Below are 115,343 nucleotides of genomic sequence, written 5' to 3' on the forward strand. Positions count from 1 at the left end.
TCTGTCGAGCGAAAGAACCTGACATTACGAACTCACGTAAAGCGATTAAACAGAAGAATAATTTGTTACTCAAAATCACTTCTTACATTAAGTGCAATTATGAGGATTTATTTCTGGGGATAAATCCTTTTCTTCCAAGAAAAAAGGATGAAAAATAACCCGTATTTTCTTCGTGAAAAAACAGGTTGACAACTCTGTTTTTCAATGGATTTTGCTTATTTTTATTCTGCAAAACGGGGAAAGTTCTTAAAGATTTACACACAATCCTAGGTTCAGTTAGAGGGAGTGGAATGGGGTCCGGGTTATCAGTTGTTGGCAAGGTTAAAGAGGGACTTAAAGTTCAAAAATCGATTACAAAAGTGATGGGGAAGGGTTATGAATCCTTAGAAGAAGTAACCGTACCAATTAAAAACACAGAGCTGCTGAATAAGCTAAATACTACTCCAAAAGGGGATTGGGTAAAAGTTTATGAGGCTGGTATTCAGGATGGAATTATAAAAAGTAAAGTGATAGGAAGCGGATTAGAAGCTGTATTTAAGGAAGTGTATGAATTACTGGAGGAAATGGAAGATAAAAGTGGTTCAACCAGGTCGGTTGGAGAGGGGACAGGTCAGATAGATTATTCTTGGGATACAAAGTCTATTGATGAAGATGGAAACGAATGGCATATAAATTCTAAAACTAAAGATACGATTTATGGTTATCCTAAAAAAGTTGAGGGAGTGGGGAAATCTCCAATTCTTAAATGCAAGCCATGTGAGGAAGGTTAATTTGGTTAAAGTACCACTCTTGGTTTTTCTTTTTTTTCTTTTATCAAATTGTAAAAATGAGAAAGATGAGGGGGAGGTAGCTGATTATAAAGAGAGTACTGAATTATCTGATTCTTCTTTAGGAGAAATTAATTCAATTTTTTCAGACATAGAGATAGGAGGTAGAATATATAAATTCGATAAGGGAAGTCTCATAACTCCAAAATTTAATACTAATTTTATTGTTGATTCTGATACAATGAATTTTATTTATTTGAAGCTATACGAAGAATCAGATAGTATAGTTCTTGGAGTAAACAAGCTTCTTTGCTACGCAACCATATTACCAGAATTTGAGGGTTATTATTACCCCAACCAAAGTGTTATATACCCTCATAATTTTCGCTTCCTCAACGAGGAAGGTTTTCATTTAAATATTAATTGTTCTAATGAAAAGGATGAGAAATTCCGAGAAGTTGGTTACGATAAGAATTTACTTGGCATTTGGACAGTTGACTCTATTAATCCGTACCATAAAGAATATAAGAGTGATTTAGATTTGAAAACGTTAACGTTTTCAAGAGAAAATGTATTATTAAACGATACAATATCAAGTGGCTATCGTCATTCTGGTTTTGCCTTGCTAGTAGAAGGATTTCCTTACGATTTTCATAAAGTTTTGGTGAATAATGAAAAAATGATCCTAATTAACACTTTTAAAGATTCTTATGAAGTGTTTTATTTTTCAAAATCAGCTTCGCGGTAGTTGGTAGTGTACTATATTTATTGATGAAAGGACAGGTACTAAAGTTGCGTTTCAGGTAGAAAATGCAATTTCCACTCAAGTTATTACTAACAGTGTAACCGTAATTGGTTCAACCAGGTCGGTTGGAGAAGGGACTGGACTAGGGACAGATAGTGCCAATAATAGAGGAGGCGAAAATATTTTAAATAGTGATACTACTATACAAATAAACCAATTCGAACGAAATGGAGCATATACTTTGAATCATATTAAGGATACTACTGTTAAGAAGTCAGATGTTGAAAAAATAAATCAAAACAGAGAATATAAAAATGATAGATAGATTAGGGTTTTTTAAACGTTTTTTATGTTTTACAATCATGGTTTTTCTTTTGAACTCTTGTTCAGATGAGAGTAGTGACACTTTGAAAATGAAACATCTTGAAAATGAGAATTTATATCTAAAATCACAGCTAAAAGAAATTAAATTAAAATTTAATAATGAAGTTATAAATCCAATTATTATTGAGAATAATTATGGAGAAGTAATAACGGATAAGGTAAGTTTTGCCGCTTTTTTAGCTTATGATAGACCGGAATTGATTGATTCGATTGAATTTAACTTGTACAAGCTAGATACTACTAGTATGGAATTATCTAGGGAAAGAACAATTAAAAAGAAACATATCTTTAAGCAAGATTATATTGATGTTATAGATGTTGAGTTTGAAAATCTCAATGCTGGACAATATTATGTGAAAGGTTGCTTCTATGTTCGTGATAAAATAGGAGATGTCCGTATTTTAGAATTTAGGAGGAAATTTACGGTTAATGGGTAGTGTGCCAGATTTGGTAGTGTCTTAAACTTGCACCTGATGGTACATATAGAATGCAGGTCGATTCTTCAGATGCAGGAAGGTATCCGAATAACAATAATTCTAGAAAAATAGCTAATGACAATTAATTCAATATCTACAGTAGCATTTTTATTTTTTTCTACTTGCTTGGTATTATTCAATACAGCGTGTACGAATAATTCTGATCAAAAATCGAAAGAAACTATTGAGAATTTAGCATCAGATTCAGTTGAACTACCGAAGCTTGATTCGAACCAAATAAGGCGAGTGGAAAAGACTTTTTATAGATCTGGAAAACTTAAGCAGATTGCATTTTTTGAGAGAAATCAATTAGTAGGTTATGTGAAAAGTTTTGATTCATTGGGAAGATTGGTAAGAGAATCCAGATATGGTTGGACTAATGAAATGAAAAATTCATTGGTTGAAAATATCGTATACGATAGTCTAAAAAATATTAACTATACTAAATCTTTTTTCTTATCGACCATCCCAGAATCAGTAAATGATACTATTTATTTTTTAGCTAAAGAGACAAAGAAGATAGATTTAAAAGTTAAGTTCTATGATCCTAACTTACTATCTTCAAGGATTATTGTTAAATATGACAATCATAGTGATACGCTAAACTTACGTAAAGGTGAATGGAAAACATATACTTTTTTTGAGTTAAAGAAAGCTGTTACAGATATTCATTTTAGTGTTGAAGTGAAAAAAAGTGACAGTTTAATTAGTATTCATGAATCAAAAAGGGTCTTAAAAATGGGCTATTAGTGTCATACTGTAAACTCTAATGATTAGTTATGAAAGTAGCAGGAAAACCTTTGTTTTTCATATTAGCGACTATGTTATACATTTTAGGTTGCTCTAGTGTTGATTCTGAAGACTTAACATTAAAACTAGAGTTATTAAAGGACCAAAATGAAGTATTGAAACGAGAAAATGATAGTTTGAAATTTGTTTTGAATTCTGAAATTTTCTCTCCAGTTGTTTTCGCTAACAGGTATAATGGATTTGGGACAACCAGTAATGAACTTGAATTTATCGTATCGTTATCGTATTTCCGAAAAAACTTAATTAACGCTATCGCATTTGATGTTTTCTCAAGTGAAGACTCTTTAGAATATGCTTTGTTTGAGAATAAAGAATTACTTAGCAAAAAAATCTCTCCAGATAGCTTTGATGGTGTTTTTATTTTTGAGTCAAAAGATTATTTGGAAGGTGATAATTATTTTGGTGGAGTGTTCTCGGTTAACTCGGATACTACAAAAGAAATACCATTTAGGTTTAAGTTCAATTATAAAAAGTAGGTAGTTAAAAAAATATGAAAATCTTACAGTATTATTTCAAAAAACTTCTTTCTGGAGTTTTATTTGTTCATTTGGGTTATTCTTTAACCCCATTAGTTAATTCTAAACTTAGACTTTTCATTGAACATGGATATGAAAGTGATTTATTCACTTCCAATGACTTAAATACCATGTTGAGCATCACTTTTTATATGCCTTTAGTGTTTTTATTTGTGTTTTTTTTAATAGATGTAATACGAAAACGTATAAAGAGGGAGAAACTAATTCACTCAATTATGATATTCTTATTGTTATTAATTACATTAAGATTTTATTTTAATACGAAGTTTACCAATATTGTTTTTAGGTGGTTTGACCAATTATTTGACAATATAGTAATTAGCCGAATTATTTTATCCGTTTTTATAATTGCTTTCTTTCTTTTTTTGTACTGCAAATCCAACATGGCAGCATCCAATACTTCTAAAGAAAACAGGCAAAAAAACCCTTAGGTAATGTACCATGGCAACATCCCAGACTTTCTCAGACTTGTCCGACAGTATAGGCGGGAAAGCACTTCGAATTTTCGTAACTATTTGAAAAATTAAACAACTTGAAAAATCAAATCAATTATATTCGATCGTAAAAATCAATGTACCCATTAATGAGAGGACAGGTCAAGCAAGAGCAGATTTAAGTACAGGTGCAATTGTTGCTGAGTATTTAGACGAAGGTAATTTGGCTCATGAATTAAAACATTTATATCAATTTGAAATTGGTACATTAAGTTTTGATAAAGAAACTGGAGGAGCAGGTTATTTATATGATGCAACTGATGAAATTGAAGCTTATAATCGACAATCTTATTATATTGGAATGGTGAGAATTAGAAATATGACAGCGGCAGATATTAGAAATTTAAACCCTGCTTATTCAAACTTGAAAGATGGTCCATTGAATAAATACTCAAGACTTCAAAAAATATTTGAAGGAACTCCAGAGGGGGACGCTTGGTTAAAAACTTTAAGTGAAGAAAAGAGGAAATTACAATTCTTAGGTTCGGGTGTCGATAAATTAGACTTAGTAAGATGAAAAATTTAATACGATTATTTTTATTTAGTTCTCTAATGTATGGTTGCGCAAGTATAATATATAAAGAGAAAAAAACTAAACAATCTAATGAAATTCATTGTAAAAATGGAAAAATTGTTTTTGATTTTAATGGAAATGGAACTTACATACCTAATGATTTGGTTTTGAGAGATATAGTTAGTTTAACGACTTTTATTATTGGAGATAGTTTGGTTGTACAAAGTGAATATAGCAATTCTAAATTACCGATAATTTTTAATTTAAAAGGGAATATTTTGTCGAGTGATTCGATACAAATAATTGTTAAATCTAAGAATTTCTCGAAAGGATTTTTAAATATCAAAGCGGTATATAAAAATGATGAAGAATATGATTTTTCATTCATAGGGCATTCAGGTAAAATTTCAACAAACGAATTAAGTTATTTACAAATAAGAATATTTAATGCAACTAGTGACTTAATATATTTGAATTCAAGTGATTTGAAAGATACATTAGAGATGCATATCGATTATTTAGATTTAAAGGATATAGAAAGATATACTTTTTTTGAGAATGAATATTTCTATAGGGGTAGGTAGTGTATCAAATGTGTTGATAACAAGAAAATAAAACTTCAATCGACTGATTATCAATAAATATTGAAAGGTGGTTCGTTAAAAATGAGTGGATACTCCTGTAGGAACAATAGATTTGAGGTCAAAAAAGGATCTTAGATGCAGTCAAATGGTTCTACGTGTATCAAATGTGTTGATGGAAAATTAACCTGTTCATTTTGTAATGATTACGTGGTTAAAAACGGGAGGAATTCAGTTGGAAACCAACGCTATAAATGCAAAAGGTGTAATTACACACGTGTATTGGAGTATTGATACAAAAGCTATCAATCAGCGATTAATTCGCAAATCGTACTCCATACAATTGAAGGATGTGGTATACGAAGTATTGCTAGAATCTTAAAAATTTCTCCAACTACGGTTATCAGTAGAATCCTAAAAATTTCAGTGGGTTTAAAGCGGCCTTATCCCATTGTAAAAGGCAACTGTTACGAAGTAGACGAATTATTCACCTATGTAGGTCATAAAAAGAATCGAATTTGCATTTGCTATTCGTTGGAACCTAAAAGCGGAGCAATCATCGATGTTGTTGTAGGGAGAAGAAATAAAACGACACTTCGAAAAGTAACTGAAACACTTGTTTTATCAGATGCACAACGTATTACAACCGATAAACTGAATAGTTATAAAGACTTGATTCCTAACGAAATTCACTCTACGAAATTACGAGGGATTAATCACATTGAACGCAAGAACCTGACATTACGAACCCATCTGAATCGTCTGAATCGCAGAACGATTGCTTATAGTAAATCAATGGCAATGCTTTTGGCTGTGGTGAGAATTTATTTTTGGTGCTAACTAATGAAAAATATCCGTATTTTCTTCATGAAAAAACAGGTTGACAACTCTGTTTTTCAATGGATTTTGCTTATTTTTATTCTGCAAAACAGGGAAAAAATGCTGCACACAAAAATATGAAAGCAAAGGAAGCAGCAAAATCAAAATATGAAGAATCCAAGAGTTTATATGAAAAAGTAAAGAGCACTCCAAATAAAACAAAAGATCTCAAAACGGAGATGGAAAAAGTAAAAAAACAAATGGATAGAAATAAACAAAAAATGGATGAAGTTGGGGAAACACACAGCAGAAACGCAAAAGGTAATATGTAATCAAAATTTGTTTACAATAATTATTGATTATGATGGTAATACTTTTGTAGAGCAATTACTATGTGATAATCAAGAACACGCCTTGAATAAATGGTTGAGTATATTTTCTGAAAGTAAGTTGGTTGATTTAATCGAATTAAATGAATTAGAAAGTCAACTAAAAGAAGATAATGATTTAATTTTACTGAATGGAATGAAAAATATTTGGTGTACTTCTGTTTTACTAAAAAAAGGTTTGGGGCTAATCCACGTAATACAAACAGAGAGGTAACACGGCAACCTTCAAGACTTTCTCAGACTTGTCCGAAAGTATAGGGGGAAATCACTTCTGATTTTCGGTACTATTTGAAAAATTAGAGAACTTGAAACAACACAACAACCTTAATGACTCTATTACAACATGATACTATTGGTAATCCTTTTCCCGCAATATCATTCCTTCTCAGAGGAAAGATTTTCTCTTTTATTGTTTATCTCATTCTCCAATGCACGTTGATTGGATGGCTACTAGTAGCTATATGGGCTGTGGCTTCGTTGAATAATGCCAAAAATGAGAAACGATATAGAGAGTTGGAGCGGAGGGTTGCGGGTTCAAATAAGTAATATAAACTACTAAATATAAAGATTAGCATCTGTAATTAACTTAATCAAAAATGGATATAACTACTAAGAAAGTCAAGATATTATATGAAACGCTTATCAAATATCAATGGAGTAAAGGAAGTACAATAAAAGATAGAAGTACCCCTTTTTGGGAAGTTTATAATGTTATTAAATTAATAAACAAGAAGCCTAAAAAAGATAGAATTCAGGACATCAAAGGTGACAAACTGCTGTTGTTATAGATTTTGATAATTAGAAACTATGAGGAAAATTATATGTATTACTTTGATTATTCTCTTTAATACAAACTTAATGTTTGGACAATGTAATAATCTTCCAAGTGAATTATTAAATCTCTCTGAAAAATCTTTAAGATTGATTGATAATGCGTATCATCAGGATACAATATATTTCTTAATTCCTAAAGAAATGCGAGCCGATATTGAAAAGGAATTTTGCTTTTTTTATTATAACAAAAAGGTAATAGCTTTTGCATATATGAAGTCTTATTTTGGATCAAGTGTAGTTGAATATTGGTATGAGTTTTCAGAAATAAATAAATCTAAAGGAAGAGTGACTGCTAGATTAAATCGACAATACCATTCAAGAGTTAAGATTCAAAGAGATAATGACATAGGTGTCATTAGGTAGGGTAGTGGATAGCGTACTCGATGTGTGGATAGCTTCTGTTGAAAAAAATAACAATAAGAAAATGAGTGGAAAAGATAATGTGCATTATGAAGATCGTTCATCTAAAGAACAAAGTAATTATGACAGAAGAAAATTATAGTAATTTTTGGTTGGTATTCGTTAATTTAAAAGCTAAGGAGGGGATTAATTTTATTGACTTGATAGATATTGAGGATATTCCAGAGAATATGAAGTATAAAGGAGCTTGGGCAAATATTATTGTAAAATCAAAAAACATAAGAGAGGCTCTTGATATAGTGCCTTTAGGTTTAGACGAGTTGGATTTTGAAGTTATATTTATTGATAAAATTGAAAACATCGGTTCTTTAGTAGAATACGAAGAGATTACGGAGGAAGTAAGAGCTGAAGTTGATTGGCTTTCGGAGAGTGAATTTATTTTTAAAATTAGTGATAAACTATTCCCTTATAAATAAATTAGTAGTGGGTAGTGTACCATATTTATTGATGAAAGGACAGGTACTAAAGTTGCGTTTCAGGTAGAAAATGCAATTTCCACTCAAGTTATGACTGACGGTGTAACCGTAATTGGTTCTCCAGATTTAACGTATACCTATAGTAAGTATTATGACTTTGAGACGACAATGATCTTTCGAATTGACAAAGAAGGAAAAACGGTATTGGAAATTAAATCGAAAGTTTTGCATCAAAGAGGGATTAAAGATAGAGATATCTGACCATGGGAGGATTGAAAAAGTCCTGGTTCCAAAAAGTGTTTAGCAGAAAAAGGCGAAAATGTCATTCAAAAACCAAATTAATGAGAAGTTTACTTATAATATTATTTCTGTTTTTTCTTTCGGACGGTATGTATGCGCAACATATTTGTTTTCAAGTTGATAGTGTTAGAATAATTTCTTTACCAAGACAGCTTAAAACAAAATTATCCTTGATTGACTACGATGTACTGAATTTTGAACCAGCTTCTTTAAAAAAAGATACTATTATTCGCAATGTTATAGAGTTAAATGAACTAATAAACGTATTAGGGAAAATAGATGATTATGAGACCCTTGGTTCGAGTATAGATACTCGTATGGTAATTTGTATCTTTATTGATAAAGATTTTGTATTAAAAGTATCTGTTGATTATTTAGGAAATTTTAAGTATCTAGGAGATATTTATTTTAGAGAAAAAGAAATGTTGGATTGGATTAGGAGAAATGTATCCACATGGAAAGATATAAGATAGCGGGTAGTGTCTCAAACTATCACCTGACGACAAAAAGTGATAGTATACTCAATTAGTTGGTTACACACTGTTAAGTATTTGATTAATGGAGTTATTTTACTATTGATAAAAGTAATTTCTTTGATAGCAGTTTGCAGCGGATAAATACGAATATTTCAGATAATAGACCAAAGATAAAGGTGCTTACAAGTGAAAATTTAATATCATAAAGAAGAATGATTTATGTAATTAACGTACTATTTGTAGTTATGTTCTTTGTTTTTATCGCAAAGTTAATTAGCATAGCTGACTTGAAGAGACAAGAATATAAACGAACTAATAACCCTGAAAGTTTACATAAATTTTATCGTAAAGTAGGACTTTTTTTTCTGACTTTATTTTTAATGGCTGTAGGAGTATCTGTATATTGGATCATTTCATCAAAATGAGACTATTGGTAAGCTGGTAGTTAATATGTTGGCATAGAAAACTAATGATGTTCTTCTATAAGCCGCGAAAAATTTTGGAGTTGTACAGATGATGTTTATACAGAATGTCAATAGTAAATATTGAATTTGCATTAAACGAAGACCGGAAGAGGAGATCGAGAAATAAAGATTGGAATACCTTTGGTGTTTTATTACGAACTGGAGCTATATGTTATTATGCTGGTGATTTTACGAGTAATGTTTCAGGAATTTGGGGAGAAAAGAGAGACCGTCTTCAAATCAGGACTTTTTATATGGCAGATTTATTAGATTATGCTATTCAGAATTATAAACAAAGGAGGTGGAATCCCTAAAGCCGAAGAACAAAGTAAGAGAGTAATTAAAGAATAGTATTATGAGATATTGTGTTCTCCTTTTATTTTTTTTGAATTATGTGAACCTGTATTCACAGCTAAACGAAGCAGAAGGAAACTTTCGTTTTTCCAATTTATCAGTTGATAAAGAATATATTGATTCAGTGATTTTGTTGCTAGATGAAATGACTGATTCAATAAAAGAGAGGTATCAATTAGATTTAAATGTTGAATACTTAATAGTATATTTCTGTCCAAAAAATGAAAAAGAAAATACAAGGTGGATTTGTCTTGCAAAAAGAATTTCAAAAAGATTTAGGAAACTAGTAAATGTTAATTCAACTATTTCAATTTCAAATGAGAGTAATTATAATAAGCAAGATTCAATTCATTTTATTTCTGTATTTCCTATTTGGGATAGATAATGTGCCTAACTTACACCTGACGAAATGTTACCACTGTTCTTCACTTTGAATAAAAAGTCAAATACTAACTATGAAAGCTATACGATTTTTGATAATTATAATCTTTGTGTTAGGAGTAAATATAAGATCTTCTTATTCACAAAATTCAATTGAAGAGCAGAAGGAGCGTTCAATGCAGATGTACTTTTGATTTTAGCTTAAGCATCTTTGGAAAGTGGCTACGGCTCGTCTACTATTGCACATGGGGAGTATAATTTATTTGGTGTAATGACAAATGGAAATGATTAAATACAAAATTTACTTAACTAGAATAAAAAGCGAGAAACCGTTAAGGCAGATATTTCTAGTGTGGAGTTATAATTTAATTTAGAGTAAATGAATATTTATATAAATTTTAATGGTAAAATAAATAAACTAGGGTTGTTTTATAAAATAATCTTGGAGAACATTAAGAATATTTTGGCTCTATTATTCTTGATAATAATTAATGATGGATACACACAAGAGAATTATGACATTAAAGTTTTTGCATTTCAAGATGCAGAAATAGAATTTTCCCATAAATTCGGAAGTGATACTATTAAACTTTCATATACAAACGAGGTAAGTAATGTTTATCATGAAGAAACCCTTTGTTTTTTTTATGGCTTTTCAGAAGTTATTTTTCCTGAGAAAAGTTTTTTAATTGTAAGTAATGAGAATCAAATTGACTCTACATTTGCATATTTAACTAGAGATAATATTGTATTATTTTCCCTAATGGGCTTATCCAATCAATTGTTTCTTTTTTCCTTTGACATTGATAATAAAAAGATATCTGAATTAGATTTTACTAGTAATAGCGCTCTGTTTTTAATTGATGAATCAGTAAACAAACTTTATTCAATTCAAAGTTTTAGAGAAACTGGAGATTTATTTATTTCTGATATGGTTTGTTTTGATTTGAAAACAAACAAAAAGCACATACTACAAAATTTTGTAGTTAATGGTACAAAAACTTCAAATATTGATATTTTACAATATTTAGGGGCGCTTAGATATTTTGCCAATGAAAATGATTAGGGAGTGTATCAAACTTACACTTGACGAAATGTTACCACTGTTCTTCCCCTTGAAGAAAAAAGTTAAATACTAACGATGAAAGCTATACGATTTTTGATAATTATAATCTTTGTGTTAGGAGTAAATATAAATTCTTCTTATTCACAAAATACAATTGAAGAGCAGGAGGTCAATGACTCAATTTCGTGGTCAGGTTGCCTTTTATTTTACGGAGGTCAATTCTATTTTTATCCAAATATTTCGAGTTCTCAAATGCCCATGATTCTATCAAATAGTTCTTCATTATTGAGTTTTAAATTGACGTTTATTTGTAACCAATTTTTATTTAAAAGAGATTTAGATTTTTATTTTTCTACAATCGAAACTGAGAAGAACCATCCTAAGTCAAATTTGGTCTGGCATAGGATTCACTTTACTGATGTTGAAATAAAATTCAAAACGGATTACTTACTATTGAAAGATAAAGTTATGAAACAGACTGCCATTATAAATAATGAATTGGTGTATATAGAATTCGTTGGAAGTATTTATGGTGCAATAATTGATATTGTTGGTAAAAAAAACAAATCCGGTAATTCCCTATTTATAGAGGATACAAAGTCTTTTGCTCCTGGTGTATTACGTTTTGATTGTGGTGAGGATTCTCAGGATAAAAGTGATTAATTGATAATGACATAATATGAAGGATTTAGAAGGTTAGATTCAAGTGTCTGATTCTAACTAATTAATAATTTACAGATGGTTAAAGAGATTAAATGGAGTTATGCAGGACAAAGCATAGGAGCAATTATAACAACTCTAATTCTTGCATTAATAGGCGTTTTGTCATCAATTGTTAGTGAGAGTGTAGTGTTTGGTTTCATTTCGATTGTGTTCTTTATTTGGTGGTTTATGTTATTATTTAAAGCGACCAAGCTTATTGAAGTTGATGATAAAGTCATTTTACAAACATTTTTTACGAAAAAAGAGATTTGGAGTATACAGTTATCTGAATTAAGAGAATTAAAAGTGAGATATTTCTCTGATACATTATTGAACAATAAACATCTTATATTTATAACACATTCAGGTCAGATCCGAAAATGCAAAATTGTAGGTGCGTTAATGGAAGATTTTAGTAGAACATTTCTTGAAAGAGATATCAAAGTGAAGTATGAACTTAATGGTAGCTATGTTCGTTATACTTTGCCTAGGTACAAGTAATGCAACTAACGCATAGATGTCTGGTTTTGAAAACAACAACAAATGACGTTTAGTGATGAGACTATTTTTAAGTTTACTGATTATTCTTTCCGGGAGTATATTATATGCACAATCATCCTTTCAGGAAGATCATAAGATAGACATAGTATGGAACGGAACGAAATATTACTTTAATACAGGTAAGCCTTATCCTCCTATTTGGCACATCGAAATATTGGTTTCTAATGAAACAGACGAAAATAGCGTGATTGATTTCAATAATTACTCCTTAATATTTGATACTGATTCTTTCTTAAGAAAGCTAAATATGACGGGAGTGGGGGAAATTGAGTTAAAAAAGGGGACAGCTGTAACTTTGACTTTTGAAATCAGTTTTGATGAGAACTATCCGCTTAAAGGAAGTCTTGCCGAAAAATTGAATTATATTAACCATTTCTCATTTGAAAGTATTTGTAGCCTGATGGATAGGAAAAATGGGTGTATTACCCTTGTTGCTAAAAGGAGTCATGAAACTAAATATTATGACTATTATGAAATGATAACTTTGGATGATTGACAACGGATTTGGAAGAATAACTTCTGTTTTTTCTAATTAGAATAGTAAGAGCTGATACGCGAATAATATGATAAAACAAGATGGCTATATGTTAAGAATATTAGTATATACAATTGTTTTACTGTTCGTTCAATCCTGTTCGAAAAAACAGGCTACGGTTCGAGAGTATTTAGAAAAGGGAGACTATCCACATTATAAGAAAATAATTAATGATACAATACTATTTCATAGAGATCATTCTTTTGTTCTTCGAGACAGGTTGAGGAATAGAGAAGTAACATGCTATTCAAAATTGTGGATTGAGCAAAATCCAACTTTTGAATTTGAAGCGCATGATAATACGCAACGACTTGCCCAAGGAAAGTATATTTTTAGTACTTACTGTATTCAATGTCATTCAGATTTTGAAATTAAAAATCGAATTGAAAACATCAAGATAAGTATTGATGCAATCGGCAGTTTGTTTGAATCGTCTCGTCCAAAAATTGAACAAATTAATGGAGTATTTTATTATGAAATACAACCAGATAAAAAACATAGCAAATATTATATTATAAATCCATACGATAAACAAGTGCTTATTGAATATTTGAATTGTTTGAAAGAATCTACAGATGGCGGTTGTCTGATTGTTTTAAGTGAGAATGTGTGACAAGCAGAAAAGTTAAATACTTAGTGTTGAAATCAGGTGTAAATATATTTCTATTAGCTTTTGCATTACTGAATGCTTTTGCCTTTATTGAGTTTATCTGTAAAGTATATGAAGAGAATCGAGAAATAAAGGTTGGAATACCTTTGGTATTTTATCAGGAGATACTATTAAGTGATGGTAGAAATCATTCGTTTAGGATGGGGTATTTTATGGTTGATCTGATTTTTTGGATTATCTTTATTCTATTCACTTATCGAATGATAAAGGTTGATCATAAACCCGTTGGAAAACATAAGAAGTGATCAGCGCTTTTATGTAAATATAGAATTGTCATTCTGACCACATGAAAATACTACTATCAATATTGTTAACTATTCATCTTTTGTTTTGTTTTTCGCAAAATGATAGCAGTTTCTGTAAAGAAGGTGATACCTTACAAGGAATTGTTATTTTCCATGGAGAGTCCTTTTCTTTTTATCCATGTGATTCTTGCGATTTTTACTTTTTGCTAGAAAGAGATTATTTCTCGAATAGGAAAGGGGTAATTATTTATGGTTTGCCATTTTATAAGACGAGGGAGCAGTTGGTTAATAGGTTTCAATGGGTTCGCTTAGATCCTGATAAAAATGGAGGGAATAATGTTGATTTCAGTAATTTGTTTTTTAGTCCTTGCAAATTAATCTTTACTAATCGTTTACTTGAGTTGAAGGTTAAACAAGGATTTGTTTTGCATGATCATTACTATGAATTGGAGACCGAATATAGATCAGCTTATCCGATTATACTTTTTGATAACGAAAGAGAAATTAGAGATGTGAATTACATATCAGAATTAAAGAAAGTACTAGATGCAATATTTGCCACATTTACATCACATATACTTTATGATGACAATAAGGAATAGCATTCAGAAAAAAAGTAAATTAATTGAAAGGGGGACACGGTTAGCCTTGCTGTTAACATTGGCAGTCGTAGTGATGTCTTGTTCATCCGACAAAAGTCGGTTCAATGAGGAGGCTAATACAAAGAAGAATGATAGTGTCGGTAACTCCGCTATACAGGATTCAATAAGTAAGAATTTGAGTTTGGTTTGGGAAATGACCTTGTCGATAAAAGACTCTTTAAACGGCTATGTTCAATACGATTCTAAGAAAAAAAAGGATGAACTTGAACGTGTAAAAATGTTGGAGGGTATAGACAGAGTTGATCCTGAAATAGTTCTTTTTCAAAAAGATAGTATTGTTATAAAAAATAACCTTCACGGTTCAAATTTTGGTGGAATACCAAATCATAATCTTGAAACGTATTTTATTAATCAAAAAGATCAGATTCAACAACCATCAAAATGGGGAATAGAGAGGTGTAATTATTGGGGAAGTAGCCGTATGGTGCTATCGCTCGATTTTGATGGAATTCAATTCTTGTTAAAACATGATCATGAAACGAAGAAAGTTACGTACGGGAAAGTAATAGATAAAAAAGATAGTAGTTTATGTACGGTATCAGTTGATGGGATTGATTTGGATGTTAGTGTTTATAAATCATACTTTATTAGACTTTATGATAAGGGGATTGTTTTGATGAATACCGAAATGAATGATGTTTTTATCTTTGATTGTGACCACCCCTCTGTTATGCAATTGAAGCTACCCCATTCACAGGTATATATCGGGCACTTTGGTGACGATAAATTTGTAGTATATGATGGGCAGACGTATAATTTTCTAATAAAAAATTCCCTAGGAGATGTTGTTGGTAAAATAAACAGATCATTGGAGGAAAAGTATACTCACTCTCCTCAATTTTATTATTCTGCTTCAGATAGTATTTTGGTTGAAGGGCATTTTGATCAGGAGAAATTAATGTTTCATTTGAATGGGTATAAAGTTATTCCTACTCTGCCACTTTTCAGGAAAGGATAGGTTTGATGTAAATTTGTTGGAGGTCTGAATATGGAAGATTGGTCGAAAAAAATAAAGATACTCACTATACTGTTACTGTTTATTTTTGGGAGAAGTTACGCTCAGAAAGAAGATGATCTGGTATTTATACCAGATACGACTATAGGTAACGTTCTAAAGTTACGTAACTCAGCTTCCGTAGTGGGCTTTTTTGATGGGAACATTAAGTATCAGGAGTCTTTTGACATTGAAGAGCCTTTTGTTTGTTTTCTGAATAGCGACACATCAGAATATATGATAGTATATCACTTTTATGGTGACTTGCAGAATCAGTTTAGTTTGTTTGAAGTAGCTGAAATAGAGAGGGAACATAAGACCTATACATGTAATTATACAAAGTATGACAGATTTAGTACGGAATCTGGAATTGCGTTAGGGATGGGAACAGAGCAGCTTATTTTGATTAAGGGAAAACCACATTCGAAACTAGAAACTGATAAGGTGTCGGTCTACAAGTATAGCATTAGTAAGAAGGATACGACTTTTCTCAAAAGGTATAAGATGCCTCTTTATTTTGCAGAATACTATTTTTATGAGAATAGTTTGATAAGGTATCAATTCGGATTTGAATATCCATGAAAAAGAAGAAACTGATGCATCAAAAAAATATAAAATTGACCCTGATAATTTTGCTACATGCTTTTTGGGGAATAGCGCAATCTGAATACCAGTCAATTAAATTTGGCAAAGACTATTCATATGGTGAAAAGCCCGTTATTGATAGCATCTTAATAAACGGAGATTTAATAAGGTTTATCCAGGAGAATGCTCCGGCTTTAGTAGGGGAACAAATTGTAATTCGGACTGTAGCAGTAACATGTGGAAACAAAGAATATTTTAGGGTTTATGATTGTATCATTTTAAGAAATAATAGTTTTAAATCTGAATTAGTACAGCTTAGCGATTGGTTGTCAGAAAAGGAATTTTTAGTTTTTTTCAACCCACATATAACTAAGACTATTTTAGAAAGGAAAACAACTAAATGCAGTTTTACTATAGAATGGTAAGGTCGTGGGCAATACGCCGAATTGGGATTTACGGAGTAGTGTATCAGATGTATTGATCATATGGTTTGATACTGCTATTTCTTAGCTTTTAAAAGCCCGGGAAAAAAGTCTTTGATAGAAAGTTTAATAAGAGATTAATCACCTTAATGCGAATAAGTAAAAGCATGGCATTCTGTTCATATGTTAATAACCTTCTTACATGAGGATTATTTAGCAAACAGAATGGGAGGCATTGCGTCAAATCAATTACTTTTGAAAGTGAAGTCGGGTTGCGATAAACTAACGGTCCGGTAAGAACAAGCTGCTCTAATTAAACAAGAAGAATATGGGAATAGATAGTATGTCCTATTGTCTTTTTACAGATGACTTTAAAAAGAAGAAAGTGAAATATCAGGATGTGTCACCTGCATTGTTCGAATTGTACAAGAAAAAGATCTCGGTCGAGTTTGCAGATATGATGCTAGAGGAGGGACTCTGTACGTATGCGGAAGGACTTTTTACGCTGGTTGATCCCCGGGTATACGATGAAGTATTGAAACAATACAACGTATACTCAGACAAATGCATAACGCTGGTAAAAAACGCCTTTGGAGACCTTTTTTATTATGATGGATTTGAGTGTAGGGTATTGTACACCTCTTATAACGAACAATATAGCTTTGCCGGAGGAGATGCAGTGAAGTATTTTTTTACATTTCAGCTAACGGATGCTGCTTTTTTAAGAAAGAACTTTAAAAAGAAACTATTCGGAGAGGCTGTAAAACAGTACGGTAAACTGGACCCGGATGAAACGTACGGCTTTATTCCTGCCTTACCATTGGGAGGTGAAGAGACTTGCCGTTCGATTCGGAAGGTAAAAACAATAGAATATCTTAACAGTTTATCACAAGCATTTCTATGAATTCTATTTTTATATTGTTAACCTTGGTTTGCGCGGTTCAGGTTGTCCAGATTATTTTCCCTTTAAAAGAGAATGAGAGGCGGTATAACCGGATGAGAAGTCGTTTTTTAACAAAAAGAAAAAGAGGGGGATAAAAATGATGGGTACACAAATAAAAGGGAGAGGTAGAAATATAGTCGTGTTGTCTTTTTGTTGTGCTTTGGTTGGTTGTTCTGATAAGAAGGTGAATGACCTGAGTACTAATCCTGATCCTGATTCAGATTCGTTGGAGGGAGCCTATATAAAGTCTTTTGAGCAAGCCATGGAAGTATCTCAGGCGATTAAGAGGCTGGACAGTTGCCAGCAAAGCATAGAGGGATCTTTTGACTCCATCAACCGCTATATGCAGGAAATGGAGTTGGGTACAATAGAACGGTTTGAAATTGACTCTTTTTCGGGAAAGAAGTTCAAAGTATTCGAAGCTTCTTATAAAGAATAACGGCTTCTTTAAAAGAAGAAAAGGGGACAGACCCTTAATTACGCAAGTCTCATTTGCAACATTTTTAAAGCCAGCATCATTGCTGGCTTTCTTGGTTTTAGAATTAAACGGGAGATTTTTACGTAAAAAACGGAAAACGCTTTAGAATTGTAGGCTCATTGTTTAAGTTGATTTAGAAATAAATTTAATTCTGAATCATGTGGCTTAGATTTGTAATGACTTTTTATAGAATATTAGGTTTCTTTATTCCAAAGTTTATGAAAATGAATAAAGAAACAATATTGAATGCTATTAACATTTCAATGACAGAACGAGGAAGACTTGGAAGTTATAATGTTAGACCAGCGCTGGAAATAACTACTAACATGGGGTTTCATAAAATGAAATATGAAGTTAAACTTGCCAGTGGGTTGTTGATTATTCATTTGACCTATAAAAATGGAAAGCTGTCATATTACTATGAAGACCATTATGATTCACCTAAAAATGCCGCTGATTATGCCGACCTTGCTGCATCGACAGCACATTTCGATAAAAATATAGATGTCGCCACACTTAGTAGCATGTTTGGTCAATTACCAACTCCATCTTAACTTTTTTGAGACTATTTATAGAAAAAACAGGAGCTATCCCTGGCGTAAGGTTTCTACATTAAGCAGATTGTTGCAGTCCGTTAAACGCTTGACCACAACCCTTAGGCATACTGAAACTAATTTTGTACCTTTGTACCTTTGTACTAAAGGACTTGATGCCTTTTAAAACCAACATCAAGTGGAACTTTGTATTGAGATTAGTATAAACGGAAAAGAACTTCCGCTGGGATTCCAACCCAGATTCCCCTCTTCGCAACAGAGGTCTTTTATGCAATTAAAATACGGAAGCAAGAATCTTAAAAGAATGTTCGTCGCTTGACTTGCATTCTTTTTTCTTTTTCATTTTAAACAATTCAACCAGAATCTACTGGTCGCTCGATTATATGAATCAACGATTCTTGCGATAAATGTAATTATTAAATGGGAAACTTTAGCGCAGGGGCTGCAAGCATGTTGCAGGCGCAACGAAAGTTTTGGGCAGGGGATATTGCTCCAGTCTAAAGAGAAAGGAGTAACCTAAGGATTCATGTCTATTTAATTTTTTCAAAGTCAACTTTTGTGCTTAAGAACACCCAATTTTGGCCATCTTGGCATATTGCCACGGTATCAATAAATGCCTTTTGGAATCTCCTAACTCGTGCATTAAGTTCAATATCATCAATGTGTTCATTTAGCTTTTCTGCAATGGCTCTGAATATGTTATTAGCAATAGCAGTTATAATAAAGAACACAGTATTCTCATTCATTTTCATAAAAGGTGGGTATTTCCACCCAAAGTCTTGCTTCATGAAGCTAAACTGTCTTTCAGACTCTCCTCGCTGGTTATAGAAATATATAAGTTCTTCCGCAGGTGTTTCATAGTCATTGGTTGCTATCATCTTATATTTATAACCTCTGACTTCATTCCAATCAGCCTCATGAAACCTCTTATTGTTCTTTTTTAACAACCCTCGTTGTGCAAGAGAGTTCAATCTTTCTTGCACCATCTTCCTTCTTCTAAGTTCGTCATCACATAGAGTCTCTTGTAGCGTGTCTTCAGTGGGTATTCTTAGCGCAATAATTCTGAGCGGAGTATCAGTGCCTGTCATTTTATAATTAACTTCTCCAATTAAGCAATCCCTGTCTCTATGAGCTGTTTTAATTCTCACTTTATTCCAAGCGCTTTTATCGAAAGCATTGAACATTTTCTTAAATGCAGCGTTGACTGGAGAAGCCGTAACGAATTTTACGCCTCTATCACCCAACGTTGTCAAAAGCTCTTTTCTATATCCCGCACCATCTGTTCTCACGGTTTTAATTTTAATGTTCTCCTTATCTAATAAATCCAAGCATTGCTCAATGCATTCTTTAATCCTGAAGTCAGCAATAGAGTTACCATTTCTCATATTTACAAATACAGGTAGGTTCCCAATTAAGCATATCATAGGGTTGAATCCTGGTGAGTTTTTATCCTTCATACTATTTGCACCTTGACAAGTAGTATTTATGAAGGTGCAATCAACATCAAGTGTGTATTCAACACTTTCTTTTAGGCCTCCCATTTGCTTTGTGAGTCTAATTAATAAATGGTTTAAATCTACATTGTCATCCCATTGGTTTTCGTTAGCGCCTTCCTGGGTTACCCTATCAGCTCTTTTTGTTGGCTTGACCAAACTTTTCATCATTCGACCCATTGTATCATGACTTGGAACATTTAGCCCTGGAATTACTTCTAAATCTTTCCTTAGCCCCGTAACATGGTCAATTCTCGTGGCTCCACAAAATGCAGCTGCAATCCAGGTTAAGAATACATCTGAATACTTGTATTTACTTTGCTTTGCTCTTGGGAAATAATCATTAGCTGACTTGTTAATTATCTCATCAACCTTTAGTGAGTATAATTTTCTAATAATTGGAATTACTCCTCCATAGCGTGTGGTCAGTATGTCTTCATAGGCTTTCATATTTCGTTGTTACATAGATGGATTTTATATTTTTTAATGTATTTAGATAAAAGAGGAAGAGCTGTCAACTCAATTACGAGATGATAACTGGCGATTATCACTTCGACCTCTTTTGATTTTTGTTTAAAAGAGAGGTGGTGACCAAATCACTTACGAGCAAGACCGTCTGGCCTAAAAAACGACTTGGTGCCGTCTTGCTCGCCTCTCTTGAAAAATTGAAGAGGGAAGGCAATGAGCTGTAGCCTTTGATAAAGTGAGAGTGAATTATAGTTTTGCTCTCACTTCAACCTCTTATCTAATCTTGAGATATTACAAGTCTCAAGTCAAAAGTTCCTATTAGTTTAAGTTTTGCCAGAAATCTATCTTGCCATTTTCAAACGTTATATCGAATAACTGAATAGGGTTCTTTGTGTTTTTGAAGATGGGTGGCTGAAGCAATTTTTTCTTCTCTGAGTTATCTACCAATGGCATTGATTCGTGAAGTCCATGATACCTCAGAATGGCGAGGATGTAGTTGATTCTGTCTTCCTCTGTGAGACTAAAATCATTTAAGGTTCTTGTTATCTCAATGATTGGTCCGAATTCTTCATCCTTGCACTCCTCAAGAAAAACCAATAGGTCAGTAAATTTATAGTAAATCATAGCTTGTCTTTATTAGAGTCAGAGCAGATAAGAAAGCGCAATAAGTCCCCACTCATTGCACTCGAATTATTGAGTGTTCACCAGAGTGTTTTGATTTTTAAGTCAAAAGATTCTTCACTTCGAGTGACACATAATAACCCAGGCAATTTGCCTCCTTATCCTTAACACTGAGTTAGTGAATGACTGGTTATCCAGCTTGATTGAATTCGAGCATTTTAATGTCTGGTATTGAGCTCCCAGAGATGCCCTTGATATTTCCGTAGAAGTCAATGGTACTTGCAAGAACTTGCTCCAGATGCTTCGACCTGCGCTTCCAAAGAAGCTGCATCTTACGCTGCTCGTCATGATGACTGTCCTGGAGACTCTTAAAGCCCTCCAATATAGATTCAAAAGTATTCTTGAACTCGGACGAGGTTAAGTAATCGTAGAGTAGGCTCATTTTATCACCCTTTCCAGATTGAGTTGCGATTACAGAATGCGTCTTCAGCAATCCGTATCGAAGCATAAGAGACATATCCCTAACATTCAAGAGTGATGTAATCCACACTCCATCAATAAGTGCATATTTCCCTTTAGTATTCTTCGGCATTGTCTTGGTGACGATTACCATTATATCTGCCTTGCTCTTTAGGTTATCTTGCTTGAGTTTCTTGATGAAGCTATCACTCCAATTCTTCGTGTTCTTGCTCTCGTAGAGAATCTTTCCTGCAATGAGTCCTGTTTGTGTCCTTACCGTTTGCAAGCAGTCGGCTCCATTGGCTCCTTTCTTGATTTCTTCAATCAAGTCTGTAGGGTGAATTTCCTTAAGCATTTCTTCTAAGGCGAGCTCTTGAGCTTCTCCTTGTGATTGCATGCTTCCTTGGCTGGCACGTTGCTGAGCCTCTTGTAGTTTCTTCTTGAGAGACTCAATTATGTCCTCTTTTTCCTTGACCTTCAAGAAGCTCTCCATTTGGATTTTATCCTTTAGAGTTTGTTTCATTTCAGCAAGTCGCTCCGAGAGCTTCTCTTCCATCTGAAGATGAATTTTTGCCTCCTTCTCCTCAAACTCTCTGGATAGTCTCTGGAGCTTGGCCTTGGTCTGGTTTAACTCAACTAATTGAGAACTCTTCCTCTTGAGTTCATCTTCAAGTTCAGCAAATTGTTCTCTCTTTTCTTGTTGAATTTCTTGCCGAATGGAATCCTTCAGTTAGTCCTCTCTTGATTTTAACTGAGTCTTAACCTGGTTGTTGACCATGGCATCAAAATCTACCTTATCCTTCTTGAATTGTTCAGTTAAGGTGATTAATTCCTTTTTCTGCTCCTCAAGTTCCTCCTCACGCTTGTGAAGCTCTGATTGAAGGTCTTTTTTGATAGATTGATGAAATTGATTGACCAAGGCATTGTCAAGGTCAAATGTACTCTCGCACTCTGGGCATTTGATTTTTAAATTTTTCATGATTATGTGGTTTTTGGCTGCGGTTGCAGCGGGTTAAACAATGACCAATTCGTAAGAAATGGATGGATTAATATTTTGGGTTTGCTTAACCTCTTCAAGAACCAGAAGAGATGTTTTGTTGACAATTTAGGGAATGCACTTCGGCGGTGTCAACAGTATCTTCTACGAAAGAAAAAATAAAATGTTACAAATATGAAACAAAATAATTTCTTTGGCGTATGATAAAGTAGAGTTAATTACGGATTATGAGAGACAAAGAATTTCTAAAAATTGTAGGCCAGAGAGTCAGGAAGTACAGAAAGGAAGCAGGCTACACACAGGAAACTTTTGCAGAGAAGTGTGGATTGGACCGTGGCGCCATTGCTCGAATTGAAGTAGGAGGGATTAATAGTTCCATCCTGAAATTGAAGCAGATTGCTGACTCGCTTAAAATTGAAGTGTCGCAATTGGTATCTTTATAGACGATGGAAAAGGGACATAAACTTAAGGACCATGTTGATTTAATATCTGAGACTGTTCGAAAGACAGTATTCAGCTATATCCCAGCGGGTCCCATATTCGATTCTTTTTGGAGCTATAGGAGCAACCTAAAGCAGAAGCGAGTGTTAGAATTTGACGCAAGTGTCAAAGAAGCGTTAGAGGAAATTAGTGAAAGGGAGCTTCATTCAGCGAACTTCGAGACTGAGGATTTCGTTGACCTTATGGAATTGGTCTACATCAAGGTAATGAGCACACGTTCGGCATATAAGTTAGAGCGGTTCCGAAATATTTTGGTCAACCAAATAGTCGAACCTAATCAAGAAAATAATATGTCCTTGAAGTTCGTTCACCTTGTAGAGCAACTTGATGACGTACAAATAATAATGCTCCATGATTTTCTAAATCATGAGGGAAAGGAAATACCTTCCTTAGGAGCACTATATTCTGATGGCGAAGATTCACCGAATCAAATCCATCAGTTCATTTCGATTAAAGTGAATAGACCAGTAACTCTCAGCGAGCTTGAATTTTACTTAAATGAATTATTGAGCATTGGTCTAATCCATAATAAAAGTTTCATTTTTACTGCACTCGGGGGAAGCAGCACAGTCAATAACTACCAAATTTCTCCGATAGGTAAATCTTTCCTTGAATTCATCAAACTTTATTGCTAAGGAACAATAACTTGTAACTGGTTTGTTATTGACCCACATTGACCATAGAAGATGTCATATGTCCATGTCGCTCCCTGGGTAATCACAAGAGAGCTCTCACCTCCGTAAGCATCAGTGTTGCTATTTCCATCAATGAATTTTAGTGTTCCCTGATTCTTGACTTCGAATGATGACATAGAAGGTGGAATACCTCGAAGAATCTGAAAGTCATACTCAACTCCAACTTGAAAAGAGAAGCTCTCATAATAATCTCCAGTGGTGTATGAATTCTGGCACTGTCCAAGATGTAGAGTGTCTCCATCTATTACCCAATATATTCCGTTGCTTGCTGCGTTAGCTCCAGACTTGGTGAGGTATTGAGGGGTATAAGATGCTGTTGGTGCTGAAGGGGGTGACGGTTGCGTTGGTTCTTCTTTTTGACACGAAACTATTGCTGCTATAAGAAGTGCAGCTACAATGAAGTATTTCATAATTAGCATTTATTGGTTAGTATATATTTTCTGAATAAGGCCGTTCCTGTAGACTTTTAAAGTCAGACCTTCAGGCTCAAATATTTCCTGTCCTAAAAGGTTGTACAGTCGATAAGGTCCTTCAGGCTCAAATATTTCCTGTCCTAAAAGGTTGTACAGTCGATAAGGTCCTTCAGGAAGAAGTTCCTCCTTGATGCCGAGCCACCCACTGCTGTTACAGCTACACGTTCCTGAAGGTGTAGAGTTCCAGGCATACCCTTCAATTGTTATAATTGAGCCTTCATATTGGACATAAAGGAACCCGCAGTGAATACCTTGCTCTCCATCAAATTGAAATGGGAACTTGATATAATCGTTGGAGGGATTCGAGCAATCTGAGGAATAGATATACCCATTAATTGAAGAGTTGGAGCCTCCACCTTCGAAGCAAGCTCTAAGTGAGTTGCAGCCGTCCACATCGAATCCCTCGTAAAGAGATGAGCTTAGGAGAAGTGCTTCAATGGCTGTCTCGATTCCTGTTGTATGGTTTGACCAAGATGTAATTCTAAGGTCATTGACTCCATCCTCATCAATATCAATTTCAATGGAATCTGTGACTCCATCTTGCATGATGACCGTTTGGTCTATTTGCCAGTCAATATCAACGTATGTGAGTTGAGCTGTTACGGGGATTACTATAAACAACCATGCAGTGAAAATTAAGTACTTCATTCTGTGATTTTTTTACAAAGTTACAAATTAAGTTATACGTTCGTATAACTATACGAAAGAATAATATAGTGACCTTGGCTTTATGACCGATGAGGAGTTCATAAAAGCGCTCGGAAAATCAATAGCTAAAACCCGAAAATCTAAAGGAATGAGTCAACTTGACCTTTGTTCTGAGATTGGTATGGAGAAGCCAAACCTCTCAGCGATTGAGAATGGCAGAAAGAATATTGCATCGACAACTCTTCGTAAAATTGCTGACGGATTGAAGTGCGAAGTAGGTGACCTCTTCGAGTTTTATGCTATTAAAAAATGAGTACTTTTAGCTTATTGCTAATTAGCAAATAATCAATTATCTTGCTCGTGGCAAATAATGGTAAATTAAATGATTCATCACAAAGTATTCTCTATTGAACGATAAATAAAAATTCACTATATTTATTAGTAACATCAAGAATTATGGCAATTACCAGAGATATTATAAGAAATGTAAATTCGAAAATCTCCTCAAGAGGAATTAAACATACACGTTCAAATTCTTCAACAGGGATTAATATCGTAGTAAATCGAGGTAACGTCTCCTATTCAAAGGTTTTCTCAAGAGAGGAAATCAATGAAATTTACAAAGGAGCCCTAAAAGGTCATGGCTCAAAAAAAGTATAATGTAATTTACCATAAACTTGTTGATAGTGATACTGATTTAGTAGGTCACATCGCTTATTCTTTGTATAAGAGGCAAAAGCTTGAATACATTGAAAATTACAAAAAGGAAAACAGCAAGCCCCCTACTGATAAGGTTCTCGAAGATTTTCATAGAATGTCACTTGGAGATGTTTCAATTGAAAATCTAAAAGTTAGAGCAGAAGGTATCTTGCAGGAATTTACTGGAGGCGTGTTAGGTGAGGCACTTCAAAATGTCGAAGAAGATATACGAAGGAATCAGCAAAATATTCTTGCTGAAATCATCGAGCCACTGAAACCTGAAAATAAGTGGAAAACTTTCGGCCGAGGTGTACTACAGAGTATGTCAGGAGCCTTTGCGTTTGCCTTAATCGTAGCTGGAGTCTGGTTCATTAAGGGTAATCACCCACAATACACTGAACCACCTAAAACTCCGAATGAAACAGACTCAATGAGCGCTCCTTCAAGTTCTGTAGAAGATAGTACTCATCAACAACCAGTAGATTCTCATTGAGTCATAATTGAGTGTTCGGAATTCCTACGGAACACAGGGTCGAACAGAGGAACTATCTCAAGTTGTAGCTCAAAATATTCTTTACTACTCCTGCAATAAAAAAGGATTCGCTACTATCAATAGAAATTATTGGGTGCTTCTGAGAATTCAATGAGTAGAGCCCCACTCCACTTGCTCCCAAGATGAGTTTCTTTATCATTACCCTTTCATTATAAGAACAAACCACGAGGTCGTTATTTTCAGCACTATTCTGTCGCTTCGCTATTACCACGTCACCTTCATAAATTTTCGGCTCCATTGAATCTCCTTTCGCATCTACAATAAAAGCTTCGGATGCAGGGAATCGAAGAAGACTTGATGCAATTGGAATATATTCTTCTGGTGACTCATCGAGCAAAATGCCCTCAGGACCACATTGTGCATCCCCATACTTTCCCACGTATACGACAGATGCCTCAGGTTTATCGAGGACAACATAGTCTTTCGAATTATTCGGGTTACGCTTCAAATACCCCTTTTTCTCAAGCTGACGAAGGTGATGATATAATACTCCTGGGGAATCAATTCCAGCAGCAGTGCTTAGGTCTTTAATCGTAAGTGGGTTATCACTGTTTTCTTTCAGTAGTGTGAGGATTTCACTCTGTTTTGTATGCAGTGCTTTCATGCATCAAATATAGTTAATACTAAGTATAAATACTCAGTCTGTTAATAGAATGTTCATAACTAAAGTAGTAATATTCTATTTTTATTCTACTTTGTTTTTAGCTTTATTCCTGAATATCAAAATCATATAAAAAATGGCTTATTACTACGTCAACAAAAACGCACAAGCAAACGGTGACCACGAAGTACATAAAACTGGGTGTTCGTTCATGCCAAACTCTGAGAACAGAACTTACCTTGGAGAATTTGCCTCATGTAGACCTGCTGTTACAGCGGCAAAAAAAATCTATTCGAAAGCTGATGGATGCGCTTACTGCTCTCCAACATGTCATTCAAGTTGAGATTATGCTAATCAAAGACACCATTGATTTGCACAATGGAACCGAAGGAACCGAGCTCAACATCTTGAGCGTGGTTCCTTTGATTGTGCTTTGAAGGGTTGGTTTGGTACTATAGAAAGCGACCTATTCCAATATGAATTCAGAACAAGCGAAGAAATTGACGGAGATGAAGAATCTCCATAATGAAATTAAGAGGCAAGCTAAGGAATACCTCTGCTTTTGCTCTCATTGTGACCAAAAATCAATTGACTCTCATTCAATATCAGAATCCAGAGTTCTTGGGGCTTTGGTCAAGGATAGGTCCGAGAAATTATTTGTCTTGGAGGATGAATCCTCTCCTGATTATGAAATAGGCAAAATGTCCACTTTTCAGGCAAGAAATCGAAAACTAATTGAAAGACATATTGCTTCGGCATCAACGTTTAGAGGATTTTGTGGTCCACATGATACCGAGTTTTTTGAAGAACTTGATAGGAAGCTCTATCAAAATACTCTCAAGATAAATTTCCTTCATGCGTTGAGAGCATACGCCTATAAACTGTGCAAAGAAAAATGTGAGTTTCAGTTCATAGATGAAAAACTGTCCAATATTCTTGGAGAGAGCCTAAGGCTTTGGGATGATAAGGTCACTCCGCACATCTCACATTTAAAGGCAATTGTGAACAATTGTCCAGATGATGTTGAATTAACTTGGGAGCAAGCAGAGCCTATTATTAATGAGCACCTCAAGAAAATGGAAGGGTTTTCCGCTTTAGGGATAGACACTAATACTCCTGAATACATCAATGCCATTTCATTTCTGCCAACACAAGAAGCTGATTATCCTATTGAGATGCGAGAGCTCAAAAAGGTTCTGAGTTCGTCGTTGGACACTGCTGACAATTACATGGCAACTCTGAAATCTTCGGAACATTCAAAAGCCTTCGATACAATTACCGAATATGCCAGTGAAGTATTAAAGCACCAGGAGGATACGAAATATGAGTTAACGAAATGTTTGACCGAAGAGTTATATGATGAGTTTCTTACAGAAACGTTTTCTATTGAAGGAATACACAAAATAGCTGGCAACTTTATCTACTATACACCAAAAAATGAAGAAATAGTATTGACTTTCTTCCCAGAAGAGGAGACAAGTAAGACTTGGTTCATTTTTACAGCCTGGCAGCCTTCACAGACACAAAGAGTTTATCTGAGTAAATTGAAACTGATGGAGCCCATCAAATTCTCCCAATTTGTCTCAAACATTATTTTATCTCAAGGAACAAATACATATTTATCTGGAGAATTCTTTGAATCACTTCCAGATAAGCAGAAGACTATTCTCTCTCAGGTAAAGACTTTACAAGCATTTTTAAGTTTTGACCTATTTAATCGTCCATAGGTGCCAGGGAAGAATTGGTCGCACAGAAGGTGGGGTATTAAGGCTTTTGAATTTCCAGAAAATGGATACCGTTAATTTTTTTAAAACTATCTAATAAAGAGGCATGGGGAAAATATTACCAATTAAGCCCGAAGAGTCAGAGTCTATTGATGACCTTCGTAAAGCAATTAATCACAGATTTAAAGATTTGGATAAGCGATTTGATAGATATGAGCAACACTTTAATCAACTTCATTTAAAAATTGATGGGGTAAAAACTCTATTGGATACTGTTCACTCAGGCCTTATTCAACGCATCGGAAACGTTCAATCAGATACCAGCTCGTTAGAGTTAAAGGTCAGTTCTCTTGAATCCAGGTTTAATGAATTTGGAGAAAAGCTGGATAGAGTTCTGAAATGGGTTGAGGAGCAATCAGACAAAGGTAACGAGGATTAAGCATTCAGTCTTAACCTCTTTGACATCCACGAAATCTATAGTTAGTTCTAAAAAACAAAAAAGATGAATAAAGAATTTTTGACTCCCGACAATAATGAAATTATCTTCAGCCCTGGACCTGGGGAGGTGCTTATAAGAGGCGTTATCTCCATGAACTCGGTACAATTCAAGCTACCAGTAAACCTTTCACTCCAAATTGAAAGAAAGATTGATGGAATTGAGAAGACTGAAGAAATTCATATTAATAGCTACATCTCCCCTGATGACCACGACTTAAGTGCGGTTGAGTTTCCCCTTAAACATAGAGCCTATGACTCTTACATGAAATTGCCTATTGTTGACAATTCCGAACAAAAGGTCGACTTTAAAATAGATGTTCCTGTAAAATGGACCTCTCAGAGGTGATTGCCAGATAAGCCAGTGTCCTATTAATACTTATGGCTTTTCTCTTGATTTTACAACTACCATTGTTTAATGTTAACCTATGAATTATATTTATTTAGATTTAAACGTTTTCGACCGAATAGAAAAACGACAGCGGCTCAGCAAGGAAGAGGCAGAGCCTTTAGAATTGATTTATAAGTTAATCGAAAATGAAACTTTAGCGGCAGTTTACTCAAATGCACACATAAGTGATTTAGTTAGAGCTTATGAAAATAGCCCTTCAGGCGATACATCACAACTCAATGGACATATTGAGCATATTGGTGCTTTAACCAAAAATCTGTGCATGTGCCTTTATTGGAATGAAGTCGATGTGAAAGTTGAAACCAGAGACATTTTTGAGTTTTTTAATAGTTCACTCGAAGAATCAGAAAATGAATACTCATCATTTAGCGGTCTGTTTGACACAATTTCTGATTTAAGCGGACTGACCAATACCAATGAGCTCCAAGAACTCCAAGCACAAATTCCTGAACTATCCGAAGTAATGCTACCTGATGAATTTGAACAAATGTTCGAATACCCAATCTTTCAACAAATGTATCCCAAGGCATTTGAAACAAAAAGCATGGGCGCTTTTATGGATGATATGCTTACACTTGGTCAAAGAATGCAAGAAAACCCAGATATTTACAGAGACCTTAAGCGCTTAATGAATCCGAATAATATCAATGAGTTCGTTAAAGTTCTTCCTCCTGGAACCGAAATCAATAAAAAGGAACTCAAACAGTCTATGAAATCAATAGATATTGAGGCTGAGATGGAGAAACATACGCCAAGCACCAAAACAAGCAAGAACCCTCGCTATGATGAAATAACAACTCTTTATTCGAAAATAGACTTTAAAGGGTTTAAATCAGATTCTCATTTTATCAATATGATTGATGATGCGAACCACACATTTTATGGTGCTCACACAAATTATTTTATTACCCTCGACAAAAAATGTCACTACAAGGCAAAGGAAGTCTACAAAAAATTGAACATTGGAACCATGGTTTTTACTCCAAAGGAATTTCTAACCTATGTCAATTCATTACAAAAAAACGCTGAATAAAAAAGACCTCCAAGATTTCTCTCAGAGGTCAATTCTAATTATACGAAAGCCAAACTAAGAATGTTCTTTTTGAGACTTGCGTAATTAAGGGACAGACCCCTTTTTTATTCTTCAAATTTATAACCAACTCCCTTAACCGTTTTGATATATTCATCACCGATTTTTTCGCGAAGTTTCCGGATGTGAACATCAATGGTTCGGTCACCGACAACAATATCAGTTCCCCAAACTGACTCAAGAATAAAGTCCCGTTCAAAAACTTTTCCGGGTTTGGAGTGGAGTAATGCCAGTAATTCAAATTCTTTTTTTGGTAATTGTAATTCTTCTCCGTTCAGCAAGACTAGGTATCGTTCCCGGTCAATTACAAGCCCGTTTTGTGTTTCTTCTGTCTGATTAGAGGATTTTCTGCGTAGAATGGCATGCAACCTGCTGATCAGTACTTTGGGCTTTAGGGGTTTGGCGATGTAATCATCTGCCCCGGCTTCCAGTCCTGCTATCTGTGAATAATCTTCAGACCGGGCTGTCAGAAAACAAATCAGTATATCCTGTAACTCAGGAATAGCGCGGATGCGTTCACAAACTTCAATCCCATCCATATTCGGCATCATCACATCCAGTAAAATGATGTCGGGGCGAAACGAATTCGTCTTTTCTATTCCAATTTCACCGTTTTCTGCTGTTTCAACTTCAAAACCTTCTTTTTCCAGATTGTATTTTACTATCTCACGGATATCCTGCTCGTCGTCTACTATTAAGATCTTAGGCTTATTCATTCAGTGTTTCTTTTGGAAATAAAGATACAACATTCGGTTAAATTAGGCGTAAGAGATATTGCTTATCTGAGTTTTAACCAGGGTTTCTCTGATTTATGCTGCAAAACAGTTAAAACCGCAAAAAAGGAAATAAATAGTAGGGCTCCCACTATTGCCTGCCACCCGGTTAAAGTATTGCGGTAAAAAGTGATAATTCCGGTTCCTGTAATAGCACCGTAAAGAACCAAAGAATGCAGAATATAAATAGTGAGTGTATTCTTACCAATAAGCAACAAAGTCTGAGTAGAAGCCAAGACTTTTTCCAGGTACAAAAGGAAAAGAATAACGACTGTAAGCTGAAACATGACTTTCAGGGCATACAATTCATAAACAATCTCCCGAAGACCGGTCAGCGCCTGAAGATACTGGAGTAATTCTCCGGATAGAAAAAGGAAAATGCCTAGTATTGGAAGCAGCACAACAGGAATGAGTGCAAAACGAACGCGTGTGTGGAGTTGTCTGAAAAGAGCACCCAAAAAAGCGCCGTAAAGCAGATAAGCCGACCACGGAAAGACCGGGAAAACAGAATTAGGACCTTTAATGCTATTCTGTATAAGCTCCGGAGCGTTCGCAGGGATATAGCCTTCAGTGGTACTTACGACACCGCTCAGATAAAGCCAGCAAACAAGTGTCAAGGGATAAATAATGTACCACGGAACCCGAAGTAATTTTATAAAGACAACGAAAAGAACAATCAGTAACAATAACCCGGCTCCGATACTTTGTAAAACATGAAAGGAAAAAATATGCACACCCGGATTCCCATTAAGGTAATAGGAAATATTGGCAAAATTGAACTGAAGCAAATACCCGGCAATGAATAACAGGAACACTCTCTTGAGTCCTTTTCGCAAACGTTGATTTTCAAACAGCGGAAGTGCTTGTGTTTTTAGAAGAAGGAAATTAAAGACAAGTCCGGAGACAATAAAGAAAAGTGGAGCTGTATACCCGCGCAGCTCTTTCCAGTAGTGAAAGGTATCCGTTTCTGACACGCTGTTTTCATCCAGTGTTGCAGAGATAAAATGTCCCTGAAGCATCAACAACAAAGCAATTCCTCTCGACAGATCGAGGAACAGGAACCGCTTAGCGTCATCAGTACCAGAAGAAATTTGCACGTTTTTCTATTTTACCGGAGTGTATGAACAAATGTAGTGAAAATCAGGAAGCTGCTTTTGGAACAAAAAAGAACAAGAATTATTGATGAAACTGGAGTCTAAAAAAAGTAGTTTTTAGGGGTTTTAAAAAGCTGGTTTTCGATGGATTTGGGAATAGTGTGGATGAATAAAATATATCGTCTATTAAAACTGTAAATAAATGATAAACAATCGTATATAATTGTTTTCTTATAAAAAATAAATGCTAAAAAATTGTTAATTTCTTTGGAGGGAACGTATAAAGCCCTTATCTTTGTCACAGTAGTAGTAGGTTAGGTTGATTTGAACAAGAGCTCTGGACGCCCGTCTAGGCTCTTGTTCGCTTTTTAGGCAGTTTGTTATCTGATTATTTCCTGTGTTTCCAGTTTGTTACTTAAATGTAAGTCTCTGTCAATAAGTGTGATCTTGTACTTAATGGTATCATTGTCCGTTGAAAATGGATTATAATAGACCGGTTCTACAAGTACTTCCAGTATACCTTTGACTGGTTCGTCTTTCTCTGACGTAGTGAAAGGCTTTATGCGGTATTTGAATACAATCGTGTCTCCCTGAGGTGTTCTTCCCGGTTGCCACCCAGCTCCATCCTGTTTTTCCCAGTATTCGATATATAAGTTGTAGTGATAAAAAGAAGCAGGATCGTAAGGAGGAGCAACCTGATCATCCCTCAGACCGATATTCCCGTCCCCGTCAGTAAATTCAAGACTCAAACGTGCAGAATCTCCTGTTATGGTAAAACGGTCAAAAACAATAACCGGTTCAACCGGATACTCCTCTTTTTTAAAGCAAGCGGTTAAAACAAGAAAAAGAAATACGGGCAGAATATATTTGAATCTTTGTATCATAAACGTTCGAATACCTAAATTTACATAATCATTATGAATTGTATGCAAGATATTTCGGAAATACGGAAGAACCTGTGGGAGATTAGAAGTGAAGAGGAGTTTTGTCGAATAGCGCTTGATCTCTTTCATTTTCAGTATGACCATGTGCCTGTATATAAGGAGTTTTGTGATCAGTTGGGTAGATCGAATCCGAAAACGCTGGAAGAAATCCCTTTTTTACCTATTGAGTTTTTTAAGACGCAAAAGATTCTTACTTCCGGAAAGAAAGAAGAGTTGATCTTTAAGAGTAGCGGGACAACGGGGAGTATCCGGTCTCATCACTATGTTACCGATCTTTCTTTGTATGAAGAGAGTTTTATGCATTGCTTTGAGCAGTTTTTCGGAAAAGTTCAGGGGAAAGTGATCCTTGCTTTATTACCCAACTATCTGGAACAGGGAAACTCTTCATTGGTATATATGGTCGATTACCTGATCCGGGCTTCTGAAAATGAGCGTTCGGGATTTTTTCTGTACAATCATGAGGAACTACTGCGTGTAATCGAACAGGCAAAAAAAGCGGGAGAAGATGTCATTTTGTTTGGTGTATCCTATGCTTTATTGGATCTGGCCGAAAAGCGAATAAATCTGGAAGGTGTCCGAATTATAGAAACCGGTGGGATGAAAGGACGCCGCAAGGAAATGATAAAAGAAGAACTACACCGGGTGTTGTGTGAAGGATTAGGAGTAGAGACAATCTCTTCTGAATACGGTATGACGGAACTACTGTCACAGGCCTATTCGTTCAGAGATGGCGTATTTTCGCTACCTCCGTGGATGAAAGTTCGTATCCGGGACACAGAAGACCCTTTATCCTGGATGGAACAGGGGCGAACAGGAGGGATCTCAGTAATCGATCTTGCTAACATATATAGCTGTTCATTTATTCATACACAGGATTTAGGGAAAATTGTTGAGGGAGGCTTCCGGATCATGGGGCGTTTTGACAATAGTGATATTAGGGGATGTAATTTGCTCGTGAATAATTAAGGTACGATATTTGTATTTAACAAATCCAAAAGAGAAACAGATGAAAAGAATAGTGTTTTTGATGATGGTCGGAGTATTGACAGCTTCCTGTGCAACAAAAGTTCCGTATACGAACAAAATAAAAAATGAATACGAGCTCGATGAAAAGACAATCAAAAAAGTACAGTTTTTTACATCCAGTGAAATTATTCTTTACAGAGGTTCCAGTTCGGGTTCGAAAGGAACGCAAACAGGAGGGGTACTGGTCGAAAGTAGCCGAAGTAAGGAAGATCGGATCATTATTCCTCCCAGAACGAAATGTGTAGTCGAAAAATTTGGTCCGAATGATGAACTGTTTGTTCGGTTTGAATCCGGGTCAGGTAGGTACTTATCCTTCAAATACCGGGAAGGATCGGGCGGTAGATATTTCCTGAATGCTACCTGGAAGGATGGAAAGGGAGAACTACAATACGCCAATGAGTTGTATACAGCTTCGGGAGCCAGCGGGAATGCTTTCTTGTTGGTGCAGATGAAGCGACTGCACGAAACACAGCGACAGGATCGTATTGTGAAAGGCGTGAAAGTGAAATAAGACAATAAAACAGAGTAAAAACGAAAAGGGAGTGAGACCGTAAAGGAATACTCCCTTTTTTTATTCTTTGGTAATTATAAATTTCCACTCTTCTTCTGTAAGAATGCGTGTCAATCGTAAGTTCACTTTACCATTTGCACTCTTTACATGGACTTTTCCCATACCTTTGGCATACGTAGTAACACCAATGGTTTCTGTAACTTTCTCCTTTTTGTTTCGCAGATCTACCGCATAATACTTAATCGAATCGGTTACCTGAACCGTTTCTAGACGTTTATCATTCCAGGTGAAATTACCTTTTTCTTTTTGAAGTGACTTTTTGCTGTCCAGGTGAAAGACAATACTATCTGTCATGGATGGGAAAGTGGAGGAAAAGTGAGCTGTATCTCCAAAGAAAGGGAAGAAGATCGAATCCCGGATCTCCGAGCTGATGTAAAGTTTCCCGTTGCTAACGGTATGATTATTCACCTTTAGGTCACGATCATAACTGAATTGATAAGTTTCCAGTAATCGGAATGCCGAATTATAACGTTCAAGCCAAACTGTTTTTCCGTTAATCGTATCTTCTGTTGTGAAAACCCGTTCAAATACTTCGAACATCGGGTTAAGACTATCCTGGTATACGTAGATGAGCGGTTCATCTTGTACAGCATAGAAATAAGGGAAAAAGAAACTCTCTTCAAAATCTTCTTTCTGAGGAGTACATGAAATCACTAGCGTTAGTAGCGTAAACATTCCGATAATTCGCATACAGTATTTTATTTTGGATCAAAATTACAAACAAAACGATTTCAAAATAAGAAAGGCCGTCAATATCATGACAGCCTTTCATTATCTTTTCAGGAAATAGTTAGTCGATAGAGCCAACTACACGTTTCATGAACTCATTTAAAGCTTCTTTTTTCGGCTTTCCTGCGGCAATTTCACGATGAACTTCTACTGCTCCCGAAAAGTTGGACAACAACTCGCCGATTACATCCAGTTCCTCGTCTTTAATACCGGGTGCATCAATCAGAAACTCCAGTGTTTCCATCGTTTCATTTACATAGTCTTCATCATTCTGCTCGATGAATTCAACCATGTGTTTAATTATTGGCAACCTCATTGACTACTTCTTGAATGATTTCTACTTTGTTACCTTGGTTTTGTTTTACCAGATTACCGTCGATAAAACCGGCAAATGTTGGCAAATTCGAAACCTCGGCAAACTTTCTTGAGTTGGGCAGCTTTTCTGCGTCAACATAGACAAACTCAATATCCGGATGCGATTCGGCCAACTTTTTGAATTTTGGCTTGGTAATTTTACAATTTCCGCACCATCCGGCACCGTACTGTACCATTACTTTCTTATTTGTTGAAAGTACCTGATCCAGCGTATCTTCAGTTAATTCGGTAAACATAATTTTAAGGTCTTAGTGTGTTTTCAAATAATCAGCTACACCATCGCGGGTTGCGCTCATAGCCTCTTTTCCTTCTTCCCAGTTAGCAGGACAAACTTCACCGTTTTTCTGAACGTGTGTGAATGCATCTACCAAACGTAGGTACTCGTTTACATTTCTTCCTAACGGCATGTGGTTAATTGATTCGTGGAATACAGTTCCTTCTTCATCAATAAGGTAAGTAGCACGGTATGTTACGTTATCACCACCGCTTCCGTTCTCATCAAACAAGTCAAAGTCAAGGATATCAAGCTCCATTGCCAATTGACGAGTAGAATCAGCTAACAAAGGAAATTTAACTCCTTCGATTCCACCGTTGTCTTTTGCTGTGTTCAACCATGCAAAGTGTACTTCTGCAGTATCGCAAGAAGCTCCGATAATCATTGTGTTACGCTTCTCAAACTCAGCTGCAGCTTCCTGGAAAGCATGGATCTCAGTTGGACAAACGAAAGTGAAGTCTTTCGGATACCAGAAAAGAAGCACTTTTTTCTTGTTGTCAACCGCTTGTTTGAAAACGTCAACTTTAAATGTGTCTCCCATTTCGTCCATCGCATTTACTTCAATTGATGGAAATTTTTTTCCTACAAAACTCATAATTTACTTTTTATTTACGTGTTACTTATTTACAGCTAATTTAACCATTACAATCAAATGGACAGCTTAAATTCTCTGCTCTTTTAATTGTTCAGGACAAAGATAGATAAGAAAGGAGTATAGAGTGTATCAATTTTATTTATAGATCAATTGAAAAAAGCTATATCCTGTTGTTTGAGTAAAAGAAAAATGCCCTGTAGCAATACAGGGCATTTATAAGAATCCTATCAATAAGTGATTTATTCGGTGATTTCCTGTTTGACAACCTGAAGAATTTCGTAGGTGTTAACATCGTACACATAAATCAGAAAATGTAAATTGTCAAAAGCTATCCCTTCAGGAAGACCGTAGGAATAGTTTTCAAGAACTTTTTCTCCGGCGCCCAATTCAGCAGTTTTCAAAGGACGTCCCCATTCCTGACCATCAATACTTCCAAGATGTTTGTTTTCGTGCAAGTAATCAGGGTTGTCAGAATTATCCGGCATTTTTTGCCAGTCTGTTTCTTCGTTTTTAACAACATATACAACAAGGTTGGTTTCAATACTTTCTTGCGTTAGTTTTTCTACCTCAATATGCAGGTAGCCACCATTCGTAGAAGAATAATAATTAAAAACAGATTGAATATTAAACTTGAGGTCTGCATCATTTAAAATTTCGGAAGTACGGGTACTCCAGGAGCTTTGCAAATCAAACATTTTGTTTTCATAAATAGCTCTGTTTACTGTTCCTTGCGGGTTACCGAAGAAATTAAAACCGTTTTGGAAGGTAAGACCATAGGCGAGACCTTCGGCATTGGTATGATCTGTATAATACTTACTTGCCCCCGGTGTAAAATTCTGGAATGCCGTCATTCCTCCTGGTCCGGCATGAATGCCAACGGAGAAAACCCGGGTAGGATTGGCTGCTTCAAGATTATGAGCCGTTGTTGCGGCATTGGGACAATTGTTGCAGGTATGACCTGTATAATCTTCTATCAGAACATTGCGTAGTGTGTTACTGTTTGGAGTAAACTCCGGCCACTCGTTTGCCTCGTAGTCAGACCACTCTCCCGGATAATAAGAAGGGTCGAGGTCAGTTGCGATAGCCGGATGATAGGCGTTTTCTACTTTGTCACAGGAAGAAAGCCCTGAGACAAGTGGTAGAGCAAGGATAAAAAAACAAATCTTTTTCATACTCTTTTATTTAAAAACTGTGCGTAAATGTTACGGTCAATCCATTGGAAGCCGGCACGAAACGACATACACCACCCACACAGAAAAGTCCTGCATTCTGGCGACCATAGGCTACCTGTAAACGCGTTGAACCCCATATTTTCCCAATTACTCCGATCGGATAAAGAACCCTCAGATCAGGATCAGGGTGTCCGTAGTTGTATTGACCTACAAAACTAAAGAACCAGTCCGGAGATATTGTATATTCCAGCACAAGGGTAGCCCAATGTCCACGATCTTTTCTCCCTTTGGTCCAGAGTCCCTGTAACTCTCCCCGTATCGAATGTTTCGTATTGATTTTATACAACACATCAATCACTCCGATGTGAGATTCGATAATACCTTTGGCATCTGTTATTTTAATAACATCATTATTGAGGTGAATATTATAATAAGATGCAATAAAACTCCATTTTTTGGATAGTTTTCGTTTAACTTCAACATTTATGTCACGCCAGTAGAGATCACTTCTTTTATATGATGAATGAAATAATCTTGAAGAATAAACAACACGTGAGGAATCGTTCAGATCAATCCCGTTAAGGGTTTGTTCCGGAGCAAAAGCCGTTGAGAAGTTCAGGGCAATATCCATCCCGTATTTTCCGCCCAGTTTTGTTCCTCTTTTGAATTTATAGAAGAAATCAGCCTGATACGCAACTTCTCCCAGGGGTTGTGATACATAAGGATATAACGTGGTGACAAGGTTGTACGTATGCGTTTTGGTCAGCGGAGGTATAAAGCCGATTGTCAGATCCTGTAAGGCAGCATTCCGCTCGCTTCGGAATGACATGTTATCAATACTTTTAGCGGATAGTAAAACTCCGATTCCTTTTTGAGAATACCCCAGATTAACAATCATACCTTTACCGTAATTGAAAATATAGTTATTGTCAGCAGAGGGGTCTGCTTCCTTGATAACATATTCCCCGTTGAGATAAAAGTTTTTATAGCCGAAATCAATACGTCCTCCATAGGCTCCGACGTTAGCCGGGATATTATAATCGGGATGTGTCCCTGATTCATATTTACTGACAAATGACCCACCAATCTTTAACCGGATTTGTTTATCGGATAACTTAGTTATTAATTGATCTACGGCCAGTTCTCCGTCAAATCCTCTGACAATTCCCGCGCTTTTCACAACCTTTCCATCAGTAAATGAAAAACGTTGTTTCCCATAAACACCTTTGATGGTTAATCCTTTCACAGGAGTGAGTCGCAAATGAAATCCGTCCATGGCATTGTCAACACCTAAAGCTCGGTCTTCATAAGAGCGGAAAATCAATCCTGAGCCAAACTGTTCGTAAAAATTTCCTACAGTTACGCTAAGCAACTTGTTTTCGTACCCTACATAACGATATCCCAACCCTGCACCATCATAACGATCCGGGTATCCCAGAATACGGGGATAGTACACCTCGAAGCGGGCTCCGGCTTTAAATCCTGCAAGATTATAGTTTACCAGAGCATACGTATTGATAAGTGATTTTTCCTTAGGCTGGGTAGCACCGATAATAGAATCTGTAAGCAGATACTGGTAAATACTCTCTATATTACCACTTACGGAGCCTAATTTTTGGGCAAAAGAACCCGTTCCAAATGTGAAGCAAAAGAGGATCACACTTGTTATATATCTATATTTCATAAGGCGATTACTTGATCTTTGACGCTATTCTTTTACAAGACTTTTAACGTGTTCGTACAATTCGTGCTCATCCCCTGGAGAATAATTGTTGTGTGTGTAAACGATATTTCCGTTTCCATCAACAAGGAACGTATGCGGAACATTATTGACTCCCATTGCGCGTTTGAAGTCTCCGTTAGGATCCATCCAGATTTCGTATTCCCACCCTGATGCATCCACATAAGGTTTAACACGATTTTTGGTGCGTTCGTCATCAACGGAAACAGCAATTAATCTGACACCTGTTTCCTCTTGCCAGTCAATGTACTCCTCATTGATTGCATTTAATTCACGTTTACATGGAGAACACCATGTTGCCCAAAAGTTTATGATCACAGGCTTTCCGTCGTTGTTAATTTCAGCAGTATTGATTCGTTGCCCGTTTACGTCTACAAGTTGAACGGAAGGAACTTTTTTGCCCTTTCCATTATCGGCTTCTGCTTCCTGAGCGTAGGTGCTGATAAATGAAAGACCGATTAGCATACTGGTTAAGAATATCTTTTTCATAGTTCTGTTTTTGGGTTAACATGCAAATTGTATTCCAGTGTTAAAAGTACGATTTTATTTGCGCTCTTCTACTGTGAAGATGGCTTAAATTATTGAAATCCTAAATTCTATAAAACAGGAAAGCCACCCGAAGATGGCTTCCCTCTATGAAAAGTAGAATTATTTCACAACTGAAAGACGAGCGGTAGCTGTACTTCCATTTGAGTTTTTAACATTAACAAAGTAAAGACCTTCAGCTAATTCTGAAGTTGGAATGTTAACTTCATTTTGTCCCATAACAGAACCTAGCTCAACTGAATAAACAGTTTGCCCAAGAGAGTTAATAACTTCTACAGAAGTGTTTTCTGCATCTGCATTGAATGATACAGTCGCTGACTCTTTTGCCGGATTAGGATATACGGAAAGAGTTGTTTCCAATTCCTCTTCATTAATATCAATAGAAAGCGTTGCAGAAGGACATGCATCAAGTGCAGATTGGTAGGCAACGAACATTCCGTTTCCATATCCAACATCTACTTTTACAATTTCACTTCTTCCCGGATCAGTAACGTTAGGACAAATCATCACGAAAAATGGAATTGAACCACCTGAGTTGAAATCATGGTTAACTCCATAGTGATAGTACTGTGCGTTGTTTTCAGCTGTATAAGCAAACTTAGGGTAGCTATAGAAACCACCGTTCCAATCCAGATTGTTAAGAACGCTGTTATTGTCTGTTTGTTCAACTGAAATAGCTAAAGCCTGTACCCGACCTTCTCCTGATCCATTGTTTTGAACCATTGCTGAAATTTCAGGAGTGGAACTTTCACAAGGTCCGCACCATGAAGCCATAAAGTCAAGGATGATAGCTTGTCCGCTTGAAAGACTGTTATAGAGGTTGAAATCTTCTCCGTGAGAATCAGTCGCAATATACTGTCTGATAGGCAGAACAATGTTAAAGTTTTGAGTAAGTGAGTTATTTGAGTCATCATCATCAGACGTTGTTATTGTTGCTACGAAAGGAATGTTATTTGCCGCAACTGTTCCATTAACAGGAACTTCAATTGTATATGAATCTCCAAATTCCAGATTAAGTCCTGTAGGGCTAACCGTAGTCGCACTTCCACCATTGAATGACCAGTCAAGATCAAATGCAGAAACAGGGTTGGTTCCGTTATTGGTTACAATAATTTGGAAGGTACGGTCTCCTTCAATACTGTTATCGATAAGAACGTTACTAACTTTAAGATCGTTAGCAGCAACGCTCATTACTTCAATGTCGTCCAGATTTATACGGAACTCGTCAGAGACGTTATGATGTCTGAAAGCTATGTATACAGTTTCTCCTACGTGGGAAGAGATGTCTATTGAACGGAACATGTATCCGTTAGAAGTAGTTAATACTTCTGTAAACGCATTCCCATCTGTAATCATTGTATTCACATCAGAAGACGTATTTACATATACAGAGTAGTTTTCTGCAGGCCAATCCTGATCCTGACCATATACTTTCCAGGTTAAAAACACAGTTCCCGTTGCAGAAGTTAAATCAATTGCCTGAGAAACCATCCAGTTGTCCGGATTTAAAGCTGAACCCGCGTATGAGGCAGAGGTCGCGTGATCGTTTTGAATTCCGTCATTGAAATTAAGAACGTACCAATCATTCCCATCTCCATCACTGTCAACAAGAGTCCAGTTGTTAAGGTTTCCGCTTGAGAAATCATCAGAGAAATAAGTCTGAGCCTGAGCACTGATACCCAATGCGCAACCAGACAGTAAACATAGAAATTTTTTCATAAGTATTCTTTTTAGTTCTGTTCCAAATGTAACATTATTTTAATCAGATTAACATAAAAATAACAAACCACTCTTGAAATCCTATGTAAGTATGATGAATGACAGAGGAAGGAAAGGATTGTTAAAAAGAGGTTCAATTTTTGTTATATTTGTATAATATAAATCAGATAGTTTGTTGATATGAAGAATACATTACTTTACGCTTTTACGCTTCTTTTCTCTTTTGCTGCTTCAGCTCAGAGTTCAGGAGTTTTTATTCACCTTGAAAGCGATCCGAACGTTGCTTACAATGGTCAGACGGTTACCATATCAGGTACGGAGCAATTGGTATATACAAATTTGTATATCCAGAATGTTAGTGGAGCAACAAAACAATATAAGTGGGAACGGGTAAAACTGGATTTGTCGTCTCCTGCTTTTACGGATCAGTTATGCGATAATGAAATTTGTTTCGACTGTAATGGAGATCCCTGGATTCGTCCGTTTTTCTATGAGTTAAATGATACGGATTCAACTTTATTCCAGCCAAAAATGTTTTTTAATGGTGGAGGAGGCTATGCCCGATTCAGATACTATGTTTTAGATGAGAATGAAGATCGTATTGATTGGGTTACAGTAGAGTTTACATCAACGCTTTCGGCAGGAGAAGAAGCTTTAGAGAATATTGAAGTATATCCAAATCCGTCATCGGGTATGGTGACAGTTAAGAATGCTTCTGAAGGAGCTTCTTTTGAAGTGTTGGATATGTTAGGTAAGGTTGCTTACAAAGCACCTGTGAGTGCTGCTTCTCAAAAAGTAAACTTATCAGGTTTGCCGGATGGAGTATACTTCTATGTTGTTAAGGATAAAAGAGGAAATGCTCTCCCCGCACGAAAATTGATTATTAGAAAGCAGTAATATTAGGGTTAATATTGTAAAGCTGAGACCGACCTTGTTAGGGTCGGTCTTTTTATTTCTTTTATATGTGTTTCAAAAGGTTGTGTCTGAATGTCTCAATACCTTTTGTAGCAGTTTCCTTAATATGTATGTAATTGGAATCAATAGGGATTGCTTTGGGGTCAATTGCGTAACAGATGCAATCAGGTTGACAAAAGTGGATCAGTCCCGCGGCAGGATAAACCTGCAATGAAGTGCCTATAATAAGAAACACATCTGCAGAAGAAACAATTTCTGCGGCATGGGATAATAAAGGTACTTCTTCTCCAAACCAGACGACGTGTGGTCGGAGTTGATAACCTTCGGGGCATAGATCACCAGGATTAAGTTCATCACCTACAATGTCATAATAGGCTGATTCCTGCTTAGGACCACTGCTTTTTGATTTAGTAATTTCACCATGGAGGTGGATGACATGTGTGCTTCCTGCGCGCTCATGAAGATTGTCAATGTTTTGAGTGATAACGGATACGGAGAAATCCTTTTCGAGTTCGGCAATTACCTTATGGGCGATGTTAAAGGTTGCTGTATTATTAATTCGTCGTCGGATATTATAAAAGTCCAGTACTGATTCGGGTGATTTCAACCAGGCTTCAGGTGTTGCAACTTCCTCTATTTTATAATTTTCCCATAAACCACCATTGTCACGAAATGTTCCCAGCCCGCTTTCGGCACTGATTCCGGAGCCGGAGAGTACAACAAGTTTCTTTTTCATACTACAGGAGTTCTTTTGGTTTTATTCAAACAAAGCGAAAGATATTTAATTTTATTTCACGAAAAAAGAACTAAGCTCTCCATTGTTAGGCAATTTTTATAATTTTACCCTCTTGAATTATCCGTAAAAGGAGTTTTATTATGGCGAAAATTAGAAAGCAAGAGGCGTTAGATTATCACTCAACCGGAAGACCGGGAAAAATTGAAGTTATTCCATCCAAACCATACTCCTCGCAGCGTGATTTGTCGTTGGCATATTCGCCCGGAGTGGCTGAGCCATGTCTTAGAATAGCAGACAATAAAGAAGATGTATATAAATATACGGCAAAAGGAAATTTAGTAGCAGTAATTTCCAACGGTACAGCAGTTTTAGGACTTGGTGATATTGGTCCGGAAGCTTCCAAGCCGGTTATGGAAGGAAAAGGGCTTCTGTTTAAGATCTTTGCAGACATTGATGTGTTTGATATTGAAGTTGACGCTTCAGATCCCGAACAATTTATTCAGACAGTAAAAGCAATTGCACCGACTTTTGGTGGAATTAACCTGGAGGATATTAAAGCTCCGGAAGCTTTTGAAATAGAAAGAAGACTAAAAGAAGAATTGGATATTCCGTTGATGCACGACGATCAGCATGGAACGGCAATTATTTCCTCAGCAGCTCTGTTAAATGCTCTGGAGCTGGCAAAGAAAAAGATAGGAAGAGTTAAGATTGTAGTGAGCGGTGCAGGTGCTTCGGCAATTTCCTGTGCAAAGCTATACGTTGCGTTGGGAGCAAAACGCGAGAATATATTCATGTTTGACAGTAAGGGGTTAATAACCAAGAATCGTGAAGGGTTGGATGAGCATAAGTCACTATTTGCTTTGCATGCAAAAGACCTTACACTTGATCAGGCATTAAAAGGAGCAGATGTATTCTTAGGTCTTTCGAAAGGGAATATTGTTTCTAAAGATATGATCAAATCCATGGCGAAAGATCCTATCGTATTCGCCCTTGCTAACCCTGACCCGGAAATTGCTTACAGGGATGCAATGTCAGCGCGAAAAGATTTGATTATGGCGACAGGACGTTCTGATCATCCTAATCAGGTAAACAACGTACTGGGTTTCCCGTTTATCTTCCGCGGAGCGTTAGATGTTCGGGCTACTTGTATTAATGAAGAAATGAAGCTGGCAGCGGTTCATGCGATTGCTGCGTTGGCAAAAGAAACAGTTCCGGAAGAAGTAAATGAGGCTTACGGAGATAAGAATATTTACTTTGGACGAGAACAGTTTATTCCGAAACCACTCGATCCTCGTCTTATATATTATGTTGCACCGGCTGTAGCAAAAGCGGCAATGGAATCGGGAGTGGCACGTTCTCCGATAAAAGATTGGGATGCCTATGAGGCAGAACTGAAGAACAGACTTGGGTTGGATAATAAATTTGTCCGGAATATTACCGAAAAAGCGACCCGAAATCCAAAGCGTGTTGTATTTGCAGAGGCGGATAACTACAAAATTCTGAAGGCAGCACTTACAGCTTACGAAGAGGGAATCGCGACACCTATTTTACTAGGTAAAAGAGAGCGTATCCTTTCAACGATGGAGGAGAACAATATTGAAATGCCGGATGTGGTAATTGTTGATCCGAAGTCAGAAGATCAGGAAGAGAAAAGAAATGAATTCGGTCAGGCATTTTTCGAGAAAAGAAAACGAAAAGGGGTTACCGAATACGAAGCGATTCAACTTATGAGAGACCGAAATCATTTCGGTGCTATGATGGTTGAAAAAGGTGAGGCAGATGCAATGATTTCCGGGATTACAAGAAACTATAAAGATGTAATTCGCCCGGCCCTCCAGATTGTGGGAGTAGAAAAGGATGCAGGACGTGTTGCCGGAATGTATATCCTTATGACCAAAAGAGGTCCGATGTTCCTTGCAGATACAACAGTTAATGTGGATCCGACAGCGGAAGATATTGCGACAATTACAGAGTTAGTAGCAAAAACAGTACGAAGATTTAAGGTAATACCGAAAATTGCTTTGTTAGGTTATTCGAACTTCGGATCAGCTCCGGGGAAAGACCCGAACAAAATGAGAGATGCGGTAGAGATTCTGCACGAACGCAACCCTTCGTTGTGTGTAGATGGTGAAGTACAGGCAAATTTTGCGTTGAATAACGAATTGATGCAAGAAAAATTCAGCTTCTCTACTTTAGCCAATAAATCAGTGAATACATTGATTTTTCCTAACCTTTCTGCAGGAAATATTGCCTATAAAATGATGCAGGAGATGACAGAAGCTGAAGCGATTGGTCCGGTACTACTTGGTTTGAAAAAATCAATTCACGTACTTCAATTGGGATCATCTGTTCGGGAAATTGTCAATATGGTGAAAATTGCAGTCGTAGACGCACAAAGTAAATAACACTATGATTACGCATCTCAGAGGAAGATTAATCGAGAAAAACCCGACACATTTGGTAATAGAATGTGCCGGTGTGGGATATGCTGTTAAGATTTCGTTGAATACGTATGCAACCCTGTCTTCTGATGAAAATATTTTTATTTACACGCATCAGATATTCAGAGAGGATGCTCAGATTTTGTTCGGCTTTCACTCGATAGAAGAGCGGGAAATGTTTAACCATCTGATCAGTGTATCGGGAATTGGTCCGAATACAGCTATCCTGATGCTTTCGGCTCTTTCTCCGGAAGAAATTGCTCATGCCATCCAAACCGAAGATGTGAAGACAATCAAGAGCATCAAAGGTATTGGAGCAAAGACAGCTGAGCGTGTTATTATTGACCTACGGGATAAGGTTGTGAAAATGGAATTTACTTCGAATAATATTTTCACACAGAACAATACAAAACGATTTGAGGCGTTAACTGCATTAATTGCTTTGGGATTTGATAAGAAAATAGCGGAAAAAGCACTGGACAAAGTAGCTGCCTCAGAGGAAGATACTGTCGAAGTGCTTATTCGGGAAGCATTAAAAATATTGTAGTAGAAATTGTACATTGTTAGGAACCTCATAGAAAACTACTTTAACCTGCGATACGCGTTTGTATTGTTGGTGATGTTGGTCATTTCGGGATCTTCTTGGACGAAGGAGTTCATCCCGAAAATTTATCTGGATTCACCGGAAGTTAATCTGCCGTTCCCAATTGAGGAACATCAGGATCCTACACAGAATAATTCACAAAGTTTTGATCTGGGATTGCCCAGTAATGTTACTACTACTATAGAATACGACCCTGTTTCGGGAAAGTATGTATTTAAAGAAAAAGTAGGAAATAATATCAATCTTCGTCCTTCTTCCATGATGACGCTTGAAGAATACCTTCAGTATCAGCAGGAAAAGGAAATGGAAGAGTACTGGAAAGACAGAATAGCCCAGGAAAATGAAGAAAATCAATTTCTTATACCACCTTTAAAAATTAAAGGGGAGGCGTTTCGAAATATTTTTGGTAGCAATGAGATCAATATCCGCCCGCAGGGTTCTGTGGAGTTATCCTTCGGAGTAAATTCTTCGCGATATGACAATCCGGTTCTTCCGGAAAACCAGCGAAAAATTACACGATTTGATTTTAACCAGAGAATCCAGTTGAATCTTGTTGGACAGGTCGGGACAAAGTTAAAGCTGACCACAATGTACAATACAGAGGCAGCATTTGATTTTGAAAATGTTACAAAGCTGGAGTACACAGGAGATGAAGACCAGATTATCCAGAAAATTGAAGCGGGTAATGTGAGTATGCCTTTAAATACATCTTTAATCCAGGGTGCGCAGGCGCTGTTTGGTGTAAAGACACAATTGCGATTTGGAAAATTAACCGTAGATGCTATCGCTTCTCAATCACGTGGACAGAAACAGGAAATAAATATTTCGGGTGGAGCACAGGTTCAGAAATTTGATGTAAAAGCGGATAACTACGAAGCAAACCGTCACTTTTTCATAAATCATTATTTCTATGATCACTATGACGAGGCGATGGCACAACTTCCGATTGTCAATACACCTGTAAACATTACACGTATGGAGGTGTGGGTTACCAACCGCCAGAACAATACGGATAATACGAGAAATATTATTGCCTTTTCCGATTTGGGAGAAGCAAAACAAGAGAATTTTGAGGGGAATGCAACAAGTACTTCCTCTTCGGAGCTTCCGGACAATGCAGCAAACAACTTATACGATTGGGCAACAGGTAATGCCCTGCTAAGAAGCTTTTCGAATGCAGTAACAGCACTTTCTTCTCAGGCAGCCTCACCCGGACCTTTTCAGCAATCTTTTGATTACGAGAAAGTAGAAAATGCAAGAAGATTAAGTGAGCAGGAATATACGTACAATGCTTTATTGGGGTATATCTCACTAAATATGCCATTGAATAATGATGAGGTTTTGGCTGTTGCCTACGAATATACCGTGCAAGGTCGAACTTATCAGGTAGGAGAATTTTCTACAGACGGTATTGAAGGGCAAAACGCGTTATACCTGAAAATGTTGAAATCGACGATTTTGAGTCCGAGAATGAAAATCTGGGATCTCATGATGAAAAACGTCTATTCGATTGGTGCTTATCAGTTGACGCAAGCCGATTTCAGAATGGACTTATGGTATAATAATCCGGAAACATCCTTACCAGTGAATTTCATGCCCTATTCGGGGGTAGATGAAACACTATTGGTTCAGTTACTGGAAATGGATAAACTGAATCAGAATAATCAGCCTTTTCCGGACGGGGTGTTCGATTTTGCTGCACTAGCGCAGAATGGAAACCGTTTCGAAAACGGAGGTACGATTAACCCGAAGAATGGACGAATTTACTTTTCGACAGTAGAACCTTTTGGTAAAACATTATACGATAAACTGGTGGATGGAGGGATTGCACCTAATCAGGCTTCCAGAATCGCCTATACGGAACTCTATGATTCGACATTGATTGCGGCTCAAATGCTACCGAGTAAAAACCGGTTTAGCTTCAAAGGAGAATACAAATCTTCGGTGAGTTCAGATATCCCTTTGAATGCGTTGAATATTCCTGAAGGTGCTGTATCGGTTACTGCTGGTGGAATTCGCTTACAGGAAGGAACGGATTATACAGTTGATTATAACCTGGGAAGAGTGAAAATTTTGAATTCTTCCATTTTGGAATCGAATACACCTATAAAAGTATCCATAGAGAGTAATTCTATTTTTGGATTCCAGCAAAAGAACTTCATGGGGACCCACTTTAACTATCGGGTTAATAAAGATTTTAATATTGGTGCCACCTGGGTACACTCCAAAGAAAAACCGTTAACCCAAAAAGTAAATATAGGTGATGAACCCTATAGTAATCACATGATAGGGTTAAATATTGACTACCGTACAAATGCTCCTTTCCTGACGAGATTAGTAGATCTTTTACCAATAATTTCTACAAGCGCACCATCTTCTATTACCTTTAGAGGTGAAGGGGCATATCTTATTCCCGGAACACCAAGAGGGATAGGTAAAGGAGGAGTTTCTTATGTGGATGATTTTGAAGGAAGTCAGAGTACGATAGACATTCGTACACAAAGTATGTGGAAACTGGCTTCTGTGCCTCAGGGGCAGCCGGATCTGTTCCCGGAAGGAAATCTCAAAAATGACCTTTCCGCAGGATATAAACGATCTTTGTTGGCCTGGTATACTATTGATCCGCTTTTCTATCAGAATAACTCGTTAACTCCTGCACATATTCAGGAAGATCCTTCGATGTTGGATGATGCGCGGATGCGAATTGTAATGCAGACCGAACTGTTCCCAAATTTACAATTACAGCAGTTTACCTTTAATAACATCCCGACACTTGACCTTGCGTATTACCCGAAGGAAAGGGGGATGTACAACTACGATACAACAGCAAACCTTACACTTGACGGATTGTTCTCTGATCCACAGGCAAGATGGGGAGGGATAATGCGTTCACTTTCTACCACAAACTTTGAACAGGCAAACATTGAATTTATCCAGTTCTGGATGCTTGATCCGTTTAACGATGATCAGGAAGCGGTAAATCAAGGTGCTCATTCAGGAGGGGACTTATACTTCAACCTGGGGAATGTGTCCGAAGATATCTTGCCGGATTCACGTAAAAGTTTTGAAAATGGATTACCTGCTGGACCAGATGATCCGCAGGGAAATACTGACCTGACGGTTTGGGGACGAGTGTCAACTGACCAGACAGTAGTTAACGCTTTTGACAATGATCTGTCGGCAAGAGAAAATCAGGACGTTGGTCTTGACGGATGGGGAAATACAGATGAGAGAGAATTCTATCTGGGGTATGTAAACTGGGTAGAAAGTAACGGAGTGTTGAGTGCAGAAACTAAAGCTAGAATGCTGGCGGATCCCTCTTCAGATGACTTTAACTATTATAGAGATGACCAATACGATGAAGAACGCTTGAATATACTTGAGCGTTACAAGCGATATAATGGTCATGAAGGAAACTCACCAACGTCTGAGATGTCTGCTGAACAAAATGCTGATGGCTATATGACATTGGCGACAAACTCACCGGATATTGAGGATATAAATCAGGATAACAACCTTTCAGAATCCGAAAGTTACTTCCAGTATAAAGTTAGCTTACGTCCGAACGATATGGTAGTTGGTAAAAACCATATTACAAGTGTTTCGGAAGTAACTACACCAGCCGGTAAAGTTGAAAAATGGTATCAGTTCCGCGTTCCGGTTTCTCTTCCGGACAAAGCGGTAAATGGAATTTCAGACTTCAGATCTATTCGTTTTATGCGAATGTTCCTGAAGGAATGGGACGAAGAAGTTGTTTTGCGTTTTGCACGATTAGAACTGGTACGAGGAGAATGGAGACGTTATAACCAAAGTCTGGTAGATCCGGGAGATGTGGTTCAGGTGGATCCGAATCTGACAACATTCAACATTAATGTTGTGAATGTGGAAGAACATGACCAGAGAGAACCTATTAAATACGAAATTCCTCCGGGAATTCAGCGTGAGATTGATCCGGGACAGGTGCAGACCCGACAGTTGAATGAACAATCCATGAGCTTACAGGTTTGTAATTTGCAGGATGGAGATGCTCGTGCCGGTTTCAGAAATGTGACCTTTAACCTGAACAACTATAAAAAACTGAAGATGTTTGTCCATGGAGAAGAGGTTGATCCTTCATCTCCTCTTTCAGATGATGATGTAACGGTATTTATTCGTTTGGGAACGGATTTGACGGACAACTATTACGAATACGAATTACCTCTGAAATTGACGCAGTGGGGATCAACAAGTGCAGAAGCGATCTGGCCGGAGGCAAATAATGTGGAGATTGTATTTGAAGATTTGACTAACCTGAAGAAGGGGCGTAATGAACTTATGGAGGCTGCTAACCCTACTGTAAGTATGAACGTTATGTATTACGAGCCTGTACCAAGTGATCCTACAAAACGAATAGGAGTAAAGGGTAGCCCTAACCTGCAGGACCTGAGAACGATAATGATTGGTGTAAGAAATCCGAAAAGTAATGGAGATAACCCATGGAAACCGGATGATGGATTACCAAAGTGTGCCGAGGTATGGGTAAATGAGTTGAGATTAACGGACTTCATAAGTGAAGGTGGTGGAGCAGCCGTGGCCAGTCTTCAACTTCAACTTGCTGATTTTGCCAATGTATCGATGTCGGGGAATTACTCGGGGCTTAACTGGGGTAGTATTGACAGTCGTGTTCAAGACAGACAACGGGACACCCGAATGGGATTTGATTTTAATACCAATATGCAGTTGGGACAGTTCTTTGGTAAAAAAGCCCGAATCAATGTTCCCTTCTTTTTCTCTTATTCAGTTGGTGTGATTAACCCTGAATTTGATCCATACAATCCGGATATCAAGTTGTCGGAGTACGATCTGAATGAAAGAAGAGAACGAGCCAAAAGGGGGCAGGATTTTACAGAAAGAAAAGCGTATAATTTCACCAACGTTCGTAAGGAAAGAAAGCAAGGAAAGAAAGCCCGTTTCTGGGATATTGAGAATATTTCACTTACATACGGATATAATGAGGATTTGCACAGGGATTTCAATATTGAGTATGACAGAACAAAAGTATGGCGGGGAGGAATTAATTATAATTTCAATGCAAATCCTTTCTTATGGGAACCTTTCAAGAATGTAAAGGGATTACAGAAATCCAAATGGTTGGCACTTATAAAAGAAGCCGGAATTTATCTTGGACCTAAGAGTGTAACCATAAACAATGCCCTGTTACGTACATACAATGAACGTTTGGTTCGAAATAACTTATCTTCGTTTGAGTTTGACCCGGTGTATGTGAAGAACTTCACCTGGGCACGAAACTACATGTTGAAGTACGATATTACCAAGAACCTGAAGTTTGACTTCGCTGCAAATAATAATTCGATCTTCACAGAGCCGGATGGTCAGATTGATAAAAAAGCAGATCCTGCGAACTATCAGTTGTTTAAGGACTCCATTCGTCGTCAGTTGGGTACAGGAGGTACAACAATGAATTACAATCATTCCTATAATATTTCCTATAATATTCCATTTAATAAGATTCCTGCTTTGGACTGGGTGACATCCAATATTCGTTACTCGGCAGGGTATGACTGGCAAAGAGCACCACTGGGGCAATCGGACTTTGGAAATATTATCCAGAATAACAGAAACCTGAATATGACTGCCCAACTGAACTTTGTGAATCTTTACAATAAGGTTGAATTCTTCAAAAAGATTAACAATGGAGGTGGTCGTTCAGGAGCGGTTCAACAACGACGAAGCGCCGCCGTAAACAGAGGTGGAGTAAGACAGGGAGGTAGAAGTTCTTCCGGTGATACAGGAGGATTCCTCGGATGGAAAATTGACAGATTGAAGAGCAAGATCCAGAAAGAGCAAGGAAAAATCCAGGATCTTGAAACGTTTAGAGACCCGTCTCAGAATTTAGTCGATTCATTAGGTCAGGAGACAATTGATGATAAACAGGAGACAATCAGTTCAAGAGAAGAGAAGGTTAAGACACTTGAAGAAAAACTGAAAGAGAAAGAAGAACTGGCTCGACAAAAGGCAGAGAATAAAGATAAGCCGGTTCATCCTGTGCTTGGTTTTGCCGGAAGATTATTAATGACCTTGAGAAATGTTTCTGGTACCTACTCCGTAAATGACGGAACGTTGTTGCCGGGGTACAATCAACAAACCAGTTTACTCGGGTTTAATAGTTCGTTTAAGGCTCCTTCTGCAGGATTTGTGTTCGGTCAGCAGGAACGAACAGTCTGGGGAAGAGATAATGGAAGAGATTTTGCTCAGGAAGCAGCTGATAGTGATTGGTTAGTTAGAAATAGTAGGTTGAATACACAGCATGCAACAACGCATAACCAAACCATTACAGGTAGAGCTACGCTGGAGCCGATCAGAGATTTACGTATTGATCTGACGATAAACAGAACGTTCTCTGAGAATCAGTCTGAATTCTTCAGGTGGAATGACTCGTTGAATATACATGAAACACAAAGTCGTTTCACAACTTCTAATCTCACGTATTCAACGATATCTATTGGTTCCGCATTTACTGCAATGTCCGGTCGATACCAGTCAAGAACATTTGATCAGATGCGGGAATACCGTCAGGATGTATCTGAGCTTCTAGGATCGGACAATCCTAATTCCTCTCCTGATGGAACCGGGTTCTATTCAGGATATAGCGGGAATCAGCAGGATGTTGTTATTGGGGCCTTCCTGGCAGCTTATACAGGAACCGGGGTGAACAGTAAGTCAAAAAATCCGTTGAAAAATATTCCTCTTCCAAACTGGTCGATTACGTATGACGGAGTTTCCAAGTTCAAATTTATGCGTAAAGTCGTTCGTAACTTTGTGATTAAGCACAGCTATAGTTCTACGGTTACAATGGGAGGAATGCAGACGAATCTGAACTATGGTGAAGATGGAAACGGAAATGCTATCGAACGGGATTTGAATAATAACTTTATTTCTTCGATGCAGGTACAGAACGTAAGTATCTCGGAACGTTTTTCTCCTCTGATTGGATTTGACGCAACATGGGTGATTAAGAAAAACGGATTGATTACGAAGTTTGAATACAAGAGAGATCGTTCTGTTGGACTATCTCTGGCGAATAATCAGGTAACAGAAATTTTTGGAACGGAATGGGTAATCGGAACCGGGTACAAATTCGGAAATGTTAAGTTACCCTGGTTCAAGTTGAACAATCGACCGATTGTATCAGACCTGAACTTCCGTTTTGACCTGACAATCCGTGATAATGTAACTGTAATCAGAAAAATAGTAGAAAACACAAATCAGGCAACAGCAGGTCAGAATGTGATCTCTATTCGTTCATCATTGGATTATAACATCGGACGTAATTTAACGGCGCAGATATACTATGATCAGATGATCACGAATCCTAAAATTGCGACGTCTTACCCAACAGGAAACATGAACTGCGGGATTCGCCTGAGAATTAACCTAGGAGGATTGTAATATGAAATTTCGTCGTGCTGTTCCTGAAGATTCTGTAGCTATACACGAATTGATTATTGAACTGGCTGTATATGAGAAAGAGCCGGATGCTGTAAGTACTACTCCGGAGCAATTATTGATTGATCTGTTTCAGGAGAAGAGATGTTTTGCTTTCGTTGCTGAAAATGAACACGGAAAAATAGTAGGATTTGCCCTGTATTATTTTGGGTATTCGACCTGGAAAGGAAGAACGATTTATCTTGAAGACCTCTATGTTCAGCCGGAATACCGAAAAGACGGAGTGGGAGGTAAACTTTTTGATCGTGTTGTAGAAGAAGGAAAGAGGCAGGGAGCAAAGAGAATGGACTGGCAGGTATTGGAATGGAATACGTCGGCTATCGAATTTTACAATAAAAAAGGAGCTTTGTTAGACGACGAGTGGATAAACGGACGTTTGTTCTTTTAAGAACTTTTTTCGTTGTATTTTGTTCCAAATAAAAGCTTCTTGAGTATGAACAGGATCATTTTGATAGCAGGAGGAACCGGTTTGATAGGAACCCTTTTAGTCAAAGAACTGGAGAGGAATAACCATAAGGTTCGAATTCTGACAAGAAATAAAAGGAAGTGTGATCGACAAAAGTTCTTTTTCTGGGATCCGGACGCGAAAGAATTGGATAGAAATGCATTGACAGATGTCGATACAATCATCAATCTGACCGGAGCTGGAATTGCTGATAAACGATGGACATCCGAACGAAAACGGGAGCTGATTGATTCCCGCGTTAAACCTGCTCTTTTTCTGGAATCATTTGCTGATGAAATGCCTGGTTTGAAACAGTATATCAGTGCATCCGGAATTAATTGTTATCCGATTGATGAAAATTCTCATGCTGAAGCGGATGCGTATGGATCTGATTTCCTTTCGCATATTGTTAAAGAATGGGAACAGGCGGCTAAATCCTTTGAAAAATATTGTCCGGTAACATTGGTTCGTATTAGTACCGTGTTAACACAATCCGGAGGTGCGTTAGAGAAAATGGCAGCTCCTTTTAAATTATATGTCGGTTCTCCGCTTGGAAATGGACAACAACCGATGTGTTGGGTTCATCAGGATGATTTGATCAGAGCATTTGTGTACCTGATGGAACATCAACTGGAGGGGGCGTATAATGTGAGTGGGGAGCAGGTGTCAAACAAAGAATTCTCACGTATTCTTGCGAAACATTTACACAAACCGATGCTACCTTTCGGAGTTCCGGGGTTCGTATTGAAATTGGTATTGGGACAGATGAGTGAAATATTGCTGAAAGGACCTAAAGTAGATACATCTAAATTGCAACAAACAGGGTTTAGTATGAAATATAAAACCATTGAAGCAGCCTTGAATAATCTCATGCCTGCGTAGTGTATTAGTTAAAACTTTAACAGTTTCTACCGAATTCATAAAACTCAATTACGGATTAGTGATATATTTCAAGTACTTGGTTATTTTTGTACAAACGACTTCTCATGGAAATGACACCGGAAATACAGAAAAAGCTTCAATTGCTTGAAGAGAAATATACCTCCATAGGACAACCTACGGAAAGTTATCTCGAAGGCCTTTTATATGCTAATCCATTAGGATACTGGGATTATATTATGACAGATACTCTGTTGTCTTTACAACATCCCAGAACAGACTTTCCAGATGAGCTTATTTTCATCATGTACCACCAGATTACGGAATTGTATTTTAAACTGTCGCTCAGTGAATTGAAACAGATCGCTTACAATGGTAAAAAGATATCTGATCTGGGACAGGATAAAGGATGGAATGAAAAGTTAGATGTCCAATTCTTTACCGAACGACTGCGAAGAGTTAATGCTTATTTTGAAGCACTAACCAAATCTTTTGATATCATGATTAAGGGAATGGAGCCGGAGCAATTCCTTAAATTCCGGATGGCACTGCTTCCTGCCAGTGGTTTTCAGAGTGCACAATACAGAATGATTGAGATTTGTTCTACTGACCTGATCAATATTGTTTCTTTACCAAAAAGGGAAGAGTTATTATCAGCGACAGTAGAGGATAAGTTTGAATACATCTATTGGAAAGAAGGTGCTACAGAGCTTGAATCCGGTGCGAAAACACTTACTTTAAAACATTTCGAGCAAAAATATACCGACCAGTTATTGAAGTTGGCACGTGAATTTGAAACAAGAAATATTTGGCAAAAATACCTGGAAATTGAATCTGCCGGAGAAGTGACAGATGCGCTGCGAAAAGAAATGCGACAACTGGATGTAAATGTAAATATCAACTGGCCTTTAGTACACTATAAATCTGCAGTACGGTATTTGACAAAGAATAATTCGGATGACACACCGGCTACAGGAGGTACAAACTGGCAGAAATACCTGCCTCCTCGCTTTCAGAAACGTATTTTTTACCCAAATTTGTGGTCAGATGAAGAAAAAGACAATTGGGGAAAAAGTTGGGTGGATGAAGTATTGGCAAGGTAGTTTAGCGGTTATACTGATACTGGTTTCAGCATGTACATCTGATGCGAACGTAATACCAGAGGATACAGATAAAAAATCAGAAGAAACGGTAGTTCGTGAACCTGAAACAAAATTCGGAATTAACATTGATCCGTATACGCTACAAGAGGGAGTTGTAGAAGATGGATGGACGCTTTCTCATCTGTTAGCCCCATTTGGAATTGATCACGCATCAATTATGAAGGCGGATGCAGCAGGTAGGGATTCTTTGGTCGGGCTAAAGTACATTGTTGCGGGAAAACCTTTTACAGCGTTTATTCCTAAAGGAGATACACTAGGGAAGGCAGATTTTATTGTTTACGAATCGAGCATCACAGATTATTTCATCTTCGATTTTACAGATAGCCTGTCGGTAAAAAGATTTGAAAAACCGATTGATATAGAACGGAAAACAATTATCGGGGAAATTGTCAAGAATTCCAATCTTACTGAAACGATTAATCAACAGACTGGTAACATTGCACTTACAGGAGAACTGGCTGAGTCAATCGCTGGGATTTTTGCCTGGAGTATAGACTTTTTTAAACTGCAGGCAGGAGATCGGTTTAAGGTGGTTTATGAAGAAAAAAGTGTGGAGGGTATTCCTTTTGGAATGGGAAGAGTAGAGGCGGTTGTTTTCGAACATTGGAAAACACCGAACTATGCGTTTTATTTTAAACTGGACTCGGCTCATGTAGAAGGCTATTACGATGAAACGGGGAAAGAAATGAAGAGACCCTTCTTAATGGCTCCGGTTCAATTTTCGCGTATAAGTTCAGGGTTTACCTCAAGACGTTTCCACCCGGTACAAAAGAGATACAAAGCACACTTGGGTACAGATTATGCTGCGCCCACAGGAACTCCCATTTTTAGTACGGCTGATGGTACCATTATTGAAGCAACAAGAAGCCAGTTTAACGGGATTTATGTGAAAGTTCGTCACAATGATGTTTATATGACACAATACCTGCACATGAGTCGTATAGAAGACGGAATTCGACCGGGAGTAAGGGTGAAGCAGGGGCAGACGATCGGCTACGTAGGAAGCACGGGATTAGCAACAGGACCACATGTCTGTTATCGTTTCTGGAAAAATGGGAAACAGGTAGATCACAGGTCGCAAAAATTACCGAAGTCAGAACCGTTAAAAGAAGAAGTATTACCGATCTATCTAGAAAATATTAGGGAAGTTAAGAAAGAACTGGATGACTTATCCTGGAAGAGGAAGAAGTAAAGTGATATTTGTCACTTTTTAATCGTACTACAATTTGTAACTTTGAAGCGTAGTAAAACGGAATATCATGGGTTACAAAGAAAGCTTATTTTACAGCGTATTCAAGGGGAAATGTCCCGTTTGTCATGAAGGAGATGTGTATCAATCTAAGAAAGTTTACAATTTTAAAGAATTTGATAAAATGCACGACCATTGTAGTGTCTGTGGTCACAAATATGAAATAGAGAATGGTTTTTTCTATGGCGCTATGTACGTTTCTTATGCTATGACTGTGGCTTTTTCTGTAGCAATTTTCATTCTTACCTACTGGTTTTGGCCGAATGCGGATTATTACAATTACATCATAAACATTGTTTTGGGTGTTTTCGTCCTTGCCCCCGTTACGTTTCGGGGAAGTCGTCTGATTTGGATGAATTTTTTCTCAAAATATAATCCGGAAGCTAAAAAAACCAAAGAAAAGACGACAAAAATCGGGAGTGAAAAACTAGCCAATTAATTTTGCAGAAGAAATGAGTGGTACTATGAGTGAGTTTAAGGAGATTATCAGAGGTGAAATTCCTGTGCTAGTTGAGTTTTATGCAGATTGGTATACACCTTGCAAAGAGACGTTGTCTTATTTGGATGAGTTGAAACAGGAATACGGATGTACGGTTCGTTTTTTGAAAGTAAATGCGGATAACAATCAAGATGCTACGGCAAAATATAAGGTACTGGGTGTCCCGTCTTTTTTATTGTTTAAAGAGGGGCAGATTTTGTGGCGTACGCAGGGAGTCCTTTCCAGATTTGAATTAAAACAAGCTATTGAAGTAGCTTTACTAGAGGAAGAACAAAGGCAGGAATTGGATAAATGAAGAAATTGACTGTTCGTGCACAACGAAACAAAAAAGGGATGTTTTAAACATCCCTTTTCTTTTACAAGCTTTTTGTTTGACTATCGGATGAAGATTTTTTGTTGTGAACTGGCATTAGCAGACTGTACAACAACAAGGTAAATTCCATTCGGGAAATCAATATTGATAGCTGTTACAGCGTTGGAAGTAACAGCAGTTTCTTTCACCTGACGCCCATCTACAGTGTAAATAGATACTTTTTCACCTTTAAATGAAGAATTCGTTAGATCAAGGTAAAGCTTTTCGTTATTTTGATAAACAACGATGTCCGACTCCTCAAACTCAGATATACCACTCGTAGATGTCACGTTAATTTGTACCTCATTCGAAGTAACAATTTCTCCTGCGAAGTTAGATTCACAAATCACATAATAGGTTCCTGAACTTGCAAAAACAGGTGTGTAACTGGTTGCGAATTCATCGGATAGAAATGACATATATCCGGATCCTGATGTTGTTGAATACTTCCATTCTCTTGAAGATGCTGCAGCTGGCGTTTCAGCTACAGTAAGTGTAGTTCCTGACTCATTTACATCCAGATTTTGAGTAGCATTTGGAGTAACCGTAGCTATATTGGGGATGGTCTCACTGACATGAATCGCAACTTCGTCTGAAGTAACCGTTTCCCCGCCAAAAGTTGACTCACAAATCACATAATAAGTTCCTGTAGCATTGAACTGGGGAGTGTATGTAGCTCCTGTTTCAGGAGAACTAAACGAAGCATATCCCGATCCGGAAGTATTTGAAAACTTCCATTCTCTGGTGATAGTGGCGTCTTGTGAAGCTGCATTGGCTAGTTCCGTAGCAGTTAGTGCAGTTCCTGCTTCATCAACAAGTAAGTATTGATCTGTTACGGGTGTAATTGTTACTGTATTTGGGTTGTAAATAAACTCTAGATCATCGATGAATACCTCATCATTTTCATCCCCTCCACCCGGAGTCATGTTCGTTGTGAAGGTAATAAGTACATATTGCGCATCATTTGCAGGAAAGTTGTAATCAAAAGGGATCGATTTTCTTACCCATTCTCCATTTGTAGGAGGGTAGTTTAATGTAGCCTTACCAACTACATGTGAAGAAGCAGTGGCATCTTCCGGATCACGATAGTTGTAATCATCATGAATAGATGTGGATATTCTGGCTAAACTACCAGAGTTAGCTGCGTTGAACTTAACCCATACTACCAAACTATCTGGAATGTTTGTAAAGGGCATATTGAAATTAGCATCATCTCTTCTGGTATAGTTGTGATTAGATGGATCACTCGGGGATATACTTCCCATATTAATCATCCCTGTTGTCAGGTTACCATTTGCAATGATTCCTACAGCTGAAGTAGAGAAAATCCGAACGCTATATTCTCCGGCACTACCTGGTCTTATATCGGTTTCTCTGTCAAGTCGTCGTTCCATTGCAAAGGGGCAAGTAAATGCACCAAGATGACAGTCTGCTGTTTTGAAGGAGTTCCAATTGGAAGGTTCACGATTATCAGATCCAATATTATCCCAATTTTCGAACCCCCCGTTAGTGGGTTGCTGTTGTGCTGTGGCGACTGTATTAAACATAACCGCCGATAACAAACAAGCAAACAAGCGTATTATTTTTTTCATTTTCAAGGAATTTTAATTGTAACAAATTTAACCCAAAAACTCAATTAACAAAAAAGCGAGACAAAATTTGCCTCGCTTTTCATATGTTCTGATTTTTTATTTATCTAAATCTTTCCGGCAATTGCTTCGGAAACGTTAATGATATGATCCCCAACTTTTTCGCACGATGAGAATAAGTCGTTGAATGTCATTCCGGATTTAATATTGTACTCCGGAGATTCCATGTTCTCAAGATGAATGTTTCGGAGTTCATCACGCTTTTGGTTAATCTGATCCTCTAATTGCATGGCGAGATCAAGACGGGATTGCGTCTTTTCAGATAATAGATTCTCTACCATTACTTCAAATGCCTGATCTACCAAATCCAACATTTCTAATAGTCCCTGACGCTGCTGAGGACTGAACCATATTTTTTCATCAGATTTTCTTTCAAGTGTCTTGGACATCTGGTAGAAAATATCCCCGATTCGCTCAAGATCATTGGTGATACTGTTTAGCCCCCGGATTTCCTGAGAGTTCTCTTGTGTTAATTCTCCTTCCGATACCTTGTTCAGATACTTGGCCACCTCAATTTCTACCCGGTCTGTAATTTCTTCATACTTCTGAATTCTCTCCAGATTACGTTTGAAAGACTTTTTATCCGGATCAATAAGCAATTGACGGGTAAAGTGAGACATACGACTAGTGATTTCCCCAAATTTCGCAACTTCTTTTTTCGCTTCGTAAATAGAGATTTCAGGTGTGTCCACAATATTGGTTCCGATAAATTCAAGACGGAACTCTTCGTCAATTTTTCCTTTTGATTTAACTGTTTTTTCAGCCAAATTCACGAGTTGAGGAACAAACCAGATCAGTACAAGTACATTAATCGCATTAAATGCTGTGTGTAATACTGCGAGTCCCTCATTTGCCAATTCTGGATTTCTTGGGTCCCAAACATCATTGCTGAGAATGGAAACAAGATAACCTACAAAGTCAAGGAAGAACGGGAAGATAATAATCATCCAACCAACACCAATGACATTAAATATAGAGTGAATACGAGCCGATCGTTTGGCGTGAACGTTTCCAACAAGAGAGGCCAACTCTGCAGTAATTGTGGTACCAATGTTTTCTCCCAGAATCATTGCAGCAGCTACTTCGAAAGGAAGTATTCCTTTTGCCACCAGTGTCATGGTTAATGTCATGGCTGCAGAAGAGGACTGTACAACAATGGTAACCATAGCCCCCAGAAGGATAAACAAAATGCGTGTAAAGAAGGTTGGTTCTTTGTAAGCCGTGAAGAACTGAACGAGCCCGGAATTCTCATCTAATTCCGGTACGGCGTCCTTAAGGAAACTAAGCCCCATAAAGAGAATTGAGAAGCCGATAACTGCCTGAGCAAGTGCTTTCGTCTTTCCGCGATTAATAAATATCAGAGGGAAAACAAGCGCGATAAGAACCAGAGAATAACTGTCGATACTGACTTTAAATCCTACGAGTAGTACAAGCCACGCAGTAATAGTTGTTCCGATGTTCGCTCCCATCATAACTCCGGCTGATTCTCTCAGTGTCATCAAACCGGCATTTACGAACGAAACGGTCATTACAGTTGTTACAGAAGAACTCTGAACAATAGAAGTAATTCCGAATCCGGTCAAAACTCCTTTGAAACGGTTAGAAGTAATAGATCGTAACCAATTACGCAATCTTGCTCCTGCCGTTTGCTGAAGACCTTCTGACATAATCTTCATTCCGTAGATAAACAAACCAAGTGATCCGATGAGGATCAAAAGGCGGATTACACCCCATGAACGACTTGTTTCTGTTTTGCTTTTTCCCGACCAGATGGGTTCAGCCAATGAACTGTCTTTTTTGGTCAGCCCCACTTTAACAACGTAATTCTCGGCATCAATTAAGTCCGTGATTTCATAGTTAAGTGTCTTAATTGGCATTGGTTCACTCACTACCCAGTCTGATCCTGTATATCCGCTTTTATTTCTTTTCTCACCGATAGCCGTATTATGAGCTACAATAACAGAGTAGTTGGATAACTGATCAATAATTTCATAATCGAGCGTCCACTGTACATTGATTGTTCCTTCTCCTGGCTTTAGATTGATATTGTTGAATAGTTTTGATGTTTTGAAAGCCGTTTCAGCTGACCACCATTTGAAGTCCCCCTCTGTCATTTCGTCTTTGACAAGCGAAGATTCTACAACACCAAGTTTTATCAGGTATGTTTTGTCAGGAGTGAAGCCGTTCAGGAAAAACAGACGACTTCCATCAATAGGCTTTACCCATGATAATTTCCATTCGGGAGTTAACAATGATCCTTCAAGTGGTTTTTCTGCAAATTGTGCAACAATTGAATACTTTCCGAAATAAGGAGAAACAAGTGAAGTATCATTCCAAAGGAGTTCTACTCCTGAGACATATTGACTCAATTCAACGTTGTCAAATAAAATGTCATTGATGTTTTGAGAAGTGATCTTCTTTTCACTGACTTCCGAATCAGGTAGAGCCTGTGCAACTCCGGAGAAATTAACCAGCAGTAATACTGCCAGAATACGCAAAGCAAGTCTTGCCATGTTATTTACAATTAATGGAGTGCAAATTTACTTTTTGTAAAAAGAAAGGGTTTTGACCTTATGTTAACAAAATGTTAAGTTCATAGTATACAGTTTGCAAGGAAATAAGCGAGCTTTTTTTGCGGGTTTAATTTGTTTGTAATGAGCTTTTTGAAGCGGTATGGAGTTTGAGGTGAAGCTACTTTAATGTTAATTCAGGATTAACAAAAGTTTATAGAAAAGTTATTCAACCTTAATTTAAGATTAAATAGATCATATTTGCAGCCAAAAATTTTTGGATGATGCGAATAACAAATTTCTTTTCGGTTCAGGTTTTTATTATTGTTCTTCAGTTGTTTGTTTTTGAGGGAGTTGTTAACGCCCAGAGAGACTCTCTGAAAAAGAATCGGGAGAAAAGAGATTTGTATGTTCCGGATGCTCCCGTTAAGTTTGAGCCGGAGAAGAAGTGGTATGAACGGATTAATATACGCGGATATGCACAATTAAGATATAACCGATTATTTGAGACAAATCCGGATTTGGGATGTGAACAGTGTGATAAGTCCTGGGGAAGGAACGGAGGATTTTCATTGAGACGTGCACGTGTTGTGTTTTTTGGACAGGTACACCCGCGGGTTTATTTTTATATTCAGCCGGATTTTGCAAGTTCAGTGAATGCAAACAGCTTACATTTTCTACAGTTAAGGGATGCATATTTTGATATTGGGTTGGATAACGATAATCAGTTCCGATTTCGTATCGGACAGACGAAAATTCCCTTTGGATTTGAGAATATGCAATCCAGTCAAAATCGGTTACCACTTGACAGGGATGATGCTTTGAACAGTGCGTTGAGGAACGAACGGGATATCGGAATCTTTTTCTACTGGGCACCCAAAAAAATCAGAAAGCGTTTTTCAATGCTTACCAGAGAGGGGTATAAAGGGAGTGGAGATTATGGTGTTTTTGGACTGGGAGTCTATAACGGGCAAACAGCAAATCGACCGGAATTAAACAATCAACCACATATTGTTGCACGGTTAACCTATCCTTTTGAAATTGGCGGACAGATTTTTGAGCCTGGAATTCAGGTGTATACGGGAAGATACACACTCAGTCCAGGAAGTGTCTCAGAAGGTGTTATACACAAAGACGACTACACATATCTGGATCAGCGAATTGCATTGACAACGGTTCTGTATCCAAGACCGTTTGGTATTCAGGCGGAATATAATATCGGAAGAGGGCCGGAGTTTAATAAAGCAACCGGAGCGATTGAATTGAATGATCTTCAGGGGGGGTACATTACAATGAGTGCAAGGATTAAGGCCGGTTCACATTTTATCTATCCGTTTGTCCGTATGCAGTATTATGAAGGTGGTAAAAAACACGAAAGGGACGCGAGAAGCTATCATGTGAATGAATATGAAATAGGTATTGAGTGGCTTCCGTACAAGAATTTTGAGTTGGTAGCCATGTATACCTTCTCGAGTCGTCGTTACGAAGATTTTGAGAATCAGGATAATTTCCAAAAGGGAAGTCTTCTTCGTCTACAATTACAGGTTAATTTTTAGGAAAACAGAGATTGTTGATAATTATCATTGTATTTAAACCGCTAGTCTGTTATTTTAGCGGGAAATACAATGCTATGTATAAATTTACTTTCTTTTCGCTGACCTTTTTCACGCTTATCTCCTGTTCAGAAAAAAGGGAAACAATTTCCCCTGAAAATACAGGTATTGTCGAAGCGGTTTATGCGAGTGCTGTTCTGGAACCCTATGATTACTATAATGTGAATGCCTCTGCTTCGGGTATTTTGGAAGAGCGGTTAGTAAATGAGGGAGATACAGTGGATAAAGGAGAGTTGTTGTTCCATTTGACAGATATTACTTCCCGACTTAATGAAGAGAGTGCACGATTATCCCTTGCTTTGGCCAAAGCCAATTATGAAGGAGATGGAAACCTACTTGCCGAAGTAAATGCGGAAATTCAGACAGCGAAACTTAAGTTATTAAATGATTCACTTAATTTTTTCAGACAAAAAGAACTGTTTGAAAGAAATGTCGGGTCAAAAGCAGAATACGACGCACGCGAGTTAGCCTATAATGTGTCTAAAGAGCAATACGGGGTACTTCAGAAGCGTAAGAAGAGAACTGAAAAAGAACTAAAGACACAGATGAAACAGGCGCAAAATGCTGTGGAGTCTTCAAATGTGAGGTCAGGAGATTATACACTGAGCAGTCGGATGAATGGTTTGGTATATGCGGTCTTTAAAGAACCGGGAGAGTACGTTACCATGCAGGAGACAATTGCTATTGTTGGATCTGCGGATGAGTTTTTGGTAGATCTATCGGTCGATGAGGTAGATATAGGACGAATCCGAAAAGATCAGAAAGTGATTGTTAAACTGGAAGCATTTCCTAATCAGGTTTTTGAAGCACGTGTAAGTAAGATTTTTCCGAAAATGGAAGACCGGACGCAGACTTTTAGGGTTCAGGCGGTGTTTGATACAATCCCCGAAAATTTTTATATGGGATTAACAGGGGAGGCAAACATTGTAATTGCTGAAAAAGAAAAAACATTGGTTATCCCAAGAGATTACCTGGTTGACGGGAAGCACGTTGAAACAACAGAAGGTCGTAAGGAGGTGAAAACCGGCTTGGTGAGTATGAGCCATGTCGAAATAATCAGTGGATTAAGCGCAGGAGATAAACTATTTAAGCCTGAGTAATATGAAGTGGAATCTGATTTTTTCGATTGCGACGACTCATTTATTTTCAAGGAAGAAACAGACATTTGTGGCTGCGCTAGGGGTTACCTTTGGTATTGCAGCTTATATTATTATGATGAGCTTCATGACCGGTCTGAACGGTCTGCTTGACGGAATGATCCTGAACCGGACGCCACATGTTCGTTTATATAATGAAATTGTGCCCAGTGAATTGCAGCCATTGGATTTTTCTGCTACTTACGGAGATTATACCAAACAAATTCATTCGGTGAAACCCAAAAGAAGTCAGCAACGAATAGCAAATGCATTGCCGCTGATTCATTTTTTGAATGAGCAACCGGAAGTACAGGGAGCAATTCCACAGGTAAAGGCAAGAGGATTTTACAGAGGAGGTTCAACTGAATTAAATGGTTCGTTATTGGGAGTAGATGTTTTGGAAGAAAACCGGCTGTACCAGTTAGGGGATTATATTGTACAGGGTAGAGCTGAAGATCTGGCTAAAAATGATAAAGGAATTATTTTGGGAGCAGGTGTGGCAAAAAAACTTTCTCTCGAATTAGGAGAAAATATACAGGTAACTTCTTCTCAGGGAAGTGTATTTACTCTAAAAATAGTAGGTATTTATCAAAGCGGGCTGGCGGATATTGATAATGTTCAGAGTTATGTGAATATCAAAATGGCGCAACGACTGATGGGTGAAGGGGATAATTACATCACAGATATTCATGTGAAATTGCATAATCTTGAAAGAGCTCCCGAACTTGCTGCTAAATGGAATCGTATGTTTGGTGTAAGTGCTGTGGATATACAAACAGCAAACGCCCAGTTTGAAACGGGAACATCTATTCGGAATATGATTTCGTATGCAGTCTCTATAACACTTTTGATTGTGGCAGGGTTTGGGATTTATAATATTCTCAACATGCTTATTTATGAAAAGATGAACGATATTGCCATACTCAAAGCAACCGGTTTCTCAGGTGGAGATGTAAAACGAATTTTTATTCTGCAAGCCATGTTAATTGGTTTGATGGGAGGTTTGCTCGGGCTTTTGATTGGTTATTTTGGTTCTTTGGCAATTAGTCATACACCTTTTGAAACAGAAGCTTTACCGACCATAAAAACTTTTCCGGTCAATTTTGATTGGTCTTTTTATGTGATAGGTACTGTTTTTGCTCTGTTGTCAACATTTTTTGCCGGATATCTTCCCGCAAGACGAGCAGAAAGAATTGATCCGGTTGATATAATAAGAGGACAATAACTATGAAGATTATAGAAGCCAGATCGATTAATAAATATTTCTATGCTCCGGACCGATTCCACGCGTTGAAAGATATCTCATTTTCAGTGGAAAAAGGAGAGTTTGTCTCAATTATGGGAAAGTCGGGGTGCGGAAAATCAACTTTGCTGTATATCCTTTCGACAATGGATACAGACTACGAAGGAGATTTGTTAATGGAAGAACAGCTAGTTACCGGTCTTTCGCACGAACAGCTTTCAAAGATAAGAAATGAGCACATTGGTTTCGTTTTCCAGTTTCACTATCTGCTTCCCGAGTTTTCGGTATTGGAAAATGTTATGTTACCGGCTTTGAAGTTGGGAAGGAAAACGAAAGAAGAGATAGAACACGATGCTATGACAAAGCTCAGGTTACTCGATATAGACAGTCAGGCAACAAAACTAGCCAGCCGAATTAGTGGTGGTCAGAAACAACGAGTAGCAATAGCAAGGGCGTTGATAAACAATCCTTCGATAATTATGGGAGATGAGCCGACAGGTAATCTGGATAGTAAAAATGCTTCTATTGTATTTGATATTTTTCGTGAATTATCGGATGAAGAAGATCTTTCGTTACTTATCGTTACTCATGATGAGGATTTTGCCAATAAAACAGATCGTATAATAGAAATGGAAGATGGCCGTATTATCTCGCATAAAAGAGAATGAGTCAAGATAATACAGCCATCTGTTTTTAATTTGTTTTGTCAGGGATCATTTCTTGAAAAGCCAAGTCGTTTCTCAACGGCCTCAATCATGCTGTCAGCAATGTCTTTTCCGGTAGCACCTTCAATTCCTTCTAATCCGGGAGAAGAGTTGACCTCCAAAAGAAGAGGTCCTCTGTGTGAGCGGATAATATCCACTCCTGCTACCTGAAGATTAAGAACCTTCGCTGCTTTTAAAGCCATTTTCTTCTCCTCAGCGGTAATGCGTACCGTTGATGCAGTTCCCCCCTGATGAATGTTTGCTCTGAATTCACCCTTTTGCGCCTGACGCATCATAGAAGCTACAACTTTTCCATCTACCACAAAACAGCGAATGTCTTTTCCATCTGACTCTTTGATGAATTCCTGCACAAGGATATTAGTTTGCAAACTCTTGAATGCATTAATGACAGATTCGGCAGCTTTTTTCGTTTCCGCTAAAACAACTCCTTTTCCTTGTGTGCTTTCCAATAGCTTGATAATTAAAGGAGCATCATTGACCATGTGAATAAGATCTTTTGTGTCCGATGGAGATTTTGCAAAGCCCGTGATGGGAATTTGAACTCCGTGTTTGGCAAGTAACTGCGAGGCAAATAGTTTATCCCGTGATTGCGCAATGGAAGAAGCGTCATTCATGCAGAATATTCCTTTTGATTCAAATTGTCGAAGCAGAGCACACCCGTAAAAGGTCATGCTGGGTTTTATACGCGGAATCACAGCGTCAATGTCATTCAGAATACTACCCCCCCGATAACGAACTTCAGGGTTTTGGGCATCAAGTTTCATATAACAATGTTCTGCATTCAGAAAGATAACTTCGTGCCCGCGTTCCTGTCCGGCTTCAATGATCCGTTTGTTACTATATAACTCCGGGTTACTGGCAAGAAGGGCAATTTTTAATCCTTTTTTGGTTTCACGTAAATCTCCGTAAAATGAAGTGATCTCCTCTCTGGAGTATTGTTTAAGACGTGTTCCTTCTCCCGGGTTGACGAGAATTCTCCCGTTCATGGCTTCTCTTCCCAAAAGCATTTTAAAGCCCATTGAGTCTCTGTTCGCCAATGTTATTTCAATATCCCAGGTTTGATCCCCGATATGTAATGCTGTTTTTATAACATAACGTTTTTCAGATACCCCACTCGTATTTTTAATCATTCTCGTGTCATGCACTTTCGATGAGCAGTGGATGATTACTTTCCGGTTTTTTTGAATAGGATGAATTTCATAACTTACCCATTGTTCACCATCTTTCATGAACTTGGTAATGTTAGATGCATGTATGGCCGAGGTTTTTGCTCCCGAATCAACGCGAGCTTTAATAGCCGGGATTCCTAATTCAGGAAGCGAACACCATTCCTCACTCCCTACAACGATAAATTGATTAATATCCATCGATACTGTTTTCCTTATTTTTTTGCAAGGTAATTTTTTTTCGGAGAATTGGGATTAATGGAATGCTAAAAAACAAAAAAGCCCCGTTCTAAGGTGAAGAACGGGGCGTGTAATCTGAGAAAGACTATTTCTGTTTAATGATTTTGGTTGTTTTATTTCCTGAACTACTTTGTACACGAAGCAGGTAAACTCCCTCAGCAAAGTCAGTCAGGTCGTAGACCATGATTGTTCCTGAAGTAGGTTCATTACCCGAATGCATAGGAATCTCTTTTCCTAACATATCAAATAACTGGATTGCAGTTACTCCTGCATTGGCAGGGAATACTACGGAAAATTTGTTTTGGGTGGGGTTCGGGAAAACAGAGAACTCTCCGTTAGAATCATTCTCGCCTAGACCTGAAGTATCAAGTGTAGCATTGAAATCAAGTGAGGATGTACTACAGCCTGCATTTGATGTGATAACCACATGATAAGTTCCACTTTCTGTAATGACAAGAGATGCTCCTGAGCCATTAGGTACAGGGTTACCATTAAGATACCATTGAGCCGAGGCTCCTGCCGGAACAGAAGTATAAAGTGTATTTCCTGTCTGGGTAATAAATGGTGCTGAAGGATTTGCATTAACCTGAATAGTTATGGTAGCGGTTTCCGTTCCACAGCTGGATGTTCCCTGTACAGTATAAGTTGTGGTCGAAGAAGGGGTTGCTACTACAACATTTCCGGTAGTAGTATTCAGATTGGAACCGGGTGTCCATGAATAATTGGAGCCTCCGTTTACAGAAATGGTGGTTGATTCTCCTTCACAAATACTGTTTTCACTTGCACTTACCTGAAGAGAAGATCCCTGCGTTACTGTAATTGTAATACTGGATGTTGAAGAGCAACCATCGGTTGTTCCGGTAACCGTATAAGTAGTCGTGTTGGATGGAGATACTGTTTGCGTTGCTCCGATCCCGAGACCATTATCCCAGCTGTACGAGTTTGCTCCTGTAGCATTTAGTGTAGCGGAAGCTCCTGCGCATACAGATGTTGATGAGGTACTTACATTAACTTGCGGAGCAGGTGTTACAGTAATCGTAATTGTACCGGGCTGCGCACATGAATTGGCAGAGTTATCAACCACAGTATAGGTTGTGCTTGTTGTAGGACTTGCAACAACTGAACTTCCTGTAGATGTATTTAATGACCCCGAAGGCGACCATGAATAATTTGCTCCACCGGCAGCAGTAAGTGTCGTCGAACTTCCTTCACATATCGTCATAGAACCTGAAGAAACATTAAGAGGAGCCGGGTTTGTTACAGTAATCGTAATCGATTCTGTTGTGCTACAGCTTCCCTGAGTTCCTGTTACTTCGTAAGTTGTAGTTGAAGAAGGAGAAACGATATGCGAGGCACCGTTTCCTAATCCATTATTCCATGAGTAATTTCCTGCTCCGGATACAGATAATGTTGTACTTTCTCCTGAGCAAATGGTCAATTCAGTTGCATTTACGCTTAGTACAGGAGCAGAGGTTACCGTAATTGTAATAGCATCTGTTGCTGTACAACCCTGAGCCGATGTCCCTGTAACTGTATACGTTGTGGTTGAAGAAGGAGAGACAGTATGTGAAGTACCATTTCCTAAACCGTTATCCCAACTGTATGAAGCAGCTCCACTAGCTGTAAGATTAGCTGAACTACCATTGCAAATAGTAGCTGAAGGAGTTGTAATAGAAACAGAAGGAGTTGCATTCACCGTTATATGATTCGACGTGGTGATACTTTCTGTCCCGAATGCATTAGTAACCTCCAGGGTTACGTCGTAAGTTCCGGGTGTTCCGTAAGTAACAGTTGGATTTGCAGAAGTAGATGTAGCAGGTGTTCCTCCAGGAAAACTCCAGTTCCATGCTGTGATATTAGCAGTAGACTGATCTGTAAAAGTAACACTTTGACCTTCACATACGGATTGACTGTTTTGTGTAAAGGAAGGTGTCGGAGAAGTACCGTTCGGAACACCACTTATATTAATATTATCAACGAAAAGATTGTTTCCAACAGTTCCTGCGTTGAAGCCTTCAAACTTGATAAGAACCTGCTCGCCAATATAAGCATCCAGATTGATTGAATAACAACTTGATCCTACTGTTCCCATACACCATTCATCTGAACTGGCAGGAGTAAAATTGGTACTGGTTGTTGTTGCAGTAGCAAATGAGCCGGTTCCATCCTCACCACGTGCAAAGATACGTTGGTAAGAAGCACCACAATCTGTAGAAATATAAATGATAAGAGAATCCGTGGCTGTTTGATTATACCTTCTGTATGCGTGCTCAAAGGTCATGTCAATAGAAGAGTATCCGGAAAAATTTAATTTTGGACTGATCATACCATCTCTTCTTGAGGATTGTGCATAATTGTAGAAGTCCATTTTTGCTGCTTGATTTCCGGGAGTTGTTCCCGTGATTGTTGCAATTTCCCAGGTTGTTGCGTTATCCGGGTTGTCAAGCGTCCAGACACCATTTGAAAACGGATTGTTTTCAAAGGATTCTACGAAAGGAAGTGATTGCCCTGTTCCGGAATATACAACCAGATTCGTTGAAGATTGGTCATTTGCCGTGTTGTCATCGGTAGTTCCATTTGGGTTGGAGGTATAAGCAACAAGGTTTATTGATCCTGCATTAACACTGATTGCGGGAAGAGTAATTGTTGTTGACTGATTCGTTGCAAGGTTTCCAGACCAGTTATACGTTTGAACTCCTCCTGTAGTCTGGTAATTGATTACGACAGAGGTGAGTGCATTTAGTCCGAAGTTTTGTAACTCTACCTGAGGTGTGATGGAATTTGTACAAATTGATCCCGAAGGAGAAAGAATCGACGTGATCCCCGCATCATTGAAATTATCAGGAGCAATAATACAGAATGGGTGAGAAGTTGAGCTTCCGAAATTTGAATTGGCTGCTGTCATTTGAAATAAAGTGCCTCCGTTTTCATCCGTCATAGAATAATCACCATCTATACTACATCCCTGGTAAGCACTTCCGTTCATCCCGTCTCCGTAGCTGTCAGCTATTTCGAATGTGTAACAACCAACGGGTAAACAGAGTGATAGGTTTTCAGTTGTCCCGGTTGCGGAATTCGTGTAAGGACCTCCCGACAGGATTACATTATTCGCATTATCAAGGATTTGCCAGGTAACTTCTTCTCCATAACAATCTGTCTGAATCGTAAAGTCAACCATTTGTCCGTTAGGATCCATGCTGAAAGATGAAGAGAAAGAATCATTTGCAGTGTTTTCATCCGTTGTGCTATTCGGATTAGATGTTGAGGCAGTAAACGTATAGTTCCCTGCTGCCCCTGTTTGAACAGGAAGAGTGATTGTTTGTGATTGTCCTGTAGCAAGATTCCCTGTCCAGTTGTATGTCTGGGGTGATCCGTTCCAGTTGTATGTAATGGTTACACTCGTTAGATTGTCTGCCCCGAAGTTTCGTAGAACTACCTGGGGCGTAAAAGATCCGCCACAAATAGTTGCTCCCGGTGATACAACCTCACTTATTCCGGCATCTGTATCTACATTATACTGCGCAAGGCAAAGAAGAGCCTCGTAAGCATTTATTCTTCCTGATCCTAACTGCCCGTTGTAAGAAGGGTTGACAGATGAAATATCATCAGCGCTACTTAAAAGACAATTAATAATATCCTGATTCGTAGCAGAAGGAGCATGCGACTTCATTAGTCCTACGAGACCAGAAACGTTAGGTGAAGCCATTGAAGTTCCGTCTATCCGTGCGTATGCACTGTTGCTGGATGCCCAGGTACTTCTTATACTTGAGCCGGGAGATGAAACAGTAATCCATGTTCCATATTGAGAGAAATCGGATTTTGTATCATTAATAGTTGTGCTGGCAACTGCGATTACATTATTGTAGGCAGCGGGATAAAACTGTTGGCTGGTACCATCATTTCCGGCAGCAGCAACAAGAATAGCGCCGGCGTTAAAAGCTGCGTTACAGATATTTTGTCCGTAATTGGAGTAACCTCCTCCTCCCCAGGACATATTAATAACGTCTGCTCCATTATTGGCAGCCCAGTTGATACCTTCGTACCCGGCTGTCAGTGCTCCCGTGGAGCAGTCTCCGATTCGTACGGGCATAACACTTACGTTATATCCTATAGAGGAAACTCCCAAATTATTGTTGGTTTCGGCTCCGATCGTTCCCGATACATGGGTTCCATGATTACCGTCATTCGCTCCACAAGGATTAGGGTCGTTACCACCTGTAGTGGCATCGTGTCCCTGAACCAGTTTATTAGTAAGATCTTGATGAGAAGTCAGAATAGCATCGTCAGTAACAGCTACTATAACATTTGAATTACCAGTCGAAAGATCCCAGGCCTGTTGAGCCTGCATTTTGTGTAAATGCCACATCCCAGTACCGGTAGTACTGTTCGCTCCAAGGTCATTAGGGGTAAGGAAATGCCTGTGAAGTTCTTTTTTCTCCGCATACTCAATCACTGGATTCTTTGCTAATTCACGTATGAGGGTTTCTATTTTTTCAACCTCTGTAAATTTGATCTGGTAAGTTTTTTTCAGAAGTTCATCCCTGTCATTGGGGTGAAGCTGTTTTGCTTCATAAATTCCGTATCTGGTTTGTAATGCAGCCAGAAAATCGACTTTCTTGAGATCAACCATTTTATCCTTTGAAGGAATGGTGTACGAAGAAGATGTCTTTAATTGAAAGATTACTATTCCGTCCTGATACCATTCATATACGTTTTGTGAAAACGTAAACAGAGGTATGAAAAACAAGAGTAGTACTAAGCGTAATTGTTTTTTCATTTTCCTTGAAATTTTGAGTTTTTAATGGGCGAAGAGAAGGGAATTGAAATACCATTCCCAAAAGAGATAATAGTAGTCTGTAAAGTCCTTTTCTTCAATTCTAGTTTTTAGTTTTTAGCGCCTCCAAGTTATTAGAAAAGAACGAAAAAGACAAAGTTTTTGTTAAAAATATAAAATTCTAAAAAGGAAAAAATAGAGGAATTAGAAGAGTTGAGAGTAACCAAAACAAGAGGTTGAGCGGAATACCAATTTTTAAGAAATCAGCATATCTATAGTTGCCGACACCATAAACCATTGTATTGGCATGATAACCTGTTGGTGTCATAAAGCTGGCAGAAGAAGCAAAAAGGACTGTGATGACAAAGGGTTCCGGAGCAACTCCCATCTTTTGAGCAATCAAAAGACTTAAAGGTGTAATCATGGCTGCGGCGGCATGGTTTGTCATAAATTCAGTTAGTATGGAGGTTAGAAGGTATACGGCAGACAAAACGACTACAGGACCGTAGTCAGTGAGGTTTTCAAGAATGGCATTGGCGAGTATCTGATCAATTCCTGAGTTCGACATAGCTATGCCTATTGAATAAGCTCCGCCAAGTAAGAGAATCACCTTCCAGTTGACTGCAGTAAATAATTGTCGGATTTTTACCTGTCTGCTGATTACGAGTAAAATAACAGAGTACAGTGAACCTGTTGTAAAGTCAATTAATCCGATTGATGTTGTGCTGAAAAGCAGAAGAAAAACAAGCAGGATAAATAGAAACTTACCTCTGTTGAAATCAATAATATGATTTTTGCTGAGAAAAGTAATTGGCGATCGGACACTTTTTTCAAGTTGAAGAAAAGATTCGAGATGATCACGTCTTACCTGAAAAATAATTTTATCTCCTGTGTGAAGAGGATGTTCCCAGATGGAAGAGGTTGACCGTATGGCTGCAAGTCCTACGGGGCGGGCTCGGAAGGATTTGATATAATTGAGTTCAGCCAGTGTTTTTCCTTCCAGTTCAGAATGATAAGGGACACTGACTTCGGTAATAGATGTCTCGCTATCTGTAGATGAGAAGCTGTTTCTTACTGTGAAAATGGAAGGAGTGTTACGCAGACGTTGCAGTAAAGTTGTTAATTCTTCAAAAGTACAGGTTATCCTGAATCTTTTATGACCTGAATGAGTTACGGACGATAAAGGGAGACGTAGTTTTTGTATTTCAGAAGTTATTGTTTTTTCCGGATAATCCTGTTGTGTCTCTAATTCAACATGGTAGTGAGAAAAGTTGGAGGTTCCTGTCTTATCCTTTTTGCGGGAGAATACGTGTATGCCTATAAACACAACATAGCAGGTGCCTGCCAGCAGGAGAATCACACCAACACCTGCAGGAGCAAATAGGGATAGTCCCGAAAAGCCTTGTTTCTGCGCAAGACTGTCTATCAGAAGATTAGTAGAAGTACCGATTAGTGTACAGGTACCACCAAAGATGGAAGCAAAAGAAAGGGGGATCAGTAATTTTCGTGCATCTGTTTTTGTACTGTAGGCTAACTGAATTACTACCGGTATAAATATGGCGACTACAGGTGTATTGTTAATAAACGCGGAAGCAAGTGCAATGATTAACATCATTACAAACAAAGAGCGCTTAAAATTTTTACTGAAGTTTTTTTCAATAGAAAATGCAAAATGTTGTAAAGCTCCTGTTCTCAGGACGGTATCACTGAGAATAAACATAAACGCAACTGTAATAATGGCTGTTGTGGTGAATCCTTCCAGAGCTTCTTTCGGAGAGATGACACCAAAGACAGTGAGAGCCAACATACCGGCAATTGCAGTAACGCCAATATTGATCCATTCTGTAGCAAATAGAATAGTTGTGATGACCATTACAACTAGTGTTACTGTTATTTCCGGAGAAATCATTTTGCAAATATAGTATACTAAATCGGTAGGACTTATATGGTAAGGTAAAGTTTTCTTTAACCTGTGAAAAAGAGAGTTATAAAATGTTTAAATTTTTTTTACGAAATCACAATTTTGTTTAAATTGCAACATGAACAGAATATTACTACCACTTGCAACAGTTTTTATTTTATCTGTTTTTTCCTGTAAAAAGGAGGTGGAGACTATTACTCCTATGGTTAAGCCTGCTGTGAATCCTGAGTTGGGGCCAATGCCATATCAGAAACTTTCGGATTATGGATTTTTCAAAGGAGATATGAAGAATCAAATTCCGGAGGATGAACTTTTTTCGTATGAACCAATTTCGTCATTATTTACAGATTATGCCAAGAAAAAGAGATTCATCCGGATGCCAGAAGGTGGAGAGAAGGCAACATTTGTAGAAGGAAATAAACTGCTGGATTTCCCAATAGGTACGATCCTGATAAAGAACTTTTATTATGATAATGTATTGCCGGGGAATACAACCCGGATTATAGAAACAAGATTACTTATAAAAGAAGCATCAGGATGGATATTTGCAGAATATGTTTGGAATGATGAGCAAACGGAAGCCTATCTTGATATGAATGGTAGTTATACTGAAATTTCTTGGATGGAGAATGGAGTGCAGAAATCAACGAACTATAGAATTCCTTCGGAAACGGAGTGCCTTATCTGTCATAAATTTAACAGTAACCCTATCCCGATTGGCGTGAAGCCTCAGCACATGAACAAACTACATCAGTATGCATCGGGAATGAAAAATCAATTGCAGGAAATGGTTGATAAAGGTTATTTGGAGGGAGGTTTCTCTGAAAATTATGTTTCTCTTGTTGATTATAAAGACCAATCTGAGCCTGTTGACCTGAGGCTTCGATCTTACCTGGATATAAATTGCGCACACTGTCACAGCGAAAATAGCCACTGTGATTACCGACCTTTACGACTTGCTTATTCTGAAACCACAGAGTTGAGTAACCTTGGGGTTTGTGTTGAGCCGGATGAACAAATAAACTCAGCGTTAGTTTATATTGTCGCTCCGTCAAATACGGCAAGGTCAGTCATGCACTTTAGATTGTCTTCGACGTCTGAAGCTACACGAATGCCTCTCCTGGGGAGAAGTATTGTGCATGAAGAGGGAGTGCAGCTTTTGGAAGAATGGATAAACACGCTTTCTCCTTGCGGAGGATAAAAAAACAACTATATGAAAAGGAAAGAACTACTTATGATGATTTTGTTGTCTGGCGGTATGGCATACGGTCAGAACACATGTAGTGAAGCGCTGACGATTACAGAAGGGCTACACACTATCGACTACATTGACGGGACAGAAATACCCGATCCGGTTTGCGCCCTAAATGGTCCCGGGGCTATGAATGCTGAATGGTATCGCTATGTGCCGGATAATGACTATACGGTTACGGTTAGCTCTGATCTTGCTGCGAATACAGGAAGAGATACCAGGGTGCACGTTTATACGGGGACGTGTGGTCAGTTGACCTGTGTTGCCGGTGATGATGATGCGGGAGCAGGGGTGCTGTCTGTCACTTCTTTTACAGCAGAACAGGGAGAGGTTTACTATATTGCCTGGGATAATAAATGGGAATCGGATGGATTTGTTTTTGAATTAACGGAAACCATATTACAAAATCCGGTTGAATTACCTGTTACGTTTACAGGGGTGTATATCCCAACCATCTCAGGAAGTTATAAAATTGCTATCGGAGATATGAATGGTGATTATCTGGATGATATTGTCACTGTTTCTTCCGGAAATATACAGGTGCATTATCAACAAGCCATAGGAGGGTTTACTAATACGACAATAGCTACGGCCGGGACTTCGTATTTGCCATCCTGGAGTATGGCTATTGCTGATTATGATAAGAATGGATTCAATGATTTACTATACGGTGGTGGATCAGGGGTGGCATTTTTAAAGGCAAATGAAACAGGTACTGAATACGAGGTGATCGCCGGACCGCAATATGTTTTTTCTCAGAGAAGTAATTTTGTTGATATCAACAATGATGGTAATCTGGATGCATTTGTTTGTCATGATGTTGATCCGAACGTATACTACATAAATGATGGCTCAGGAAACCTGTCATTTAACCAGGGAGGGATTGGAGATCACCCGGATGGGGGGAATTACGGTTCCGTATGGATTGATTATGATAATGATGGAGATCAGGATTTGTTTATTGCAAAATGCCGGGGAGGATCTTCTTCCGCCCGAATTAATGAATTACACAGAAATAACGGAGATGGAACGTTTACCGATGTGTCAATAGAGTCAAATTTGTCAGATCCTGTGCAAACATGGTCTTCTGCATGGAATGATTTTGACAACGATGGGGATATGGATGTTGTTGTAGGGGCGAGCTCTACAGCTGATGGTCCTCATAAGTTCATGAGAAACAACGGGGATGGAACGTTTACGGATATTACAGCAGGAAGTGGTTGGGATGCAAATACGCATCTGAATATAGAGCATATTACTTTCGATTTTAATAATGATGGTTTTGCAGATGTTTTTGGAGGTGGAAACGTTATCATGTTTAATAACGGGGATATGACATTTTCGCCCTATACAGTACCGATGGTTGTGGGAGCTGTGGGAGACTTGAATAATGATGGTTTCCTTGATGTACAGAATGGTAATAATATCTATCTGAATGATGGAAATGAAAACAACTGGATTAAAATGAACCTGGAAGGTGTACAGAGTAATAGAAATGGTATTGGTGCGCGAATTGAAATTTATGGAGACTGGGGACGACAGATTCGTGATGTTCAATCAGGGACAGGTTTCAGATATTGCAGTACTTTAAACCCTCACTTCGGACTGGGATTGGCAGATGAAATTGATTCAGTAGTTGTTCGTTGGCCTTCGGGATTGGTTGATGTGATCTGTACGCCTGAAATCAACTCAACACTTTACTTGTTGGAAGGAGCGGCTGCAAAACCGGTAGCTGAATTTTCTGTAAGTGCAAACGATATTCCGGTTGGAGGTACAATTATAGCTGCTGATGAGTCAACAGAATGTCCTAACGGATGGGAATGGGAAGTGTCTCCTGCTTCGGGATGGGCATTTATTAACGGAACGGATGCTGCAACACAACATCCGGAAATACAGTTCAACGAAGAGGGGATTTATTTTGTGAGCCTTGTTGCAGAGAATTCAAATGGAACGAGTACCAATCAGGTATCAGAAGAAATTCATGTTGGAAACCCAACTGCGGGAATTACAGAGTTGAATTCAGAAGAATTAGTTGTATTCCCGAATCCGGTAACGGATATGTTGTCTGTTCAGTTTAGCGGGAATATTGATAACCATACTGTATCCGTTTATTCATTAATTGGTGCCGAAGTGATGAAAGTTGAAAAGTCGAAACAAAATATCGATGTTTCTAAACTTCCTCAGGGGACTTATTTCCTTTCTTTAACTGCTAAAGATGGAAGTAAACTGGTACGAAAGTTTGTGAAGTACTAAATAAAGAAGATAGATCAAGCGAAAGGCAGTATCCTTTATGGGTACTGCTTTTTTATTTATGCATAGAGGGGAAATACAGAGAAATAAAAAAGTCTCGCAGAGATGTGAGGCTTTGGTGGAGAAGATCGGGTGAAAATCGAACCAAAAGAATCAATATCCATTTGATTCATTATCTTAGCTGTACTGTGGTTATATAAGATATAACAACCACACGGTATATACACGCTAGTTAGCTGTAAGCGTGAAAGAAATACAAACATCAACATTTAACAAATCTTAGATTGAAAAAAAGTGTAATACCTGACAAGCGAATGCCTCACCTAGTTTTACTTGGTGCAGGTGCTAGTTTAGCTTCATTTCCTAATGGTGACAAAAATGGAAAAGAACTTCCTTTAATGAGGAATTTAGTTCAAAAGCTAGATTTGTATGGTATTATTCCGGATAAATTTGAAAACGTAATTGACAATTTTGAAAGTTTATATAGCAAAATTGCAAGCGATAAGTCGTTGACTTCTATAAAGAATATAATTGACAGAAAAGTCTATGAATATTTCTATTATCTCGAAATACCTGAAAAACCAACGCTATATGACTATTTAATTTTATCACTTAGAAAAAAAGACTTGATTGCAACATTCAATTGGGACCCTTTGCTTTTGAAAACTATGAGAAGACATTCTCAAATAAATAGTTTGCCTGACGTTGTTTTCTTACACGGGAATGTTGCTGTTGGTATTTGTTCAAAATGCAAAATAAAAGGCTACAAATACAATAAAATATGTCATCATTGTCATAAGCCATTTGACGAAATGCAGTTATTATATCCAGTTGAAAATAAAGATTATAGTTCTGACAAGGCAATCAATGATGAATGGAAAATTTTAAGAGATTATTTTGAAATTTCTTTAATGGTTACAATTTTTGGTTATAGTGCACCAGTTTCTGACATTGACGCGAAGAAATTAATGCTCGACGCTTCATTCAAAAACAAATCCCGTGAATTTTACGAGCTTGAAATTATAGATGTAAAACCCGAAGAAGAAGTTGAAGAAACATGGGATGACTTTATTTATAGTCATCACTACTCTATCCATAATAGTCTAAAAGAAACTTATTTATGGTATCATCCAAGACGAACGACGGATGCATTTTTCGACGCTTATTTAATGAATAGTCCTTGGGATGATAATCCATTTCCAGAGTTTAATGACGTTTATGAGATGCATCAGTGGATAGAACCATTATTAAAAGGAGAATGAAAATAAAACGCCAACAGCTAACACAGTACATATTGCAGGGCGGGGTTCGGTGGTACGCTAACTGCGGATTCTCGCATCGCAGTTCCGTGTCCTTCGGACAGGAACGCTCCCCGAAATCCGCCCCGACAACATGTACCAACCGTTATGGTTCATTAACGCCATAGCGCGATACCCAAACTGAAAAAGCAATTTAAAATGGATAACCTAGTCCCAATTTATCGGCTAAAAAGCGGACACATCGATTTTAATCAAGGATTAAAACTTGATTTCTTGTTGGGTTTGGTATATAACGACGAGGGAAACCTATATATCGAACTACACTTTGACGAATTTTTAAATCTTGAGGAGTTTTATCACAACAATCAGGATGCATTTGAACAGGATGATTACAAATTATTCTGCAGTACTGAAGATGGATATAAATTTACAGCACCCAAAATTTTAATGAAGAATTTACCTTTTAGAAAATCCAAAGGAAATTTCTATTGTTTTGATCACATTAAAATTGAAAAAGAAATTCATAACAGACCCTCCAATGACTTAGAATCAGAATTAGAAATTGTCAAGGATCCAATTAAGTACGTTAAGTTGGAAGGCCTTCGTATTCATCATACCAGCCATACATTTATTAAGGCATCTAGGGCATATGGCCCAGTTCGTCCTGACGAAGTAGGAGGTGACAAGTTGTGGGACCACACTGAGGTTACATTTCAACTTGACTTCAGGTCATATAAGTTTATCATAAGAAAAGATGATGATGGAGAATCTATAATTGAATTCCAAAGTCCACAGAGTCAATATCTCGCTATGCCTTATACTTTTTGGGAATTCATTAAACTTGATTTTCTTGAATTCCTTTCCTTTCTAAATGGTGCGGCGGTGTACATAAGGGCAGAATATTATGGACAATACTACAGCGGAGGCAAATTGGATGCTCAAATTAAAAAAATATACAGTGCGCAACATCATAAACCTTATCGATGGAACAATTATATACCGATAAACAATGCATGGTATAAGGGGGATGGAATTGTTTCAAATGCATTTCTGAATTGTTTCGAAAAATATCGAAACCTTAATGTCCTATTGGACTTGAATACAATTATTTTCTATTTGAATAATGCTGAACAAGCTCCATCAATGGGGGAAAGAATTTTTATTCAAACTATTCTTCTTGAAAGATTTAGTAATAAACACGCTGAAACTTTTGAAGACCCAGAAACTACAATCATTGACCCTGATATTTATGCACCAATTCATAAAGAATTAGTGGAAGTGTTAGAAAGAAATAAGAAAGCAATGGGTGGTAATTTTAATCTACTAAACAGTAAACTTTCAAACATAAATAATACTAAACGAAAACAGACCGATTTTAAATTTCGTCAACTTATTCAAGCGGCAAATATTGAATTAACAAAGGAAGTAGAAGACTTACTTATTTCTAGGCATAAAATAGTGCATTCAGGGGATATAGGTAAATCTGATGAAGCCCGAAAAAATTATTTTTTGATGGATAAGCTTCTAAGAAAAATAATCGTGAATCTAATAGGTTACGAAGGGCCAACAATAGATTCTGGAAAGCATCTTCAAAATCCTCAAATTTCGCCAATTCGTTCGGCTGACAAAAAAGAACCATAACACCGCCTATAAAAGATAGGGCAACAATTACACTCGAGAAAAAGCCCTACCTTTCATAGCCGTAGACCGTTATGCACAAGCAAAAAACAGCACTGGATTTATCAAAACACGAAAGACAAAATACACGGATATACTAGACTTGCTCAGTGGCATGAAAAAGTAGTACAATCAGGGTTTAAGTCTTTTAATACGATCTCTCGCACAATAATGAATCACTATGTAACTATATTAAACTACTTTGACAATCGAAGCACAAACGCTTCTGCAGAATCATTTAATGCCAAAATCAAAGCTTTCAGATCTCAATTTAGAGGTGTCCGTAATATTGGATTCTTTTTATTCAGATTAACGCAAATTTATGCTTGATTTTTTTCAAGTCCACAGAAATATGACTTGATCCCCTTTTTATTGATACGTAGAGGAAAAATACAGGGAAATAAAAAAGCCTCACATTTCTGCGAGGCTTTCGTGGTGATGGACGGAATCGAACCGCCGACACAAGGATTTTCAGTCCTTTGCTCTACCAACTGAGCTACATCACCGCCGTTTGGTGGGTGCAAAGATATAAATAAAATTGTTTTTCAAACGAAAACTATACTTTTTTTTGAAAAAAGTTCAACTATCTTTGAATGATGATACAGAAAAGATTGATCGTTGATATGGGGAACACGCGGCTTAAGTATGCGGTTTTTCAGGGAGATACTATCGTTTCTTCAGGAGAGGGAATAGCAGGGGTAAAGAAAGTAATTGATACGGAAGAAATTGTTAATTCTATACTGGCATCTGTAGCCGGAGAGGAAAAAACACGTGAAGTATTGGAAATCCTCCCTAATGCAATTCGTGTAAATAATGAATTACAATTCCCGATACGAATAGCATATAAGACTCCTGATACATTAGGGGTTGACAGAATTGCCAATGCAGTTGCCGGGGTCGGATTGTTCCCGGAGAAGAATGTATTAGTCGTAGATGCGGGGACTTGTTTGAAGTTTGATTTTGTCAGTGATGAAGGAATGTATTTGGGTGGAGCAATTTCTCCCGGGTTACGGATGAGGTTCCGTGCAATGAATGACTATACGGCAAATTTACCATTAATCGAATCCTGGGAAAAAAGACCTCTCATCGGGCAAAATACAGAAGAATCTCTGGTATCGGGTGCATTAAATGGAATGCAAAATGAAATTTTAGCCACAATTAAACGTTATCAGGAACTGTATACTGATTTAAGAATTTTTGTGACAGGGGGAGATATGAAATACTTTGATTTCGAAGTAAAAAATCCCATCTTTGCGCACGAAAATCTGACTTTGTTGGGTTTGAAATTAATTTTAGAGGCTAATGCATAAGAAAATACTTGCTGTACTCATCCTTTTTATTCCTGTATTAACAATTGCGCAGGTGACTACAAATTCGCCTTACTCGCAATTTGGTCTGGGGATGTGGAAAGAACCGATTGACGGAGTATCACTGGGAAGAGGAGGTGCACGTATCGGGTTAAACGATTCTACTTATGCAAATATTCATAATCCTGCTTCTTTACCCTATCTGGGAAAAGGGCAACCTCTTTTTTCATTTGACCTTAGCACACGTTTTTCGAATTTTGAATCTGCGTCGGGAAAATCAAGTGACCACCTGGTGTATTTAAATTCAATACAGATCGCGATTCCTTTTGCGAAGCGTTTTGCTCTTGCTCTGGGAATGAAACCTGTTATTTCACGTGGGTATGATTTTAAAACCTATGAAGTAATTGCAGGTGATTCACTTCGTCATTCCTATATGGGAGAAGGTGGGGTGCAACAGGTTTATTTTAATTTTTCGGCAGCAATCCTCAAGAATGAAAAAAATTATCTTGCTTTAGGAGCGGATCTGGGATACAATTTTGGAAATACGACCAATTCGAAAAGAAGTGATTGGATCAATTCGTCCAGCTATTTTAATGGGTTATACACGGTTAATGATCGTATACGGGGTTTTAGTTTAAATACAGGACTTTCATATCAGTATACAATCAGCAAATACAGTTCGTTTTCGATCGGAGTAACGTATGCAATGCCAACCTATTGGAAAACGACCTCTTTGGAATCTTTAGTCAGATATACGGGAGATTATGATATTTCACCGGCTAATATTGATACGATCTTTTCTACGGGAGAACTTGGAGGAAAAGTGTTCATCCCTCAGCGTATCGGATTTGGAGTGGGATATGAGATCAGAGCAAGAGAAGATTCGCTTAAGTCAAGACTTCTGATGCACCGTGTACGAATTCTTGCGGATTTTGAAATGATGAGTTGGGGACAGTATAAAAAGGAGGTGAACGGGATTCCTGTAAATGAGACTTATTCGGATGCTATGTATGCCCGTTTTGGAGTGGAGTACACGCCTCATCACAAGTTTCTTGATAAATCACCATCGATTAAGTACCTTTCCAAAATGACCTACAGACTGGGGGCTAACTATGGGCAGATTCCCGGAGGAGACACCCGTTTAACAGACTTTGGCATGACTTTTGGACTAGGTTTTCCGATTCCGTTTAATCGATCGGTTTCTTCTCTGAACATCGGGATGAAAATCGGACAACAGGGAGAAATAGGACCGACATCGATACGGGAACGATATATTGGCGTTAATGTTGGAATAATTTTATCTCCCGGATTTAACGACAAATGGTTTAGAAAGTTTAAGTATGATTAAATTATAAAATGATGAACTTAGGTAAGTACATATTAGGTTTGACTTTAGCAATAGGATTACCTGTTGTTGCGCAGGACGAAATGAGTAAGGAGTGTAAAGAGGCTCGCGTAATCGGAGGTGATGCAATGACAAACAAGAATTTCCAGGAAGCGGTTAAATTTTATACCAAAGCAGAAAAACTTTGTCCGACGGATTCAACAATATACATGAACCTGAAGTATGGTTATGAGCAATTGATTGCGCAGAACGAAGATGCTGCAATAAAGAAAGCTTATACAGATACGTTGATCGGTATATTTGAAAAATATGAAACAAACATCGGCAAACGTGCAGAATGGTCGATTTGGCATGCCTATTACCTGACAAGTATCAAAAGTACGGATTACAAGAAGATCGATGAGTTGTTCAAATATGGAATTGATGGATTGCAGGAGAAGGCAAACCCTTCGTTGATTTCAACTTATTATTATAATCTTTACATCCTTCAGTATGGAGAAAAAGATGCTCAGAAAAAGAAAGAGTACAGCAAGCGTATTGTTGACGAATACTTAAATCTTTCAGCATTACTTGCAATGAACGAAGGAAACGAGCGGATTCAGGAATATATTACTGGAATATTTGATCGGGTTGCAAAATCATGTGATGATGTTCTTCCTGTAATCTCTGATGTTTTGGGAATGTTACCTTCGGACGCGGAAGCGAAAAAAGGAGCTGTAAAAAATTACATGTCCATTCTTGAGAAGAAAGACTGTGTAAACTCTAAAGAGTACGAAATGCTTTTGGACACACTTATTTCTCTTGATCCAACTGTAGATGCAATGATTGCTAAAGGAAACTTCCTTCTGGCTCAGAAAAGATACGGAGATGCGATGGGAGCTTATAAAGAAGCAAAAGATATGGATAGCGGTGAGCGAGGTGATGAAATTGCATACCGTATGGCTTACGGGTATTATCAGCAAGGAAACTACCGTGCGGCGCATGCTTCAGCTTTAACTGCCGGAGGAGAATACAGAAGTAAGGCTTTGGATATTGCAGCAAAAAGTGTGGCAGCTTCGGCAAACAGTTGTGGAGATACAAGTTTTGAACGAAAAGCAAATTACTGGTATGCGGTTGAGTTAGCAGAACGCGGTGGGTTGAGTACTGCTTCCTACAAAGCTAATGCTCCTACAAAGAATATGATCTTTGATGAGAACCGTACAGAAGGTGAGTCAATAACACTTTCTTGCTGGGGGGTATCAGTGAAAATTATCGGGTATAACTAGCATTGAGATCGTATACAAAATACTTTTGGATGATTCCTGCGTGGCTTTTGCTCGCAGGAATTGTCTTTTCTTGTGCCAATGATCTGGAGAACATCAGAAAGGTGACTACGCAAGAGAATTTACCGGATGAATTGTCTACAGATCTTCACATGATCGTCACAGATAGTGGTTATGTAAGATATGAGTTAAAAGGTACCTTGGTTGAGTCGTATCGCAACCCGGTCCCGAAGACGATTATTAAAGATGGGTTAGAGGTGACGTTTTACGATCGTGATACCCGGAAGCCGGAAGCGGTTTTGACTGCGTATTATGGTGAAAGAGAAACCAACACAGAGAAAATGTTTGTCAGGGATAGTGTTGTACTGAGAAACGTTAATAAAAATCAGCAATTGGAAACAGAAGAGTTATTTTGGAGAAATGATAGTATCTTTAGTAACAAAACTGTGGTTGTGAAGACAGAAGATGGCATTTTGTGGGGAAAAGGGATTGTAGCGGATCAAACATTTGATAAATTTGAGATTCTGAAACCCACGGGAGAGAAATATTTTAAAGATTGATTATGAACAGGTATAATAAAATAATGGAAAAGTTCTGGCTCCTGATCGGGATCGCCATGCTACTGTTTATTACGGTTCTTGGTTTTAAAGAAGGATTTGATCGCTGGGCACCCTATTACGTTTTTCCGGGGATCGCCTTTTTTGCCTGGATTATACGCTCTTTTATGAGAAAGCGTATGGAGAAACATATTGAATTCCTGGAGCAGCAGAAAAATAAAGAAGAGCAATGAACAAATTGATGCCAAATACGTTGTATTTTATGCAACATATATGACAATCAATGAACTAAAGCGATTACCTTTTTTTGTACTGATTCTTTTCAGTAACCTGCTTTGTTTTTCCCAGTCTATAGAGGGAATAGTGACAGATGATTTAGGTGTTCCCGTCCCTTATGCTACTATCTATATAAAAAACAGACCTGAACTCCGTACTGTAACTTCTGATAAAGGCAATTACACTTTATTTATTGAAGTAGGTTCCTACGACGTGGTTGTAAAATACCTCGGTTTTGAAACTCTGGAACAGTTTGTTGTTGTCCGGCAGGGAAGTAATAAAATAGATTTTCAGTTGAAACCTGCTGACAATGAGCTGAATGAGATTGAGATAAAAGTCAAAAGGACAAACCCCGGGCACGAGATCATTAAAAAGGTTATTGAGCGAAAGGATATTATTAATCCCGAACAATATTCTTACAGTGTTGATGTCTATTTAAAAGCAGCTGAAAAGCGCGCAATATCTGAAAAGCGTTCCAAACAGGAAATTGAAGAGGAACTGGATAAGATTACAGATCCTTTTGAGCGTGAAGAAAAGGAGAAAGAACTTCGTTATGCTACCACAGATAATTTAAACCTTGTCGAAGTGGAAATGGAACGGCACTTTCAACCACCCAACAATGTGAAAGAAATCAGAAATGCGTATGTCCGAAAAGGAAAGGACGATAGGCTTTATTACACGACAACAACAAAATCAAACTTTAATTTTTTTGCAAATATTCTCTATGTAGATGACCTTAATGAGTCTCCTGTTACCTCTCCGATTAGCTGGGCAGGAATTTTATCCTATAAATACAAATTGGTTAGGCAATATGTGGAGGGAGGTGTCAAATATCATAAAATAGAAATAGCAGCAAGGAATTCGGCAACTTCTACGCTGACGGGGTATTTGATCATACAGGATTCTGCCTGGATGGTAAAAGAATTGTCTTTCAGGATGGAGAAGGGAGATTTATTAAAATTTGATTATTTCGAAATTGACCAGTTGTTTGAAAATAGAGGAGATACGCTTTGTGTCTTGAAACAGCAGAACATGAGGTATGGTGTTTCCTTTAATAAGGATGTGACGGAAGCCTCGACCTCGGTAGCGTATGATAATTATGTATTTGGTAAGGAGTATGGAAAGAAATTCTTTTCGAATGAAGTTGCTGTCACAACACAGGATGCGTATGATAAAGACTCTGCTTTCTGGGAGAGTAATCGCAGAATACAACTAACTGAAGAAGAGAGAGAGCTATTGCGAAAACAGGATAGTATCCATGCTGTTCTTAACAAAAAGGAATACCTCGACTCCGTGGACAAGGAGTTTAACCGGGTTACTTTCTGGAAAGTTGTTTGGTTTGGTATAGATCAACGTAACAGGGCAAAAAAGATACAATGGTCTGTTTCATCTTTAGCGGGTATGATCGAACCAATATACATTGCCGGACCACGTATATCGCCAAATTTTGACTATTTCAAAAAATGGGAGAATGAAAAGTATATAGATACCTACGGTAAGGTGTCTGTTGGTGTTTTAAATGGGGATATCAAAGGAACAGCGCGAGTCAGATATCTGTATGATCCATTCAGACAATCGGCAGTTTTTCTCCGTTTCCGACATGATTTTGACCTGATTCGTCAGCAGGATGCTATTTCCCAGATCTTCTTGCGGGATAATTTTATCGAATCTACAAAGTTGGTTGGAGGACATTATACAGAGCTGTTAAATGGCCTCTATTTGGATGCTGAGGTCGAATTTAATGAAAGACGTTCCGTAGATGGTTACAAGTTTATCACGTTATTGGATAGCGCGATAAATAATACCGCGCCACCTGTGTTTAAAACGTATCAGGCTCTTTTGTTACGATTGATAGTAGAATATACTCCGGGACAAAAATATATGCGGGAACCAAAACGAAAGGTGATTCTTGGCTCAAAATGGCCAACTTTTTATATTGGATATGAAAAGGGAATACCTGGTTTTTTGGGAAGTGACGTTGATCACGATTACATTGATCTGGGAGTGAGACAATCTTTTAAAATTGGTACGTTGGGAACAACCAATTACCATGTAAAAACAGGAAAGTTTCTGAATGCACGTATTCTGAAAGATCCGGATTATAAATACCACAGAAGATCAGATCCTTTGTGGTTTTCCAATCCTCTGTATTCTTATCAGGGATTGGATACATCCCTCCCGACAATGGATTTCTATCTGGAAACACACATTGTACACCACTTTAACGGGGCGCTGCTAAATAAAATACCTTTTATGAAAAAGACCCGGATAAAATCAGTCGTGGGAGGGGGCTATTTATATGTGCCGGAACATAATTACCAGTATTGGGAATTTTTCGCAGGGTTGGAACGGGATTTCAAGTTGTTTAAACGTCGATTACGAATAGGTTTGTATGGGGTCTACTCAGATGCCAATTTTTCACCGCCCACCGGGCAATTTAAAATTAGTTTCTCATTACTTGATGAGCGGGATATGAAATACAATTTCTGATACAAAAAAAGCTGTCCGGTACAACGAACAGCTTCTCTTGATAATGGATGGATTTATTTTTTCTTAAAAGAGTTGATCGCATTAACTGTAAAATCGGATAGAACCAGTTTCCCACTCATTGCTGCTCGTTCAGCCAAAAGCTGATCCCAGTTTTCTGTTCCTTCCCAAAATACTTTTTTAAGTAATTGCATCGCTTCGGGATTCGATTTTGCCAGTTTGTTAGCCAGTGTTTGGATGGCTTCATCCATTTCTTCGATCGAATCAAAGATGTCTGTGTACAATCCCTTTTCTCTTGCCCAGTCTGCGGAACGCCATTCAGTAGCATCAATAGCCAGTTGACTCATTGCTGAAAGACCTATTTTTCTTTCTACTGCAGGACCTACGACAAAAGGACCGATACCAACAGCCAGCTCACTCAGCTTTACATCAGCATAACGCGTAGCAAAACAATAATCAACAGCAGAAGCCAATCCGACACCTCCACCAACAGCTTTTCCCTGAACACGTCCGATAATCAATTTGGGGGCTTTGCGGCATGCATTAATAACATTGGCAAAACCGGAGAAAAATTGTTTGCCGGTATCTAGATCTTTGATTGAGATCAGCTCGTCAAAGCTGGCTCCAGCGCAAAATGCTCGGTCTCCAGTCGATTTAAGTACAATTACTTTTACCGAATCATTGCCTCCCAGTTCAGTTATTGTATTAGCTAGTTTTGCAAGTACTTTACCGGGTAATGAATTGGATAAGGGGTGAAAAAATTCAACTGTTGCAATTCCATTGTCCGAAATAGTAAACTTTACGTCTCCCTGATTTATAGCTTCCATTTATATCGTTTTTAGTCCACGAAAATAACAAAAAAGGGAGACTTTTGTCTCCCTTCTCTTAAGCTGTCTGTTACAGTGATTTTATTTAAGTGTAAAACTATCTTTTCCGATTAGAGCAGCGTCAGCATATAGTTTTACAATGTAGTTTCCTTTTGCCAGTTCTTCATTTCCTGGCTCATAGTATACACAAACATCAATACTCTGATTTTGGTAATCAATCTCTTTACGATCTGAGTAGAGAACATTTACTCCGTCTATATTTATCACGTTGCTGGAGCGTGTGTGCAAAACTTTTCCGTCAGGAGTAATAACCTGAAGGTAGATGAATTTTGATCCTGCCGCAGCTAACGAATTTTCAGATACCGTAAAACAAGAACGGATTTTGTCAATTTTTCCGGCTCTGGAGTTTTCTTTTAGTGTTCCGTCCAGTTTGTATTTAAGCCCTGTTGAATAGATGTTATAAGCACTCAAACGAGCTCCAGCCGCCACTTTAGATTCCAGATTTGATGTTCTTTCCTGTAATGCATCGCGTTCACCGGTTACACTGGAAAGCTGTGTTGTTTTGTCTGTCAGTTCAGTACGAAGACCGACATTTACTGTATTAAGAGAGTCAATCTGACGAACATAATCTTTCATAATTGCCCGCAGCGTTTCAGTCTCTTTCTTCAATTTATAAATTTCACGGGCACTTCTCTTTTTGTTTGATTCCAGTTCATTCAGAATACTCTGAATTTTTTCCTGTTGCGCCCGGATACTGTCCTCGTGCGTATCATTTGTAGCCAAAGCGTCCTCGTACATGGCTAACATATTTCTTAGCTCACTTTTGAGGTCTCCTTTTTGAACATCAATATGTTCGGAAAGCATATCTTCCATCCCCGCCATATCCGCTTCCAATGCACTTTTTTCAAGAGAACAATTTTCCAGGGCCTTGTTTTTGTTGGAAATTAAAAATCCAAAACCTGCAAGTCCTGCAATTAACAATAGTATAACAAAAATGTATACCCCATCTCTCTTCTTAGGTGCTTCCTTCTCCTTCTGATTATCTTTCTGTATTTCTGACATAAAAAAAAGTATTTACACACAAAGTAATGAAAAATTGAGTGTACTGTTATATCTTTTAAGAAAAATTAACCTTGATGAAAATCTTAGTGGCTACCAAGTTTTCCTTTTAGTTGTTTCATGAACTGAGCAGCATAGACAAAATCGTTAATTTCCTGATTGTCGGTTCTGAGAATATCTTCTTTTGTTCCTTCCCACCACTTATTACCTTCGTAAATGAAAATAATGTGATCACCGATTTCTATCACGGAATTCATGTCGTGAGTGATGACGATAGTTGTCATATTAAATTCATAGGTCAGTTCCCGGATAAGGTTATCAATAACGATAGATGTCTTGGGGTCAAGACCTGAGTTGGGTTCGTCACAGAAAAGATATTTGGGATTCATGGCAATTGCCCGGGCGATGCCGATACGTTTCTGCATTCCTCCGCTGCATTCGGCAGGAAGGAGATGATTCCTGTTGGTTAGTTTTACACGTTCCAGACAGAAATTAGCACGCTCACGCATTTCTGCTTTAGACATTGTCGTAAACATGGAGAGCGGAAACATCACATTCTCTTCGACGGTCAGGGAGTCAAACAGAGCCGACCCCTGAAAGAGCATTCCGATCTCCTTGCGAACATCTTTCCGCTGATGACGATTCATAACCGTGAAGTTCCTGCCGTCGTACAAAATCTCTCCTGTATCAACTTCATGAAGTCCGACAATACATTTTGCAAGTACAGATTTTCCCGAACCACTCTGACCAATGATAAGGTTGACCTGCCCCGGCTCAAAAACAGTATTGATCTCTTTCAGAACGTGATGATCACCAAAACTTTTATTTACTCCTTTTACTTCAATCATGAATTATGTCAGAATTATTTGAGTTAGGAAGTAATTGGTGAGCAATATTCCAATACTACTGTACACTACCGCTTTTGTACTGGATCTACCTACGTCAAGCGCTCCTCCTTTGGTATAATATCCATAGAATGAAGCAATAGTTGTAATAATGAAAGCAAAGAAAAAAGGTTTCACTAATCCGTAGGCAACATCAGACTCAATGAAATAATACCGAAGCCCTTTTACGTAATCATTTTGCGAGCACAATCCTGTCTGAACGGCTGCAAAAAGACCTCCCAGAATACTCAACGCCATAGAAAGTATAACAATAATAGGGAATGTAATCAATCCGGCGACAACCTTGGGAAGTACGAGATATCCAAGAGAATTTACTCCCATTATTTCAAGTGCGTCAATTTGTTCGGTAACACGCATAGTACCGACCTCAGAGGCAATATTAGATCCGATTTTACCGGCTAGGATTAAGGAAATAATGGTGGGTGAAAATTCAAGAATAGTAGATTGACGGGTAATGTAACCGATTGTTTCTACAGGTAACAATGGACTGTCCATGTTAGCGGCAGTCTGAAGTGTAATTACTGCTCCCATAAACACCGACATAAGTGCTACCAATGGGATCGAGCTTAAACCGATAATCTCAATTTCATCAAAAATCCTGATTCTGTAAATCCGAAACTTTTCAGGTCGCGAAAATACATATTTCAGCATCATGACATACTTACCTATATTGTAGATCACCTTCATTTTCGATGCTAATTTAGCGGTTTTGGGTAAATTATCATCAATTTTTTGTAAACTCTTTGGTGGGGATAACTTTTGTTGGCTAATTCCATTATTTTTGTTCCGATGAATGAGGTTAAATCTGCTATTGCTGATAAAATCCGCCGGTTTCTTCCCGAGCAGGGGATTGATCAGGTGGTGAATCTTATAGCGGCTCATAAGGTAAAATTCAGAATTACGAACCCTAGAAAGACCAAGTTTGGGGATTATCGTAGTCAGGATAAAGAAGGGTTTCATTCTATTTCGGTAAATGGAAATTTGAACCCATTTGCCTTTTACCTTACAACACTTCATGAGTTTGCGCACCTTATTGCCTTCAGTGAGTATGGAAACAGGATAGCGCCACATGGGGAAGAGTGGAAAATGACCTTTTCTCAATTGCTCACTTCGGGAGGAGCACAAAACTGGTTTCCGGAAGATGTCAGGAGACCTTTGAAAAATTATATTCGTAATCCGAAGGCATCTTCAGCTTCTGATCACGAATTGTTTCTTGCACTTAGGAGATATAATACAAAAGATCCGGTGCCGGTTGTGAAGGATCTTCTTCCGGGAGAACGTTTTTTGTTGTCCGGGAGATTGTTTGAGAGAGGAAGTGTAAGGAGAAAAAGAGTAGAGTGTAAAGAAGTAGCTTCGGGTAAAATGTATTTGGTAAATGCAATTGCCGAGGTTAAGAAAGTAGAAGTATGAAAAGTAACAAGTTTGCGGTAATTATGGCAGGGGGAGTCGGAAGCCGTTTTTGGCCGTTGTCGACTCCGGAACACCCGAAGCAGTTTTTAGATGTGTTAGGTATTGGGAAATCATTGATTCAAATGACCTTTGAACGGTTGTCGAAGATTGTTCCTGCCGAGAATATTTTTGTTGTTACCAATCAGATATACCGGGATTTGGTGAAAGATCAGTTGCCTGATTTATCGGAGGAGGCAATTCTTACGGAGCCCCAACGAAAAAATACGGCTCCATGCATTGCGTATGCAGCATCAAAAATTTACGCAATCAACAAGGAGGCTAATCTTATTGTAGCTCCTTCTGATCACCTGATTTTACAAGAGGAAAAATTTGTTCGTATCGTTGATGTGGCCTTGAATGAAGCGGAATCAACAGACTGCCTTGTTACATTGGGGATAAAACCCAATAGACCGGACACAGGGTATGGATACATTCAGTTTTACCAAAACGGGGATTTAATTCCCGGTTCGGTGTGTGAGGTAAAACAATTCATGGAGAAGCCGAATAAAGAATTGGCCGAACTGTTTCTGAAGAGTGGTGATTATTATTGGAATTCCGGGATCTTTGTTTGGAAAGCAGCTACCATTCTTGAAGCGTTAAAAAAGTTTAAGCCTGATTTATACAGTTTGTTTGCAAGTGACTTTTCATTGTATAATTCCCCACAAGAACAGGAGTTTGTCAATACGTGTTTTGAAAAATGTGAAGACATTTCGATAGATTTCGCTGTTATGGAGAACGCAAAAAACGTAAAAGTGGTTTTGGCGGATTTTGACTGGTCAGATTTAGGAACCTGGGGTTCTGTTTACAGTCATCTGGAAAAAGATTTCAATGGAAATGCAATTATAGGAGGTAAAGCACAGTTGATTGATTCTCACAATTGCATTGTTAACATTCCAACCAATCGTTCCGCATTAATTCAGGGACTGAATGATTATATTGTCGTTGAGTCAAACGGAAAACTTTTGATTCTTAGCAAAAAGGACGAACAGAAGCTAAAGGATTATATTAAACTAATGGAGGAGTAAGTAATGTCTGACCCGATACCTGAGTCGTTTTATTCTGACCGAAGCGGAAAGCCAATTCGAAAGTGTGTTATGTGTGAAAAGGATTTGATTGCTTCCGGGGAGCCTTATGCGATTGAAAAAGCGATGAAGCGCACTGCAGAGGGCGATGTGTTGACTTTGTTTGAAATGGCAATATGTATACCTTGCGGACAAAAAATGAATCAGCGCATGTCTGAGCATTCCAAACGTGTCATCGAGGAGTACTTTGAAAGTATTCACCTAAACGAAAAGCGGGTCGGTTTGGGGCAGGAAGACTGGCAGGATAAATGGGATAAAGTTTGTGTGGTTACAGGTGAACCACTGTCAGAAGTAACAGAGTTTAATTTGATTGGAAACTTTATTGGTGATCGTGTTATCGCGGGAATTCCGCCAGTCGCTATAAGTGGTGAAATCATGGAGCAATTGCAGGAGAAAATCTCTCCTGAAACGAGACAGGAGATGGATGATTTCCGAGATACCTACCTTGGTCCTGATGATCCGCAGTTAAAAGCCCTTTTGAGTGAAACTCAGTTTGTACTGCTTTAATTGGAAATATTTAGCGTATAGGTACCGTCGAAAATAGTCCGATAGCCTCGTAAACCAAATTCAGCCGGTCCCTGAATAACAGAACCATCGTACAAGGAGAATTGGGAATCACCGCAGACATCATTAACAATAAGTGTATTTTCTTCATCAATTTCTACTCCTCCGCATTCTTGTCCGCCATCAGCTGTGGACTGTCTGTCGAAAGCAACAAATTCATCAATAGACCTTCTGTATACAACCACACCTTTAGAACCGTAATTATCAACATAGGCATATCCTCCTATATTTTGCAGTCCTGAATAAGAGGGCAGGTTTATGTTGATATTAACATTGAACGGAAGATTCGGAACCGGGTGGAGTTTGTTTTTATTGCAAGATGAAATCAGGAAGAGAAAGGATAGCACTGTCCCTAAAATCAAAACTGGCCTACATAGTTTCATGCTGCTGTGTTTATTCTGTAAATTTACAATTTTATTAACGCAAAAAAGAGAATTAAAGTATGCAAAAGTATTTAGTCATTTTCTTTCTGATACTTTTTAGTTGTTGTTTTTCATCAGGTAAATTGTTCGCTCAGAAAACTCCGGCTACCGTTGAGCAGGCTGAGAAAAATATTGAAAAGAAGCGTGAATCCAGAAAAAAGGCCCAACAAAAAGCTGAGAAGGACGGGAAGAAGCGTTTCATGAGCATTCAGAGTAAAGAGACTCAGAAGCGAATGAAGAAACAGCAGAAAGCTTTGAAAAAAAGAGACAAAAGAAAGAAGAAAAGGAGGAAATAGTTTAGACAGGTATAATATTAGAGAAATTCGATTTTTAGCTCGTTGTCAGATGGATTTTAAAACGGTATGTTTGTAGCATGCCTGAAAAAGGAGATGTTAAAATTTATTAAAAAGGAAAGAGGTGCTAAGAAAAATTATTTTTCTATATTTACCCGCTTTGTTGCTTAAAGAATAGTTCAAATTAAAATTTGCTTATGTTACGGAAATTTTACTTGTTACTCGCAAGTGTTTTATTAACAGTTAGTTACTCGCTTGCACAAACAGGGGTAGGTACCATCCGAGGGGTGGTAACAGAAAAGGAGACGGCAGACCCGCTTCCATTTGTTAACGTGGTGTTATTCCAGAACGGAGTTCAGAAAGGTGGGGGTAAGACCGACTTTGATGGGAAATTCCAGATTAACTCCATTAGCCCTGGTAGTTACGATGTTGAGGTTCGTTTTGTCGGGTATCAGACACTTCGTCAGGAAGGTGTTATTGTATCCAGTGATAAGATAACCTTCCTTAACGACCTTCAGTTAGGTCAGTCCGATGGGCTTCTAACAGAGGTGGAGGTTGTTCACTATGAAGTTCCTCTTATTGATAAGGATGGTGGTGCTTCCGGTCAAACGGTAACACGTGAGGATATCGCGCGTATGCCGGTTCGTTCTGCAGCAGGTGTTGCCGGAACTGTCGGAGGGGTTTATATGGAAGAAGGTTCGGGAGCAATGAGTGTTCGTGGTTCTCGAAGTGGTGATTCCTACTACTTTATAGATGGTATTAAAGTTCGTGGTTCGTCCAATCTTCCAAAGTCAGCTATTCAGGAGGTTTCTGTAATCACAGGTGGTCTTCCTGCGAACTATGGGGATATGACCGGAGGGGTTATCTCTGTAACAACAAGAGGTCCGTCTGCAAAATACTTCGGTTCGATAGAAGGTGTTACTTCCGGATTTTACTTTAATGGAAAAGATCCGAATGGATATGACGGGAAAGTGATCGGTATGGATCAGTTTGGTTATAACCTTTTGGAAGGAATGGTTTCCGGACCACTTTGGATGAAGAAAGATTCTTTAGGAAATAAAACAAAACCAATCTTAGGGTTCTTCCTTTCGGTAAACTATACGGATCAGTTAGATCCTCGCCCTGTTATCGGAGGTACTTACCGGATTACAAAAGAAGCTCGTGAAGAGTTGATGGCAAACCCTCTTCGTCCGACAGGTACAGGACAGGGGACTTACCATAACTCACAATTCCTTAGAGCTGATGATTTTGAAAAGACACCTTACCGAATGAATGCAAGAAGCCGTAACATTTCTGCAGCAGGTAAGATAGATGTTAATGCAGGACCTTCGGTTAACCTTACTTTTGGTGGGTCGATGGCTTACAATACAGGAAGAGGTTATAGCTATAATAACTCACTGATGAATTTTACCAACTTTGGTTTGAATACGCAGTTAGACTGGCGTGTATACGGACGTTTCACACAGCGATTCACTCCTAAACAAGAAGAGGGAAGCAGCTCAAAGATTAAATCAGCATTCTACTCTTTGATGGTGGATTATTCACAATCAACGGGCTATTCTCAGGATGCTAATCACAAAGATCGTTTGTTTAATTATGGATATGTTGGTAAGTTTACTACATATCGTGAGCCATCTTATACTTTCCGCCAGGTTACAGATGAAGATGGAAATGTTACGGACGCGTATTATGAGCACGATGGTTTCCGTGATTACCGTGTAGACTTTGAAGCGTCTGAAACAAATGATGCTTTTGCTGCGATTACTCGTCAGTATTATGATATCTACGATGGAAAGGTAACAGGAAACTACGAAAACCTTTTCCAGATTCAGACAGGTAAAGCTTTGCGTAACGGAGATACTCCGGAAGATGTATACGAAATCTGGAATAACTTTGGAGTTCCTTACAACTTCTATCAGAAATTTGAAAACAATCAGTTCCGTGCTACAGGTTCCGGGTCGATTAACATTGGTGGACACTCAATTACACTTGGTTTCGAATTTGAACAACGTACTGACCGTGGATTCCAGTCAGGTCAGGCAGGTCCTATTGGTCTTTGGACAGTGGCGCGTCAGTTGATGAACTCGCATATTTCCGAGTTGGATAAATCATCACCAAGTTGGGATAACTATGGTACATACTACCGTGTTACATATGACCGTTTAAATTCTGGATATGGTGCTACTAACGGAGTGTACGGTGGTCAGATTAATGGTGACGAACAGTCTTTCTTTGATTACAGCGTTCGTAACGAATTGGGATTGGATCCATTTGGTACTGATTTCGTGAATATTGACGAAGTTGATCCTAATACATTAACATTGGATATGTTCTCGGCTGATGAGTTGTTGAATTCAGGACAGAACTTTGTTCAGTACTGGGGGTATGACTACACAGGTAAGAAAATAAAAGGATCAACAGATATTAATAACTACTTCAATGAAATAGATGATAATGGTAACTACAAACGTACAATCGGTGCTTTCCAGCCAATCTACGTTGCAGGGTACATTATGGACAAATTTGCATTTGATGATATCGTTTTCAACGTTGGTGTACGTGTCGATGTATTTGATGCAAATCAACCAGTATTGAAAGATCCTCTTTTAGTTTATTCAGCAAGAAACGTTCAGCAGGCTCGTTCTTTGGCGCAGTCTGATCCGGCAACGTATAACTGGGTTGATATTCCGGAAAGTATGGGAGACGATTACGTAGTTTATGTGAATGACGTAAACAACCCGACTTCTATTAATGGTTTCCGTAAGGATATGCAGTGGTATGATGCTTCAGGTAGCCCGATTTCCGATCCGACTATCGTTCGTGGAGCACAGGGAATCGCGCCATGGTTGCTAGATCCATCGGCTGAAACTCCATCAGCAGATGCGTTTACAGATTATAAGGCTCAGGTGAATGTTATGCCACGTATTGCATTCTCATTCCCTATTTCAGATGAGGCAAGTTTCTTTGCTCACTATGACATCCTTACGCAGCGTCCTAATACAGGATTCCGTTTCGATCCAATCGATTATCAGTTTATGGAAACAAGAAACGTTATTATTAATAACGCAAATCTAAAACCAACAACAACTATCGATTATGCATTAGGATTCCAGCAGGTACTAACAAAAACTTCTGCTGTTAAGATTGAAGCGTTCTACAGAGAGCAAAGAAATCAGATTCAGTTGATGCGAATGGTAGAAGCGTATCCGAACACATACCGTACATTCGGTAACCGTGACTTCGGAACCGTTAAAGGATTGACAGTTTCTTATGACTTGAGAAGAACAGGAAACATCCGTTTGAATGCAAACTATACACTTCAATTTGCTGACGGAACTGGTTCCGATGCAACTTCAGCATTAACTTTGGTTAACTCAGGACAACCAAACCTTCAGAATATTTTCCCATATAACTACGACCGTCGTCACACATTTAACTTTGTGATTGACTATAGATACGGAGAAGGAAAATCATACAATGGTCCTAAAACGAAAAAAGGTGGTCAGATTCTGAAAAACACAGGTGTTAACCTGGTTGCAAATGTTGGTTCAGGAACACCTTACACACGTCAGCAACAAGTACGTGGTGCTGCTTACATCAACCCTCAGACTTCAGGTCTTGAAGGAACGTTGAACGGATCAAGAAAGCCTTGGACATATACTTTGGATATTCAGATTGACAGAACATTTAATTTGGAGTTCGGTAAGAATGAGGACAAGAAGAAAATGGCTTTCCTAAATGTTTATTTCCGTATCACCAACCTTTTGAACACAGCAAACGTTCTTAATGTATATCGTGCTACAGGTAACGCTGACGATGACGGGTTCCTTGCTTCTGTAGATTCACAGTCGTCAATATCTAACCAGTTGGATGAGCAGTCCTTCCGTGATCTTTACATGATGAAAGTTGATAATCCGTTCAATTATGGTCTTCCAAGAACAATTCGTTTAGGTGTGAAATTTGACTTTTAATTGAACAAAAAGAGAATTTAGTTATGAGAGAGTATATGAAAATAAGTATTTTAACCACGTTGTTCCTTGGGATCTACGGTGGTGTGATGGCTTGGAATCCTCCGGCTACTAATAAGCAAGGAGGAGGTAATGGCGACGGAGAACTAATGGTTACCAAAGCTGCAAACTGTGTGCCTCCTACAGAATCAACTTTCATGGAGTTCAATGATGTGCGCGCACTTATTGAAACAGGTGGGATGATGTGGCAGGATAGAAATAATAACAGAGCTGCTTATCAGGTTCCAAAACCATCTCAGGACAATCCAACAGGACCTTCTGTTCTTTTTGCAGGAGCACTTTGGATGGGGGGGACTGACGTTAACGGTCAGCTTAAACTAGCTGCTCAGTTATTCGGTACTCAGGGACGTGATTTCTGGACAGGACCTCTTACAGTAGATCCTAACTCAGGAAATTATAACCCTTCGGGACCTGTATATGGTGATGTAACACGCCCTTTTGGAGAGGCTACAATTACTGCACAGACCTGTTTGGCTTTTGATGAGTTCTTTACAATCAGAAAATCAGAAGTATCAAACTTTAATATGTGGTGGTACTGTGAAAATGTTGATGCGGAGGCTTGTCCTGAACCGGTTGTTGTTCCTGGGGAGGTACTTGACCGTATCATAAACTGGCCGGCTCATGGAGATGTTTCTCTTGGACAGGATTATTACCTGGCTCCTTTCTACGATAGAAACAAAGATGGGATATACAATCCTATCGCTGATGGTGATTATCCTTGGTATGACTTTGAAGAGGAAGTAGATTGTAGAAACGATCGTCGTATCACTTTGTTTGGTGACGAAACGCATTGGTGGGTATTTAATGATAAAGGGAATATTCACACAGAGACAGGTGGTGACCCGATTGGTATGGAAATCCGCGCACAGGCATTTTCGTTTGCTACAGGAGATGAAGTGAACAAGATGACATTCTACAACTATGAAATGATCAACAGAGGAACGCAAACACTTCAGGATACTTATTTTGCGAAGTATGCGGATACGGATGTGGGATGTTCAGAAAATGATTATGCTGGATGTGACGTGTCTCGTGGACTAGGATACGCGTATAACGGAACAATTACCGATCCTAGCTGTAACGGATCAATCGGATATGAAGACAATCCTCCTGCTGTAGGTATTGACTTCTTTGAAGGACCTTATCAGGATGATGATGGACGCGATAACGTTGGACCATCAAGAGATACACTTCCTGACGGAACTATTGTTGCAACAACTCCTTCAGTTGCTGAAGCAAGATTAGATAACGGTATCGTTTATACTGGATTAGGTATAGGATACGGAGATGGTGTAATTGATAACGAACGTTATGGAATGAAAAGATATATTTCGTTCTCACGTATCGGTTTTGGGTGTTCACAGACAGGTGTAACAGATGACCCTGTTTCAGCTGTAGATTTCTACCGTTTGATGAACGGAGTTTGGAAGAATGGTGAGCGTATGACATACGGAGGTTGTGGTAACGCAGGAACTGCTGGAAACAACCCTAACGTTATTACAGATTATATGTTCCCAGGTGATTCGGATCCTCTAGGATGGGGTACTCCTGGTTCTTCTCCACAAGCACCATGGTCTGAAACTTCTACAGGAAACCCTGTTGGTGACCGTCGCTTTGTTCAGGCTGCAGGACCATTTACATTACGCCCTGGAGCAGTAAATAACATTACAGTTGGTGTGGTTTACGCAAGAAGTACTGAATCAGATATTGAAGCTCCTGTACGTGAGTTATTCCGTGCTGATACGAAAGCGCAGGCTTTATTTGATAACTGTTTCCAGATTCTTGAGCCACCAACAGCTCCTAGATTGACGATTCAGGAGTTGGAGAATGAGTTGGTATTGATGATTTCAAACCCTTCAGGAAACAACGTAAATGAATCATACGAAGAAGAGGATAAAATCAATATTGTTGATGTTCCTGGTGAAACTCCTTATGATAAGTTCTATAGATTTGAAGGTTATCAGATTTATCAGATGAAAGATGGAACTACTTCAGTAGCAGATCTTGAGGACTCTGATCAGGCTCGTTTGGTTGTTCAGTGTGATATTAACAATGAAGTTAGCCGAATGATCAACTATGAATTCGATGAAGAATTAGGTGTTTCAAAACCGGTATTGAAAGTAGATGGTGCTAACGAAGGAATTCGTCATACATTTAGTATTACTGAGGATCAGTTTGCTAGTGGTGACAGAACTCTTGTTAACCATAAGACCTACTATTATATCGCTGTAGCTTATGCACATAATGAGTTTAAGCAATATGACCCTACTGACCCTACAAAATTAGATGGTCAGCAAATGCCATACATCCGCTCACGTTTGAGCTATGATGGAACTGCTATTAGTAGTGTTTCAGGAATTCCTCACAACCCAATGCCAGGAGGAGGAGGTACTTTCGCCTTTGTTGGTTATGGAACAATGCCTCAAATAACACGTCTTGATGGATGGGGGAACATGGCACTGTCTACAGATCTTACAGATGCGACAGTAAAATCTATCTTAGCAAACAACTCTGTAGATAGACCTATTTATAAGCAAAATGCTGGTCCAATTGATGTAAAAGTAGTTGACCCGCTTAATGTAACACCTGGACACTATGAATTGAAATTCATTGAGTATGGTACTTCTACTGCAAGTATTGATACAGCAAACTGGGTGGTATACAGATATACACAAAAAGGTGGTGCAATTATTGACTCTGTTAGATCGGATCGAACAATTGCAGTAGGTAATGAGCAGATTATTCCTGAATGGGGAGTGTCAATTACAATTGAACAGAAGAACTATACAGTTTACGCTTCTCCGGCTCCTAACAACTTTGTAACTGAGCCATTGGAAGCAACTCTTGAGTTCGCTGATTCAAGTAAAGCATGGTTGGTCGGAGTTCCGGATACAGATGATTTTGGACCTCAGAACTGGATTCTTTCAGGAAAAGTAGAAGATGAGGATAACGATCCTGCATGTTGGAATGATAATCAGGGACGTGACCCGGATGAATTGTATGAAAGCCTTTTGGGAGGTACAATTACACACTTCTGTCTTGTAAGAGATTGTGGACCTGCCGCTCCTGTAGTTAACAATGCATCAGTAAATATTACACAGGCTAAGACGCAATCAAGAATGGCGTCAGCAAGTGGAGTTGATGTAGTCTTTACACCAGATAAGTCAAAATGGACAAGATCAGTTGTTGTAGAGCTTTGTCAGGAGCCAACTTTGGCAATCGGTGGAGCGACAGCATCGAAAACAAGACAACAGGCTTCAGTTGATAAAAATGGTCTTTCTGCTGGTCAGGCAGGATACAATGCTGCTGAAGGTGATTTGACTTCAACTACCGGAATGGGATGGTTCCCAGGTTATGCAATTGATGTAGAAACCGGTCGTCGTTTGAATATCGCATTTGCCGAGAACTCTTTCTTGGGAGGTCAGAATGGTACTGATATGAAATGGAATCCATCTTCTCAGTTCTATGACAACGTTGGAAATGCAGTATTTGGTGGTCAGCACGTAATTTACATTATCGGAGAAGACATCAACGGTTCCGGAATGTCAGCTTACGATGAAGGAAGAGACTTCTACGATGCATTGAGTGGAAACAATAACACTGCGATCCGTGAGGCATGGAAGAGTGTAATGTGGGTTATGTATCCTATGCTTGCTCCGGACAGAAGCTTGTTGGAAACAGAGGCTAAAGTTAGAATGCGAGTTTCGAAGAGATTTGAAGACAAGGTTCTTTCTAATGAGAATGCGGGTAGACCGATGTTCGAGTGGAACATGGATGGTATTGCAACAATGGTTAATCAGGATCAGGCGTTAGCTGATGCATTAGAGATGATCAATGTTGTGCCAAACCCTTATTATGCTTTCTCTCAGTACGAACGTGATCGTCTTGATGCAAGAATTAAGATTACAAATCTTCCTGAGAAATGTAATATTAAGATTTTCAATGTACGCGGTAAGTTGATCAACTCCTTTGATAAAGATAGTCCGATTACTTCTTTGGATTGGGATTTGAAAAACTTCAAAGGAATTCCGGTTGCTGGTGGTGTTTATATCATTCACGTGGAAGTACCAGGAATTGGAGAGAAAATCTTGAAGTGGTTCGGAGGAATCAGACAACCGGATCTTGAAAACTTGTAAAATCAGTGAAACGATTGGAGACCATGAAAAAGTTAAATAATATAGTTAAGAAATCATTAATCGCCGGGGCAGCTATTCTAGCTGCAACCGGGGTTAACGCAGGTAATGAAGATCGCGTTGGTTCTGCCGGAGCTACTGAGTTACTGATCAATCCTTGGGCACGTAGTTTAGGTGCTGGTTCGTCCGGAATCTCTTATGTTAACGGGTTAGAAGCTACCTATACGAATATCGCAGGTCTTGCTTTTACAGATAAGACAGAGATAAAGTTTAATTACACCAACTGGTTAGGTGGTGCCGGAATTAATGTAAATTCTGCTGGTATTGCTCAGCGAATTTCGGATCAGGATGTGATCGCAGTGAGTATTCAGTCTTTCGGGTTTGGAGAGATTGACATCACAACGGTTGACCTTCCTGAAGGAGGAATTGGTACTTTTACACCACGTTATAATATCTTCAATGTGGGATATGCCCGTGAGTTCTCGAACTCAATCTACGGGGGGATTAACCTGAAAGTGATTAACGAGTCAATCGCAAACTTGAAAGCTACTGGTGTAGCAATTGATGCGGGTATTCGTTACGTTACAGGTGAAAGAGATCAGATTAAGTTTGGTATTGCGTTGAAAAACGTTGGACCAACGATGCGTTTTAAGGGAGATGGATTAGCTACACAGGTGAACTACATTGAAACAGGTAGAAGTGCAACTACTGAGCAAAGATCTGCTTCATTCGAAATGCCATCTTCATTGAATATTGGTGCTTCTTACGATTTCTTGTTTGGTGAAAGAAATAAATTAATCGTAGCAGCTTCGTTTCAGGCAAACTCATTCTCTACGGATCAGTATGCACTAGGTCTTGATTACGGATTTACTGCTGAGAAAGCTGCTTTCGGTATTCGTGCAGGATACGTAGTTGAAAAGAACAGCTTTAGCAAAACAGCTCGTACAAACGCGCTAACAGGTCTGACTGCCGGAGCTTCGGTTGATGTACTTGTTGGTAAAAACAAATCTGCAATAGGAATTGAGTACGCTGTAAGATTGTCTTCTCCATTTGGTCCTATCCATACTATTGGAGCTACAATTTCTTTGAAGTAATAAATTTATTTACTATATTTGTTGGACAGGAGAGCTCGTTAGGGCTCTCTTGTTTTTGTATAAAGTGAATTGATATGGCACAGATTAGTTATTATACTGAAGAGGGCTTACAGAAGCTTAAAGATGAGCTTCACCAAATGAAGACTGTCGAACGTCCGTCCATTTCGCAACAAATTGCGGAAGCTCGTGACAAGGGAGATTTGTCTGAGAATGCAGAGTATGATGCTGCAAAAGAGGCACAGGGACTTCTTGAAATGAAGATTGCAAAGCTGGAAGAGATTATAGCTAATGCTCGTGTAGTAGATGAGTCGCAATTGGATAATTCGAAAGCATTGATTCTATCCAAAGTGAAGATTAAACACACAGGCAATGGAATGGAGATGGAGTATACATTGGTTGCTGAAAATGAAGCGGATCTTAAGGCAAAGAAGATTTCGGTCGACTCTCCGATTGGTAAAGGTTTATTGGGGAAAAAAGTAGGTGACATTGCTGAAATACAAACTCCTGCAGGTGTTACTAAATTTGAAGTACTCGAAATATCAAGATAATGGCGAGCATTTTTTCAAAAATAGTGGAAGGTACAATCCCGTGTCATAAGATACATGAGAATGACAAATTCCTTGCTTTTCTGGATATTATGCCCTTGAAGGAGGGGCATACTTTGGTAATACCAAAGAGTGAAGTAGACTATATTTTTGATATCGAGGATACTATGCTCGGTGAAATGATGGTTTTTGCCAAAGAAGTGGCGGCTAAGCTGAAAGCTACTTTTCCGTGCAATCGGATTGGTGTTTCTGTCATAGGTCTTGAGGTACCGCATGCACATATTCATCTTATTCCTATCAATGCTATTGATGATATGAATTTCAGCCGTCCGAAATTAGAGTTAACACAGGAAAAGTTAGCAGAAATTGCTGATCGTGTAAAAGGAAATTAAATGAAGGTTCCGTTCACGGAACCTTTTTTATTTGCTACCGGTGAAAAAAAGAGTTGCGATAAATACGAGGTTCTTGTTAAAGGGGAAACTGGAAGGATTCGGTTGGTACACCTATGAGACGATCTCACGTCTTGTAAACAGGCATCCGGAGATCGAATTCTACTTTTTCTTTGATCGGCCTTTTGATACAAAATTTGTATTTGCTGATAATGTACATCCGGTTGTATTATATCCACCGGCAAGGCATCCGATTTTATTTCGAATCTGGTTTGATTTTTCAGTAACCCGAGCTTTGAAAAAGTATGCTATAGATCTATTCATTTCACCGGATGGGTATTTATCCCTGCGGACGAATGTTCCACAAGTTTCTGTTATTCATGATTTGAATTTTGAGCATTTTCCAAACGATTTACCAAAAAGCGCCTCAAGGTATTTACGTAAATTTTTCCCGAAGTTTGCAGAGAAGGCAGCACATATTCTGACTGTTTCTGAGTTTTCAAAAGAAGACATCCGGACGACCTATGGTATTGCTTCTGATAAAATCACGGTGGGTTATAATGGCGCATCAGCTATTTTTACTCCTGTAAGTAGTGAAGTGAAAGAGCGTGTAAAGCTAAAATATACGGCCTCTAATGAGTTTTTTCTGTTTGTTGGTGCATTGCATCCAAGAAAAAACCTGAAGCGCTTATTGAAGGCTTATGACGATTTTATAGAACAAACCGGTTCAGAGACACATTTGTTGATTGTTGGTGCAGCTTATTATTGGTCAGAGGAAATGAAAGCGGCACTTAATGCCATGCAAAATAAAGAAAAGGTTGTGTTCTCTGGTCACGTTGATATTCATGAGTTACGTGATATTTATGGTTCGGCGAGAGCATTGGCTTTTGTTTCGTATTTTGAAGGTTTCGGAATACCAATAGTCGAGGCAATGCAATGCAATTGCCCAGTACTGGTAGCAGAAAACACGGCGTGTCATGAAGTTGCGGGAGAGGCAGCTCTGCTATGTGACCCATTTTCTGAAACATCAATAACTGAATCATTAAAAAGGCTTGAGAATGACGAGAAGCTACGCGAACAATTGATTGCTTCCGGGAAGTCCCGTTGTCAGGAATTTAGCTGGGATACTACAGCACATAAGATGGAAGAAGTTATGATGAATTTGCTTACTCCACACTAAACTTTCCTCCTCTGTAAGCCTGATAAGTCATTCCCTGGTTACTGGCGATTTCGAATTCAACTTCTACTTTCTTTCCAATATATTTTTTCTTGTTTTGAAGAAGTTCGTTCGCAAAAGAATCACGATACTCTAACATCAAAGCTGTCGTTTTTTTTGGAGACTGTCGGTTAGACAGAAGTATAAAGGTAGAAGTACTGGTTTCGACAAGATCTAAAAAGTAGGTTTCATAATCTCCTTCTCTATTCAGAACATCCAGGGTGTTTTTAAAGGGGTGAGCTGTTACGGGAATCTCAGTGTAATCACTGTAGATTAACTCTTCTTCATACGGAGCAACTTTGGTCTGTGATTTTTTAGCCATTCCATTTTCATAAAATGTTATTGTTTCCCGCATTTGATAAGTCGAGTCCGGTAATAGTTCTTCCTTCACTTCTTTGGATACGACAAGTTGTTCGTTCATGAGGTAGTAGGAGCGTTTTCCATATGTTTTAGTTACATAATCAGAAAATTTTTCGTCCAATCTTGAAGGAGTTTCACCAACATAATAGAGAATAGCCTGTACTTCCTCTTGTTCATTTGAAAATTGTAAAGAGTATGCTGCTTTCTCCTCATTCTCTATTTCAGCATCGATCTCCGACACCCAAAGATTAAGGTCATAATCTTCTGTCGAAGTAGAACCGGACTCCTGGTTTTCTGGTGCTGTAGTGTCTTGCGAAGTTGCGTTATGGACAGCTCGCTTTTTGTCTTCACAGGAAAAAAATAGAAAGAACAGGATAAGAACAGGAATTAGTTTTTTCATGATCGTATGATGCTTACAAATTAGTACTCTTCTCGTTTTCAAAGATAGCCAAAAACTCGTTTTTAAGAAGATAATGCTTCAACTCAGGAAAAGTAACAAAAAAACGGGTACTGAAATCCAGTACCCGTTCTCATAGAAGAGAAATATCTTTTAATTAAAAATGATCGTCATTTCTACACGTCTGTTTCTTTGTCTTCCCTCAGGCGTATCGTTTGTATCGATAGGTTGTGTCTGACCGAAGTATAATACATTCATACGGTCGGACTCAATTCCCTGTTCAACAAGGAAATCCCGAACAGCTTCTGCACGCTTCTTAGAAAGAACAAGATTACTTTGTGCTTTACCTACATTGTCGGTATGTCCTGCAATTTGAAGTTTCCATTCTGATTTTTTCTTAAGAAGTCCTGCCAGTTCAATTAGAGATGGCTTAGATTCTTCAACAATAACTGATTTCCCTGTCAGGAATTCAAGATTATCAAATGCTGTTTTCAGAATTTCTTCTTCTTCTTTTTCAAGAACAGGACAGCCTTTGTTTTCAACAGGTCCGGCAGTATTCGGGCATTCATCTTCCAGATCGATTACTCCATCGCCATCTGTATCTTCATAAGGACATCCCTGGTTTCTTGCTGGTCCTGCAATGTAAGGGCACTTGTCATCTTTATCAAGAATTCCGTCACCATCTGTATCCGGCCATGGACATCCGTTATTCTCACGAGGTCCGGCTTCTGTCGGGCATTCATCCAGATAATCAAGGATTCCGTCCTCATCCGTATCCGGGCATCCGTCAAGTTCAGTCGGTCCGGCTACCTCAGGGCAAGCATCTTTGAAGTCAGGTATACCGTCACCATCCGTATCCGGACATCCGTTAAATTCAGCTAATCCGGCTTCTTCCGGACACTCATCCTCCTGATCCTGAATCCCATCACCGTCTGTGTCAGGGCATCCGTCAAATTGTTTTAAACCAGCCACTTCCGGACATTTATCATCCTTGTCGGGAATACTGTCATTATCTGTATCCGGGCATCCGTTGAAGATTTCAAGTCCGGGTTCTGTTGGACATTCGTCTTCCGTATCCTGAATTCCATCATTATCTGTGTCAGGGCACCCTCTGAAAGCCCATACTCCGGGTACTTCCGGACATTCGTCTTTTTTGTCTGAAACCTTGTCGGCATCCGCATCTTTAGGTCGTCCGTAAAGGATTGGAACACGAAGCCCCATATAAAATTCTGTTCCACGTACCTTTCCGGTGGCCAACAGTGAATTCCAATCCGTAAATCCAATAGTTATAGGTCCGAGTCGGGCTCCTAACCCGGCTTTAAATCCTGAATACTTGTTGTATGAAAGTGGTACCGAAAGACCAAACCATTTATAATCATAACTTGGGTTTAACACAAACTGATGTGGAACAATCACTTTGTGTGGGTTCTTTTTACTGGTCAGACTAAAAATTCCTGTAAAATTCACATAAAAATCATTCCAGATATGATAATCAATCTGTATACTGGCTGAAGTAGGTAGGTTCATAAAGAAAGTACCGGGGTCGCTTTCATCTACATCAAAATTATTGACAATTACTGAATCAAATTCTTCAAGAGATGATACTCCATTGAAAATAGTAAGATCGTATAATTTGTTAGTTTCGTCTACAGTGAAATCCCTAGAATATCCTCCTTTTTCAAATTTCATTCCTCCGATGTCGAGTACAGAAGCTCCTACACGGATTTTATACTTCTCTTTATCTCTTCGCCACAGGTTGGTTTCCCCGTCCATATCATATTTATACTCTTCCCAGTCGGGACGCCACTCATACACAACCCCCAGATCAAGTCCGATTCCCAATTTAGAATTGGATTTGAACATATCACCCAGTAGAGAGGAGCTTCCTCCCGTGTTATTCGAATTGTCGTTTCCAAGATACTGATCAAAGTTCTTTGAATAGCCATAGTCAAAACGTCCCTGAAGTGTATACGATGTATCAGCGTTGTACAATTCGTAACGGAAAGCATCCGTGTGCATGTATCCGGCTGCAATTCCCTGAAGAAATTTGATACGTCCACCAACTTTTATGAAATGCTCTTCTTTGTCATAAGCTACCTGAGCATAGTTGATTCCATACTCATTCCAAGCCATAGTATTCAGCGTAAGGAAATTATCTTCCAGTTCAATATGCCATAAATCCTCGTCTTCTAATCCCGTTTCCGCAAGACGAAGTAACTCTGGTGAAACATTGGTTAAACTTACGTTTACTCTGTTTTTAAAACTAAATCCGATTGCAATTTTCGGATTAATATGAAACATAAAGTTGAGGATATCAATTTGATTGGAAAAGATCATTCCACGAGGTTTTCCTCCCGGATTTGAGAGAGAGAAAAAATTTCGCTCATAAAAAGTGGAATCAGGAAGCATCCAGTCGTTATACGGATTTGAACCTCCTTCAACGACTCCGCCGGAGTTAGAAGCCGTAGCTTCATCTGCTTTAAATGATTTAGCCCACCATTTTGGCATATTACCTGTGTCAAAGTATTTTGCATTTTGCCAGACACTAGTGTTTACACTAAACAGGTTAATATCTACAACAAAGCGGTTGTCTACAATAGATGCTGGTTGTAAGTCCGCATTCATAATACCGCCGTAATTACTGCTGTGAACTCCCAGATAACTTTGTGCAGTAAGGGTAGAGGTCGCAAATGCCGTCACCAGCAAAGCGAATAGTAGTAATCTTTTTTTCATAGTTTATTTTTATAAAGCGTACATAAGTAGTTGTCCATCAACAAATGTAATCACTTTATCCTTGCCAGTCAATTTAAGAAATTGTGAAGCCTTGATCCTGACAGGGGCACTATGAGAAGCGTGGTAAGGAGAATAGAGTATCATTTCATTTTTCACGCCGTCCAGCACAATAATCTGGTCACTGTTATTGCCAAAATATCTTACTACTGCTAAATCAGGTTTGTAGACATCCGTTTGAATGGTGATGAAACGCGAGAAAGTAGCTGTAGATGCTGTCAGAGTGTCTCCCTGAATAAATAAGAAGAGGGGATCTGTATTACCTGAATATTGTGTTCGGAAGAATTTGCCATTAATTTTTGCGGATCCGATTGGCTTATCTTCAAACAGTCTTCGATACTCCGTCGTGTTGGATTTGGAGATCAGGTAGTGTACTTTCCCGTTTATTTTGGCAGACCAATTCACCTTTCCTTCCAGTTCAATTGTGCGCCAATTATTCTTTTTGGAGTTATAGATGTGAAAAACAGAATCGGTGAATAATCCAAAACATAAATCACCTTCGTGATTAAATGCGTGGAGTTGTCCTTCTGTGATCTGACGGGATTGAGGAATGTTATTGGTTTCTTTACTGCCATCTTTGAGCGAAATCCGGTACAGTCTGTTTTCGGAAATCAACCCAATAGAAGGAACATTTTTCCAGATATAAGGAGCGATTGTACTGGCTATAGCTCCTTTGAATGCAATTGCTTTTTTGTCGTAGGGCGGCGAATCAGACATCCAGAACAACTGGTCGAATTGTTCTACAAGGAATCCGTTTTCCATGGGGTGTATTGTTTTTATGTTCCCTTTCATTTGAGACCAGGTGGCAACTTTTCCATTTCTGTCTACAATCGAAACTGTTTTTTTATCCGGGTTGTATACGCATACGGAGGAAGCATTCTGAAAGAAGCGACTGTTTTTGTTCTCCAAAGTGAAATTCCAGATTATTTTTCCTGTTGAAGAAGTGACGGATGAGTTGTCAGAAGTATTTCCACCATTTTGAGTCAGTCGTGTTGAAGCAATATGGAGTTGCGCAGTTTCTGTTTTATAAACACCATGTCCAAAATCACCGCTCATATCCGGAATCTCAAACGGCATGATTTTCTCTGAAACATGATACCAGCGATAGTGCACTTTTTCAGCTCCCATACGACGGATTTGCTCAAATTGTGAGGTAGAAGTAAAAACAGTACCCATTTGATATAGCAGTCGTATTTGTTCGAGTGCATCTTTACTCTTACTGAGTACGAGCACATTTTCCAATGCGGTTGCATAAGGAGTTGTAAATTCTCCAATAGTATGGTCTAATCGGATAATAGAAGAGTTCAGAGCACCTTTGTCCTTAACATACTCCTGAATGACTTCCTGCGGAACGTAGTTACCGGGGATGTCCAGATAGATGATTGTATTTCCGGAAAACTCGGTAAATACTACACCGCGGTCAATAAAACTCAGAAGCTTTTCATCATTCCATTTGTCATTATTTTTTGCTAAAAAGGATTTTTCAATGAACAAAAATTGTCCGGTTTTTTCAGGAAGAACGCCATACAAATCTAAATCAGATACCGGGGCTGCCAGTTTTTGATCTTTGCGGTTTTCGATGATAAATTCTTTGTTGTAGCCGTTATGACAATAATAATCTGAAGCTTTGTCTTTGGTGATGATGGAATAATTGGACTGTCTGTCTCTGTTCAATAATAGATGAGAGAAAAGACTATCCTGGGTAGGTACTGCATTTAATTCCTTTGCATTCGTAAGCAGGACAAAACCATTTGTCCGGAAAAGTTTCCAGTTTTCGGTCTCTAATAATTTGTTCAGAGAAAAATCAGTTGTGGTTAATCCAAGATTAGTTAAAAAAGAGTGGATAGAGTCTTCTCTACTATTCGCTTGTTCTTCCAGAACGATTCGTATAGTATTATCCGGAAAATGCTGTACAGCAACAGATTTCCAAAGTAAGGATGTCTGTGTTTTTATCTGTTTCAGGAGAGAAACCGAATTAACCGTAATTTCTGTTTCGGGAAGACAGGCGTCTGTTCTGTTGATAAATACAACGGGTTGTTCCGGTGAAAAAAAGGTGGATATAGAAACTGTTTGTTGCTGTTTTTCTATCAGAAAAAAAGAATAAGCGATCCAGAAGAGTGTTCCGGTGACAAAAAGAGTAAACAACAATCTAGTTTTCATAATCTACAGAGATGTACTTTAACATTCAAAGTTAAAACTTTCAGGAGTTAATGCTTCCTCGTGTAAAAAGAGCTATAAACAATCTGTATTTGAAAACAGAAAGAAAAAGAGGTGTTGCGGACGTTTACAAATCAAGAAGTAGCTGCTCGTCTCCCAACAGGTTAAAGGTCTCCCGATGAAATCGTGAAGTTCCGAATTGCTTAATGGCTTTCCGATGTATTTTAGTGGGGTATCCCTTATTTTTATCCCAGCCATATTGCGGAAATTCTTCGTGGATGGAACTCATATAATCATCCCGGTAAGTTTTTGCCAGTATGGATGCTGCTGCAATGGATAAGAACTTTCCGTCCCCTTTGATAATACATTCATGCCGATATCCGTCAAGAGGTGTAAACCGGTTTCCGTCAATAAGCAATAATTCGGGTTTAATTGCCAGGGATACAATAGCTCTGTGCATAGCTTCAAAACTAGCATTCAGGATATTAATTTCCTCGATCTCACGATTGTCGACAAAAGCAACGGCCCATGCGAGAGCTTCTTTTTCTATAATGGGACGCAACGCATTACGCTTCTTATCCGTAAGCTGTTTTGAATCATTGAGAAGTTCATTTTGAAAAGTGGGAGGTAATATCACGGCAGCAGCGACTACCGGACCAGCCAGACAGCCTCTTCCAGCTTCATCACAACCGGCTTCAATCTTTCCTTCTTCAAAATAAGATGCAAGCATTTTTTTCACGAAAAGTAAGTAATATTTGTAAGCTTTGGCGCGATTTTTGGTGATTTTGTAGTATATTTAATCACGGATTAAACGAATTGTCATGAAAAAGATATTGGTAGGTTTGATATTCATCGTAGGTAGTATTTCTATGACAATGGCGCAGGAAAAGCACCAGGTAAGAGTGGATATGGACAGAAAGATGGTGAAGGAGCAGGTGGAGTCCGGAAATCTGGAATTCTTTTTCAATAAAGATATAGATGCAGGTGAGGTGCGAAGAAACGCACAATACTACATCAGTTACTTTGATGTGGTCTATTATCCCGAAACCGGCAAGGCTGAAATCCGTTTCAAAGATAAATCCAGAATGTCAGTAAAGGTGGTAGAACGATTTTTAACGTCTAATCACATTTCAGAAGTATTATTGGGGAAGGAGATACTTCGTTCAACTGATTTTGTCAACTGGCTAATCAATTAATCGGGTTCATTCTAACGTATTCTATTCCTTCATTTGGCTTTCATTTCAGCTCGGTATAATGTATCTTTGCCGATATTTTTGTAACGAATTACAAACAGATGAAAAGCTGGTATAGCAAAGATTTTAAAGTAGGTGTGCTCGGTGGAGGACAGCTGGGGCGTATGTTGATGCAGGAAGCTGTTAACTATGACATTAAATTGTGTATGATGGACAAAGATCCGTCTGCACCTTGTTCGCGATTTTCACATGAGTTTACGAATAATGATATTCTGGATTATGAAGCCGTTCTCGAATTTGGTAAAGACAAAGATGTTATTACCGTAGAGATTGAAAATGTAAACATAGAGGCGTACGAAGAGCTTGAAAGACAAGGGAAAAAAGTATTCCCTCAGCCATCCGTGTTGAAAACGGTACGTGATAAAGGGGTACAGAAAAACTTTTTCAAAGAGAATAATCTTCCGACACCTCCTTACTATTTGGTAGAGAATAAAGCTGAGATCAGCAAATATGAACAGGAGTTTCCTTTCATGCAGAAAATGCGTGTAGGAGGGTATGACGGGAGAGGTGTCCAGGCACTTAAAACACTTTCTGATTTGGATAAAGCGTTTGATGCGCCTTCTGTGTTGGAAAAATTTGTTGATTTTGAGAAGGAGATCTCAGTGATTGTTGCGAGAAATGAAAACGGTGAAATCTCTCATTTTCCTGTTGTTGAATGTCAGTTTAATCCGGAAGTGAATCTGGTAGAGTTCCTTTTTTCTCCGGCGCAGATTAGCGAAGCGATTGAGGAAGATGCGATTTCAATTGCCCGACGAACAATTGAAGCACTTGGAATGGTTGGTTTATTAGCTGTAGAGATGTTCGTAACAAAGGACGGAAGAGTACTGATTAATGAGATTGCTCCCCGACCTCATAATAGTGGACACCACACAATAGA

Annotated in this window: 110 protein-coding genes, 1 tRNA gene and 3 pseudogenes (1 of these 114 only partly in view); 78 read left to right on the forward strand and 36 right to left on the reverse strand. The window is 38.3% G+C overall.

Annotated features, from left to right (window positions below):
- From ABDZ97_RS03875 to ABDZ97_RS04030, 31 genes and pseudogenes are all read left to right on the forward strand, one after another.
- The coding region (locus tag ABDZ97_RS03875; protein WP_343785676.1) for an IS1 family transposase at positions 1-123 on the forward strand (123 nt) is incomplete at its 5' end.
- A gap of 62 nt (positions 124-185) precedes the next feature.
- Positions 186-770: a hypothetical protein gene (locus ABDZ97_RS03880; protein WP_343785247.1), complete on the forward strand. Its 585-nt coding sequence runs from the start codon at positions 186-188 to the stop codon at positions 768-770.
- Positions 757-1,515 carry a hypothetical protein gene (locus tag ABDZ97_RS03885; RefSeq protein ID WP_343785248.1) on the forward strand — a complete coding sequence of 253 codons (759 nt, stop codon included), beginning with the start codon at positions 757-759 and terminating at the stop codon, positions 1,513-1,515. Before ABDZ97_RS03880 ends, ABDZ97_RS03885 begins: the two co-directional genes overlap by 14 nt.
- 311 nt (positions 1,516-1,826) lie before the next feature.
- Positions 1,827-2,333: a hypothetical protein gene (locus ABDZ97_RS03890; RefSeq protein ID WP_343785249.1), complete on the forward strand. Its 507-nt coding sequence runs from the start codon at positions 1,827-1,829 to the stop codon at positions 2,331-2,333.
- A gap of 114 nt (positions 2,334-2,447) precedes the next feature.
- A complete protein-coding gene (locus ABDZ97_RS03895) occupies positions 2,448-3,122 on the forward strand; it encodes a toxin-antitoxin system YwqK family antitoxin (RefSeq protein WP_343785250.1) in 675 nt (224 codons plus the stop codon).
- 29 nt (positions 3,123-3,151) lie between these two features.
- The gene (locus tag ABDZ97_RS03900) at positions 3,152-3,658 is read left to right on the forward strand and encodes a hypothetical protein (protein ID WP_343785251.1); all 507 of its coding nucleotides are present in this window, start codon (positions 3,152-3,154) and stop codon (positions 3,656-3,658) included.
- Between the two features lie 717 nt (positions 3,659-4,375).
- Complete coding sequence (locus ABDZ97_RS03905) at positions 4,376-4,729, forward strand: hypothetical protein (RefSeq protein WP_343785252.1); 354 nt, start codon at positions 4,376-4,378, stop codon at positions 4,727-4,729.
- Positions 4,726-5,310, forward strand: a complete 585-nt coding sequence (locus ABDZ97_RS03910) for a hypothetical protein (RefSeq protein WP_343785253.1) — start codon at positions 4,726-4,728, stop codon at positions 5,308-5,310. The genes ABDZ97_RS03905 and ABDZ97_RS03910 overlap by 4 nt, the downstream gene beginning before the upstream one ends.
- A gap of 135 nt (positions 5,311-5,445) precedes the next feature.
- Positions 5,446-6,147: pseudogene (locus tag ABDZ97_RS03920) on the forward strand (IS1 family transposase).
- 59 nt (positions 6,148-6,206) lie between these two features.
- Complete coding sequence (locus ABDZ97_RS03925) at positions 6,207-6,458, forward strand: hypothetical protein (protein ID WP_343785255.1); 252 nt, start codon at positions 6,207-6,209, stop codon at positions 6,456-6,458.
- Positions 6,412-6,729 carry a hypothetical protein gene (locus ABDZ97_RS03930; RefSeq protein ID WP_343785256.1) on the forward strand — a complete coding sequence of 106 codons (318 nt, stop codon included), beginning with the start codon at positions 6,412-6,414 and terminating at the stop codon, positions 6,727-6,729. The genes ABDZ97_RS03925 and ABDZ97_RS03930 overlap by 47 nt, the downstream gene beginning before the upstream one ends.
- A gap of 593 nt (positions 6,730-7,322) precedes the next feature.
- Entirely contained in the window at positions 7,323-7,712 is a 390-nt protein-coding gene (locus tag ABDZ97_RS03935) for a hypothetical protein (RefSeq protein WP_343785257.1), read from the forward strand.
- A complete protein-coding gene (locus ABDZ97_RS03940) occupies positions 7,699-7,851 on the forward strand; it encodes a hypothetical protein (protein ID WP_343785258.1) in 153 nt (50 codons plus the stop codon). The genes ABDZ97_RS03935 and ABDZ97_RS03940 overlap by 14 nt, the downstream gene beginning before the upstream one ends.
- The gene (locus ABDZ97_RS03945) at positions 7,832-8,185 is read left to right on the forward strand and encodes a hypothetical protein (protein WP_343785259.1); all 354 of its coding nucleotides are present in this window, start codon (positions 7,832-7,834) and stop codon (positions 8,183-8,185) included. The genes ABDZ97_RS03940 and ABDZ97_RS03945 overlap by 20 nt, the downstream gene beginning before the upstream one ends.
- Positions 8,186-8,275: 90 nt before the next feature.
- Positions 8,276-8,446, forward strand: coding sequence for a hypothetical protein (locus tag ABDZ97_RS03950; RefSeq protein ID WP_343785260.1), 171 nt, complete (start codon positions 8,276-8,278; stop codon positions 8,444-8,446).
- Positions 8,447-8,526: 80 nt separating this feature from the next.
- Positions 8,527-8,958, forward strand: coding sequence for a hypothetical protein (locus tag ABDZ97_RS03955; protein WP_343785261.1), 432 nt, complete (start codon positions 8,527-8,529; stop codon positions 8,956-8,958).
- 532 nt (positions 8,959-9,490) lie between these two features.
- Complete coding sequence (locus tag ABDZ97_RS03960) at positions 9,491-9,739, forward strand: hypothetical protein (protein ID WP_343785262.1); 249 nt, start codon at positions 9,491-9,493, stop codon at positions 9,737-9,739.
- 41 nt (positions 9,740-9,780) lie between these two features.
- A complete protein-coding gene (locus ABDZ97_RS03965; protein ID WP_343785263.1) occupies positions 9,781-10,164 on the forward strand; it encodes a hypothetical protein in 384 nt (127 codons plus the stop codon).
- A 375-nt stretch (positions 10,165-10,539) separates the two neighbouring features.
- Positions 10,540-11,226, forward strand: coding sequence for a hypothetical protein (locus tag ABDZ97_RS03970; protein WP_343785264.1), 687 nt, complete (start codon positions 10,540-10,542; stop codon positions 11,224-11,226).
- Between the two features lie 75 nt (positions 11,227-11,301).
- Positions 11,302-11,889, forward strand: a complete 588-nt coding sequence (locus ABDZ97_RS03975) for a hypothetical protein (protein ID WP_343785265.1) — start codon at positions 11,302-11,304, stop codon at positions 11,887-11,889.
- A gap of 75 nt (positions 11,890-11,964) precedes the next feature.
- Positions 11,965-12,429, forward strand: a complete 465-nt coding sequence (locus ABDZ97_RS03980; protein WP_343785266.1) for a hypothetical protein — start codon at positions 11,965-11,967, stop codon at positions 12,427-12,429.
- A 55-nt stretch (positions 12,430-12,484) separates the two neighbouring features.
- Positions 12,485-12,985 carry a hypothetical protein gene (locus ABDZ97_RS03985; RefSeq protein WP_343785267.1) on the forward strand — a complete coding sequence of 167 codons (501 nt, stop codon included), beginning with the start codon at positions 12,485-12,487 and terminating at the stop codon, positions 12,983-12,985.
- A 67-nt stretch (positions 12,986-13,052) separates the two neighbouring features.
- On the forward strand, positions 13,053-13,637 hold the full coding sequence (locus ABDZ97_RS03990; RefSeq protein ID WP_343785268.1) for a hypothetical protein: 585 nt from the start codon (positions 13,053-13,055) through the stop codon (positions 13,635-13,637).
- 26 nt (positions 13,638-13,663) lie between these two features.
- The gene (locus ABDZ97_RS03995) at positions 13,664-13,939 is read left to right on the forward strand and encodes a hypothetical protein (protein WP_343785269.1); all 276 of its coding nucleotides are present in this window, start codon (positions 13,664-13,666) and stop codon (positions 13,937-13,939) included.
- A gap of 41 nt (positions 13,940-13,980) precedes the next feature.
- A complete protein-coding gene (locus tag ABDZ97_RS04000; protein WP_343785270.1) occupies positions 13,981-14,541 on the forward strand; it encodes a hypothetical protein in 561 nt (186 codons plus the stop codon).
- The gene (locus ABDZ97_RS04005) at positions 14,522-15,559 is read left to right on the forward strand and encodes a hypothetical protein (protein WP_343785271.1); all 1,038 of its coding nucleotides are present in this window, start codon (positions 14,522-14,524) and stop codon (positions 15,557-15,559) included. The genes ABDZ97_RS04000 and ABDZ97_RS04005 overlap by 20 nt, the downstream gene beginning before the upstream one ends.
- Positions 15,560-15,589: 30 nt before the next feature.
- Positions 15,590-16,177 (forward strand): hypothetical protein, encoded by a 588-nt coding sequence (locus tag ABDZ97_RS04010; RefSeq protein WP_343785272.1) that lies wholly within the window; start codon positions 15,590-15,592, stop codon positions 16,175-16,177.
- Positions 16,174-16,605: a hypothetical protein gene (locus ABDZ97_RS04015; RefSeq protein ID WP_343785273.1), complete on the forward strand. Its 432-nt coding sequence runs from the start codon at positions 16,174-16,176 to the stop codon at positions 16,603-16,605. Before ABDZ97_RS04010 ends, ABDZ97_RS04015 begins: the two co-directional genes overlap by 4 nt.
- Before the next feature lie 325 nt (positions 16,606-16,930).
- Positions 16,931-17,506 carry a T6SS immunity protein Tdi1 domain-containing protein gene (locus ABDZ97_RS04020; protein ID WP_343785274.1) on the forward strand — a complete coding sequence of 192 codons (576 nt, stop codon included), beginning with the start codon at positions 16,931-16,933 and terminating at the stop codon, positions 17,504-17,506.
- A 136-nt stretch (positions 17,507-17,642) separates the two neighbouring features.
- The gene (locus ABDZ97_RS04025) at positions 17,643-17,984 is read left to right on the forward strand and encodes a hypothetical protein (RefSeq protein ID WP_343785275.1); all 342 of its coding nucleotides are present in this window, start codon (positions 17,643-17,645) and stop codon (positions 17,982-17,984) included.
- Positions 17,985-18,247: 263 nt separating this feature from the next.
- Positions 18,248-18,577, forward strand: a complete 330-nt coding sequence (locus tag ABDZ97_RS04030) for a hypothetical protein (RefSeq protein WP_343785276.1) — start codon at positions 18,248-18,250, stop codon at positions 18,575-18,577.
- Between the two features lie 530 nt (positions 18,578-19,107).
- Here the strand turns inward: ABDZ97_RS04030 and ABDZ97_RS04035 are convergent.
- The 4 genes from ABDZ97_RS04035 to ABDZ97_RS04050 form a co-directional block, all read right to left on the reverse strand.
- Positions 19,108-20,520, reverse strand: coding sequence for a transposase (locus tag ABDZ97_RS04035; protein WP_343785277.1), 1,413 nt, complete (start codon positions 20,518-20,520; stop codon positions 19,108-19,110).
- Between the two features lie 336 nt (positions 20,521-20,856).
- Entirely contained in the window at positions 20,857-21,162 is a 306-nt protein-coding gene (locus ABDZ97_RS04040) for a hypothetical protein (RefSeq protein ID WP_343785278.1), read from the reverse strand.
- A gap of 187 nt (positions 21,163-21,349) precedes the next feature.
- Entirely contained in the window at positions 21,350-22,174 is an 825-nt protein-coding gene (locus tag ABDZ97_RS04045) for a DUF2130 domain-containing protein (protein ID WP_343785279.1), read from the reverse strand.
- Between the two features lie 174 nt (positions 22,175-22,348).
- Positions 22,349-22,597, reverse strand: a complete 249-nt coding sequence (locus ABDZ97_RS04050) for a hypothetical protein (RefSeq protein WP_343785280.1) — start codon at positions 22,595-22,597, stop codon at positions 22,349-22,351.
- 245 nt (positions 22,598-22,842) lie between these two features.
- Between ABDZ97_RS04050 and ABDZ97_RS04055 the strand changes: the two genes are divergently transcribed.
- Positions 22,843-23,058, forward strand: a complete 216-nt coding sequence (locus ABDZ97_RS04055; RefSeq protein ID WP_343785281.1) for a helix-turn-helix domain-containing protein — start codon at positions 22,843-22,845, stop codon at positions 23,056-23,058.
- A gap of 141 nt (positions 23,059-23,199) precedes the next feature.
- A complete protein-coding gene (locus ABDZ97_RS04060) occupies positions 23,200-23,751 on the forward strand; it encodes a hypothetical protein (protein WP_343785282.1) in 552 nt (183 codons plus the stop codon).
- On the opposite strand, the gene ABDZ97_RS04065 is transcribed toward ABDZ97_RS04060, so the two are convergent.
- A complete protein-coding gene (locus ABDZ97_RS04065; protein WP_343785283.1) occupies positions 23,748-24,221 on the reverse strand; it encodes a hypothetical protein in 474 nt (157 codons plus the stop codon). The genes ABDZ97_RS04060 and ABDZ97_RS04065 overlap by 4 nt on opposite strands.
- A 9-nt stretch (positions 24,222-24,230) precedes the next feature.
- The gene (locus ABDZ97_RS04070; RefSeq protein ID WP_343785284.1) at positions 24,231-24,932 is read right to left on the reverse strand and encodes a hypothetical protein; all 702 of its coding nucleotides are present in this window, start codon (positions 24,930-24,932) and stop codon (positions 24,231-24,233) included.
- Positions 24,933-25,014: 82 nt separating this feature from the next.
- Here ABDZ97_RS04070 and ABDZ97_RS04075 point away from each other — a divergent pair, with 82 nt between their 5' ends.
- Together ABDZ97_RS04075 and ABDZ97_RS04080 are read left to right on the forward strand one after the other, a co-directional pair.
- Positions 25,015-25,245, forward strand: a complete 231-nt coding sequence (locus ABDZ97_RS04075; protein ID WP_343785285.1) for a helix-turn-helix domain-containing protein — start codon at positions 25,015-25,017, stop codon at positions 25,243-25,245.
- A gap of 327 nt (positions 25,246-25,572) precedes the next feature.
- A complete protein-coding gene (locus ABDZ97_RS04080) occupies positions 25,573-26,124 on the forward strand; it encodes a hypothetical protein (RefSeq protein WP_343785286.1) in 552 nt (183 codons plus the stop codon).
- 52 nt (positions 26,125-26,176) lie between these two features.
- Here ABDZ97_RS04080 and ABDZ97_RS04085 read toward each other — a convergent pair whose 3' ends face one another.
- On the reverse strand, positions 26,177-26,788 hold the full coding sequence (locus ABDZ97_RS04085) for a LexA family protein (RefSeq protein ID WP_343785287.1): 612 nt from the start codon (positions 26,786-26,788) through the stop codon (positions 26,177-26,179).
- Between the two features lie 473 nt (positions 26,789-27,261).
- On the opposite strand from ABDZ97_RS04085, the gene ABDZ97_RS04090 reads away from it, so the two are divergent.
- From ABDZ97_RS04090 to ABDZ97_RS04105, 4 genes are all read left to right on the forward strand, one after another.
- Positions 27,262-28,512, forward strand: coding sequence for a hypothetical protein (locus ABDZ97_RS04090; protein ID WP_343785288.1), 1,251 nt, complete (start codon positions 27,262-27,264; stop codon positions 28,510-28,512).
- 103 nt (positions 28,513-28,615) lie between these two features.
- Positions 28,616-28,948 carry a hypothetical protein gene (locus ABDZ97_RS04095; RefSeq protein ID WP_343785289.1) on the forward strand — a complete coding sequence of 111 codons (333 nt, stop codon included), beginning with the start codon at positions 28,616-28,618 and terminating at the stop codon, positions 28,946-28,948.
- Between the two features lie 63 nt (positions 28,949-29,011).
- Complete coding sequence (locus tag ABDZ97_RS04100; RefSeq protein ID WP_343785290.1) at positions 29,012-29,353, forward strand: hypothetical protein; 342 nt, start codon at positions 29,012-29,014, stop codon at positions 29,351-29,353.
- A 79-nt stretch (positions 29,354-29,432) separates the two neighbouring features.
- Positions 29,433-30,449: a hypothetical protein gene (locus tag ABDZ97_RS04105; RefSeq protein ID WP_343785291.1), complete on the forward strand. Its 1,017-nt coding sequence runs from the start codon at positions 29,433-29,435 to the stop codon at positions 30,447-30,449.
- Positions 30,450-30,553: 104 nt separating this feature from the next.
- On the opposite strand, the gene ABDZ97_RS04110 is transcribed toward ABDZ97_RS04105, so the two are convergent.
- The 3 genes from ABDZ97_RS04110 to ABDZ97_RS04120 all read right to left on the reverse strand — a co-directional run bounded on the left by ABDZ97_RS04110 (position 30,554) and on the right by ABDZ97_RS04120 (position 33,257).
- Positions 30,554-31,222: a response regulator transcription factor gene (locus ABDZ97_RS04110; protein WP_343785292.1), complete on the reverse strand. Its 669-nt coding sequence runs from the start codon at positions 31,220-31,222 to the stop codon at positions 30,554-30,556.
- 62 nt (positions 31,223-31,284) lie between these two features.
- The gene (locus ABDZ97_RS04115) at positions 31,285-32,376 is read right to left on the reverse strand and encodes a heparan-alpha-glucosaminide N-acetyltransferase domain-containing protein (RefSeq protein ID WP_343785293.1); all 1,092 of its coding nucleotides are present in this window, start codon (positions 32,374-32,376) and stop codon (positions 31,285-31,287) included.
- 377 nt (positions 32,377-32,753) lie between these two features.
- Positions 32,754-33,257 (reverse strand): hypothetical protein, encoded by a 504-nt coding sequence (locus tag ABDZ97_RS04120; protein WP_343785294.1) that lies wholly within the window; start codon positions 33,255-33,257, stop codon positions 32,754-32,756.
- Between the two features lie 42 nt (positions 33,258-33,299).
- Here ABDZ97_RS04120 and ABDZ97_RS04125 point away from each other — a divergent pair, with 42 nt between their 5' ends.
- Both ABDZ97_RS04125 and ABDZ97_RS04130 read left to right on the forward strand, forming a co-directional pair.
- Positions 33,300-34,283 carry a LuxE/PaaK family acyltransferase gene (locus ABDZ97_RS04125; RefSeq protein WP_343785295.1) on the forward strand — a complete coding sequence of 328 codons (984 nt, stop codon included), beginning with the start codon at positions 33,300-33,302 and terminating at the stop codon, positions 34,281-34,283.
- 40 nt (positions 34,284-34,323) lie between these two features.
- A complete protein-coding gene (locus tag ABDZ97_RS04130; RefSeq protein ID WP_343785296.1) occupies positions 34,324-34,854 on the forward strand; it encodes a hypothetical protein in 531 nt (176 codons plus the stop codon).
- 60 nt (positions 34,855-34,914) lie between these two features.
- Here the strand turns inward: ABDZ97_RS04130 and ABDZ97_RS04135 are convergent, their stop codons facing one another.
- The 8 genes from ABDZ97_RS04135 to ABDZ97_RS04170 all read right to left on the reverse strand — a co-directional run bounded on the left by ABDZ97_RS04135 (position 34,915) and on the right by ABDZ97_RS04170 (position 42,065).
- The gene (locus tag ABDZ97_RS04135; RefSeq protein ID WP_343785297.1) at positions 34,915-35,604 is read right to left on the reverse strand and encodes a hypothetical protein; all 690 of its coding nucleotides are present in this window, start codon (positions 35,602-35,604) and stop codon (positions 34,915-34,917) included.
- 100 nt (positions 35,605-35,704) lie between these two features.
- Positions 35,705-35,959, reverse strand: coding sequence for a DUF6952 family protein (locus tag ABDZ97_RS04140; RefSeq protein WP_343785298.1), 255 nt, complete (start codon positions 35,957-35,959; stop codon positions 35,705-35,707).
- Complete coding sequence (locus ABDZ97_RS04145) at positions 35,940-36,254, reverse strand: thioredoxin family protein (protein WP_343785299.1); 315 nt, start codon at positions 36,252-36,254, stop codon at positions 35,940-35,942. The genes ABDZ97_RS04140 and ABDZ97_RS04145 overlap by 20 nt, the downstream gene beginning before the upstream one ends.
- Positions 36,255-36,266: 12 nt before the next feature.
- Complete coding sequence (locus ABDZ97_RS04150) at positions 36,267-36,887, reverse strand: peroxiredoxin (RefSeq protein WP_343785300.1); 621 nt, start codon at positions 36,885-36,887, stop codon at positions 36,267-36,269.
- Between the two features lie 239 nt (positions 36,888-37,126).
- Positions 37,127-38,059 carry an Omp28-related outer membrane protein gene (locus ABDZ97_RS04155; protein WP_343785301.1) on the reverse strand — a complete coding sequence of 311 codons (933 nt, stop codon included), beginning with the start codon at positions 38,057-38,059 and terminating at the stop codon, positions 37,127-37,129.
- A 10-nt stretch (positions 38,060-38,069) separates the two neighbouring features.
- Complete coding sequence (locus tag ABDZ97_RS04160; protein ID WP_343785302.1) at positions 38,070-39,743, reverse strand: DUF6029 family protein; 1,674 nt, start codon at positions 39,741-39,743, stop codon at positions 38,070-38,072.
- Between the two features lie 24 nt (positions 39,744-39,767).
- A complete protein-coding gene (locus tag ABDZ97_RS04165) occupies positions 39,768-40,289 on the reverse strand; it encodes a TlpA family protein disulfide reductase (RefSeq protein WP_343785303.1) in 522 nt (173 codons plus the stop codon).
- A 159-nt stretch (positions 40,290-40,448) separates the two neighbouring features.
- Positions 40,449-42,065: a T9SS-dependent choice-of-anchor J family protein gene (locus ABDZ97_RS04170; RefSeq protein WP_343785304.1), complete on the reverse strand. Its 1,617-nt coding sequence runs from the start codon at positions 42,063-42,065 to the stop codon at positions 40,449-40,451.
- Between the two features lie 180 nt (positions 42,066-42,245).
- Here ABDZ97_RS04170 and ABDZ97_RS04175 point away from each other — a divergent pair, with 180 nt between their 5' ends.
- Positions 42,246-42,962, forward strand: a complete 717-nt coding sequence (locus tag ABDZ97_RS04175; protein WP_343785305.1) for a T9SS type A sorting domain-containing protein — start codon at positions 42,246-42,248, stop codon at positions 42,960-42,962.
- Positions 42,963-43,023: 61 nt separating this feature from the next.
- Here ABDZ97_RS04175 and ABDZ97_RS04180 read toward each other — a convergent pair whose 3' ends face one another.
- Positions 43,024-43,716: an SIR2 family NAD-dependent protein deacylase gene (locus tag ABDZ97_RS04180; protein WP_343785306.1), complete on the reverse strand. Its 693-nt coding sequence runs from the start codon at positions 43,714-43,716 to the stop codon at positions 43,024-43,026.
- A gap of 140 nt (positions 43,717-43,856) precedes the next feature.
- Here ABDZ97_RS04180 and ABDZ97_RS04185 point away from each other — a divergent pair, with 140 nt between their 5' ends.
- From ABDZ97_RS04185 to ABDZ97_RS04225, 9 genes are all read left to right on the forward strand, one after another.
- Positions 43,857-46,121 (forward strand): NADP-dependent malic enzyme, encoded by a 2,265-nt coding sequence (locus ABDZ97_RS04185; RefSeq protein ID WP_343785307.1) that lies wholly within the window; start codon positions 43,857-43,859, stop codon positions 46,119-46,121.
- Positions 46,122-46,125: 4 nt separating this feature from the next.
- Positions 46,126-46,704 (forward strand): Holliday junction branch migration protein RuvA, encoded by a 579-nt coding sequence (gene ruvA / locus ABDZ97_RS04190; RefSeq protein ID WP_343785308.1) that lies wholly within the window; start codon positions 46,126-46,128, stop codon positions 46,702-46,704.
- Positions 46,705-46,710: 6 nt separating this feature from the next.
- Positions 46,711-54,210, forward strand: coding sequence for a T9SS outer membrane translocon Sov/SprA (sov, locus tag ABDZ97_RS04195; protein ID WP_343785309.1), 7,500 nt, complete (start codon positions 46,711-46,713; stop codon positions 54,208-54,210).
- A gap of 1 nt (position 54,211) precedes the next feature.
- Positions 54,212-54,655, forward strand: coding sequence for a GNAT family N-acetyltransferase (locus ABDZ97_RS04200; protein ID WP_343785310.1), 444 nt, complete (start codon positions 54,212-54,214; stop codon positions 54,653-54,655).
- Positions 54,656-54,700: 45 nt separating this feature from the next.
- Positions 54,701-55,594: a TIGR01777 family oxidoreductase gene (locus ABDZ97_RS04205; RefSeq protein ID WP_343785311.1), complete on the forward strand. Its 894-nt coding sequence runs from the start codon at positions 54,701-54,703 to the stop codon at positions 55,592-55,594.
- A 104-nt stretch (positions 55,595-55,698) separates the two neighbouring features.
- Positions 55,699-56,694, forward strand: a complete 996-nt coding sequence (locus ABDZ97_RS04210; RefSeq protein WP_343785312.1) for a tryptophan 2,3-dioxygenase family protein — start codon at positions 55,699-55,701, stop codon at positions 56,692-56,694.
- Complete coding sequence (locus ABDZ97_RS04215; RefSeq protein WP_343785313.1) at positions 56,639-57,946, forward strand: M23 family metallopeptidase; 1,308 nt, start codon at positions 56,639-56,641, stop codon at positions 57,944-57,946. The genes ABDZ97_RS04210 and ABDZ97_RS04215 overlap by 56 nt, the downstream gene beginning before the upstream one ends.
- A 67-nt stretch (positions 57,947-58,013) precedes the next feature.
- Positions 58,014-58,442: a DUF983 domain-containing protein gene (locus tag ABDZ97_RS04220; protein ID WP_343785314.1), complete on the forward strand. Its 429-nt coding sequence runs from the start codon at positions 58,014-58,016 to the stop codon at positions 58,440-58,442.
- Between the two features lie 25 nt (positions 58,443-58,467).
- Positions 58,468-58,797, forward strand: a complete 330-nt coding sequence (locus tag ABDZ97_RS04225; RefSeq protein ID WP_343785315.1) for a thioredoxin family protein — start codon at positions 58,468-58,470, stop codon at positions 58,795-58,797.
- A gap of 80 nt (positions 58,798-58,877) precedes the next feature.
- Here the strand turns inward: ABDZ97_RS04225 and ABDZ97_RS04230 are convergent, their stop codons facing one another.
- Both ABDZ97_RS04230 and ABDZ97_RS04235 read right to left on the reverse strand, forming a co-directional pair.
- Entirely contained in the window at positions 58,878-60,446 is a 1,569-nt protein-coding gene (locus tag ABDZ97_RS04230; protein ID WP_343785316.1) for a T9SS type A sorting domain-containing protein, read from the reverse strand.
- A gap of 104 nt (positions 60,447-60,550) precedes the next feature.
- Complete coding sequence (locus tag ABDZ97_RS04235; RefSeq protein ID WP_343785317.1) at positions 60,551-63,016, reverse strand: Na/Pi cotransporter family protein; 2,466 nt, start codon at positions 63,014-63,016, stop codon at positions 60,551-60,553.
- 278 nt (positions 63,017-63,294) lie between these two features.
- Between ABDZ97_RS04235 and ABDZ97_RS04240 the strand changes: the two genes are divergently transcribed.
- The 4 genes from ABDZ97_RS04240 (at position 63,295) to ABDZ97_RS04255 (ending at position 67,673) form a co-directional block, all read left to right on the forward strand.
- Entirely contained in the window at positions 63,295-64,569 is a 1,275-nt protein-coding gene (locus ABDZ97_RS04240) for a porin (RefSeq protein WP_343785318.1), read from the forward strand.
- 74 nt (positions 64,570-64,643) lie between these two features.
- On the forward strand, positions 64,644-65,726 hold the full coding sequence (locus tag ABDZ97_RS04245) for an efflux RND transporter periplasmic adaptor subunit (protein ID WP_343785319.1): 1,083 nt from the start codon (positions 64,644-64,646) through the stop codon (positions 65,724-65,726).
- A gap of 1 nt (position 65,727) precedes the next feature.
- Positions 65,728-66,987 carry an ABC transporter permease gene (locus ABDZ97_RS04250; protein WP_343785320.1) on the forward strand — a complete coding sequence of 420 codons (1,260 nt, stop codon included), beginning with the start codon at positions 65,728-65,730 and terminating at the stop codon, positions 66,985-66,987.
- Positions 66,988-66,989: 2 nt separating this feature from the next.
- Positions 66,990-67,673 (forward strand): ABC transporter ATP-binding protein, encoded by a 684-nt coding sequence (locus ABDZ97_RS04255; protein ID WP_343785321.1) that lies wholly within the window; start codon positions 66,990-66,992, stop codon positions 67,671-67,673.
- Between the two features lie 38 nt (positions 67,674-67,711).
- On the opposite strand, the gene rimK is transcribed toward ABDZ97_RS04255, so the two are convergent.
- The 3 genes from rimK to ABDZ97_RS04270 all read right to left on the reverse strand — a co-directional run bounded on the left by rimK (position 67,712) and on the right by ABDZ97_RS04270 (position 75,819).
- Positions 67,712-69,097 (reverse strand): 30S ribosomal protein S6--L-glutamate ligase, encoded by a 1,386-nt coding sequence (gene rimK, locus ABDZ97_RS04260; protein WP_425542644.1) that lies wholly within the window; start codon positions 69,095-69,097, stop codon positions 67,712-67,714.
- Positions 69,098-69,221: 124 nt separating this feature from the next.
- Positions 69,222-73,913 (reverse strand): S8 family serine peptidase, encoded by a 4,692-nt coding sequence (locus ABDZ97_RS04265; RefSeq protein ID WP_343785322.1) that lies wholly within the window; start codon positions 73,911-73,913, stop codon positions 69,222-69,224.
- Positions 73,914-74,091: 178 nt separating this feature from the next.
- The gene (locus tag ABDZ97_RS04270; protein WP_343785323.1) at positions 74,092-75,819 is read right to left on the reverse strand and encodes an SLC13 family permease; all 1,728 of its coding nucleotides are present in this window, start codon (positions 75,817-75,819) and stop codon (positions 74,092-74,094) included.
- A 130-nt stretch (positions 75,820-75,949) separates the two neighbouring features.
- Between ABDZ97_RS04270 and ABDZ97_RS04275 the strand changes: the two genes are divergently transcribed.
- The 5 genes from ABDZ97_RS04275 (at position 75,950) to ABDZ97_RS04295 (ending at position 82,599) form a co-directional block, all read left to right on the forward strand.
- Positions 75,950-77,032: a hypothetical protein gene (locus tag ABDZ97_RS04275; RefSeq protein WP_343785324.1), complete on the forward strand. Its 1,083-nt coding sequence runs from the start codon at positions 75,950-75,952 to the stop codon at positions 77,030-77,032.
- Between the two features lie 12 nt (positions 77,033-77,044).
- Entirely contained in the window at positions 77,045-79,336 is a 2,292-nt protein-coding gene (locus ABDZ97_RS04280; protein WP_343785325.1) for an FG-GAP-like repeat-containing protein, read from the forward strand.
- A gap of 281 nt (positions 79,337-79,617) precedes the next feature.
- On the forward strand, positions 79,618-80,595 hold the full coding sequence (locus ABDZ97_RS04285; protein ID WP_343785326.1) for an SIR2 family protein: 978 nt from the start codon (positions 79,618-79,620) through the stop codon (positions 80,593-80,595).
- 195 nt (positions 80,596-80,790) lie between these two features.
- Entirely contained in the window at positions 80,791-82,233 is a 1,443-nt protein-coding gene (locus ABDZ97_RS04290; RefSeq protein ID WP_343785327.1) for a hypothetical protein, read from the forward strand.
- A gap of 96 nt (positions 82,234-82,329) precedes the next feature.
- Positions 82,330-82,599, forward strand: coding sequence for a transposase (locus tag ABDZ97_RS04295; protein WP_343785679.1), 270 nt, complete (start codon positions 82,330-82,332; stop codon positions 82,597-82,599).
- 103 nt (positions 82,600-82,702) lie between these two features.
- Here ABDZ97_RS04295 and ABDZ97_RS04300 read toward each other — a convergent pair.
- Positions 82,703-82,775 (reverse strand) — tRNA-Phe (locus ABDZ97_RS04300).
- Positions 82,776-82,862: 87 nt separating this feature from the next.
- On the opposite strand from ABDZ97_RS04300, the gene ABDZ97_RS04305 reads away from it, so the two are divergent.
- From ABDZ97_RS04305 to ABDZ97_RS04330, 6 genes are read left to right on the forward strand one after another with little or no spacing between them, the layout of a single operon-like run.
- On the forward strand, positions 82,863-83,579 hold the full coding sequence (locus ABDZ97_RS04305) for a type III pantothenate kinase (protein ID WP_343785328.1): 717 nt from the start codon (positions 82,863-82,865) through the stop codon (positions 83,577-83,579).
- Positions 83,572-84,924 (forward strand): hypothetical protein, encoded by a 1,353-nt coding sequence (locus tag ABDZ97_RS04310; RefSeq protein WP_343785329.1) that lies wholly within the window; start codon positions 83,572-83,574, stop codon positions 84,922-84,924. Before ABDZ97_RS04305 ends, ABDZ97_RS04310 begins: the two co-directional genes overlap by 8 nt.
- A gap of 8 nt (positions 84,925-84,932) precedes the next feature.
- On the forward strand, positions 84,933-86,186 hold the full coding sequence (locus tag ABDZ97_RS04315; RefSeq protein WP_343785330.1) for a tetratricopeptide repeat protein: 1,254 nt from the start codon (positions 84,933-84,935) through the stop codon (positions 86,184-86,186).
- Positions 86,187-86,215: 29 nt separating this feature from the next.
- Entirely contained in the window at positions 86,216-86,743 is a 528-nt protein-coding gene (lptC, locus tag ABDZ97_RS04320; RefSeq protein ID WP_343785331.1) for an LPS export ABC transporter periplasmic protein LptC, read from the forward strand.
- 23 nt (positions 86,744-86,766) lie between these two features.
- Positions 86,767-86,973, forward strand: coding sequence for a hypothetical protein (locus ABDZ97_RS04325; RefSeq protein WP_343785332.1), 207 nt, complete (start codon positions 86,767-86,769; stop codon positions 86,971-86,973).
- On the forward strand, positions 86,933-89,506 hold the full coding sequence (locus ABDZ97_RS04330; RefSeq protein ID WP_343785333.1) for a DUF5686 and carboxypeptidase regulatory-like domain-containing protein: 2,574 nt from the start codon (positions 86,933-86,935) through the stop codon (positions 89,504-89,506). The genes ABDZ97_RS04325 and ABDZ97_RS04330 overlap by 41 nt, the downstream gene beginning before the upstream one ends.
- Before the next feature lie 53 nt (positions 89,507-89,559).
- Here ABDZ97_RS04330 and ABDZ97_RS04335 read toward each other — a convergent pair whose 3' ends face one another.
- The 4 genes from ABDZ97_RS04335 to ABDZ97_RS04350 all read right to left on the reverse strand — a co-directional run bounded on the left by ABDZ97_RS04335 (position 89,560) and on the right by ABDZ97_RS04350 (position 92,981).
- Positions 89,560-90,330: an enoyl-CoA hydratase/isomerase family protein gene (locus ABDZ97_RS04335; protein ID WP_343785334.1), complete on the reverse strand. Its 771-nt coding sequence runs from the start codon at positions 90,328-90,330 to the stop codon at positions 89,560-89,562.
- Between the two features lie 81 nt (positions 90,331-90,411).
- On the reverse strand, positions 90,412-91,392 hold the full coding sequence (locus tag ABDZ97_RS04340; protein ID WP_343785335.1) for a hypothetical protein: 981 nt from the start codon (positions 91,390-91,392) through the stop codon (positions 90,412-90,414).
- An 83-nt stretch (positions 91,393-91,475) separates the two neighbouring features.
- On the reverse strand, positions 91,476-92,237 hold the full coding sequence (locus tag ABDZ97_RS04345; RefSeq protein ID WP_343785336.1) for an ABC transporter ATP-binding protein: 762 nt from the start codon (positions 92,235-92,237) through the stop codon (positions 91,476-91,478).
- Between the two features lie 3 nt (positions 92,238-92,240).
- Positions 92,241-92,981: an MlaE family ABC transporter permease gene (locus tag ABDZ97_RS04350; RefSeq protein WP_343785337.1), complete on the reverse strand. Its 741-nt coding sequence runs from the start codon at positions 92,979-92,981 to the stop codon at positions 92,241-92,243.
- A gap of 102 nt (positions 92,982-93,083) precedes the next feature.
- Between ABDZ97_RS04350 and ABDZ97_RS04355 the strand changes: the two genes are divergently transcribed.
- The 3 genes from ABDZ97_RS04355 to ABDZ97_RS04365 all read left to right on the forward strand — a co-directional run bounded on the left by ABDZ97_RS04355 (position 93,084) and on the right by ABDZ97_RS04365 (position 95,332).
- Complete coding sequence (locus ABDZ97_RS04355) at positions 93,084-93,704, forward strand: SprT-like domain-containing protein (protein ID WP_343785338.1); 621 nt, start codon at positions 93,084-93,086, stop codon at positions 93,702-93,704.
- Positions 93,701-94,768 carry a mannose-1-phosphate guanylyltransferase gene (locus ABDZ97_RS04360; RefSeq protein ID WP_343785339.1) on the forward strand — a complete coding sequence of 356 codons (1,068 nt, stop codon included), beginning with the start codon at positions 93,701-93,703 and terminating at the stop codon, positions 94,766-94,768. Before ABDZ97_RS04355 ends, ABDZ97_RS04360 begins: the two co-directional genes overlap by 4 nt.
- Positions 94,769-94,837: 69 nt before the next feature.
- Positions 94,838-95,332, forward strand: a complete 495-nt coding sequence (locus ABDZ97_RS04365; RefSeq protein WP_343785340.1) for a hypothetical protein — start codon at positions 94,838-94,840, stop codon at positions 95,330-95,332.
- Here ABDZ97_RS04365 and ABDZ97_RS04370 read toward each other — a convergent pair.
- Positions 95,329-95,772, reverse strand: a complete 444-nt coding sequence (locus tag ABDZ97_RS04370; protein ID WP_343785341.1) for a Rieske (2Fe-2S) protein — start codon at positions 95,770-95,772, stop codon at positions 95,329-95,331. The two genes, ABDZ97_RS04365 and ABDZ97_RS04370, sit on opposite strands and share 4 nt — an antisense overlap.
- Positions 95,773-95,831: 59 nt before the next feature.
- Here ABDZ97_RS04370 and ABDZ97_RS04375 point away from each other — a divergent pair, with 59 nt between their 5' ends.
- From ABDZ97_RS04375 to ABDZ97_RS04405, 7 genes are all read left to right on the forward strand, one after another.
- Positions 95,832-96,107, forward strand: a complete 276-nt coding sequence (locus tag ABDZ97_RS04375; RefSeq protein WP_343785342.1) for a hypothetical protein — start codon at positions 95,832-95,834, stop codon at positions 96,105-96,107.
- A 194-nt stretch (positions 96,108-96,301) separates the two neighbouring features.
- Positions 96,302-100,075: a TonB-dependent receptor gene (locus ABDZ97_RS04380; RefSeq protein ID WP_343785343.1), complete on the forward strand. Its 3,774-nt coding sequence runs from the start codon at positions 96,302-96,304 to the stop codon at positions 100,073-100,075.
- Positions 100,076-100,098: 23 nt separating this feature from the next.
- Positions 100,099-104,268 carry a T9SS C-terminal target domain-containing protein gene (locus ABDZ97_RS04385; protein ID WP_343785344.1) on the forward strand — a complete coding sequence of 1,390 codons (4,170 nt, stop codon included), beginning with the start codon at positions 100,099-100,101 and terminating at the stop codon, positions 104,266-104,268.
- Positions 104,269-104,291: 23 nt separating this feature from the next.
- Positions 104,292-105,359 carry a PorV/PorQ family protein gene (locus ABDZ97_RS04390; protein WP_343785345.1) on the forward strand — a complete coding sequence of 356 codons (1,068 nt, stop codon included), beginning with the start codon at positions 104,292-104,294 and terminating at the stop codon, positions 105,357-105,359.
- A 74-nt stretch (positions 105,360-105,433) separates the two neighbouring features.
- Positions 105,434-105,907, forward strand: coding sequence for a transcription elongation factor GreA (greA, locus tag ABDZ97_RS04395; RefSeq protein ID WP_343785346.1), 474 nt, complete (start codon positions 105,434-105,436; stop codon positions 105,905-105,907).
- A complete protein-coding gene (locus tag ABDZ97_RS04400) occupies positions 105,907-106,296 on the forward strand; it encodes an HIT family protein (protein WP_343785347.1) in 390 nt (129 codons plus the stop codon). Before greA ends, ABDZ97_RS04400 begins: the two co-directional genes overlap by 1 nt.
- A gap of 40 nt (positions 106,297-106,336) precedes the next feature.
- The gene (locus ABDZ97_RS04405) at positions 106,337-107,473 is read left to right on the forward strand and encodes a glycosyltransferase family 4 protein (protein ID WP_343785348.1); all 1,137 of its coding nucleotides are present in this window, start codon (positions 106,337-106,339) and stop codon (positions 107,471-107,473) included.
- Here ABDZ97_RS04405 and ABDZ97_RS04410 read toward each other — a convergent pair.
- The 6 genes and pseudogenes from ABDZ97_RS04410 to ABDZ97_RS04425 form a co-directional block, all read right to left on the reverse strand.
- Positions 107,460-108,269 (reverse strand): hypothetical protein, encoded by an 810-nt coding sequence (locus tag ABDZ97_RS04410; RefSeq protein WP_343785349.1) that lies wholly within the window; start codon positions 108,267-108,269, stop codon positions 107,460-107,462. The two genes, ABDZ97_RS04405 and ABDZ97_RS04410, sit on opposite strands and share 14 nt — an antisense overlap.
- Positions 108,270-108,419: 150 nt before the next feature.
- Entirely contained in the window at positions 108,420-108,764 is a 345-nt protein-coding gene (locus tag ABDZ97_RS17645; RefSeq protein WP_425542647.1) for an OmpA family protein, read from the reverse strand.
- Positions 108,765-108,788: 24 nt separating this feature from the next.
- Positions 108,789-109,376: pseudogene (locus ABDZ97_RS17650) on the reverse strand (thrombospondin type 3 repeat-containing protein); the annotation flags it as partial.
- 189 nt (positions 109,377-109,565) lie between these two features.
- Positions 109,566-110,999: pseudogene (locus ABDZ97_RS17655) on the reverse strand (DUF5723 family protein); the annotation flags it as partial.
- Between the two features lie 9 nt (positions 111,000-111,008).
- On the reverse strand, positions 111,009-113,216 hold the full coding sequence (locus ABDZ97_RS04420; RefSeq protein ID WP_343785351.1) for a hypothetical protein: 2,208 nt from the start codon (positions 113,214-113,216) through the stop codon (positions 111,009-111,011).
- Positions 113,217-113,340: 124 nt separating this feature from the next.
- The gene (locus ABDZ97_RS04425) at positions 113,341-113,943 is read right to left on the reverse strand and encodes a ribonuclease HII (protein WP_343785352.1); all 603 of its coding nucleotides are present in this window, start codon (positions 113,941-113,943) and stop codon (positions 113,341-113,343) included.
- Between the two features lie 91 nt (positions 113,944-114,034).
- On the opposite strand from ABDZ97_RS04425, the gene ABDZ97_RS04430 reads away from it, so the two are divergent.
- Entirely contained in the window at positions 114,035-114,409 is a 375-nt protein-coding gene (locus ABDZ97_RS04430) for a hypothetical protein (RefSeq protein ID WP_343785353.1), read from the forward strand.
- A 98-nt stretch (positions 114,410-114,507) separates the two neighbouring features.
- Positions 114,508-115,343, forward strand: the 5' portion of a protein-coding gene (locus ABDZ97_RS04435) for a 5-(carboxyamino)imidazole ribonucleotide synthase (protein WP_343785354.1). It continues 307 nt past the right edge of the window; only the first 836 of its 1,143 coding nucleotides appear in the window; its start codon is at positions 114,508-114,510; its stop codon lies off the right edge, out of view.

This window comes from Wandonia haliotis (assembly GCF_039523435.1).
Classification (GTDB): domain Bacteria; phylum Bacteroidota; class Bacteroidia; order Flavobacteriales_D; family Crocinitomicaceae; genus Wandonia; species Wandonia haliotis.

What these genes read in the sequence shown, in the direction of transcription:
- ABDZ97_RS03890 (WP_343785249.1), top strand. Translation starts at nt 1,827, where the DNA reads ATGATAGATAGATTAGGGTTTTTTAAACGTTTTTTATGTTTTACAATC.
- ABDZ97_RS03895 (WP_343785250.1), top strand. Translation starts at nt 2,448, where the DNA reads ATGACAATTAATTCAATATCTACAGTAGCATTTTTATTTTTTTCTACT.
- ABDZ97_RS03900 (WP_343785251.1), top strand. Translation starts at nt 3,152, where the DNA reads ATGAAAGTAGCAGGAAAACCTTTGTTTTTCATATTAGCGACTATGTTA.
- ABDZ97_RS03910 (WP_343785253.1), top strand. Translation starts at nt 4,726, where the DNA reads ATGAAAAATTTAATACGATTATTTTTATTTAGTTCTCTAATGTATGGT.
- ABDZ97_RS03925 (WP_343785255.1), top strand. Translation starts at nt 6,207, where the DNA reads ATGGATTTTGCTTATTTTTATTCTGCAAAACAGGGAAAAAATGCTGCA.
- ABDZ97_RS03930 (WP_343785256.1), top strand. Translation starts at nt 6,412, where the DNA reads ATGAAGTTGGGGAAACACACAGCAGAAACGCAAAAGGTAATATGTAAT.
- ABDZ97_RS03935 (WP_343785257.1), top strand. Translation starts at nt 7,323, where the DNA reads ATGAGGAAAATTATATGTATTACTTTGATTATTCTCTTTAATACAAAC.
- ABDZ97_RS03945 (WP_343785259.1), top strand. Translation starts at nt 7,832, where the DNA reads ATGACAGAAGAAAATTATAGTAATTTTTGGTTGGTATTCGTTAATTTA.
- ABDZ97_RS03950 (WP_343785260.1), top strand. Translation starts at nt 8,276, where the DNA reads ATGACTGACGGTGTAACCGTAATTGGTTCTCCAGATTTAACGTATACC.
- ABDZ97_RS03955 (WP_343785261.1), top strand. Translation starts at nt 8,527, where the DNA reads ATGAGAAGTTTACTTATAATATTATTTCTGTTTTTTCTTTCGGACGGT.
- ABDZ97_RS03960 (WP_343785262.1), top strand. Translation starts at nt 9,491, where the DNA reads ATGTCAATAGTAAATATTGAATTTGCATTAAACGAAGACCGGAAGAGG.
- ABDZ97_RS03965 (WP_343785263.1), top strand. Translation starts at nt 9,781, where the DNA reads ATGAGATATTGTGTTCTCCTTTTATTTTTTTTGAATTATGTGAACCTG.
- ABDZ97_RS03970 (WP_343785264.1), top strand. Translation starts at nt 10,540, where the DNA reads ATGAATATTTATATAAATTTTAATGGTAAAATAAATAAACTAGGGTTG.
- ABDZ97_RS03975 (WP_343785265.1), top strand. Translation starts at nt 11,302, where the DNA reads ATGAAAGCTATACGATTTTTGATAATTATAATCTTTGTGTTAGGAGTA.
- ABDZ97_RS03980 (WP_343785266.1), top strand. Translation starts at nt 11,965, where the DNA reads ATGGTTAAAGAGATTAAATGGAGTTATGCAGGACAAAGCATAGGAGCA.
- ABDZ97_RS03985 (WP_343785267.1), top strand. Translation starts at nt 12,485, where the DNA reads ATGAGACTATTTTTAAGTTTACTGATTATTCTTTCCGGGAGTATATTA.
- ABDZ97_RS03990 (WP_343785268.1), top strand. Translation starts at nt 13,053, where the DNA reads ATGATAAAACAAGATGGCTATATGTTAAGAATATTAGTATATACAATT.
- ABDZ97_RS04000 (WP_343785270.1), top strand. Translation starts at nt 13,981, where the DNA reads ATGAAAATACTACTATCAATATTGTTAACTATTCATCTTTTGTTTTGT.
- ABDZ97_RS04005 (WP_343785271.1), top strand. Translation starts at nt 14,522, where the DNA reads ATGATGACAATAAGGAATAGCATTCAGAAAAAAAGTAAATTAATTGAA.
- ABDZ97_RS04010 (WP_343785272.1), top strand. Translation starts at nt 15,590, where the DNA reads ATGGAAGATTGGTCGAAAAAAATAAAGATACTCACTATACTGTTACTG.
- ABDZ97_RS04015 (WP_343785273.1), top strand. Translation starts at nt 16,174, where the DNA reads ATGAAAAAGAAGAAACTGATGCATCAAAAAAATATAAAATTGACCCTG.
- ABDZ97_RS04020 (WP_343785274.1), top strand. Translation starts at nt 16,931, where the DNA reads ATGGGAATAGATAGTATGTCCTATTGTCTTTTTACAGATGACTTTAAA.
- ABDZ97_RS04025 (WP_343785275.1), top strand. Translation starts at nt 17,643, where the DNA reads ATGATGGGTACACAAATAAAAGGGAGAGGTAGAAATATAGTCGTGTTG.
- ABDZ97_RS04030 (WP_343785276.1), top strand. Translation starts at nt 18,248, where the DNA reads ATGAATAAAGAAACAATATTGAATGCTATTAACATTTCAATGACAGAA.
- ABDZ97_RS04035 (WP_343785277.1), bottom strand. Translation starts at nt 20,520, where the DNA reads ATGAAAGCCTATGAAGACATACTGACCACACGCTATGGAGGAGTAATT.
- ABDZ97_RS04040 (WP_343785278.1), bottom strand. Translation starts at nt 21,162, where the DNA reads ATGATTTACTATAAATTTACTGACCTATTGGTTTTTCTTGAGGAGTGC.
- ABDZ97_RS04045 (WP_343785279.1), bottom strand. Translation starts at nt 22,174, where the DNA reads ATGGAAGAGAAGCTCTCGGAGCGACTTGCTGAAATGAAACAAACTCTA.
- ABDZ97_RS04050 (WP_343785280.1), bottom strand. Translation starts at nt 22,597, where the DNA reads ATGAAAAATTTAAAAATCAAATGCCCAGAGTGCGAGAGTACATTTGAC.
- ABDZ97_RS04055 (WP_343785281.1), top strand. Translation starts at nt 22,843, where the DNA reads ATGAGAGACAAAGAATTTCTAAAAATTGTAGGCCAGAGAGTCAGGAAG.
- ABDZ97_RS04065 (WP_343785283.1), bottom strand. Translation starts at nt 24,221, where the DNA reads ATGAAATACTTCATTGTAGCTGCACTTCTTATAGCAGCAATAGTTTCG.
- ABDZ97_RS04070 (WP_343785284.1), bottom strand. Translation starts at nt 24,932, where the DNA reads ATGAAGTACTTAATTTTCACTGCATGGTTGTTTATAGTAATCCCCGTA.
- ABDZ97_RS04075 (WP_343785285.1), top strand. Translation starts at nt 25,015, where the DNA reads ATGACCGATGAGGAGTTCATAAAAGCGCTCGGAAAATCAATAGCTAAA.
- ABDZ97_RS04080 (WP_343785286.1), top strand. Translation starts at nt 25,573, where the DNA reads ATGGCTCAAAAAAAGTATAATGTAATTTACCATAAACTTGTTGATAGT.
- ABDZ97_RS04085 (WP_343785287.1), bottom strand. Translation starts at nt 26,788, where the DNA reads ATGAAAGCACTGCATACAAAACAGAGTGAAATCCTCACACTACTGAAA.
- ABDZ97_RS04090 (WP_343785288.1), top strand. Translation starts at nt 27,262, where the DNA reads ATGAATTCAGAACAAGCGAAGAAATTGACGGAGATGAAGAATCTCCAT.
- ABDZ97_RS04095 (WP_343785289.1), top strand. Translation starts at nt 28,616, where the DNA reads ATGGGGAAAATATTACCAATTAAGCCCGAAGAGTCAGAGTCTATTGAT.
- ABDZ97_RS04100 (WP_343785290.1), top strand. Translation starts at nt 29,012, where the DNA reads ATGAATAAAGAATTTTTGACTCCCGACAATAATGAAATTATCTTCAGC.
- ABDZ97_RS04105 (WP_343785291.1), top strand. Translation starts at nt 29,433, where the DNA reads ATGAATTATATTTATTTAGATTTAAACGTTTTCGACCGAATAGAAAAA.
- ABDZ97_RS04110 (WP_343785292.1), bottom strand. Translation starts at nt 31,222, where the DNA reads ATGAATAAGCCTAAGATCTTAATAGTAGACGACGAGCAGGATATCCGT.
- ABDZ97_RS04120 (WP_343785294.1), bottom strand. Translation starts at nt 33,257, where the DNA reads ATGATACAAAGATTCAAATATATTCTGCCCGTATTTCTTTTTCTTGTT.
- ABDZ97_RS04125 (WP_343785295.1), top strand. Translation starts at nt 33,300, where the DNA reads ATGCAAGATATTTCGGAAATACGGAAGAACCTGTGGGAGATTAGAAGT.
- ABDZ97_RS04130 (WP_343785296.1), top strand. Translation starts at nt 34,324, where the DNA reads ATGAAAAGAATAGTGTTTTTGATGATGGTCGGAGTATTGACAGCTTCC.
- ABDZ97_RS04135 (WP_343785297.1), bottom strand. Translation starts at nt 35,604, where the DNA reads ATGCGAATTATCGGAATGTTTACGCTACTAACGCTAGTGATTTCATGT.
- ABDZ97_RS04140 (WP_343785298.1), bottom strand. Translation starts at nt 35,959, where the DNA reads ATGAGGTTGCCAATAATTAAACACATGGTTGAATTCATCGAGCAGAAT.
- ABDZ97_RS04145 (WP_343785299.1), bottom strand. Translation starts at nt 36,254, where the DNA reads ATGTTTACCGAATTAACTGAAGATACGCTGGATCAGGTACTTTCAACA.
- ABDZ97_RS04150 (WP_343785300.1), bottom strand. Translation starts at nt 36,887, where the DNA reads ATGAGTTTTGTAGGAAAAAAATTTCCATCAATTGAAGTAAATGCGATG.
- ABDZ97_RS04155 (WP_343785301.1), bottom strand. Translation starts at nt 38,059, where the DNA reads ATGAAAAAGATTTGTTTTTTTATCCTTGCTCTACCACTTGTCTCAGGG.
- ABDZ97_RS04160 (WP_343785302.1), bottom strand. Translation starts at nt 39,743, where the DNA reads ATGAAATATAGATATATAACAAGTGTGATCCTCTTTTGCTTCACATTT.
- ABDZ97_RS04165 (WP_343785303.1), bottom strand. Translation starts at nt 40,289, where the DNA reads ATGAAAAAGATATTCTTAACCAGTATGCTAATCGGTCTTTCATTTATC.
- ABDZ97_RS04170 (WP_343785304.1), bottom strand. Translation starts at nt 42,065, where the DNA reads ATGAAAAAATTTCTATGTTTACTGTCTGGTTGCGCATTGGGTATCAGT.
- ABDZ97_RS04175 (WP_343785305.1), top strand. Translation starts at nt 42,246, where the DNA reads ATGAAGAATACATTACTTTACGCTTTTACGCTTCTTTTCTCTTTTGCT.
- ABDZ97_RS04180 (WP_343785306.1), bottom strand. Translation starts at nt 43,716, where the DNA reads ATGAAAAAGAAACTTGTTGTACTCTCCGGCTCCGGAATCAGTGCCGAA.
- ABDZ97_RS04185 (WP_343785307.1), top strand. Translation starts at nt 43,857, where the DNA reads ATGGCGAAAATTAGAAAGCAAGAGGCGTTAGATTATCACTCAACCGGA.
- ruvA (WP_343785308.1), top strand. Translation starts at nt 46,126, where the DNA reads ATGATTACGCATCTCAGAGGAAGATTAATCGAGAAAAACCCGACACAT.
- ABDZ97_RS04200 (WP_343785310.1), top strand. Translation starts at nt 54,212, where the DNA reads ATGAAATTTCGTCGTGCTGTTCCTGAAGATTCTGTAGCTATACACGAA.
- ABDZ97_RS04205 (WP_343785311.1), top strand. Translation starts at nt 54,701, where the DNA reads ATGAACAGGATCATTTTGATAGCAGGAGGAACCGGTTTGATAGGAACC.
- ABDZ97_RS04210 (WP_343785312.1), top strand. Translation starts at nt 55,699, where the DNA reads ATGGAAATGACACCGGAAATACAGAAAAAGCTTCAATTGCTTGAAGAG.
- ABDZ97_RS04215 (WP_343785313.1), top strand. Translation starts at nt 56,639, where the DNA reads ATGAAGAAAAAGACAATTGGGGAAAAAGTTGGGTGGATGAAGTATTGG.
- ABDZ97_RS04220 (WP_343785314.1), top strand. Translation starts at nt 58,014, where the DNA reads ATGGGTTACAAAGAAAGCTTATTTTACAGCGTATTCAAGGGGAAATGT.
- ABDZ97_RS04225 (WP_343785315.1), top strand. Translation starts at nt 58,468, where the DNA reads ATGAGTGAGTTTAAGGAGATTATCAGAGGTGAAATTCCTGTGCTAGTT.
- ABDZ97_RS04230 (WP_343785316.1), bottom strand. Translation starts at nt 60,446, where the DNA reads ATGAAAAAAATAATACGCTTGTTTGCTTGTTTGTTATCGGCGGTTATG.
- ABDZ97_RS04235 (WP_343785317.1), bottom strand. Translation starts at nt 63,016, where the DNA reads ATGGCAAGACTTGCTTTGCGTATTCTGGCAGTATTACTGCTGGTTAAT.
- ABDZ97_RS04240 (WP_343785318.1), top strand. Translation starts at nt 63,295, where the DNA reads ATGATGCGAATAACAAATTTCTTTTCGGTTCAGGTTTTTATTATTGTT.
- ABDZ97_RS04245 (WP_343785319.1), top strand. Translation starts at nt 64,644, where the DNA reads ATGTATAAATTTACTTTCTTTTCGCTGACCTTTTTCACGCTTATCTCC.
- ABDZ97_RS04250 (WP_343785320.1), top strand. Translation starts at nt 65,728, where the DNA reads ATGAAGTGGAATCTGATTTTTTCGATTGCGACGACTCATTTATTTTCA.
- ABDZ97_RS04255 (WP_343785321.1), top strand. Translation starts at nt 66,990, where the DNA reads ATGAAGATTATAGAAGCCAGATCGATTAATAAATATTTCTATGCTCCG.
- rimK (WP_425542644.1), bottom strand. Translation starts at nt 69,097, where the DNA reads ATGGATATTAATCAATTTATCGTTGTAGGGAGTGAGGAATGGTGTTCG.
- ABDZ97_RS04265 (WP_343785322.1), bottom strand. Translation starts at nt 73,913, where the DNA reads ATGAAAAAACAATTACGCTTAGTACTACTCTTGTTTTTCATACCTCTG.
- ABDZ97_RS04270 (WP_343785323.1), bottom strand. Translation starts at nt 75,819, where the DNA reads ATGATTTCTCCGGAAATAACAGTAACACTAGTTGTAATGGTCATCACA.
- ABDZ97_RS04275 (WP_343785324.1), top strand. Translation starts at nt 75,950, where the DNA reads ATGAACAGAATATTACTACCACTTGCAACAGTTTTTATTTTATCTGTT.
- ABDZ97_RS04280 (WP_343785325.1), top strand. Translation starts at nt 77,045, where the DNA reads ATGAAAAGGAAAGAACTACTTATGATGATTTTGTTGTCTGGCGGTATG.
- ABDZ97_RS04290 (WP_343785327.1), top strand. Translation starts at nt 80,791, where the DNA reads ATGGATAACCTAGTCCCAATTTATCGGCTAAAAAGCGGACACATCGAT.
- ABDZ97_RS04305 (WP_343785328.1), top strand. Translation starts at nt 82,863, where the DNA reads ATGATGATACAGAAAAGATTGATCGTTGATATGGGGAACACGCGGCTT.
- ABDZ97_RS04310 (WP_343785329.1), top strand. Translation starts at nt 83,572, where the DNA reads ATGCATAAGAAAATACTTGCTGTACTCATCCTTTTTATTCCTGTATTA.
- ABDZ97_RS04315 (WP_343785330.1), top strand. Translation starts at nt 84,933, where the DNA reads ATGATGAACTTAGGTAAGTACATATTAGGTTTGACTTTAGCAATAGGA.
- lptC (WP_343785331.1), top strand. Translation starts at nt 86,216, where the DNA reads ATGATTCCTGCGTGGCTTTTGCTCGCAGGAATTGTCTTTTCTTGTGCC.
- ABDZ97_RS04325 (WP_343785332.1), top strand. Translation starts at nt 86,767, where the DNA reads ATGGAAAAGTTCTGGCTCCTGATCGGGATCGCCATGCTACTGTTTATT.
- ABDZ97_RS04335 (WP_343785334.1), bottom strand. Translation starts at nt 90,330, where the DNA reads ATGGAAGCTATAAATCAGGGAGACGTAAAGTTTACTATTTCGGACAAT.
- ABDZ97_RS04340 (WP_343785335.1), bottom strand. Translation starts at nt 91,392, where the DNA reads ATGTCAGAAATACAGAAAGATAATCAGAAGGAGAAGGAAGCACCTAAG.
- ABDZ97_RS04345 (WP_343785336.1), bottom strand. Translation starts at nt 92,237, where the DNA reads ATGATTGAAGTAAAAGGAGTAAATAAAAGTTTTGGTGATCATCACGTT.
- ABDZ97_RS04350 (WP_343785337.1), bottom strand. Translation starts at nt 92,981, where the DNA reads ATGAAGGTGATCTACAATATAGGTAAGTATGTCATGATGCTGAAATAT.
- ABDZ97_RS04355 (WP_343785338.1), top strand. Translation starts at nt 93,084, where the DNA reads ATGAATGAGGTTAAATCTGCTATTGCTGATAAAATCCGCCGGTTTCTT.
- ABDZ97_RS04360 (WP_343785339.1), top strand. Translation starts at nt 93,701, where the DNA reads ATGAAAAGTAACAAGTTTGCGGTAATTATGGCAGGGGGAGTCGGAAGC.
- ABDZ97_RS04365 (WP_343785340.1), top strand. Translation starts at nt 94,838, where the DNA reads ATGTGTGAAAAGGATTTGATTGCTTCCGGGGAGCCTTATGCGATTGAA.
- ABDZ97_RS04370 (WP_343785341.1), bottom strand. Translation starts at nt 95,772, where the DNA reads ATGAAACTATGTAGGCCAGTTTTGATTTTAGGGACAGTGCTATCCTTT.
- ABDZ97_RS04375 (WP_343785342.1), top strand. Translation starts at nt 95,832, where the DNA reads ATGCAAAAGTATTTAGTCATTTTCTTTCTGATACTTTTTAGTTGTTGT.
- ABDZ97_RS04380 (WP_343785343.1), top strand. Translation starts at nt 96,302, where the DNA reads ATGTTACGGAAATTTTACTTGTTACTCGCAAGTGTTTTATTAACAGTT.
- ABDZ97_RS04385 (WP_343785344.1), top strand. Translation starts at nt 100,099, where the DNA reads ATGAGAGAGTATATGAAAATAAGTATTTTAACCACGTTGTTCCTTGGG.
- ABDZ97_RS04390 (WP_343785345.1), top strand. Translation starts at nt 104,292, where the DNA reads ATGAAAAAGTTAAATAATATAGTTAAGAAATCATTAATCGCCGGGGCA.
- greA (WP_343785346.1), top strand. Translation starts at nt 105,434, where the DNA reads ATGGCACAGATTAGTTATTATACTGAAGAGGGCTTACAGAAGCTTAAA.
- ABDZ97_RS04400 (WP_343785347.1), top strand. Translation starts at nt 105,907, where the DNA reads ATGGCGAGCATTTTTTCAAAAATAGTGGAAGGTACAATCCCGTGTCAT.
- ABDZ97_RS04410 (WP_343785349.1), bottom strand. Translation starts at nt 108,269, where the DNA reads ATGAAAAAACTAATTCCTGTTCTTATCCTGTTCTTTCTATTTTTTTCC.
- ABDZ97_RS04420 (WP_343785351.1), bottom strand. Translation starts at nt 113,216, where the DNA reads ATGAAAACTAGATTGTTGTTTACTCTTTTTGTCACCGGAACACTCTTC.
- ABDZ97_RS04425 (WP_343785352.1), bottom strand. Translation starts at nt 113,943, where the DNA reads ATGCTTGCATCTTATTTTGAAGAAGGAAAGATTGAAGCCGGTTGTGAT.
- ABDZ97_RS04430 (WP_343785353.1), top strand. Translation starts at nt 114,035, where the DNA reads ATGAAAAAGATATTGGTAGGTTTGATATTCATCGTAGGTAGTATTTCT.